The 115,343-nt window shown below is 70.7% G+C and carries 98 protein-coding genes (2 of these 98 running past the window's edge); 58 read left to right on the top strand and 40 right to left on the bottom strand.

Going from position 1 to position 115,343, the window contains the following annotated elements:
- From EER34_RS01820 to EER34_RS01785, 8 genes are all read right to left on the bottom strand, one after another.
- Positions 1 to 32: the 5' end (the start) of a TSUP family transporter gene (locus tag EER34_RS01820; RefSeq protein ID WP_127472872.1), read on the bottom strand. 691 nt of this gene lie to the left of the window's left edge; only the first 32 of its 723 coding nucleotides appear in the window; the start codon lies at positions 30 to 32; the stop codon falls past the left edge of the window.
- A 52-nt stretch (positions 33 to 84) separates the two neighbouring features.
- Positions 85 to 885: an alpha/beta hydrolase gene (locus tag EER34_RS01815; RefSeq protein WP_240642071.1), complete on the bottom strand. Its 801-nt coding sequence runs from the start codon at positions 883 to 885 to the stop codon at positions 85 to 87.
- 49 nt (positions 886 to 934) lie between these two features.
- Complete coding sequence (locus EER34_RS01810) at positions 935 to 2,089, bottom strand: mannitol-1-phosphate 5-dehydrogenase (protein WP_127472870.1); 1,155 nt, start codon at positions 2,087 to 2,089, stop codon at positions 935 to 937.
- A complete protein-coding gene (locus EER34_RS01805; RefSeq protein WP_127472869.1) occupies positions 2,089 to 2,526 on the bottom strand; it encodes a PTS mannitol transporter subunit IIA in 438 nt (145 codons plus the stop codon). Before EER34_RS01805 ends, EER34_RS01810 begins: the two co-directional genes overlap by 1 nt.
- Before the next feature lie 96 nt (positions 2,527 to 2,622).
- Positions 2,623 to 4,185 (bottom strand): PTS mannitol transporter subunit IIBC, encoded by a 1,563-nt coding sequence (locus EER34_RS01800; RefSeq protein ID WP_127472868.1) that lies wholly within the window; start codon positions 4,183 to 4,185, stop codon positions 2,623 to 2,625.
- Positions 4,186 to 4,225: 40 nt separating this feature from the next.
- Complete coding sequence (gene ptsP / locus EER34_RS01795; protein WP_127472867.1) at positions 4,226 to 5,899, bottom strand: phosphoenolpyruvate--protein phosphotransferase; 1,674 nt, start codon at positions 5,897 to 5,899, stop codon at positions 4,226 to 4,228.
- A gap of 3 nt (positions 5,900 to 5,902) precedes the next feature.
- Complete coding sequence (locus EER34_RS01790) at positions 5,903 to 6,178, bottom strand: HPr family phosphocarrier protein (RefSeq protein WP_127472866.1); 276 nt, start codon at positions 6,176 to 6,178, stop codon at positions 5,903 to 5,905.
- Positions 6,179 to 6,194: 16 nt separating this feature from the next.
- Positions 6,195 to 6,581 (bottom strand): PTS sugar transporter subunit IIB, encoded by a 387-nt coding sequence (locus EER34_RS01785; protein WP_127472865.1) that lies wholly within the window; start codon positions 6,579 to 6,581, stop codon positions 6,195 to 6,197.
- A 175-nt stretch (positions 6,582 to 6,756) separates the two neighbouring features.
- Between EER34_RS01785 and EER34_RS01780 the strand changes: the two genes are divergently transcribed.
- Positions 6,757 to 8,682, top strand: a complete 1,926-nt coding sequence (locus EER34_RS01780; RefSeq protein ID WP_127472864.1) for a BglG family transcription antiterminator — start codon at positions 6,757 to 6,759, stop codon at positions 8,680 to 8,682.
- A 191-nt stretch (positions 8,683 to 8,873) separates the two neighbouring features.
- Here the strand turns inward: EER34_RS01780 and EER34_RS01775 are convergent, their stop codons facing one another.
- From EER34_RS01775 to EER34_RS01755, 5 genes are all read right to left on the bottom strand, one after another.
- Positions 8,874 to 9,779, bottom strand: a complete 906-nt coding sequence (locus EER34_RS01775; protein WP_127472863.1) for a hypothetical protein — start codon at positions 9,777 to 9,779, stop codon at positions 8,874 to 8,876.
- A 303-nt stretch (positions 9,780 to 10,082) separates the two neighbouring features.
- A complete protein-coding gene (locus tag EER34_RS01770; RefSeq protein ID WP_127472862.1) occupies positions 10,083 to 10,667 on the bottom strand; it encodes a GNAT family N-acetyltransferase in 585 nt (194 codons plus the stop codon).
- 28 nt (positions 10,668 to 10,695) lie between these two features.
- A complete protein-coding gene (locus EER34_RS01765; RefSeq protein WP_127472861.1) occupies positions 10,696 to 12,165 on the bottom strand; it encodes an MFS transporter in 1,470 nt (489 codons plus the stop codon).
- Between the two features lie 135 nt (positions 12,166 to 12,300).
- Positions 12,301 to 14,031: a phospho-sugar mutase gene (locus EER34_RS01760; RefSeq protein ID WP_127472860.1), complete on the bottom strand. Its 1,731-nt coding sequence runs from the start codon at positions 14,029 to 14,031 to the stop codon at positions 12,301 to 12,303.
- Positions 14,028 to 14,861, bottom strand: coding sequence for a purine-nucleoside phosphorylase (locus EER34_RS01755; protein WP_127472859.1), 834 nt, complete (start codon positions 14,859 to 14,861; stop codon positions 14,028 to 14,030). The genes EER34_RS01760 and EER34_RS01755 overlap by 4 nt, the downstream gene beginning before the upstream one ends.
- A gap of 85 nt (positions 14,862 to 14,946) precedes the next feature.
- On the opposite strand from EER34_RS01755, the gene EER34_RS01750 reads away from it, so the two are divergent.
- Positions 14,947 to 16,404, top strand: a complete 1,458-nt coding sequence (locus tag EER34_RS01750; protein ID WP_127472858.1) for an NAD(P)H-quinone dehydrogenase — start codon at positions 14,947 to 14,949, stop codon at positions 16,402 to 16,404.
- 168 nt (positions 16,405 to 16,572) lie between these two features.
- Here EER34_RS01750 and EER34_RS01745 read toward each other — a convergent pair whose 3' ends face one another.
- Together EER34_RS01745 and EER34_RS01740 are read right to left on the bottom strand one after the other, a co-directional pair.
- The gene (locus EER34_RS01745) at positions 16,573 to 18,339 is read right to left on the bottom strand and encodes an acetyl/propionyl/methylcrotonyl-CoA carboxylase subunit alpha (protein WP_127472857.1); all 1,767 of its coding nucleotides are present in this window, start codon (positions 18,337 to 18,339) and stop codon (positions 16,573 to 16,575) included.
- A 107-nt stretch (positions 18,340 to 18,446) separates the two neighbouring features.
- Complete coding sequence (locus EER34_RS01740) at positions 18,447 to 19,136, bottom strand: Maf family protein (RefSeq protein ID WP_127472856.1); 690 nt, start codon at positions 19,134 to 19,136, stop codon at positions 18,447 to 18,449.
- A gap of 23 nt (positions 19,137 to 19,159) precedes the next feature.
- Here EER34_RS01740 and EER34_RS01735 point away from each other — a divergent pair, with 23 nt between their 5' ends.
- From EER34_RS01735 to EER34_RS01720, 4 genes are read left to right on the top strand one after another with little or no spacing between them, the layout of a single operon-like run.
- Positions 19,160 to 20,494 (top strand): class I SAM-dependent RNA methyltransferase, encoded by a 1,335-nt coding sequence (locus EER34_RS01735; RefSeq protein ID WP_205791317.1) that lies wholly within the window; start codon positions 19,160 to 19,162, stop codon positions 20,492 to 20,494.
- 9 nt (positions 20,495 to 20,503) lie between these two features.
- Positions 20,504 to 21,181: a response regulator transcription factor gene (locus EER34_RS01730; protein ID WP_127472855.1), complete on the top strand. Its 678-nt coding sequence runs from the start codon at positions 20,504 to 20,506 to the stop codon at positions 21,179 to 21,181.
- Positions 21,171 to 22,415: a sensor histidine kinase gene (locus EER34_RS01725; protein ID WP_205791315.1), complete on the top strand. Its 1,245-nt coding sequence runs from the start codon at positions 21,171 to 21,173 to the stop codon at positions 22,413 to 22,415. Before EER34_RS01730 ends, EER34_RS01725 begins: the two co-directional genes overlap by 11 nt.
- Positions 22,412 to 23,470: a hypothetical protein gene (locus EER34_RS01720; RefSeq protein ID WP_127472854.1), complete on the top strand. Its 1,059-nt coding sequence runs from the start codon at positions 22,412 to 22,414 to the stop codon at positions 23,468 to 23,470. Before EER34_RS01725 ends, EER34_RS01720 begins: the two co-directional genes overlap by 4 nt.
- A gap of 375 nt (positions 23,471 to 23,845) precedes the next feature.
- On the opposite strand, the gene EER34_RS01715 is transcribed toward EER34_RS01720, so the two are convergent.
- Complete coding sequence (locus EER34_RS01715; protein ID WP_127472853.1) at positions 23,846 to 24,076, bottom strand: acyl-CoA carboxylase subunit epsilon; 231 nt, start codon at positions 24,074 to 24,076, stop codon at positions 23,846 to 23,848.
- The gene (locus tag EER34_RS01710) at positions 24,073 to 25,662 is read right to left on the bottom strand and encodes an acyl-CoA carboxylase subunit beta (RefSeq protein WP_240642068.1); all 1,590 of its coding nucleotides are present in this window, start codon (positions 25,660 to 25,662) and stop codon (positions 24,073 to 24,075) included. Before EER34_RS01710 ends, EER34_RS01715 begins: the two co-directional genes overlap by 4 nt.
- Positions 25,663 to 25,854: 192 nt before the next feature.
- Between EER34_RS01710 and EER34_RS01705 the strand changes: the two genes are divergently transcribed.
- From EER34_RS01705 to EER34_RS01545, 33 genes are all read left to right on the top strand, one after another.
- Positions 25,855 to 28,029: a serine hydrolase gene (locus EER34_RS01705; protein WP_164743416.1), complete on the top strand. Its 2,175-nt coding sequence runs from the start codon at positions 25,855 to 25,857 to the stop codon at positions 28,027 to 28,029.
- A 22-nt stretch (positions 28,030 to 28,051) separates the two neighbouring features.
- Entirely contained in the window at positions 28,052 to 28,849 is a 798-nt protein-coding gene (locus EER34_RS01700) for a biotin--[acetyl-CoA-carboxylase] ligase (protein ID WP_127472850.1), read from the top strand.
- An 82-nt stretch (positions 28,850 to 28,931) separates the two neighbouring features.
- Entirely contained in the window at positions 28,932 to 29,498 is a 567-nt protein-coding gene (locus EER34_RS01695) for a PH domain-containing protein (RefSeq protein WP_127472849.1), read from the top strand.
- 58 nt (positions 29,499 to 29,556) lie between these two features.
- Positions 29,557 to 30,693 carry a 5-(carboxyamino)imidazole ribonucleotide synthase gene (locus EER34_RS01690; RefSeq protein WP_127472848.1) on the top strand — a complete coding sequence of 379 codons (1,137 nt, stop codon included), beginning with the start codon at positions 29,557 to 29,559 and terminating at the stop codon, positions 30,691 to 30,693.
- A gap of 127 nt (positions 30,694 to 30,820) precedes the next feature.
- The gene (purE, locus tag EER34_RS01685; RefSeq protein WP_127474233.1) at positions 30,821 to 31,288 is read left to right on the top strand and encodes a 5-(carboxyamino)imidazole ribonucleotide mutase; all 468 of its coding nucleotides are present in this window, start codon (positions 30,821 to 30,823) and stop codon (positions 31,286 to 31,288) included.
- Positions 31,285 to 32,754 carry an LCP family protein gene (locus EER34_RS01680; protein ID WP_127472847.1) on the top strand — a complete coding sequence of 490 codons (1,470 nt, stop codon included), beginning with the start codon at positions 31,285 to 31,287 and terminating at the stop codon, positions 32,752 to 32,754. Before purE ends, EER34_RS01680 begins: the two co-directional genes overlap by 4 nt.
- A 3-nt stretch (positions 32,755 to 32,757) precedes the next feature.
- Positions 32,758 to 33,876, top strand: a complete 1,119-nt coding sequence (locus EER34_RS01675) for a glycosyltransferase (protein ID WP_127472846.1) — start codon at positions 32,758 to 32,760, stop codon at positions 33,874 to 33,876.
- A 125-nt stretch (positions 33,877 to 34,001) separates the two neighbouring features.
- Complete coding sequence (locus tag EER34_RS01670) at positions 34,002 to 36,842, top strand: LGFP repeat-containing protein (RefSeq protein WP_127472845.1); 2,841 nt, start codon at positions 34,002 to 34,004, stop codon at positions 36,840 to 36,842.
- Between the two features lie 31 nt (positions 36,843 to 36,873).
- The gene (locus tag EER34_RS01665; protein WP_127472844.1) at positions 36,874 to 37,869 is read left to right on the top strand and encodes a GDP-mannose 4,6-dehydratase; all 996 of its coding nucleotides are present in this window, start codon (positions 36,874 to 36,876) and stop codon (positions 37,867 to 37,869) included.
- Positions 37,866 to 39,023 (top strand): LegC family aminotransferase, encoded by a 1,158-nt coding sequence (locus tag EER34_RS01660; RefSeq protein ID WP_127472843.1) that lies wholly within the window; start codon positions 37,866 to 37,868, stop codon positions 39,021 to 39,023. The genes EER34_RS01665 and EER34_RS01660 overlap by 4 nt, the downstream gene beginning before the upstream one ends.
- On the top strand, positions 39,020 to 40,183 hold the full coding sequence (neuC, locus tag EER34_RS01655) for a UDP-N-acetylglucosamine 2-epimerase (RefSeq protein ID WP_127472842.1): 1,164 nt from the start codon (positions 39,020 to 39,022) through the stop codon (positions 40,181 to 40,183). The genes EER34_RS01660 and neuC overlap by 4 nt, the downstream gene beginning before the upstream one ends.
- Complete coding sequence (gene neuB, locus EER34_RS01650) at positions 40,180 to 41,277, top strand: N-acetylneuraminate synthase (protein WP_127472841.1); 1,098 nt, start codon at positions 40,180 to 40,182, stop codon at positions 41,275 to 41,277. Before neuC ends, neuB begins: the two co-directional genes overlap by 4 nt.
- Positions 41,270 to 41,911, top strand: coding sequence for a NeuD/PglB/VioB family sugar acetyltransferase (locus tag EER34_RS01645; RefSeq protein WP_127472840.1), 642 nt, complete (start codon positions 41,270 to 41,272; stop codon positions 41,909 to 41,911). The genes neuB and EER34_RS01645 overlap by 8 nt, the downstream gene beginning before the upstream one ends.
- Positions 41,908 to 42,954, top strand: coding sequence for a nucleotidyltransferase family protein (locus tag EER34_RS01640; RefSeq protein WP_164743415.1), 1,047 nt, complete (start codon positions 41,908 to 41,910; stop codon positions 42,952 to 42,954). The genes EER34_RS01645 and EER34_RS01640 overlap by 4 nt, the downstream gene beginning before the upstream one ends.
- Positions 42,951 to 43,649 carry an acylneuraminate cytidylyltransferase family protein gene (locus EER34_RS01635; protein ID WP_127472838.1) on the top strand — a complete coding sequence of 233 codons (699 nt, stop codon included), beginning with the start codon at positions 42,951 to 42,953 and terminating at the stop codon, positions 43,647 to 43,649. The genes EER34_RS01640 and EER34_RS01635 overlap by 4 nt, the downstream gene beginning before the upstream one ends.
- A complete protein-coding gene (locus tag EER34_RS01630; protein WP_127472837.1) occupies positions 43,646 to 45,100 on the top strand; it encodes a hypothetical protein in 1,455 nt (484 codons plus the stop codon). The genes EER34_RS01635 and EER34_RS01630 overlap by 4 nt, the downstream gene beginning before the upstream one ends.
- A 106-nt stretch (positions 45,101 to 45,206) precedes the next feature.
- Entirely contained in the window at positions 45,207 to 46,109 is a 903-nt protein-coding gene (locus tag EER34_RS01625; protein ID WP_127472836.1) for an ABC transporter permease, read from the top strand.
- On the top strand, positions 46,106 to 46,843 hold the full coding sequence (locus tag EER34_RS01620) for an ABC transporter ATP-binding protein (RefSeq protein WP_127472835.1): 738 nt from the start codon (positions 46,106 to 46,108) through the stop codon (positions 46,841 to 46,843). Before EER34_RS01625 ends, EER34_RS01620 begins: the two co-directional genes overlap by 4 nt.
- Entirely contained in the window at positions 46,840 to 48,801 is a 1,962-nt protein-coding gene (locus tag EER34_RS01615) for a DUF6541 family protein (protein ID WP_127472834.1), read from the top strand. Before EER34_RS01620 ends, EER34_RS01615 begins: the two co-directional genes overlap by 4 nt.
- Before the next feature lie 32 nt (positions 48,802 to 48,833).
- Positions 48,834 to 49,568, top strand: coding sequence for a glycosyltransferase family 2 protein (locus EER34_RS01610; protein WP_127472833.1), 735 nt, complete (start codon positions 48,834 to 48,836; stop codon positions 49,566 to 49,568).
- Positions 49,565 to 49,999 (top strand): DUF2304 domain-containing protein, encoded by a 435-nt coding sequence (locus tag EER34_RS01605; protein ID WP_127472832.1) that lies wholly within the window; start codon positions 49,565 to 49,567, stop codon positions 49,997 to 49,999. The genes EER34_RS01610 and EER34_RS01605 overlap by 4 nt, the downstream gene beginning before the upstream one ends.
- Entirely contained in the window at positions 49,996 to 51,183 is a 1,188-nt protein-coding gene (locus EER34_RS01600) for a glycosyltransferase family 4 protein (RefSeq protein WP_127472831.1), read from the top strand. Before EER34_RS01605 ends, EER34_RS01600 begins: the two co-directional genes overlap by 4 nt.
- Positions 51,184 to 51,247: 64 nt before the next feature.
- Positions 51,248 to 51,859 (top strand): acyltransferase, encoded by a 612-nt coding sequence (locus EER34_RS01595; RefSeq protein ID WP_240642067.1) that lies wholly within the window; start codon positions 51,248 to 51,250, stop codon positions 51,857 to 51,859.
- Positions 51,856 to 52,953: a DegT/DnrJ/EryC1/StrS family aminotransferase gene (locus EER34_RS01590; protein ID WP_205791313.1), complete on the top strand. Its 1,098-nt coding sequence runs from the start codon at positions 51,856 to 51,858 to the stop codon at positions 52,951 to 52,953. Before EER34_RS01595 ends, EER34_RS01590 begins: the two co-directional genes overlap by 4 nt.
- Entirely contained in the window at positions 52,953 to 53,939 is a 987-nt protein-coding gene (locus EER34_RS01585) for a Gfo/Idh/MocA family protein (RefSeq protein WP_127472829.1), read from the top strand. The genes EER34_RS01590 and EER34_RS01585 overlap by 1 nt, the downstream gene beginning before the upstream one ends.
- 3 nt (positions 53,940 to 53,942) lie before the next feature.
- Positions 53,943 to 55,727, top strand: coding sequence for an ABC transporter ATP-binding protein (locus EER34_RS01580; RefSeq protein ID WP_127472828.1), 1,785 nt, complete (start codon positions 53,943 to 53,945; stop codon positions 55,725 to 55,727).
- Between the two features lie 11 nt (positions 55,728 to 55,738).
- A complete protein-coding gene (locus tag EER34_RS01575; protein ID WP_127472827.1) occupies positions 55,739 to 56,149 on the top strand; it encodes a hypothetical protein in 411 nt (136 codons plus the stop codon).
- Positions 56,146 to 57,450, top strand: coding sequence for a glycosyltransferase (locus EER34_RS01570; protein ID WP_127472826.1), 1,305 nt, complete (start codon positions 56,146 to 56,148; stop codon positions 57,448 to 57,450). The genes EER34_RS01575 and EER34_RS01570 overlap by 4 nt, the downstream gene beginning before the upstream one ends.
- Positions 57,447 to 58,616: a glycosyltransferase gene (locus EER34_RS01565; RefSeq protein ID WP_127472825.1), complete on the top strand. Its 1,170-nt coding sequence runs from the start codon at positions 57,447 to 57,449 to the stop codon at positions 58,614 to 58,616. Before EER34_RS01570 ends, EER34_RS01565 begins: the two co-directional genes overlap by 4 nt.
- Positions 58,613 to 59,782 (top strand): glycosyltransferase family protein, encoded by a 1,170-nt coding sequence (locus tag EER34_RS01560; RefSeq protein WP_127472824.1) that lies wholly within the window; start codon positions 58,613 to 58,615, stop codon positions 59,780 to 59,782. Before EER34_RS01565 ends, EER34_RS01560 begins: the two co-directional genes overlap by 4 nt.
- 69 nt (positions 59,783 to 59,851) lie before the next feature.
- Entirely contained in the window at positions 59,852 to 60,796 is a 945-nt protein-coding gene (locus tag EER34_RS01555) for a glycosyltransferase family 2 protein (protein WP_164743414.1), read from the top strand.
- Between the two features lie 52 nt (positions 60,797 to 60,848).
- On the top strand, positions 60,849 to 61,913 hold the full coding sequence (wecB, locus tag EER34_RS01550) for a non-hydrolyzing UDP-N-acetylglucosamine 2-epimerase (protein ID WP_127472822.1): 1,065 nt from the start codon (positions 60,849 to 60,851) through the stop codon (positions 61,911 to 61,913).
- Positions 61,914 to 61,965: 52 nt separating this feature from the next.
- Positions 61,966 to 63,258 (top strand): nucleotide sugar dehydrogenase, encoded by a 1,293-nt coding sequence (locus EER34_RS01545; RefSeq protein ID WP_127472821.1) that lies wholly within the window; start codon positions 61,966 to 61,968, stop codon positions 63,256 to 63,258.
- A 3-nt stretch (positions 63,259 to 63,261) separates the two neighbouring features.
- Here EER34_RS01545 and EER34_RS01540 read toward each other — a convergent pair whose 3' ends face one another.
- The 4 genes from EER34_RS01540 to rfbA form a co-directional block, all read right to left on the bottom strand.
- The gene (locus EER34_RS01540) at positions 63,262 to 64,491 is read right to left on the bottom strand and encodes an FG-GAP-like repeat-containing protein (protein ID WP_127472820.1); all 1,230 of its coding nucleotides are present in this window, start codon (positions 64,489 to 64,491) and stop codon (positions 63,262 to 63,264) included.
- A gap of 146 nt (positions 64,492 to 64,637) precedes the next feature.
- On the bottom strand, positions 64,638 to 66,059 hold the full coding sequence (locus EER34_RS01535; protein WP_127472819.1) for a bifunctional dTDP-4-dehydrorhamnose 3,5-epimerase family protein/NAD(P)-dependent oxidoreductase: 1,422 nt from the start codon (positions 66,057 to 66,059) through the stop codon (positions 64,638 to 64,640).
- A complete protein-coding gene (rfbB, locus tag EER34_RS01530) occupies positions 66,056 to 67,054 on the bottom strand; it encodes a dTDP-glucose 4,6-dehydratase (RefSeq protein ID WP_127472818.1) in 999 nt (332 codons plus the stop codon). Before rfbB ends, EER34_RS01535 begins: the two co-directional genes overlap by 4 nt.
- Positions 67,054 to 67,923, bottom strand: a complete 870-nt coding sequence (rfbA, locus tag EER34_RS01525) for a glucose-1-phosphate thymidylyltransferase RfbA (RefSeq protein WP_127472817.1) — start codon at positions 67,921 to 67,923, stop codon at positions 67,054 to 67,056. The genes rfbB and rfbA overlap by 1 nt, the downstream gene beginning before the upstream one ends.
- A 162-nt stretch (positions 67,924 to 68,085) precedes the next feature.
- Between rfbA and glf the strand changes: the two genes are divergently transcribed.
- Genes glf through EER34_RS01510 form a run of 3 tightly spaced genes read left to right on the top strand, consistent with a single transcriptional unit; the run spans position 68,086 to position 70,797 of the window.
- Entirely contained in the window at positions 68,086 to 69,222 is a 1,137-nt protein-coding gene (gene glf / locus EER34_RS01520) for a UDP-galactopyranose mutase (protein WP_127472816.1), read from the top strand.
- A 22-nt stretch (positions 69,223 to 69,244) separates the two neighbouring features.
- On the top strand, positions 69,245 to 70,051 hold the full coding sequence (locus tag EER34_RS01515) for an ABC transporter permease (protein WP_127472815.1): 807 nt from the start codon (positions 69,245 to 69,247) through the stop codon (positions 70,049 to 70,051).
- Positions 70,051 to 70,797 carry an ABC transporter ATP-binding protein gene (locus EER34_RS01510; RefSeq protein WP_127472814.1) on the top strand — a complete coding sequence of 249 codons (747 nt, stop codon included), beginning with the start codon at positions 70,051 to 70,053 and terminating at the stop codon, positions 70,795 to 70,797. The genes EER34_RS01515 and EER34_RS01510 overlap by 1 nt, the downstream gene beginning before the upstream one ends.
- Here the strand turns inward: EER34_RS01510 and EER34_RS01505 are convergent.
- From EER34_RS01505 to EER34_RS01490, 4 genes are all read right to left on the bottom strand, one after another.
- Positions 70,782 to 71,777, bottom strand: coding sequence for a glycosyltransferase (locus EER34_RS01505; RefSeq protein WP_127472813.1), 996 nt, complete (start codon positions 71,775 to 71,777; stop codon positions 70,782 to 70,784). The two genes, EER34_RS01510 and EER34_RS01505, sit on opposite strands and share 16 nt — an antisense overlap.
- Positions 71,774 to 73,684: a glycosyltransferase gene (locus EER34_RS01500; RefSeq protein ID WP_127472812.1), complete on the bottom strand. Its 1,911-nt coding sequence runs from the start codon at positions 73,682 to 73,684 to the stop codon at positions 71,774 to 71,776. The genes EER34_RS01505 and EER34_RS01500 overlap by 4 nt, the downstream gene beginning before the upstream one ends.
- A gap of 100 nt (positions 73,685 to 73,784) precedes the next feature.
- Positions 73,785 to 75,098, bottom strand: a complete 1,314-nt coding sequence (locus EER34_RS01495) for an O-antigen ligase family protein (protein ID WP_240642065.1) — start codon at positions 75,096 to 75,098, stop codon at positions 73,785 to 73,787.
- On the bottom strand, positions 75,095 to 76,495 hold the full coding sequence (locus EER34_RS01490) for an O-antigen ligase family protein (protein ID WP_127472810.1): 1,401 nt from the start codon (positions 76,493 to 76,495) through the stop codon (positions 75,095 to 75,097). The genes EER34_RS01495 and EER34_RS01490 overlap by 4 nt, the downstream gene beginning before the upstream one ends.
- An 81-nt stretch (positions 76,496 to 76,576) precedes the next feature.
- Here EER34_RS01490 and manA point away from each other — a divergent pair, with 81 nt between their 5' ends.
- The 4 genes from manA to EER34_RS01470 all read left to right on the top strand — a co-directional run bounded on the left by manA (position 76,577) and on the right by EER34_RS01470 (position 82,610).
- Entirely contained in the window at positions 76,577 to 77,770 is a 1,194-nt protein-coding gene (gene manA / locus EER34_RS01485) for a mannose-6-phosphate isomerase, class I (RefSeq protein WP_127472809.1), read from the top strand.
- Between the two features lie 155 nt (positions 77,771 to 77,925).
- Positions 77,926 to 78,252, top strand: a complete 327-nt coding sequence (locus EER34_RS17820; RefSeq protein WP_127472808.1) for a WhiB family transcriptional regulator — start codon at positions 77,926 to 77,928, stop codon at positions 78,250 to 78,252.
- Between the two features lie 90 nt (positions 78,253 to 78,342).
- Positions 78,343 to 81,195 carry a glycosyltransferase gene (locus EER34_RS01475; protein ID WP_127472807.1) on the top strand — a complete coding sequence of 951 codons (2,853 nt, stop codon included), beginning with the start codon at positions 78,343 to 78,345 and terminating at the stop codon, positions 81,193 to 81,195.
- Entirely contained in the window at positions 81,192 to 82,610 is a 1,419-nt protein-coding gene (locus EER34_RS01470; RefSeq protein ID WP_127472806.1) for a DUF5719 family protein, read from the top strand. Before EER34_RS01475 ends, EER34_RS01470 begins: the two co-directional genes overlap by 4 nt.
- Before the next feature lie 14 nt (positions 82,611 to 82,624).
- Here the strand turns inward: EER34_RS01470 and EER34_RS01465 are convergent, their stop codons facing one another.
- The gene (locus EER34_RS01465; protein WP_205791311.1) at positions 82,625 to 83,065 is read right to left on the bottom strand and encodes a metallopeptidase family protein; all 441 of its coding nucleotides are present in this window, start codon (positions 83,063 to 83,065) and stop codon (positions 82,625 to 82,627) included.
- 100 nt (positions 83,066 to 83,165) lie between these two features.
- Here EER34_RS01465 and EER34_RS01460 point away from each other — a divergent pair, with 100 nt between their 5' ends.
- Together EER34_RS01460 and ahcY are read left to right on the top strand one after the other, a co-directional pair.
- Positions 83,166 to 83,372, top strand: coding sequence for a DUF3499 family protein (locus EER34_RS01460; protein ID WP_127472805.1), 207 nt, complete (start codon positions 83,166 to 83,168; stop codon positions 83,370 to 83,372).
- A gap of 39 nt (positions 83,373 to 83,411) precedes the next feature.
- Positions 83,412 to 84,887 carry an adenosylhomocysteinase gene (gene ahcY / locus EER34_RS01455; RefSeq protein ID WP_127472804.1) on the top strand — a complete coding sequence of 492 codons (1,476 nt, stop codon included), beginning with the start codon at positions 83,412 to 83,414 and terminating at the stop codon, positions 84,885 to 84,887.
- A 6-nt stretch (positions 84,888 to 84,893) separates the two neighbouring features.
- Here the strand turns inward: ahcY and EER34_RS01450 are convergent, their stop codons facing one another.
- Entirely contained in the window at positions 84,894 to 85,739 is an 846-nt protein-coding gene (locus EER34_RS01450) for an RDD family protein (RefSeq protein ID WP_127472803.1), read from the bottom strand.
- Positions 85,740 to 85,755: 16 nt separating this feature from the next.
- Here EER34_RS01450 and EER34_RS01445 point away from each other — a divergent pair, with 16 nt between their 5' ends.
- The 3 genes from EER34_RS01445 to katG are packed head-to-tail and all read left to right on the top strand — an operon-like array spanning position 85,756 to position 89,582.
- Positions 85,756 to 86,751 (top strand): stage II sporulation protein M, encoded by a 996-nt coding sequence (locus EER34_RS01445; RefSeq protein WP_127472802.1) that lies wholly within the window; start codon positions 85,756 to 85,758, stop codon positions 86,749 to 86,751.
- Between the two features lie 45 nt (positions 86,752 to 86,796).
- Positions 86,797 to 87,240: a Fur family transcriptional regulator gene (locus EER34_RS01440; protein WP_127472801.1), complete on the top strand. Its 444-nt coding sequence runs from the start codon at positions 86,797 to 86,799 to the stop codon at positions 87,238 to 87,240.
- 32 nt (positions 87,241 to 87,272) lie between these two features.
- Complete coding sequence (katG, locus tag EER34_RS01435; RefSeq protein WP_127472800.1) at positions 87,273 to 89,582, top strand: catalase/peroxidase HPI; 2,310 nt, start codon at positions 87,273 to 87,275, stop codon at positions 89,580 to 89,582.
- A gap of 67 nt (positions 89,583 to 89,649) precedes the next feature.
- Here the strand turns inward: katG and aqpZ are convergent, their stop codons facing one another.
- The 6 genes from aqpZ to EER34_RS17815 all read right to left on the bottom strand — a co-directional run bounded on the left by aqpZ (position 89,650) and on the right by EER34_RS17815 (position 96,288).
- The gene (aqpZ, locus tag EER34_RS01430) at positions 89,650 to 90,438 is read right to left on the bottom strand and encodes an aquaporin Z (RefSeq protein ID WP_127472799.1); all 789 of its coding nucleotides are present in this window, start codon (positions 90,436 to 90,438) and stop codon (positions 89,650 to 89,652) included.
- Between the two features lie 166 nt (positions 90,439 to 90,604).
- On the bottom strand, positions 90,605 to 91,906 hold the full coding sequence (locus EER34_RS01425) for a DUF58 domain-containing protein (RefSeq protein WP_127472798.1): 1,302 nt from the start codon (positions 91,904 to 91,906) through the stop codon (positions 90,605 to 90,607).
- Between the two features lie 2 nt (positions 91,907 to 91,908).
- On the bottom strand, positions 91,909 to 92,898 hold the full coding sequence (locus tag EER34_RS01420; protein ID WP_127472797.1) for an AAA family ATPase: 990 nt from the start codon (positions 92,896 to 92,898) through the stop codon (positions 91,909 to 91,911).
- Complete coding sequence (locus tag EER34_RS01415; RefSeq protein ID WP_240642064.1) at positions 92,895 to 94,097, bottom strand: DUF4350 domain-containing protein; 1,203 nt, start codon at positions 94,095 to 94,097, stop codon at positions 92,895 to 92,897. Before EER34_RS01415 ends, EER34_RS01420 begins: the two co-directional genes overlap by 4 nt.
- On the bottom strand, positions 94,094 to 94,807 hold the full coding sequence (locus tag EER34_RS17685; RefSeq protein WP_240642255.1) for a DUF4129 domain-containing protein: 714 nt from the start codon (positions 94,805 to 94,807) through the stop codon (positions 94,094 to 94,096). Before EER34_RS17685 ends, EER34_RS01415 begins: the two co-directional genes overlap by 4 nt.
- Positions 94,798 to 96,288 (bottom strand): glycerophosphoryl diester phosphodiesterase membrane domain-containing protein, encoded by a 1,491-nt coding sequence (locus EER34_RS17815; RefSeq protein ID WP_127472795.1) that lies wholly within the window; start codon positions 96,286 to 96,288, stop codon positions 94,798 to 94,800. Before EER34_RS17815 ends, EER34_RS17685 begins: the two co-directional genes overlap by 10 nt.
- A gap of 229 nt (positions 96,289 to 96,517) precedes the next feature.
- On the opposite strand from EER34_RS17815, the gene mtrA reads away from it, so the two are divergent.
- The 5 genes from mtrA (at position 96,518) to hpf (ending at position 102,155) form a co-directional block, all read left to right on the top strand.
- Positions 96,518 to 97,198: an MtrAB system response regulator MtrA gene (gene mtrA, locus EER34_RS01405; RefSeq protein WP_127472794.1), complete on the top strand. Its 681-nt coding sequence runs from the start codon at positions 96,518 to 96,520 to the stop codon at positions 97,196 to 97,198.
- A 7-nt stretch (positions 97,199 to 97,205) separates the two neighbouring features.
- Positions 97,206 to 98,921 (top strand): MtrAB system histidine kinase MtrB, encoded by a 1,716-nt coding sequence (mtrB, locus tag EER34_RS01400; protein WP_127472793.1) that lies wholly within the window; start codon positions 97,206 to 97,208, stop codon positions 98,919 to 98,921.
- Entirely contained in the window at positions 98,918 to 100,615 is a 1,698-nt protein-coding gene (locus tag EER34_RS01395) for an LpqB family beta-propeller domain-containing protein (RefSeq protein WP_127472792.1), read from the top strand. Before mtrB ends, EER34_RS01395 begins: the two co-directional genes overlap by 4 nt.
- Positions 100,616 to 100,706: 91 nt before the next feature.
- On the top strand, positions 100,707 to 101,405 hold the full coding sequence (locus EER34_RS01390) for a ComF family protein (protein ID WP_240642063.1): 699 nt from the start codon (positions 100,707 to 100,709) through the stop codon (positions 101,403 to 101,405).
- Between the two features lie 90 nt (positions 101,406 to 101,495).
- On the top strand, positions 101,496 to 102,155 hold the full coding sequence (gene hpf / locus EER34_RS01385; protein WP_127472791.1) for a ribosome hibernation-promoting factor, HPF/YfiA family: 660 nt from the start codon (positions 101,496 to 101,498) through the stop codon (positions 102,153 to 102,155).
- A gap of 303 nt (positions 102,156 to 102,458) precedes the next feature.
- Here hpf and EER34_RS01380 read toward each other — a convergent pair whose 3' ends face one another.
- The 7 genes from EER34_RS01380 to EER34_RS01350 all read right to left on the bottom strand — a co-directional run bounded on the left by EER34_RS01380 (position 102,459) and on the right by EER34_RS01350 (position 111,973).
- Entirely contained in the window at positions 102,459 to 103,814 is a 1,356-nt protein-coding gene (locus EER34_RS01380; RefSeq protein WP_127472790.1) for a hypothetical protein, read from the bottom strand.
- Positions 103,815 to 103,885: 71 nt separating this feature from the next.
- Positions 103,886 to 105,358: a hypothetical protein gene (locus EER34_RS01375; protein ID WP_127472789.1), complete on the bottom strand. Its 1,473-nt coding sequence runs from the start codon at positions 105,356 to 105,358 to the stop codon at positions 103,886 to 103,888.
- Positions 105,351 to 105,692: a PadR family transcriptional regulator gene (locus EER34_RS01370; protein ID WP_127472788.1), complete on the bottom strand. Its 342-nt coding sequence runs from the start codon at positions 105,690 to 105,692 to the stop codon at positions 105,351 to 105,353. The genes EER34_RS01375 and EER34_RS01370 overlap by 8 nt, the downstream gene beginning before the upstream one ends.
- A 94-nt stretch (positions 105,693 to 105,786) precedes the next feature.
- Positions 105,787 to 107,520: a DEAD/DEAH box helicase gene (locus EER34_RS01365; RefSeq protein ID WP_127474229.1), complete on the bottom strand. Its 1,734-nt coding sequence runs from the start codon at positions 107,518 to 107,520 to the stop codon at positions 105,787 to 105,789.
- Between the two features lie 261 nt (positions 107,521 to 107,781).
- Complete coding sequence (locus tag EER34_RS01360; RefSeq protein ID WP_127472787.1) at positions 107,782 to 110,628, bottom strand: FtsX-like permease family protein; 2,847 nt, start codon at positions 110,626 to 110,628, stop codon at positions 107,782 to 107,784.
- On the bottom strand, positions 110,625 to 111,344 hold the full coding sequence (locus tag EER34_RS01355) for an ABC transporter ATP-binding protein (protein ID WP_127472786.1): 720 nt from the start codon (positions 111,342 to 111,344) through the stop codon (positions 110,625 to 110,627). The genes EER34_RS01360 and EER34_RS01355 overlap by 4 nt, the downstream gene beginning before the upstream one ends.
- Complete coding sequence (locus EER34_RS01350) at positions 111,341 to 111,973, bottom strand: PadR family transcriptional regulator (RefSeq protein ID WP_127472785.1); 633 nt, start codon at positions 111,971 to 111,973, stop codon at positions 111,341 to 111,343. Before EER34_RS01350 ends, EER34_RS01355 begins: the two co-directional genes overlap by 4 nt.
- 196 nt (positions 111,974 to 112,169) lie before the next feature.
- Here EER34_RS01350 and secA point away from each other — a divergent pair, with 196 nt between their 5' ends.
- The gene (gene secA / locus EER34_RS01345; RefSeq protein ID WP_127472784.1) at positions 112,170 to 114,992 is read left to right on the top strand and encodes a preprotein translocase subunit SecA; all 2,823 of its coding nucleotides are present in this window, start codon (positions 112,170 to 112,172) and stop codon (positions 114,990 to 114,992) included.
- 138 nt (positions 114,993 to 115,130) lie between these two features.
- On the top strand, positions 115,131 to 115,343 hold the beginning of the coding sequence (locus tag EER34_RS01340) for a pyridoxal phosphate-dependent aminotransferase (RefSeq protein WP_127472783.1). The gene runs 1,014 nt beyond the window's last position; the window shows 213 of its 1,227 coding nt (coding positions 1–213); it begins with the start codon at positions 115,131 to 115,133; the stop codon falls past the right edge of the window.

The raw sequence follows: 115,343 nt of genomic DNA, 5'->3' as shown, positions 1-115,343 counted from the left end.
AAGGCGGCGAGGCAGGCGAGGACGACGGTCACGGGCGGAAAGTCTACGTGGCGGCCGCCGCGTGCTCGTCACCGCGACGGGGGCTCACCCGCGGAGCTCGTCCGCGAACGAGAGGAGGATGGCCGTGAGCGCCTCGTCCATCTCGGCATCGTCGATCGTCGGAGTGCCGTCGCCGGCCTGCGGGCCGTAGTCGCCGAACGAGGCGTGGCTGGCCCCGTCGATGACCTCCATCTGCGCGTCGTCGGGGAGGAGCGGCCGCGCCTGGGCGATCTTCTCCGGCGTCGACAGTCCGTCCTCGCTGCCGGCGATGCTGAGCACGGGCAGGTCGGACTCGGACAGGTCGGTCGCGCAATAGGAGCCGAACAGGACGAGCGCATCGGCGTCGGCCGCCAATTGGCACGAGCGCACCCCGCCGAGCGAGTGACCGCCCACGGCCCAGGAGCCGACGTCCGGCACGAGGTCGGTGAACGCCGACAGCGGCCGCAGATCGAAGAACGCGAGGTTGAGCCAGGGCTTGGTGATCACCACCGTCACCCCGCCCTCCGCCACGAGCCCGGCGAAGTTGTTCGCGTACGCCCACGGATCGACCTTGGCTCCCGGGATGAAGACGAGTCCCTCATCGGAGGCGCCGGTGGCCGGCGCGAGGATGATCGCGCCCGACGTGTCGGTGATCTCGATCGCCGGGTTCGAGGTCACCTCTGCGAGAGGCTCGGGCTCAGCGGCCATCACCCCGACCTGACTCCACACCAGGATTCCGACGATCGCGAGCAGCACCAGGGCCCCGACCGACCCGAGGATCCACCACAGCACCCGCGGGCCCCGGCGGCGCCGGGGCTTCGCGGGCGGATCGACGGCGGGGGAGTCCTGGGGTGAGGGATCGGTCACCCCACGAGCGTAGCCGCGGCTGCTGCGGTCTCCGGATCCGCCCGAGGGGTCAGACGCCGATCTCCGCCTGCCGGTCCTCGACGACGGCCACGACCTTCGCGAAGAGCGGATGCCCCGGCTCGAGGCCGGTCGCGGTCGCGGTGAAGGTCGCGGCATCCTGCTCGCGCAGCATCCGCTGCAGGTCGACCGACTGCGGGTCCTCCTGGTCGTCGAAGGCGAGCAGCGCGCCCATCGCGGCGACGAGGGCGTCGACGGACAGGCCGCGCTCCGCAGCCTCCGCTGCCGGCCCGACGAAGCGCTCGTGCCGGGAGAGCTTGCGCAGCGGCTGGCGCCCGACGCGCCACACGGTATCGGGGAGGGCCGCGTTGCGGAACCTGCCGAGGATCGTGGCGCGGTAGTCCGCGAGATCGGCGGGGTCGAGTCCGTGCTTCGCCGCGAGGAGCGCAGAGGTCTCGGCCAGCGCCGCCGCGACGTGCGCCGCGATGTCGTCGTCGGCGAGCGCGGCCGCGATCGTGTCGATGCCCGCCTGGGCGCCGAAGTACGCCGTCGTCGCATGACCCGTGTTGACCGTGAAGAGCTTCCGCTCGATATAGGGACCGAGGTCGTCGACGAAGTGCGCTCCCGGGATGCGGGGCGGGTCGTCTCCGAACGGAGGCCGCTCGATGGCCCACTCGTAGAAGGGCTCGACCGTCACGTCGACGCCCGAGCCCTCGGGCTGAGCGGGGACGATGCGGTCGACGGCGGTGTTGGCGAACACCGCACGGGAGGCGAGCCCGTCCCATGCGTCGGCCGCGAGGGCGAGGATCTCGTCGCGAAGGAGATCGGTGGCGTTGATCGCGTTCTCGCAGGCCATGATCTGCAGCGGCGGGGAGGACGGGTCGCGAAGGGCGAGGCCGGCGACGATGTGCGGGGCGACGAACTTGAGGATCGTGGGTCCGACGGCTGTTGTGACGACGTTGGCGACGGCGATCTCGTCGACGACCTCGTCGGGGTGCTCCGCGCTGTTGATCGCGCGGAAGCCGGTGACGACGGTGTCGCGCCCGCCTTCGCCGACCTCGTGCACGGTGTACGAGGAGACCCCGTTGATCGCGTCGACGAGCGGGGCCGCGACATCCGAGAAGACCAGTTCGTAGCCGCCCTGGTGCAGCAGCAGGCCGACGAACCCGCGCCCGATGTTGCCGGCGCCGAAGTGGACCGCCTTCATCACACGCCCGCGGCGGAGACCAGCGCGAAGAGCTCTTCGGGCGACTGGGCGTCCTTCAGCTTCTGCACCTCGTCGTCGTCGGAGAACAGGATCGCGATCTGGGAGAGGATCTCGAGGTGCTCGTCGCCCTTGCCGGCGATGCCCACGACGAAGGTCACGGGCTCGCCGTCCCAGTCGACACCGCCGTCGTACCGGACGACCGAGAGGGCCGAGTCGAGGATCGTGTGCTTGGTCTCGTTGGTCCCGTGCGGGATCGCGAGCTCGTTGCCCATATACGTCGAGACCGTCTGCTCGCGCTGCTGCATCGCGTCGAAGTAGGCGCTCGTGACCGCGCCGGCGGACTCGAGGATGTCGGCCGCCTCCTTCATCGCCTCCTCGCGCGTCGCGCTCCCGCTGTGGATCCGCACCTGGCCGATGCTCAGTACCTCACGTGCCATTTCGATTGCCCTTTCGGTTGCCGGATACGGATGCCGCGGCCGAAGGCCATGGGGTCGGGGGCCTCGCGCCGCCCGACCCCACAGCCGTCTCAGCGCCTACACACCATCCTGGTGCTGGTCACGGACGAGTTCTACGACCTCGTCGTACCGTGGCGAATTCATGAAGTTGTCCACCGAGACGTGGACCGCGCCCGGCGCCACATGCCGCGCCCGATCGGTGAGCTGGTTCTGCGTGATCACCAGGTCGGCGCTGCCGTCGAGGGCGGCGATCGCCTTGTTCACGACCGTGACGTCCTCGATGCCGGCCTTCTTGAACTTGTTGCGCAGGACGCTGGCGCCCATGGCGGACGAGCCCATTCCGGCGTCGCAGGCGAACACGATGTTCTTGATCGCGCGCTCAGTCATGACGGCCGGATCGATGCCCCCGCCGGCCGCGGTCGCCGCGCCGCCGCGCAGGCCGCCGAGCGCGTCGGACGACTTGCCCTTCGCCGCCTCGGTCTGCGTGATCGCCGCGCCGAACGCGTCGTCGGTCGCCGCCATCGCCTCGAGGTCGCGCTTGCGCGAGGCCCGGAGGATGATCGCGGCTATGGCCATGGTCACCGCGGCCGAGAGCACGACGGACAGGATCACCGCGAAGTACGCACCGTTGGCCGTCTGCGCGAGCACCGCGATGATGCTGCCCGGCGCGGCTGGAGCGCGAAGCGCGCCGCCCAGGAGCATGTTGGTGGTCACGCCGGTCGCTCCGCCCGCGATCAGTGCGAGGATCACCATCGGCTTCATGAGCGCGTACGGGAAGTACACCTCGTGGATGCCGCCGAAGAACTGGATCACGGCGGCGCCGGGGGCCGACGCGCGTGCCGCCCCGATGCCGAAGAACGTGAACGCGAGCAGCAGCCCCACACCGGGGCCGGGGTTGGCCTCGAGGAGGAACAGGATCGACGAGCCCTCTTCGGTGGCCTGCTGGATGCCCAGAGGCGTCAGCACGCCGTGGTTGATGGCGTTGTTGAGGAAGAGCACCTTGGCCGGCTCGATGATGATGCTCGTGAGCGGGAGCAGGTTCATCTCGACGAGCCAGTTGACGGCGTTGCTCAGGATCTGCATGAGCCCGTTGACGAGCCACGCGACCGGGTAGAACCCGACGATGGCCATCACGAAGCCCCAGATGCCGGCAGAGAACATGTTGACGAGCATCTCGAAGCCCGCCTTGATCTTCCCCTCCCAGAGGCTGTCGAGCCACTTCATCGTGTACGCGCTCAGCGGCGCCATGACCATCGCGCCGATGAACATGTGCACCTGGCCGAGGGGAGCCTCGCCCTCCGCCAGCGTCGCGTTGAACTGCGCGATCAGGAAGTCCGAGCCTGCGATCGCGCCCATGACGCCGATCGACGCCACGACGCCGCCGCGGATGCCGTAGACGATGTTGCCGCCCGTGTAGGCGATGATGATCGGCAGCAGGTAGTGGATGAACGGGCCGACGATCGTGGCGAGATCGGCGTTCGGCGTCCACCCGACCTCGATGAAGAAGGCCGTGAAGATTCCCCACGCGATGAGCGCGGGGATGTTCGGCATGATCATGCCGGAGAGGTACGTTCCGAAGCGCTGGACTCCGACCCGTACCTTGCTTCCACCGCTCGTGGCGGGGGCTGACGCCGTTGTCATTGCTGTCTCCCTTGTTTCGGTTCTCAGCCGCTCGCGCGGCCTATCGGGTCGCCGCGGCCTGCGCCGCGGTTCGTGCGGATGCCGCGTCGTTCGCGGCGAGGGCGGCCTCGGCGATGACGCGCGCATCGTCGAGGGTGTGCTGGAGCAGGGTCGCGCGCACGTCGGCGAGAGCCGTCGGGGCCATCGACAGGCTCGTCGCGCCGAGTCCGACGAGCACGACCGCGAGGAGCGGATCTGCCGCCGCTTCGCCGCAGATGCCGACCGGCTTGCGGTTGATGCGGCCGGCGTCGCCCACCTCGCGGATGAGGCGGAGCACGGCCGGATGCCACGGATCCTGCAGCGACGCCACCGAGCCGAGCAGGCGATCGGCGGCCATCGTGTACTGGGTGAGGTCGTTCGTGCCGATCGACGCGAAGTCGGTGTACGAGAGGATCCGATCGGCGAGCAGCGCCGACGACGGGACCTCGACCATGACGCCGGCGGTCTTTATGCCGTAGTCGCGGGCGAGGTCGGTGAAGTACACGGCCTCCTCGACGGTGGCGACCATCGGGGCCATGACCCACAGGTCCGCGGCGCCCCCGGGCATCCGGCGGGTCGCGGCATCCGCTTCGGCGAGGGCGGTGAGCTGCTCGCGCAGGATGTCCTCGCTCGCGCGGAGCGCGCGGATTCCCCGGAGGCCGAGCGCCGGATTCTCCTCGTGTGCGTCGTTGAGGAACGCGAGCGGCTTGTCGGCTCCCGCGTCGAGGACGCGCACGACGACCTTCTTGCCGGGGAAGGCCGACAGGAGCTGCGTGTACGACTCGCGCTGCTGCTCGACCGTGGGCGCCTGGGCGGAGCTCAGGAACAGGAACTCGGTGCGGAACAGCCCCACGCCCTCCGCCCCGAGGGCCACCGCGTCGGCCGCAGCCTCGGGCTTGCCGAGGTTCGCGAGGAGGGGCACCGGCGTTCCGTCGGCGAGCGCGCCGTCGGTGATCGGGGCGGACGAGGCGGATGCGCGGTCCTCGGCCCGGTGCTGCGCCCGCTCGAGCTCGTCGGGCGTGGGCTCGGTCGTGACGACGCCGGCCGCGGCATCCACGATCACCGTCTCGCCCTCGCGCAGCGACGCGGCGTCGGCTGCGCCGACGATCGCGACGATCGACTTCTCGCGGGCGAGGATCGCCGTGTGCGAGGTCGGGCCGCCCTCGGTCGTGATGAGGGCGAGCACCTTGTCGAGGTCGAGGAGGGCAGTGTCGGCCGGGGCCAGATCCTTCGCCACCAGGACGAACGGATGCCCGGGGTCGGGCACGCCCGGAGCCGGTTCGCCGCGCAGCCGGGCGATGACCCGCTGGGCGACGTCGTCGAGGTCGGCTGCGCGCTCGCCGAGGTAGCCGCCGAGCGCGGTGAGCTGGTCGCGGAACGACGCGAAGGCGTCGAACACGGCGAACTCGCCGGTCTTCCCCTGCGCCAGGCGCGTCGCGACCTCGTCGGCCAGGCTCGGATCCTCGGCCATCATGGCCTGGGCCTCGAGCACGTCCTGGGCCGCGCCCCCCGCCTGGGCGCCGCGCTGCTCGAGCTCGCGCGCGACGGCGGCCACGGCATCCTTCACCCGCGCCGACTCCTCGTCGGCGCTCAGCGTGCTCGGCGCATCGCTGGGCGGCGGCAGCGGCTCTGCCATGCGGGCGACCGGCCCCCGGGCGACGCCGAGCCCGATTCCCACTCCACGAAGTTCGGCCATGGTCTACGCCGCGTCGTGATCGGTCGTGAGCAGCTCGGCGAGCGTGTCGAGCGCGGCTTCTGCGCCGTCGCCGTCGGCGGTCAGCGTGACGTAGTCGCCCTGTTCGACGCCCAGGGCGATCACCCCGAGGATGCTCGCCGCGTTCACCGGCGCGCCCGAGTCCTTGGCGACCGTGATCGGGATGCCGGCCTCCTTCGCCGCCTGGGCGAACATCTTCGCGGGGCGGGCGTGCAGGCCGTGGGCGGAGCCGATCCGGACGGTCCGTGAGATGGATGGCATGGTGACCTCTCTGTCGTCAGTCGGTGGTGTCGTCGGTGGGGTTGGTGTCGAGGCGGGATGCGGGCGGGGTGCCGCCCGCGGTCGGAGCCGGCCCCCCGGAGGCCCCGACCGCGTCGCGGACGAGTGCGAGCGTCCGTGTGCCGTCCTTGTCCGCGAAGATGTCGGGCGGCAGCAGCACCACCGTCGTGCCCCGGGCGGCGGCATCCCGTTCGATGCGCTCGAGAGCGTGAACGAGGTGCGGACCGACGAGGACGACGTCCGCGGCATCGAGGTCGATCGGAAGCGACTGCTCGGTGCCGGCGAAGGCGGAATAGGGGAGTCCCTGGTCATGGGCCGCATGGCGCACGCGCTGGGCGACGAAGGTGCTCGACGCACCCGCTCCGCAGACCACAAGGATCCTCATCGACCCGCCTTCCTGTGGCCATTCTTGTGAAAACGCTGGGAACGGACAACCAGTCCTTCTTCCGCAGGGGCGGAAAGCCCGCGCGCCGTGGCGATCGCCCGCACCCGGTGGCGGCGTGCGTGGTTGACTGGGCACCCCGGCTTCCCGGCCCACCCGACACCCACGCGAGGACCCCGTGACGAGAGCGCGACAGGACCGACTCCTGGGCCTGCTCGCGCGCGACGGGGACTGGGTCACCGCTGCGACCCTCGCCGACGCTCTCGGGGTGACGCCGCGCAGCGTGCGGTCGTACGTCACGGCAGTGAACGCCCGCGTCGCCCCCGGGGTCGCGATCGAATCGGGACCGCAGGGCTACCGGGCGGGCGCCGACGCGGCGGCGGCGCTGCGCGCGGCGGGGACGGATGCCGGAACCCCTCGCGACCGGCTGCACACACTCGTCCGGGCCCTGCTCGACGCCCCCGACGGCATCGACACGTTCGAGTTCGCCGATCGCCTGCACGTGAGTCCGGCGACGCTCGACGCCGATCTCGCGCGGGTGCGGGGTCTCCTCGGCGGCACCGAGCTCACCCTCGAGCGGTCGGCATCGCAGGCGCGCCTGCGCGGCACGGAGATGGCGCAGCGCCGCCTGCTGAGCAGGCTCGCGCACGACGAGATGGATGCCGGGTCATTCGACATCGCGGCGCTCCGGCGCACCCTCGGCGAGGACTCGGTCGGCGCGGCGGCGTTCGGACCCTTCAAGGCCGACCTGGTCGCGGAGCTCGGCGCGCTCGGCTACTTCGTCAACGAGTTCGGCATCGCCGATGTCGTGATGCATATCGCGATCGCCGCCGACCGGGTCGCGCAGGACCGTGGGCTCGAGGGCGCCGACGCCGACCCCCGCCCGGCGCAGCAGGAGATCGCGGCGATCATCGGCCGCCTCGCCGAGCGCCACCTCGGGGTCGAGCTGGGCTCGGGCGACCTGCATCACCTGGCGACGCTCGTCCTCACGCGTGTCGTCGCCCCCGGGGCGGAGACGCCCGCCGACCACGCCCGCTCGCGCCTCGACCCCGAAGTCGAGGCGGCCGTGCGCGACGTGGTCGAGACGGCGTCGGCCGAGTTCCTCGTCGACATCGCCCACGAGGACTTCGTCCTGCGCCTGGCGCTCCACGTGCAGAACCTGCAGCACCGGGCGCGCGAGCAGGCGTGGTCGCGCAACCCGCTGACCCGGTCCCTCAAGTCGACCTACCCGATGATCTTCGAGGTCGCGGTGTTCATCGCCAGCCGGCTGCAGGAGCGGCTCGGCATCCCGCTGCCCGACGATGAGATCGCCTACATCGCGATGCACGTCGGCGGCCGCCTCGAGCGGAGCCGCCGCGCCGACCAGCTGCTGACCGCGACGATCGTGTGCCCGGGCTATTACGACCTGCACGAGCTGCTGCGTTCGAGCGTGGACCGCTCGCTCGGCCAGGCGATCGAGGTGGTCGGCGTCGAGACGCGCGTCGACCCCGACTGGTCGACGATCGACACCGACCTCGTCCTCACCACGATCGAACCGGCCGTGCCGGGCGACCGCATCGTGCGGATCCAGCCGTTCCTCACCGACAGCGACATCGAGCGCGTGCAGGCCGCGGCGGGCCGCATCCGCCGTACCCGTCGCCTCGCACGTCTGCGGACGGAGCTGGAGCGCTACTTCGCGCCGTCGGCCTTCGTGAGAGGACTGGATGCCGCGGCCGGCGAGGAGGGCGTCATCCGCCTTCTCGGCGACGCGCTCATCGCGCAGGGCGTGATCGACGACGACTACGTGGCGCGCACCATCGATCGCGAGCACCTGTCGTCGACCGCCTTCACCGATGCGCTCGCGGTGCCGCACGCCCTCGGGATGACCGCCACGCGCACCTCGATCGCCATCGGCATCGCCGACCCGTCCATCCCGTGGGGCGAGGGCCGCGTCCAGGTCGTCGCGCTCGTCGCGTTCTCCGAGACCGACCGCGAGGCGTTCCAGACGGTGTTCGAGCAGTTCGTCGAGGTCTTCTCCGAGCGCGACAGCGTCCAGCGCATCGTCCGCCGCGCGACCGACTTCGGCGGCTTCCTCGACGAACTCGTCGCCGTGATCGACGGCTGAGCGCGCCCCGCACCGAGCCCGTGACGGCTGGTCCCGTCGCGATCACGTCGACCTCCGGGTCCTTTCGCGAGGCCGGAGCCGAGTCGGGTCGGGGGGCGCTGTCGGCCGCGGCCCGCGGATAGGGCGCGTTCCGTCACCTGGGGCGCGCGGAGTCCGCCCCAACCGACGCGCCACGCCCCGAGCCAGGGCGTTCAGCGGGCGGGCCGGATGCCGAAGGCCTCGAGACGCCGACCCAACTCCGCCGATGTCGCGAGGTGTGCCCATCCCCAGCGCACATAGCGGCGCTGGGTCGTGCCCCGAATCCAGTCCTCGCGCTTCTTCTCGTCTTCGACCACCTCCGATGCTGTCCGGCCATTCGTCAGGCGCCCGTCCAGATACTTCATCCGCCCGTCGAACTCCCCGAAAGCGCGCACCTCTTCGAGTCCGAAGTCGACGAAGTACCGGCTGCCGGCCGGACCGTCGACCCCCACCTGGAGGCGGATGTCGCGAAAGCCGAGCTCGTGGAGACGGATCCGGCTGATGCTCTCACCAGGCAGCTGCGCGCGTCCGTCGGCGAACGCAAGCGCGCGGCGCGCCCGCGTCTGCCCATGGGGCGAGCGTGTCGCGATGACCCGCGCGGCAGCCGCGAACCCGTCGGCCGCCTCGTGATCGTATGTCCCGGGTCCGCGGACGGCGACCCTGCGCAGCGCAGCATCCGCCACCGTCACGGCCTGCTCGAACGAGAGGGTTCGCGCGACGTCCGCGGACGTGCGCAGCAGACTCGTGCACAGCAGCCCATCGATCTCGACGAGGTCGGCTGGACACACGCTCCCGCGATGTCGTACGACGCCGGCAGCCGCGCCGGGGCGGTCCGGTGGGGCGATCACATGGACGCGTGACGTGTCCGCGTGGAACAGCGGGAGCCCATGAATCGCTGCGGCCGTCTCGTGGGAGAACACCGGTCTCGCCTTGGAGACCATCGCCAGAGCGCACGCTCGATCGGTGATCTGCTCCTCCGGCTTCGCATTGTGCCAGCGATCGCCCGGGGCATAGATTCCGGGCCGGACCCGCACGAGTGTGCCCATCCTCACCTCGCCGCCGATGCGACTCGATGTCATTCCTCGATCATCGAGCTCGGAGCGGCGGATGAGTCGACGTTCCATGAGACGAGCGTGCCGATGTCGCGCGGGACGTCCCGACACGACGTCCGGGCTGTGGAGAATCGGGCGACCGCTGGGTGTGGGGAGACGCGGCCGAGTGGTCGATCGCCCTCGTATGCCGCGGCCGTTCTGGATTGGGGCGCGGGTCGTGCACCTGGGGCGGGCGACGTTCGCCCCAGCTGACGAAACGTGCCCCGAACCCGCACCGGAAGGCTTCTCGGCGCTGAAGATCCAGGCCTTGAGCGGATGCCGCGGCATCCGTCACCCGCGGCGCAGACGCTCCTCGAGGCCGAGGCGCACCGCAGGCCATTCGGACGGGAGGATCGAGAAGACGACGGTGTCGCGAAGAGTGCCGTCGGGTCCGAGCCGGTGGTTGCGCAGGACGCCGTCCTGCTTGGCACCGAGCCGGGCGATCGCCGCGCGCGACTGCCGGTTGTGCCAGTGCGTGCGGAACTCGACGGCGATGGCGTCGCACGACTCGAAGGCGTGGGCGAGCAGGAGCAGCTTCGAGGCCGTGTTCACCGCGGTGCGCTGCGCCTCGACTCCGATCCAGGTGTGGCCGATCTCGACGTGGCGATTGGCCTGGTCGATGTTGCAGAACGTCGTCTCGCCCACGACCAGGCCGGTGTCGAGACGGCGCACCGCCCAGGCGTTCATGTGGCCCTCGTCCTGCCAGGCGAGGCGCTGCGCGACGTCCTCGGCGACGGCGTCGGGTGCGGGCACCGAGGTGTACCAGGCGTGCTCGAGGCCGACCGCGGCCCGCGCGATGTCGTCGACGTGGTCGGCGCTCAGCGGCTCCAGGCGGACGAACGCGTTCTCGAGGGGCACCGGCTGCGTGAGGAGCATCCTCCGAGCCTAGGACGAGGCGACGCGGTCAGGCCTCCTTCCCGTGCATCGCCGCCTCCACGGTCGCCGCAGCGACCGCCGGGTCGTGATCGGCGACCTCGGACGCCTTCCGCGCCGCCGCGATCGCGCGCTGCCCGGCCGGCAGCCACACCGCGAGCCCGATCACGACGAAGGTGAGGATGCCCGCCGCCACGAGCAGAAGCTCGATCGGCATCACGTCGGCGAGCGGTCCGAACACGACCATGCCGAGCGGCATCGCGACCGCCATGACGATCCCGACGAAGCCGAACACCCGGCCCTGGCGCTCGGGCTCGACCGTCTCCTGCAGCAGCGTCATCGACGGGGTCGAGAAGAACGGGACCGCGAGCCCGACGAGGAACATGAAGGCGAAGAACATCCAGATGCTCGACGACAGTCCGAGGCCGATCGATAGAGCGCCGAAGGCGAGTGACGAGACCACGATGAGTCCGATGCGGCTCCGCTTGGCGAAGAACGACGCGACCAGGATGCCGCCGAGCATCATGCCGACGCTGAACGCGATCTCGAGCACGGCGAGGTTGACGACGTCCTGCTGCTCGCCTGCCGGGAACGAGCGCACCAGCATCAGCGGCGTGAGGTTGGACGGGGCCACGGTGAGCAGGAAGATGATCGCGAACACGATGAGCAGCCACCGGACGAAGGCGTGGTGGACGATGTAGCGCACGCCGTCGACCAGGTCGGCGAAGTACCCGGTCGCGACGTCCGACGCGCGACGCACCGTGCCCACCGGGATGAACGCGAGGATGCCGATCCCGATGATCGCGGTGACGACGTCGATGAAGAAGATGGGGATCAGCGATGCGGCCGTGCCGCCGGTGGCCGCGGAGGACCACGCGTAGATCGCGCCGGCCGCGGCGGGTGCCAGCAGCGCCATGGCGGACTGGATGGAGCCGTTGATGCCGTTGACGCGAATGAGGTTGCGTGTGGGCGTGATCTGCGGGATGAGTGCGGACACCGCGGGCATCTGGATGCCGGCACCCGCCGAGCGCACGGCCATCACGGCGAACAGCAGCCACACCGCGTCGTACCCGGTCATCATGATGAGCGCCAGGGCGAGCGTCGCCAGGGCGATGACCGCGTCTGCTCCCATGATCAGGTACTTGCGGTTGTGACGGTCTGCCCAGACCCCGCCGAAGATCGACACCACGGCCTGCGGGAGGAACCCGAACAGCGCGGCGAGCATCATGTAGATGCCGGAGCGGTACTCGATCGTGAGGTACCAGAACACCGCGTACTGCACGAGCATCGAGCCGAGCAGGCTCACCGTCTGCCCGCTCAGGAAGAGGACCACCTTGCGCAGCCAGTGCGGCGGATCGGGGTTCTCGCCCGTGCCGTCCCCGGTGCCGGGGGTGGCGTCGACCGAGCCCGCGAGGCCCGCTGCGCCGAGCGGCGCAGCGCTGGGAGGGATGGATGCCGCGGCCGCGGCATCCCGTTCGTTCTCGCTCTGCGCGCCCGCCATCATCCGCTCCTCGTTCGACGCTGAAAGTCATGCGACGTCGCGCCGACCGCGGAGGGCCACTCACGATATATCGCGTTCGAGACTGTAGCACGTGAAGGGAAGCGACCGCGACGATTCGGCGAACGGGCGCCGGCGTCAGCTCCCGATCGCGTCCAGCAGGTCGCGGGCGCCGGTCACGAGGCGCGCGATGCGCGCCGCTGCGTCTTCCGCCGAGTCGCCGCGCACGTCGAGGTAGAGCTTGAGCTTGGGCTCGGTGCCGCTCGGGCGCACGATCACGCGCGAGCCGTCGGCCAGCCAGAGCCGCAGCACGTCGCCGGGCGGAAGGTCTCCGACCCCTTCGAGCAGGTCGTCCACGCGGTCGACCGCGACCCCGCCGACGGCCGAGGGGTGCTCCGCCCGCAGCGCGGCCATGATGCTCGCGATCGTCGAGACGTCGTCCACGCGCACGGAGACCTGGTCGCTGGCGAACGCGCCGAACGTGGAATCGAACTCCGCCAGGAGATCGGCGAGCGAGGCGCCTCGCCCGCGGGCCTCGGCGACCATGCCGAGCATCGCGACGGCGGCCGAGATGCCGTCCTTGTCGCGCACCGTCTCGGGGTTGACGAGGTAGCCGAGAGCCTCCTCGAAGCCGAACACGATCCCCGGGGCGCGCGAGATCCACTTGAACCCGGTGAGCGTCGAGTGGAAATCGAGCCCGTAGTGGTCGGCGACGGCTTCGAGCCCCGGCGACGAGACGAGCGAGCAGGCGAGCGAGGCGCCCTCGGGGGCACCGCGCTCCGCCGTCAGCCGTGCCGCGCGCCAGCCGAGAAGCAGGCCGATCTGATTGCCGGTGAGCCGGCGCCAGCCGTCGGGCGCCGCGTCGTCGGGGACGGCCACGGCGAGCCGGTCGGCATCGGGGTCGTTCGCGATCACGAGCTCCGCGCCCACCTCGCGCGCCCGTGCGAAGGACAGGTCCATCGCGCCGGGCTCCTCCGGGTTGGGGAATGCCACGGTCGGGAAGGCGCCGTCCGGCTCGAGCTGGTCGACGACGGGCTCGGGTGCGGGGTATCCGGCCGCCTCGAGGATGCGCGACAGCGTCTCCCACCCGACGCCGTGCATGGCGGTGTAGACCCACGTCAGCCCGGCGGCTCCGGCGGGCGCGGGGGCGACGGCCGCGGTCGCGGCGACGTAGTCGTCGACGATCGTCTCAGGGGCGATCTCGTACCCGAGGGAGCGCGGGAGCGCGGCGATGTCGCCGTCGGCGGCGACGCGCTCGATGTGCGCGGCGATCTCGGCATCGGCGGGAGACACGATCTGCGATCCCTCGTCGGCGCCGCCCAGGTAGACCTTGTAGCCGTTGTCGTTGGGCGGGTTGTGGCTCGCGGTCACCATGACCCCGGCTGCGGCGCCCAGATGGCGCACCGCGTAGGCGAGGACGGGCGTGGGCAGCAGGCGCGGCAGGAGAATCGCACGCAGACCGGCGCCGGCGAAGATCTCGGCGGAGTCCTGGGCGAACACATGAGAGTTGCGGCGCCCGTCGTAGCCGACGACGATCGTCGGCGGCTCGGCATCCTCCGGCGTCCCGCCCCTCTTCTCGAGGACGTACGCCGCCAGGCCGGCCGCCGCCTGCGCGACGAGGACGCGGTTCATCCGGTTGCTGCCCGCCCCGAGCTCACCCCGCAGACCCGCCGTGCCGAACTCGAGCCGCGCGGCGAAGCGGTCGGCGAGGTCGGCGAGCGCTGCGGCGTCGCCGCCCTCGGCGGCCGCGATGACGTCGCGCAGCTCGGCGCGGGTCTCTCCGTCGGGGTCCTGTGCGAGCCACGCCTCGGCGAGCGCGACGACGGGGTTCGCGGGATCCGCCTCGCGGACGCCGTCCTCGGCGCTCACAGCGCGCCGATCACGCGGGCGAGAAGCGACGAGATCACGGGCTCGGCCTCGCGGCCCGCCTCGATGACCTCCTGGTGGCTGAGCGGGGTGGTCTGGATGCCCGCCGCCATGTTCGTGATGAGCGAGAAGCCGAGGATCTCGAGGCCCGCCTGACGTGCCGCGATCGCTTCGAGGGCCGTGGACATGCCGACGATGTGACCGCCGATCGTCTTGGCCATGCGCACCTCGGCCGGCGTTTCGTACTGCGGCCCCCGGAACTGGCAGTACACGCCCTCATCGAGCGACGGATCGATGGAGCGGGCGAGATCGCGCAGCCGCAGGGAGTACAGGTCGGTGAGGTCGATGAAGGTTGCGCCCTCGAGGGGCGAGTCGCCGGTGAGGTTGATGTGGTCGCTGATGAGGACCGGCTGCCCGGGCTTCCACGTGTGCTTGATGCCGCCGGCGCCGTTGGTCAGCACCATCGTCCGCACACCCGCCGCCGCGGCTGTGCGGACGCTGTGCACGACACGGCGGACGCCGTGGCCCTCGTAGAAGTGGGTCCGCGCGCCGATCACGAGCACGCGCCGGCCCTTCGGGGTGAGAACGCTCCGGAGCGTTCCGACGTGCCCCTCGAGCGCCGGCTTCGAGAAGCCGGTGACCTCGGTCGCCGGGAAGGCCGCGGTCGTCTCTCCGATGAGCTCCGCGGCCTTGCCCCAGCCGCTGCCGAGGGTGAGTGCGATGTCGTGCTTCTCGACGCCGGTGAGGCGGGCGATGTCGGCCGCCGCGGCGGCTGCGATCTCGAAGGGATCGGCCGCGGGGTCGTCGAGGGGATTGCCGGTGCTGTCTGACATGCCCACCACTCTAGGAAGGGCGGCGGCCCAGGGCCAGCAGGCTCGGTGGCGCGGGTGTCGTCGCCGGGGCATCGCGCGGGGGAGAATGGAGGACATGTCCTTGAGCTTCGAGCGCACTCAGAGCGTCGCGATCATCGGCGGCGGCCCCGGCGGCTACGAAGCGGCTCTCGCCGCTGCTCAGCTCGGAGCCGAGGTGACGGTCGTCGAACGGGCCGGGATCGGCGGCTCGGCGGTGATCACCGACGTCGTGCCCTCCAAGACGCTGATCGCCACGGCCGACGCGGCCGTCGCGATCGCCGGAGCGAGCGACCTGGGCGTGCAGCTCTTCGCCAAGACGAAGGAGGGCAAGCCCCTCAAGCCCGAGATCGCGATCAACCTCCAGGCGGTCAACAAGCGCCTGCTCTCGCTCGCGCGTCAGCAGTCCGACGACATGCGCGCGTCCCTCGCCGAGGCGGGCGTCCGGATCATCTCCGGGCACGGGCGCCTCGAGGGCGAGAACGCCGTGGTCGTCTCGACGGGCCCCGGCGGGACCGACTTCGATCGCATCGAGGCCGACACGCTCCTCGTGTCGGTGGGCGCGTCGCCGCGCGAACTGCCCACCGCGATGCCGGACGGCGAGCGGATCCTCACCTGGACCCAGCTGTATGACATGAAGGCGCTGCCCGAGCACCTCATCGTCGTCGGCTCGGGTGTCACCGGCGCGGAGTTCGCCGGCGCGTACATGAACCTCGGGGCGAAGGTCACGCTCATCTCGAGCCGCGATCAGGTGCTCCCGGGTGAGGATTCGGATGCCGCGGCCGTTCTCGAGCGCGTCTTCAAGCGCGGCGGCATGACGCTGCTGTCGAAGTCGCGCGCCGACAAGGTCGAGCGGGTCGGCGACGGCGTCGTTGCGACGCTCAGCGACGGACGCACGGTCGAGGGCAGCCACTGCCTCATGGCGGTCGGATCAGTCCCCAATACGGCAGGCATCGGGCTCGAGCAGGCCGGCGTGCAGATGACGGAGTCGGGACACATCCAGGTCAATCGCGTCGCGCGCACCTCGGTTCCCAACATCTACGCCGCGGGCGACTGCACGACGTTCGTGCCGCTGGCCTCGGTCGCCTCGATGCAGGGACGCACGGCCGTGTTCCACGCACTCGGCGACGTCGTGATCCCGCTCGAGCGCCGTCGCATCACCTCGAACATCTTCACCGCGCCCGAGATCGCCACGATCGGCTGGCAGGAGAAGGACATCGCCGAGGGGCTGATCAACGCCGTCGTGCACAAGCTCCCGCTCGCCGCGAACCCGCGCGCGAAGATGATGGGGATCAAGGACGGCTTCGTGAAGCTGATCGCCCGGCAGGGCAGCGGCAGCGTCGTGGGCGGCGTGATCGTCGGACCGCGCGCCTCCGAGCTGATCTACCCGATCGCCATCGCCGTCGAGCGCCGCCTCACGGTCGACCAGGTCTCGCGCGTCTTCGCGGTCTACCCGTCGCTGTCGGGCAGCATCACGGATGCCGCGCGCGCCATGCACGTCGTCGACCACACGATCTACGGTGCCTGAGCCGCGGCATCCGCTCTCCCTGGCTGGACCCAGACCGGCCGAGAGGGCGCGATTGACGGCCGTGAGCCGTGCCCATCGGTTGTTTGCGCACTCTCGGCTGCAGCAGAGAGTGCCGACCGGCGTGGGCGGTCGAGGCGCGCGGCCACGCCGCAGGCCGGGGAGAGCGCGTCAGGAGATCGTGAGCAGCTGGTGCCCGGCCGAGACCGTGGTGCCCGCCGAGGCGTTGATCGCGCCGATGGTGCCGTCCTTGTGGGCCTGGATGGGCTGCTCCATCTTCATCGCCTCGAGCACGACCACGAGGTCGCCCTTGACGACCTGCTGGCCCTCTTCGACCGCGACCTTGACGATCGTGGCCTGCATCGGCGCCTTGACGGCATCTCCGGATGCGCCCGAGACCACGGACGGCGAGTGCGAGCGGCGCGACGGCGGCACCGCAGCCGGGCGTCCGGAGACGCCGGGCGTGGCGACGACCCGGTCGGGCAGGCTCACTTCGAGGCGCTTGCCCGCGACCTCGACGACGACCGTGTGGCGGTTCTCGCTCGGCTTGGGCGATTCGAGCTCGCCGTCCCACGGTGCGATGTCGTTGACGAACTCCGTCTCGATCCACCGGGTGAACACCCCGAAGTTCCCGTCCTCGGCGGTGAACGCCGGGTCGCGGACCACCTTGCGGTGGAACGGGAGGACCGTCGGCATGCCGGCGACCTCGAACTCGTCGAGCGCGCGACGCGAGCGCTCGAGGGCCTCGGCGCGGTCGCGGCCGGTGACGATGATCTTCGCCAGGAGCGAGTCGAACGCGCCGGAGACGCTGTCGCCTGCCGTGACGCCCGAGTCGAGGCGGATGCCGGGACCGCCGAACGTCTTGAAGACGTGGATCGGGCCGGGCTGGGGGAGGAACCCGCGGCCGGCGTCCTCGCCGTTGATGCGGAACTCGATCGAGTGGCCGTCGGCGACCGGGTCGTCGTAGCCGAGATCCTCGCCCTCGGCGAGGCGGAACTGCTCGCGCACCAGGTCGACGCCGGTGATCTCCTCCGACACGGGGTGCTCCACCTGGAGGCGCGTGTTCACCTCGAGGAACGAGATGGTTCCGTCGGCGCCGATGAGGAACTCGCACGTGCCCGCGCCGACGTAGCCGACCTCCTTGAGGATGGCCTTCGACGCCTCGTACAGGGTCGTGTTCTGCTCGTCGGTCAGGAACGGCGCCGGGGCCTCCTCGACCAGCTTCTGGTGACGACGCTGCAGCGAACAGTCGCGCGTCGAGATCACGACGACGTTGCCCGCGGCATCCGCGAGGCACTGCGTCTCGACGTGACGCGGCTTGTCGAGGTACTTCTCGACGAAGCACTCGCCGCGGCCGAAGGCGGTGATCGCCTCGCGCGTCGCCGACTCGAACATCTCGGGGACCTCGTCGAGCGTGCGGGCGACCTTGAGCCCGCGGCCCCCGCCGCCGTAGGCCGCCTTGATCGCGATCGGCAGGCCGACCTCTTCGGCGAAGGCCACGACCTCGTCGGCGCCCGACACCGGACCGGGCGTGCCGGGGGCGAGCGGCGCGCCGACCTTCTCGGCGACCTTGCGGGCGGTGACCTTGTCGCCGAGGGCCTCGATCGCGTCGGGCGACGGGCCGATCCAGACGAGCCCCGCCGCGATGACGGCGCGGGCGAAGTCGGCGTTCTCGGCGAGGAAGCCGTAGCCGGGGTGCACCGCGTCGGCGCCGGCGCGCCGGGCGACGGACAGGATCTTGTCGATCGACAGGTACGTCTCGGCGCTGGTGGTGCCCTCGAGCGCGTACGCCTCGTCGGCGAGGCGCACGTGCATGGCGTCGCGGTCCTGGTCGGCGTAGACCGCGACCGACGACTTTCCGGCATCGCGGGCGGCTCGGACGACGCGGACCGCGATCTCACCGCGGTTGGCAACGAGAACCTTGGTGATCTGAGGCATGGATGCCAGCCTACCGACGGGCAAGGCCGTGGTTTTGACTGGTTCGTACAAGAAGCGGCCCGAAACGTGGGATTCCTCCCACAACGACGAACGGTGGCCCGGGAGGGCTACGACCTGGCGTCTCCGACATCCGTCCGCTCGAGCGACGGGTCTGCCGTGTGCCAGAGCGCCGTCCACTCGACGCCCAGCTCGCGCACGAGCGCCCGCAGGGTCGACACCGACATCCCGACCACCGTCGACGGATCCCCCTCGACGCGGGTGATGAAGGCCCCGCCCAGGCTGTCGACCGTGAAGGCGCCGGCGACGTGCAGCGGTTCGCCCGAGTCGACGTACGCCTCGATCTCGGCATCCGTCACGTCGCCGGCGAAGGTGACGGATGCCTCGGCGACCGCGTGGACCTCCTGCGCCGCGGCGCCCGGCTCGAGCCGGATAACCGCATGCCCGGAGTGGAGCACGCCGGTGCGTCCGCGCAACGCATGCCAGCGGGCGATGGCGTTCTCGGGCGTGTGGGGCTTGCCGAGCACGTCGCCGCCGATCTCGAACATCGAGTCGCCGCCGATCACGATGCCGTCGAAGCCCGGGATGTCGTCGGCCAGCCGCGCGGCGACGTCGGCCGCCTTGCGGCGGGCGAGCAGGAGAACATGCTCGTCGGGTGCGAGGGTGCGCCCCTCGGATGCCTCGACCGCTGCGACCACCGACTCCTCGTCGACGTCCGGGGCCACGGTGAGCGGCCGGATCCCGAACTGCTGGAGAAGCATCAGCCGGGCGGGCGAGGTCGAGGCGAGGCACACGCGCATGCGTCCACCGTAGGCTCTCCCTCGTGACGGATTCGACAGGCGACGCGGGGCGGACGATCGATCTGGAGATCGGGGACGTCGCCCACGGCGGCGTCTTCGTCGCCCGGCATCAGGGGCGCGTGGTGTTCGTGCCCGACGCGATCCCCGGCGAGCGGGTGCGTGTGCGGATCACCGACACCGGCAAGAACTCCTTCTGGCGCGGCGAGGCGGTCGAGGTCCTGGATGCCTCCCCCCACCGCAGGCCGCACATCTGGCGTCAGGCCGACATCTCGGTCGCTCCCGAGCTGCGCCCCGGCGGCGCCGACTTCGGGCACATCGAGCTCGGCCACCAGCGCGAGCTGAAGCAGCGCGTGCTCCTCGACGCGCTTCGGCGATTCGGCGGCTTCGCCGACCCCGCGGCGGCGATCGCGCCGGCCGGCGGGGCGGGGTCGGAGGCCGAGAGCGACGACGGCGCCGGCTGGCGCACGCGGGTGAGCCTGCACGTCGACTCCGATGGGCGGGTGGGTCCCTACGCGGCGCGAAGCCACCGGGTGATCCCGGTCGACGACCTTCCGCTCGCGACGCCGGCCGTCGAGAGCGCGGCGCTCGCGCTGCGCATCGGCGAGCCCGGTCGGATCGACCTCGTCCAGCCCGCCGACGGCCGCGTGCGGGTGCTGCCCAAGCCCGACAGCGGCCGCGGCCGAGCCCGGACCAGGGGTCGCCGGAGCCCCGACCGTCCCGGACCCGCCCCGGAGGTCGTCGTCGAGCGCGTCGGGGCGCGCGGGTTCCGCGTCGACGCCGGAGGATTCTGGCAGGTGCACCGCCTCGCCGCGGCGACCCTCACCTCGACGGTCGATGCCGCGCTGCGTGGTCTCGGCTCCGACGTGGAGTGGGATGCCGATGCCTGGCACCTCGACCTGTACGGCGGCGTCGGGCTCTTCGCCGCCACGATCGCCGGCGTCGGCGGTGCCGCCACCCGCGTCACCACGGTGGAGTCCGACGCGCGTGCGACCGAGCACGCGGGCGAGAACCTCGCCGAATGGGTCGGCGCCCGGGCCGAGACCGGGCGGGTCGACCGGTGGCTCGCACGAGTCGCCGCCGAGGCATCCGCCGCCGACCGCGACCGGCTGACGCGTGGCGTGGTGCTGCTCGACCCGCCGCGCGCCGGCGCCGGACGCGAGGTCGTCGAGACCGTCGCCTCGCTCGCGCCCGCCGCGGTCGTGTACGTCGCGTGCGACCCCGTCGCGCTCGCCCGCGACCTCGCGACCTTCCGCACCGCCGGATACGAGACGACAGGCGTGCAGGCGCTCGACCTGTTCCCGAACTCCCATCACATCGAGGCGGTCGCCACCCTCACCCCGGTCGGCCGACGGCGTTAGGCTGGCGACATGACCCGAGTTGCGCTCATCGACGATCACGAGTCCGTCAGGCTCGGACTCGAAGCGGCGTGCGCGCGCGTCGGCACGAAGGACGTCGTGTTCTCGGGCAGCAGCGTGACGGACTACCTCAAGTGGCGGGCCTCCTCGGCGTCGCCGCCCGCCGATGTCGTCGTCCTCGACCTGACCCTCGGCGACGGCACGACGGTGACCGAGAACGTCCGCAGGCTCGTGGTGGACGGCTCGAGCGTCATCATCCACAGCGTCGCCGACCGCCCGGCCGCCGTGCGCGAGGCCCTCGCCGCAGGGGCCGCGGGGGTCGTGAGCAAGTCGTCGCGCATCGACGACGTCATCGCGGCCGTCCGCACCGTCGCCCGCGGCGAACCCCTCAACAACGTCGAGTGGGCGAGCGCCGTCGAAGGCGACCGCGAGTTCGCCGACGCGCAGCTGTCGGCGCGGGAGCGCGAAGTGCTCCGCCTGTACGCCGCCGGACTTCCGCTCAAGGTCGTCGCCGATCGACTCGGCGTCGCCTATTCCACCGCGAAGGAGAACATCACGCGAGTTCGCGTCAAGTACGTCGAGGTCGGCCGCCCTGCGCCGACGAAGGTCGACCTGCTCCGTCGGGCGATGGAGGACGGCATCCTCGCCGAGTCGGCCGCCGATCCGGAGAACATCACGCGTGGCGGCTGACGCACCGGCGATCCTCGACAGCGCCTGGGGCCACATCCCGCACTCGCGGGAGGCGACCGCGGGCATCGGGTCCTTCACCAGGACCCGTGTCGAGCGCATCATCACCATCGTCGCGGGCTTCGGCTCGCTGGTCCTCGGTCTGCAGGCGTTCCTGACCGCGCTCGGGCCGGCCGAAGAGCGCCCCGGCTGGCACGAACCACTCGTGCTCGCGGTCTTCGTGCCGCTCGCGGTCATGATCCTGGCGTGCTTCATCGGCCGCGGCGTGCGGATCGCCGCCGGGGTCTTCGCCTTCGCGTACATCCTCGCCCTCGTCGCCTGGCCGCTGGCGACGGCCGACACCGACCCGTCCGCGACGTCGCAGCCGTGGATCTGGTACCTGGTCAACATCGCGACGCTCGCCGCCGTGCTCGCCTTCCCCTTCCCGCTGCAGATCGTCTGGACGATCCTCGCGCCGCTGCTCTTCGGCCTGGTCCGGTTGATCCAGGGCGACTTCGCGACGGAGTTCTGGTTCGCCAACGGTCTCGACGTGTCGTTCGCCCTCATCCTGGGCGGCGTGATACTCACGCTGGGCTGGGTGTTCCGCTCGGTCGCCGCGAACGTGGACGAGACCCGTGCACGGGCTGTCTCCTCCTACGCGCAGGCGGCCGCCGCGGATGCCGCGGAGCAGGAGCGCATCGCCGTCGCGGCGCTCATGCACGACAGCGTGCTGGCGGCGCTCATCGCGGCGGAGCGGGCCGACACGCCCCGCGCGCAGACGCTCGCGGTCGCGATGGCGCGCGAGGCTCTCACGCGACTCGCCAACACCGAGCAGGATTCCCACGAGGGCCCCGACGAACCCCGCGACGCACATTCGATCGCCGACGACATCGACGCGGCCTCGCATGAGCTGGGCGCCGACGTGCTCGTCGACCGCGTGGTCGCCGCCGACGGGCCGCAGGTGCCCGGCCGCGTGGCGCGGGCGCTCGTGCTCGCCGCGACGCAGGCCATCGCGAATGCACTCCAGCACGCCGGCGGCGCGGGCCTGACGGTGTCGATCGACGCGTCGGGCGATCAGGTGCACATCGAGGTGCGTGACAGGGGCGAGGGCTTCGACCTCGAACAGGTCCCCGACGACAGGCTCGGCATCCGCGCGTCGATCTTCGCGCGGGTCGCGGCGGTCGGCGGCTCAGCCGACATCGACACCGGGCACGGCGGCACCGTCGTCCGCCTCGAGTGGCGGGGGTCCCTCGCATGATCAGCGTCAAGAACGTCCTGGTCGCCCTGGCCGTCGCCTTCACCGCCTACCTCGCTGCGCGAGGACTGTGGTGGACCGCGCCGGTGGCCTACCCGCTCGTCGTCGTGGCGACCCTCGGTCTGTACCTGGCGACGACGTGGCTGTGCATCTTCTGGGAGCCGGCCCGGCCGGAGGTCGAGGGGGAGGACGAACCGCACATCGGCGACCCGAACCGCACGCGGGGGCGGCTGCCGGTGCCCGCGCAGATCCTGGCGCTCGCGGCCGCCGTCATCGTGCCCAGCGCGATCTCGTTCGGCGTGGGTCCGGCTTCGGTCACGGCGGGATTCGCCACCTGGTACCTCGGCGGCATCGGCGCGCTGATGACCATCGTGATGGTGCGGCGCCGGCCGTGGACCGCATGGGCGGGTGTGGCGATCCTCACAGTCGGCTCGATGCTCTGGATGGGCGTCCCGGCTGCTCTCGCCCTGGGCCTGGTCGGCTCGATCGTGTGGGTGACGTGCGCGCAGCTGCTGGTCGGCTCGCTGGATCGGGCGGCACGAGACACGGCACGCCTCGCGCAGCTCCAGCGCGCGGCATCCGCCTGGCAGGCGTCTCAGTCCGGGCGCCAGCGCGAGCGCCGCGTGCAGGTGCAGCACGCCCTCGCCGTGGCGGGACCGGTGCTCACACGCACGGTGGCGACCGGCGGACGGCTGACCGACGACGATCGCCTCGAAGCGCGGCTCGCCGAAGGGCGACTCCGTGATGAGATGCGGGGACCCCGTCTGCTCGACGACGAGGTGCGGGCAGAGCTCGAGCGTGCGCGCCGCCGCGGGGCGAACGTGACGGTGCTCGACGAGGGCGGACTCGAGGGGCTGGACGAAGGATCGCTGTCGATCATCCGCGCTCAGCTCGCCGAGGCGCTGCGGTCGGCCAGCTCGGATCGCCTGTACATCCGCACCTCGCCGGATGCGCGCGTCGCCGTGACCGTGGTGGGCAGGTCGCCCTCCGTCGGCGGTCCGTCCGATGAGGACGGCGTCGACCTCTGGCGCGAGATCCCGCACCCGGGCGTCGCCTGACCGCATCGCGGGAGGGCTCGCACGCGCGGGAGCCGGAGCGTTGAGCCGCGCCGCACGGGTACGCTCTCGCCGCCCTCGAGCGAGGCGCCCGAAATCACTCGCTCCCCGTCTCGGTGGGGGAGGGGAATCGAGGCGGGGAGCGGAAGAGAGAAGAAGGCGAGGGGCGGCGAAGCCGCCCGCCCCTCGCCTGGCGGACTGTTACCCGAAAACAGTCCGCGTGGCCGAACTCGGATCTGCCGCAGAGCGGAGAGCGAGTCAGCCGAACGCAGAAGCGTTCCAGCGATACAAGTATCTCCGGGCCGCAACGCCCTCGTCTGTAGGTATTTCGGGGGACATCTGTGCGGCGTCCCGACGGGTCGTCGCGGCGCCTCGGGATCAGCCCGAGAAGCGACCCCAGCCGAGCTCGCGACGCAGGGGCGTGCGCAGACTCCGCTGCGTGATCGACCACGCCGTGCGCGCGGTCTCGTCGTCTGCGACGGCCTCCGCGGCCTCGCCGACGTACGCCTCGCTGACGACCGCGATCAGCGCCGCGAGCTCGTCCTCGGTGGGCGTGCCGCGCAGGACGTCGATCGTGACGCCCTCGCCGGTGTCGTCGCCCGGGCTCACAGCGGGATGTTCCCGTGCTTCTTGGGCGGGAGGCTCGCGCGCTTGCCCCGCAGCGCCCGCAGCGCCTTGGCGATCGAGACGCGGGTCTGCGCCGGCTCGATGATCCCGTCGAGCTCGCCGCGCTCCGCGGCCAGGAACGGCGAGGCGACGTTGTACGTGTATTCGTTCGCGAGCCGGGTGCGGACGGCAGCGACATCCTCGCCCGCCGCTTCGGCCCGCTTGATCTCGCCGCGGTACAGGATGTTGACGGCGCCCTGGCCGCCCATCACCGCGATCTCGGCCGTCGGCCAGGCGAGGTTGACGTCGGCGCCGAGCTGCTTGGAGCCCATCACGATGTACGCGCCGCCGTAGGCCTTGCGGAGGATGACGGTGACCAGCGGCACCGTCGCCTCGGCGTAGGCGTAGAGGAGCTTCGCGCCCCGGCGGATGACGCCCGTCCACTCCTGGTCGGTGCCGGGAAGGTAGCCGGGCACGTCCACCAGGGTGACGATCGGGATGGAGAAGGCGTCGCAGAACCTGACGAACCGGCTGGCCTTCTCGCCGGCCTCGATGTTGAGCGTGCCGGCCATCTGCGAGGGCTGGTTGGCGATGATGCCCACTGAGCGGCCCTCGATGCGGCCGAACCCGATCACGATGTTCGGCGCGAACAGCGGCTGCACCTCGAGGAAGTCCTCGGCGTCGACGATCCCGCGGATCACCTGGTGGATGTCGTACGGCTGGTTGGGCGAGTCGGGGATGATCGTGTTGAGTGCGCGATCGGAGTCGGTCGTCTCGAACTCGAACCCGGTCTCGTAGACCGGAAGCTCGGCCATGTTGTTGTCGGGCAGGAAGCTCAGCATCGAGCGGACGTAGTCGATCGCATCGTCCTCGTCCTCGGCGAGGTAGTGCGCGACTCCGGAGCGCGTGTTGTGCGTGTGCGCCCCGCCCAGCTCCTCCATGCCGACGTCCTCGCCGGTGACCGTCTTGATCACGTCGGGGCCGGTGACGAACATCTGGCTGGTCTTGTCGACCATGACGACGAAGTCCGTGAGCGCGGGGGAGTACACGGCGCCGCCGGCGGCCGGTCCCATGATGATCGAGATCTGCGGGATGACGCCCGAGGCCTGGGTGTTGAGCCGGAAGATCTCGCCGTACTTGCCGAGGGCGACGACGCCCTCCTGGATGCGGGCCCCGCCGGAGTCCAGCATTCCGACGACCGGGATGCCGCTGCGCAGCGCGAGCTCCATCACCTTGATGATCTTCTCGCCGGCGACCTCGCCGAGCGACCCGCCGAAGGTCGAGAAGTCCTGTGCGTACACCGCCACGGTACGGCCGTGGATGGTGCCGACGCCGGTGACCACCGAGTCGCCGTAGGGGCGCGACTTGTCCATGCCGAAGGCGGTGGTGCGATGGCGGACGTATTCGTCGAGTTCGACGAAGCTGCCGGGATCGACGAGCAGGTCGATGCGCTCGCGGGCGGTGCCCTTGCCCTTCGCGTGCTGCTTCTCCTGGGCGACGGCCTCGGCATCGAGGACGGCTTCCTGGTAGCGCGCGCGGAGGTCGGCGATCTTTCCGGCGGTCGTGGAGAGGTCGGGCTGATCGGTCACGCGTTCCACCTTATCTGCGGGCCCGCCGCAGACGTTGGAGGGTTTGCACAAGGGGTCGCGGCATCCGCTGTCGGGAAGGCGGTTCGGGATGCCGCGGCCGCGGTGCGGGAAAAGGGGAATCTCATGTCGTTCTCATGCCCGCCGCGAGCGCCTGCCGCTAGGGTCGGGTTCACGGTGTCTGGTCGGTTGCGCATGAAGAAGAGGCTGTCGGTGACGGCAGCGGCCCTCCTCGTGCCGCTGGCGCTCGTCCTCGGATCGCTGCCGGCTGCGGCCGTGACCGGTGACCCGACACCTGTGCCGACTCCGAGCCCGGCGACGTCCACGGCTGCCTCGCCGCAGCCCACGCCGACGGTGACGCCGACCGGTTCCGCGAGTCCCTCTCCGCTGCCCACGCCGGCGCCTTCGCCTTCCCCTTCGCTCGAAGTCGAGCCCACTCCGGCGCCCGCGCCGGTTCCCGTCCCGCAGGAGCGCGTCGACGGACCGGCCGCGCCGCGACTGTCCATCACCGCGGCCACGGTTCCGCTTCCGAACACCAGTCGGATCTCGACCGGTTCCGACGCGTACTCGGCCGCGGTGGCCGCGTCCAAAGCTCTCTTCCCATCCGGTGCCGACACGGTGGTGATCACCTCGGGGCCGTATCCCATCTTCGCTGCGGTCGGCGCCTCGGTGGCCGCGGAGTCCGGCGCTGCGCTGCTGACCGTGGGCGTGTCGTCGGTGCCGTCGATCGTCCTTGCGGAACTGCGGCGGCTCGCTCCGTCGCGGATCATCGTCGCGGGTGGGCCCGTCTACGTCGGCGACTCCGTGATCGCCACCCTCCGCGGCGTCACTCCACAGGTCAGCCGCGTCGGCGGAGCGACGCTCTACGAGACGGCGAGGAAGGCCTTCCAGGCCAGTGCCGCGCCGGCCGACACCGTCTACATCGCCGGTGCGAGGACGACCGACGACGCCCCGCTCGCGGCGGTCGCCGCCGCCGTCGGAGGCAAGCGGTCGATGGTCGTCAGCGGGCACGGGCTCGCGCTCGACGCCGCCACGGTCGATGCCCTTCGCGCCGCGGGCACGAAGAAGATCGTCGTCGTCCAGAGCACCTCTCCGCTCATGGCGAGCTATATCGCGGCCCTGCGGAACGCGGGGTTCTCGGTGTCGATCATCGGCTCCGCCGACCGTTTCGCGACCGCGGCGCTGGTGGCCCGCGCGACCCCGGCCGGCCGGACGGCGAACGTGATCGTCAACCCGTCCAGGCCGTTCGACGGCGCCGTCGCCGCCGGTTTCGCGGCGGTGGTGCGACAGCCGCTCTACTACGCGATGCCGGAGTGCATGCCCGACACCGCGGCGTCCGACATCAAGGCCGCGGGCGGCCGCCGGATCCTCGTGGGCGTGACCGCAGCTCTTGGATCGAACGTGGTGGCGTCGCTCACCACGTGCTCCTCGGTGAAGGCATCTCGGCAGGCCGCGCTGACGTCAGCCGTGCGCGCGACGGCCGCGAAGTACTCGGGAACCTTCTCGGTCACGGTCCGGCAGCTCGGCGGGCTGTACGAGGTCGCCCAGGTCGGCGGCGGCACCCGCCGTGAGGCCGCCAGCATGATGAAGATCTTCGCCGCGTGGGCCGCGTACAAGCGAGTGGAGCAGGGGAAGGCATCACTGACCACGCGGCTTCCCTCGGGCGTCCCGCTGGAGACATGCATCAAGGTGATGATCCACGTGTCGGACAACTACTGCCACACCGACATCGTCCACTGGATCGGAATCTCCACGATCAACAGCATGATCCGCGGCGCCGGATTCACGAACACGTACTACGGCAACGTGCCGCGCGGGACGAGCGTGCTCTACGCCGGCAATCGGTCCACGACGAACGACATGGCGTGGATGATGCATCGCCTGGCGAACCGGACCATTCTCGCCAAGGCCTACTCCGATCGTCTGATCAACCACATGCGGAGTCAGATCTGGAAGTCGCGCATCGCGTCAGGCATCCCTCCCGGGGTTCCCCAGGCGAGCAAGCCCGGGTCGCTGTGGATCGCCTCCGGTCTCCTGCAGGCCGACACCGCGATCGTGAACGGACCGAAGTACACCTACGCCATCTCGATCATCGGCGACAACGGACCCTCGAAGGCCGCGCTCCGCGCGATCTCGCGTACCGTGTACACGCATTTCAACGGATCGTTCGGCACCGCCGCCAGCTACCCCGTGAAGCAGATGGTGACGACGAAGCCGGTCGGGCTGCGCAGCTCGCCGGCGGGAACCATCGTGACGACGATCGGCGGGGGCACCGCCATCGAGGTTCTCGACGCCAACCGGGAGTGGTACCAGGTGGTGTGGGGAACGAGGAAGCTCTGGGTCTACTACACCGGCCTGCGCAACCGATGACTCCGCGGGTAGCGTGAAGCCCATGCCGATCGCACCAGAGGGCTATCCCAGGACCGCTGCCGTCAGCCCGCGCGTCCAGGTCGTGGAGACCACCGACTCGACGAACGCCGACGTGGTCCAGCACGTCCTCGACGCCCCCGACGAGTGGCCCCACCTGTCGCTTCTGCTGACCACTGATCAGCGCGCCGGTCGGGGCCGGCTCGATCGCTCGTGGACGACCCCGCCCGGGACGGCCCTCGCCCTGTCGGTGGTGGTGCGCGTCGGCGCGATCCCGCCGGCGTCCCGCGGATGGATCCCGCTGATCGCGGGCGCCGCCATGACCCGCGCGGTGGCCGCGCAGGTGCGGGGGACGGGCCACAGTGCGACGCTGAAATGGCCCAACGACGTGCTGCTCGACGGGGCGAAGATCTGCGGCATCCTCGCCGAGGTCGTGCCGGGGCATCCGGATGCCGTCGTCATCGGCTCGGGAGTGAACACGCGGATGCCGGCATCCGACCTCCCGGTCGAGACAGCCACCTCGTTCGAGGCTCTCGGCCTGGTGGCCGACGAGGACGTTCTCATCGCCGACTACCTCGCCGCGCTCGATGAGCAGCTCACGGCGCTCGCCGCATCCGGCGGCGACCCGGTCGCGGCGGGCATCCTGGCCGAGGTGGAGGCGCTCTGCGCGACGGTCGGCAGCGACGTCGCGGTGTCTCTTCCCGACGGGGAGGTCCTGAGGGGGCGCGCGCAGCGCATCGACCTCGAGGGGCGCCTGGTGGTCGTCCAGGAGTCGGAGTTCGAGAGTGCGGTGTCGGCGGGCGACGTCATCCACGTGCGCTGACCGACGGCAGCCGGTGTCCGCTGCGTGACGCCGAACGGCGGTGCGTCCGCGCGGTGTCGGCTCCGACCCGCACAATGGGACCATGACGCAGCCGATCAGCTACGGCGGCCGACCGATCACGCCGGCACCGGGTGCGCCGACGCCCGAGCTGAGGGTCGCGCAGTTCCGCGGCCACGCGCGCCGGCTGACCTGGTCGGCGATCGTGCTCATCGCGGTGGCGGGCGCCGCGGGGTACTTCTACGGCAACCTGCCGTCTCCCCTCGAGAACTGGATGCTGCTCGCCGCCGCCGCCGCGGTGGTCCTCCTTCTCGTGGTGCTGCCGTTCCTGCGGTGGTGGGGGCATCTCTACACGATCACCACGCGCCGTGTCCTCGAGCGGTCGGGGGTCCTCAGTGTGCGACGGCGCGAGCTCGAACACGTGCGCGGCTACACCGTCCAGGTGCGTCGGGGGATCCTGCAGCGGATGTGGGGTGCCGGCACGCTCACGCTCTCGAACGGAGTCGACGCGCCGCTTCGCCTGGCGAATGTCCCCAGTGTCGAACTCATCCATGAGGCGCTGGTCGACCAGGTCGAGGTCAATCAGATCCTGGCCCACCGCGACGCCCAGCCGCCTCTCCCGCCGCCGCCCCCGCAGCCTGCGCAGCGCTGAGCGCGGTCCGTCCTCCCGGTGCGGGATGATGGAACGGTTGCATCAGAAAGGTGGCGGCATGGCGCTGCGAGTCGGAGTCGTGGGTGGCGGGCAGCTGGCCCGCATGATGATCGCGCCGGCGGTGGAGCTCGGTCTCGAGCTGCGCGTGCTCGCCGAGGAGCCGGGGATGGCGGCATCCCTCGCCGCCAGCGCGGTGGGCGACTATCGCGACGTCGACACGGTGCTTCAGTTCGCGCGCGACGTCGACGTCGTCACGTTCGACCACGAGCATGTGCCGCAGGACGTCCTCGCCGCGCTCGTGGACGCCGGAGTCGTGGTGCATCCCGGACCCGCCGCGCTCGGTGTCGCCCAGGACAAGCTGGTCATGCGCGCGCGCCTGGCGGAGCTCGGGATGCCGCAGCCCGACTGGGCCGCCGTCACAGGCCCCGACGAGCTGAAGACCTTCCTGGACGAGCACGGCGGTCGCGCGGTCGTGAAGACGCCCCGCGGCGGCTACGACGGCAAGGGCGTGCGCGTCGTGAGCGCGGCGACCGAAGCGGACGACTGGTTCGCGACGCTCGCCGAGGATGCGCGCGGGGGTGCGCTGCTCGTCGAGGAGCTCGTCGATTTCACGCGCGAGCTCGCCCAGCAGGTCGCGCGCCGGCCGTCGGGCGACGTGGCGGTCTACCCCGTCGTCGAGACCGTGCAGCGCGACGGCGTCTGCGCCGAGGTGCTCGCGCCGGCCCCGCACGCCTCGGAACGGCTCCTCGAGGTGGCCGCGCAGATCGGCGTCGCGATCGCCGAGGGACTCGACGTCACCGGGATGCTGGCGGTCGAGCTCTTCGAGACCACCGATGAGCGGCTGCTCGTCAACGAGCTCGCGATGCGCCCGCACAACAGCGGTCACTGGACGCAGGACGGCGCGGTCACCAGTCAGTTCGAGCAGCATCTGCGCGCCGTGTTGGATCTGCCGCTGGGCGAGGCCGTGCCGAGCGCGCCGTGGTCGGTGATGGTGAACGTCCTCGGCGGGCCGGCCCGGGGCTCGCTGGACGACCGGTTCGCCGCGGCGATGGCGGAGCACCCCGACGCGAAGATCCACACCTACGGAAAGGCGCCCCGCCCTGGGCGCAAGGTCGGGCATGTCACCGTATCGGGCGCCGACCTCGACGAGATCGCCTATCGTGCACGGGCCGCGGCGTCCTCCTTCCTCGACTGAGCCCGGGCGGCGGCGCCGGATCGGATGCCGGGCCGTGCCGTTGCGGGGTTCTTCCAGCCTCGCGTCCTAGCCTGGTCGGGTGACCCGGCCGCTGCATTCTTCCGAGGCGCCCCTGGTCGGCGTCGTCATGGGCTCCGACTCGGACTGGCGCGTGATGAGCGACGCCTCGCAGGTCCTCACGGACTTCGGCGTCCCTCACGAGGTCGAGGTCGTCTCGGCGCACCGCACACCCGACAAGCTGATGAGCTACGGGCGTGGCGCGCGGGCACGCGGGCTGAGGGCGGTCATCGCCGGAGCCGGCGGTGCTGCGCATCTGCCCGGGATGCTCGCCTCCCTGACCGCAGTGCCCGTCATCGGCGTTCCCGTCCAGCTGTCGACGCTGGACGGCCTCGATTCCCTGCTCAGCATCGTGCAGATGCCTGCCGGCATCCCGGTGGCGACCGTGTCGATCAACGGCGCCAGGAACGCGGGCCTGCTCGCGGTCCGCATCCTCGCGACATCCGACGTCGCCCTCGCAGAGCGCGTCGAGGAGTACGCGCGCGCGCTCGAGGGGCAGGTCGAGGAGAAGAACCGGCGGCTCAAGGAGTCGCTGTGAGCGTCGCGAGTCCGCCACGCCTCTCGGCAGCGCCGCGCGCCCCCAAGATCGTCGAAGAACGGCTCCTCCGCTACCCCGACACGGCCTCCCGCGCCATGATGTCGCGGCGAGGGTGGTGGCTGGTGCTCCTGAACTTCCTCGTCCCCGGATCGGCTCAGTCGCTCGCGGGCAATCGCCGGCTCGGTCGGTTCGCGCTCGGAGCGACCATCCTGATGTGGGTGCTCCTCGGGCTGGCGCTCCTCGTCGCACTGCTGTCGCCCACCGCGGGCCTGAGCATCGTGACCGGCGCCTGGCTGCCCGACTGGCTGGCCGCGCTGCGGCCGGCGCCGCTGCTGCTGATCCAGGTGGTCCTCGTCGCCTACGGACTGCTCTGGATCGTGCTCGCCGTCGACACGCTCCGGCTCGTTCGGCTTGTCAGGACAGGCGCCGCCGAGCGGTTCGGCATCGCCCTGCTGGCCGTCGCGCTCACCGTGGCGTCTGCGGGGAGCGCCGCGTATGCGGCGTCCGCCGTGGGGACGGCGCGCGACACGATCGGGGCGATCTTCCAGTCCACCGGCCCTGTGGTGCAGCCTTCCGACGGCTACTACAACATCCTTCTGCTCGGTGCCGACAGCGGCGCCGGCCGTGACTCGATGCGCTTCGACAGCATCTCGGTCGTGTCGGTCGACGCCGCCACGGGCGCGACGACGATCACCGGCATCCCGCGCGACATGCCCCACTTCCCGTTCTCCGAGGGTCCGATGCAGGACGCCTACCCGAACGGCCATGAGGGGCACTCCGACCCGAACTGCGGGTGGGGGAGCGGCATCAACCAGCTGCGCACCGAGGTCGAGGTCTGCCAGGACGGCGCCTCCCTCTACCCGGATGCCGCCGCGAACGGCTCGGAGCCCGCGATCGAGGCGACCAAGGACGCCGCCGAGGGCATTCTCGGCATCGACATCCCGTATTACGTGTTCATCGACATGCACGGTTTCGCCTCGCTCGTCGATGCGCTCGGCGGAGTCGACATCACCGTCGAGAAGCGGCTTCCGAAGGGCGGCGGGCCGTCGTACGAGGGGCAGCCCGTCGACGAGTGGGCGACCGGCTGGATCGAGGCGGGCCCGCAGCACATGAACGGCGACACCGCCCAGTGGTACGCCCGCTCCCGCTACACCACGGATGACTTCGATCGGATGGAGCGCCAGCGCATCCTGCAGCAGGCGATGCTCGCCCAGTTCACGCCGCAGACGGTGCTCACGCGGTTCCAGGACGTCGCGGCCGCCGGCGCCGACATCGTCAAGACGGACCTGCCCCAGTCCCTCATCCCGTTCCTCGCGGATCTCGCGCTGAAGGCGAAGGAGCTCCCCGTCAAGACGATCGAGCTGACCCCGGACGGCGGGATCGACGAGTTCGATCCCGACTACCCGTACATCCAGGAGCTCGTGCGCACCGCGCTCCATCCGCCGACGCCGACCCCGGAAGGCTGACACGTGGTCGCGACTCTTCGCGTCGTTCTGGATCAGCTCGTGACGCCCACCGAGCCCGTGCTGGCCGAGGCATCCCGCGATCTGGCACGCGCTCTCGTCGCCGGCGCGCCCGCGGGGTGCGAGGTCGAGGCGATCGCTCCGGCCGGGGGCGGCGAGATCGACGTTCCCGGGCTCGCGGGCGTCCGTCGCACGGCGCTGCCGCGGCGGGAACTGGCCGCAGCGCTGCAGCTCGGCGTGGGCACGGGCATCGGCGGCGGGATGATCCACTCGCCGACCCTCCTCGCGCCGCTCGTGCGTCATGACCGGGTCCACGACAACGACCAGAGCGTCGTGACCGTCTGGGATCTGCGGCCGTGGGAATCGCCGGCCGAGCTCTCGCGTTCGGCCGTCGCCTGGTATCGCGCGATGCTCAAGCGCGCGGTCAAGTACGCGGACGCCGTCGTCGCGCCGACGCACTCCCTCGCGCGGCGGCTGGGCGAGATCGCTCCGCTCGGCGACCGGATCCGCGTGATCGCTGGCGCGTCGCCACTCGGTTTCGCGGTGCCGACCGACGAAGTGGGTCGGCGCAGGTCGCTCGATCTGCCCGAAGGCTTCGTGCTCCTCGCCGGCGGCCCGTCGCCGTCGGATGCGCTCGACGCAGGATTTGCCGCCGTGGCCGCGTCGGGCGTGGATCTGCCCGTCGTCGTGATCGACGTCGAGGAGGGCCACGAGCCGGCCATCGCAGACCTCGCCGCGGCTGCCGGCCTCCCCGAGCGCCGGCTGCACGTGCGCGGGGCACTCGACGCGGCCGACCGCGCATCGGTGTTCGGAGCCGCGCTCGCATTCGTGGCGCCGTCGCGCCTGGCGGGATTCCCGTGGCGGGTGGTCGACGCCCTCACCCTCGGCGTGCCGGTCATCGCGTCCGCGTCGGACGTGCACGCGGAGGTCGTTGTCGACGGCGGCGAGCTGGTCCCGGGAGCGGATGTCCCGACGCTCGTCGAAGGCCTCGCCGACGCGCTGGGTCGAGCGCTCGCGACGACCGCCGCCGCCGATCGGCTCGCTGTCCTCTCAGGCGACCGGGGTCGCTCCTTCTCGTGGCGCGAGGCGGCCGACAAGGTGTGGCTCCTCCACGCCGAGCTCTAGGTCGTGAAATCACCGAAAAGGTCGTGTCGATCCATCGATAACCCGATTTTCTTGTGATCATTCGCCACTTCCGTCACACTGGTCACATGGCGGGGGCTTGGAGGACTGACGCACGCGCGTCTTTCATGAGGATCACAGCGACATTCGCGGCGGTGATCGCCTTGGCGATCGGACTGATCGTCGCGCCACCGGCCTCCAGTTCCTCCCAGGCGGCCGCCGTCGACACCACGCGAGACACGGGGATCGTGCCGATGGCGGACCTCACCAAGTTCCGGCCCGGCAACATCATCAGCGACGCGGTCTTCTTCAACCGCTCGACCATGACCGAGGCGCAGATCCAGTCCTTCCTGCAGGCGAAGATGCCCAGCTGTCGCGCCGGATACACCTGCCTGAAGAACTACTACGACACCTCGCGGACCACCACGGCCGACGCGATGTGCGGCAAGTACTCGGGGGGCGTCCGCGAACGTGCGTCCCGCATCATCTACAAGGTCGCACAGGCCTGCGGGATCAATCCGCAGGTGATCCTGGTGATGCTCCAGAAGGAGCAGGGCCTCATCCTGTCGTCGGCGCCGTCGTCATACAACTATCGCTCGGCGATGGGACAGGGATGCCCCGACACGGCCGCGTGCGACACCCGGTACTACGGCTTCTTCAATCAGGTCTTCGGCGGGGCGTGGCAGCTGAAGCGCTACGCGAATCCGCCAGGCACGTCCAAGTTCTTCACGTGGTACGCACCGGGCAAGACGTGGAACATCCTCTACAACCCGAAGTCCTCGTGCGGGAGGTCGGCGGTGTATGTCCAGAACCAGGCGACCGCCAACCTGTACTACTACACGCCGTACCAGCCCAACGCCGCTGCGCTGCGCGCCGGCTACGGCACGGGAGACGGCTGCTCGTCGTACGGCAACCGCAACTTCTACCAGTTCTTCACCGACTGGTTCGGCTCCACGCAGGGTGCGCCCGCGGCCGCGGGCTACCCGGTATCGGGCGCCATCGCCACCGAATGGAAGCGGATGGGGGGCGCGACCGGTGCTCTCGGGAACCCGGCCGCGGCCGTGACGACGGTGACCGACCCCAACGGCAACGGGCTGGCCCAGAAATTCGCGGGCGGATTCATCCACTCGTCGAGCGCGGGCACGTTCTCGTCGCTCACGCCGATCATGGTGGCCTACAGTGCAGCCGGCTGGCTCCGTGGCGACCTCGGCTGGCCGGTCGCCCAGTCGACGTGCACCAGCGGGACGTGCACGCAGCCGTTCGCCGGCGGCATCATCTCCTACACCGGCAATGCCGCCGCTGTCACGACGCTGAACGTCTCCGCACGGGCCATCCAGGCCGAGTACACCGCCCGGGGCGGTGCCAAGGGACCGCTGGGCGAGCCGGTGTCGAGCGTGCAGGTCGTGTCGAACGCGAAGGGCAGCGGTCTCGTGCGCAAGTACGACGGCGGATGGATCCACTCCTCGAAGGCGGGCACCTTCTCGACCATGGCCGACTTCGTGGCCCTCTACAACGCGGCGGGTTGGGTGCCGGGCAGCCTCGGCTGGCCCACGGGTGCCGAGAAGTCGATCAGCGCTGCCAGCGGCAGCGGGCGTGCCCAGACCTTCCAGGGCGGGTCGATCCATTCCTCCACGCACGGGGCGTTCGTGACGCCCGCGCGAGTCATGACCGCCTATTCCGCGGCCGGAGGGGTGAAGGGGAGCCTGGGCTGGCCGAGCAGTGCGCAGCTGTGCACGAGCAAGGCATGCGTCCAGCGGTTCGTGGGCGGCATCATCAGCTACGTCGACGGCGATCCCGCGACCGCCCACACGGGAGTCAACGCGGCCGCGATCAACAAGGCGGCAGCAGAGCAGACCCGCGTGACGGGTGCATTGGGCACGTCGCAGCCCGCGCAGCTCGTCGCCGACCGCAACGGCTCAGGCATGGCCAAGAAGTACGCCAAGGGCTGGATCCACTCGTCCGGCTACGGCACGTTCGTCTCCTCGAACACCGTCATGACGGCCTACAGCGGCGCGGGATGGGTGCGCGGCGGGCTCGGCTGGCCGACGGGCGTCGAGACCTGCGCGGCCACGCTCTGCTCGCAGACCTTCGACGGCGGCGTCGTCGTCTACATGCCGGGAAAGCCTGCTGTCACGGTCCTCGACATGGGTCCGGACGAGTTGGCAGCGGTGCGCGCCGCGACGTCCGCCGGCCTGGGCAAGGCGCAGACCGGCGTGCAGACCGTGACCGACCGCAACGGCAACGGGCTGGTGCGCAGATACGCCCAGGGATGGGTCCACGCGTCGTCGCGCGGCGCGTTCGCCTCGTCGACGAAGATCATGACCGCGTACAGCGCAGCGGGGTGGCTGCGCGGATACCTCGGCTGGCCGCGCTCCGCCGAGACGGCGGTGACCGACCCCAACGGCAACGGGACCGCACAGTCGTTCGCGGGCGGCTGGATCCACTCCTCGGCGGCGGGCAGCTTCGCCTCCTCGTCCACGGTGATGACCGCCTACAGCGCGGCCGGTTGGGTGCGAGGCTCCCTCGGATGGCCGATCGGCGCGGAGCTGTGCACCGGCAGCGCCTGCATGCAGCCGTTCAGCGGCGGGATCATCGAGTACGTCAAGGGCAAGGCCGCCACCGCGCGGATCGGTGTGCACGCCGCAGCGATCACGACCGCGGCGGCGGAGCAGACGAGCGTCACAGGCGCCCTCGGGGCGCCGCAGACCGGCGTCCAGGCCGTCGCGGATGTGAAGGGGAGCGGTCTGACGCAGCGCTTCGCGAAGGGATGGGTGCACTCGTCCTCACGGGGCACCTTCGTCTCATCCATGACGGTGATGACCGCGTACAGCAAGGCGGGCTGGCTTCGCGGAGCGCTCGGATGGCCGACCGGCGTCGAGCGCTGCTCGGGCGGCACATGCGCGCAGACGTTCGTCGGCGGCACGATCAGCTACACGAAGGGCAAGCCCGCCACGGTCAAGCTCAAGTGAGGCGCGCGAGCAGACCGGTAAACTGGCGGGCATGAAGGTACTGCTCACTGGAGCTGACGGTTTCATCGGTTCACATCTGGCTGAGCAGCTGGTTCGGGACGGTCACGACGTTCGCGCGCTCGTGCTCTATAACTCGTTCGACTCGCGTGGGTGGCTCGACGGGCTCGATCCGGAGGTCGCCGCCCACATCGACTTCCTTCCCGGCGACGTGCGCGACCCTGCGCTGATGATGTCGGCGGTGAGCGATCGCGACGCGGTGCTGCACCTGGCGGCGCTCATCGCGATCCCGTACTCCTACGCCGCCCCCGACCTGTACGTGCAGACGAACATCCAGGGCACCCTGAATCTGCTCAACGCGGCGCGCGCCGCCGACGTGAGCCGGTTCATCCACACCTCCACGAGCGAGGTGTACGGCACGGCCCGCTACGTGCCGATGGACGAAGCGCATCCGCTCCAAGGTCAGTCGCCCTACTCGGCGTCGAAGATCGCGGCGGATCAGATGGTGAACGCGTACTACTCGTCGTTCGGGCTGCCGGCCCTCACGATCCGCCCGTTCAACACCTTCGGGCCCCGGCAGTCGGCGCGCGCGGTGATTCCCACGATCGTCAGCCAGCTCGCCGCGGGCAAGCGCGAGATCCAGCTGGGCGCGCTCACCCCCACGCGTGACTTCACCTACGTCCCCGACACCGTCGCCGGGTTCACGGCCGCCCTGACGAGCACGGCGGGCGTCGGTGAGGTGATCAACCTCGGCGTGGGGTTCGAGGTGTCGATCGGGCAGACCTTCGACCTGATCGCCGAGGTGATGGGCGTCGACGCCACGGCGACCGAGGATCCCCGGCGCCTCCGCCCCGCGAACTCCGAAGTCGAGCGCCTCTTCTCCGACAACCGCAAGGCGAAGGAGCTGCTCGGCTGGCGTCCGCGGTTCGACGGCATCGACGGCTTCCGGGAGGGGCTGCGGGTGACGGCCGAGTGGTTCACCGAACCGGCGAACCTCGCGCGGTACCGAACCGACGCCTACGTCGTATGAGCTCCGCGGGCGAGGTCGTATCGGCGGTCCGCGACGTCGTCGGGAACGAGCCGTTCGTCGGCCTGCACGTCCCCGACATCACGGCGGTCGAGAAGCAGCGCGTCCAGGAGTGCCTGGACTCGACCTTCGTGTCGAGCGTGGGAGCGTTCGTCTCGGAGTTCGAGCGCGGGATCGCGGCTTTCACAGGAGCGGCGCACGGCATCGCGGTGTCCAACGGGACCTCCGCGCTGCAGGTCGCGCTGGAGCTGGCGGGGGTCCGCCCCGGCGACGACGTCATCGTGCCGACGCTGTCGTTCGTCGCCACCGCCAACGCGGTCAGCCACGTCGGGGCTCAGCCGTTCTTCGTGGACAGCGATCCCGAGACCCTCGGCATGTCGGTCGAGGCGGTCGCCGAGGTGCTCCGGACCGCGAAGCCATCGGCCGAGGGCCCACTCAACGCGGTCACCGGCCGACGGATCGCCGCGATCGTCCCCATGCACACGCTCGGGCATCCGATGCGCATCGCCGAGCTCGTGGCTCTCGCCGCCGAGTTCGATGTCCCCGTCGTGGAGGATGCCGCCGAGTCCCTGGGCAGCCGCGCCGGCCGCACGCACACCGGCACCTTCGGTCGGGTCGGCATCGTGAGCTTCAACGGGAACAAGATCCTCACGACCGGCGGCGGCGGGATGATCCTCACCGATGACGACGAACTCGCCCGTCGCGCCCGGCATCTCACGACGACGGCCAAGCTCCCGCACCGCTGGGAGTTCGAGCACGACGAGGTGGCCTACAACTACCGCATGCCGAACCTCAATGCGGCCCTCGGCGTGGCGCAGCTCGAGCGGCTGCCGGGATTCCTCGAGGCCAAGAGGCGCCTCGCCGCGCGGTACCGGGAGCGGTTCGCCGACGTGCCCGGTGCCGACTTCCTCGACGAGCCGGCCGGGACCGACAGCAACTTCTGGCTGTGCGCCGTCCGGTTCGACGGCGGGCGCTCAGTGCGCGACGACGTGCTGACGGCCACGAACGACGACGGCCTGCAGTGCCGGCCGATGTGGAATCTGCTGCACCTCCAGGCTCCGTATCGACACCTTCCGCATGCGGCGGTACCGGCAGCCGAGGAGCTCCACGCGAGCGTCGTGTGCATCCCGAGCTCGCCTGCCCTGGCGGCGTCATGAGGACGATCGCCGTTCTCACCGGCACGCGCGCCGACTACGGTCTGCTGCGACGACTCCTCCACGAGATCCAGGCCGAGCCGCAGCTCGACCTCCGGCTCATCGTCACGGGCACCCACCTCAGCGAGGCCTTCGGGCGCACGGTCTCGGAGATCGAGCTCGACGGCTTCGACGTCGCGGCCTCGGTCCCGATCTGGTCGGGGGACGACTCCCGCCTCGACACGGCAGCCGACGTCGGGGCGGCCATCCCCGGCTACGCGCGCGCTCTGGCCGACATCGACCCGGACGTGCTGATCGTGCTCGGCGACCGGCTCGAGGCGTTCGCGGCGGCCACTGCCGCGACCATCCTCTCGGTGCCTGTCGCGCACATCCACGGCGGCGAGCTGACCGAGGGCGCGATGGACGACGCGCTGCGACACTCGATCACGAAGATGTCGTACCTGCACTTCACCTCCACGGCCGACCACCGGCGCCGCGTGATACAGCTGGGCGAGGAGCCCGACCGGGTGTTCTTCCACGGCGCTCCGATCGTCGACGCCGTGGCGGCCCTCGACCTCCTGTCGCGCGACGAGGTCGAGAGCCGGTTCGGCGTGCGGATGCCGTCGCCGACGGCGCTGGTGACGTTCCATCCTGCGATCATGGATGCCGCGCCCCCGGAGGAGCTGGTCGACGAGATGCTCGCTGGGCTCGCTGCGGTCGACGGCCTGCATGTGATCGTGACGGGGTCCAACTCCGACATCGGGACCGCGGACGTGCGGGCACGGATCGCCGCCTTCGTCGCCGCTGACCCGTCGCGCGTCGACTTCGTCGAGTCCTTCGGGCAGCTCGGATATCTCAGCGCGATGCGCGCGGCATCCGTCGTCGTCGGCAATTCGTCCAGCACCATCCTCGAGGCGCCGGTGCTCGGCGTGCCGTCCGTGCTCGTCGGGGATCGCCAGCACGGGCGACCGCTTTCGCCGACCGTGTCGACCCCGCGGCCGACGCGCGACGCGATCGAGGACGCCGTCCGCGCTGCTCTCGCCGGCACCCGAGGGGTGGGGGAGTCCGCGATCTTCGGCTCGCCCGGGTTCGCGGAGCGCGTCGTCCGCACCCTGCTCGAGCACGACATCCCGCGTCCGCCCCGCAAGTCCTTCCACGACCTCGAAAGGCGGGTCACCCGATGACCGACGCTGTCTATGTGATCGCCGAAGCGGGTGTCAACCACAACGGCTCGCTCGAAACGGCGAAGGAGCTGGTGGATCTGGCGGTGTCCGCGGGAGCGGACGCCGTGAAGTTCCAGACGTTCTCGGCCGACTCGCTCGCCTTGGAGAGCGCGGCGCTGGCCGACTATCAGCGGCAGTCGGCGGACGACGCGCGATCGCAGCACGACATGCTGCGCCAGCTCGAGCTGAGCCATGACGAGTTCCGCGCCCTCCGCGACCACTGCGAGTCGCGCGGCATCCGATTCCTGTCCACCGCATTCGATCTGCAGGGCCTCGACTTCCTCGTGACCGAGCTGGGCATCCCCCTGGTGAAGATCGCGTCCGGCGATCTCACCTTCGCGCCGCTGCTCGTCGCGGCAGGGCGGACGGGGCTGCCCGTCATCCTGTCGACCGGGATGGCGGACCTCTCCGAGATCGCTCGCGCCCTTCGGTTCATCGCAGCAGGACTCGCGCAGGCGAACGGCCTCTGGGGTCGCGCCGATCGCCTGACTCCGGAGCTGCTCGATCGCTGCTGGGAGCGGCGGAACGAGTCCGTCGACTTCGCCGCGCACGTCACGATCTTCCACTGCACGACCCAGTATCCGGCCGCCGACGAGAACCTCGACCTGCGTGCGCTGCAGACCATCGCGGCGACCTTCGGCCATCGCGTCGGGTACTCGGACCACTCGCTGGGCTCGCTCGCGTCGGTGCTCGCCGTCGGACTGGGCGCCGTCGCGGTCGAGAAGCACTTCACCTTCGACACGGAGGCGGAGGGACCGGATCACGCCGCCTCGCTCGGTCCGGACGCGCTCCGCGACTACGTCGCCGACCTGCGGCGGGTGCCGACGATGCTCGGATCGGACGAGAAGCGCTGTCAGCCGGTCGAGGCGCCCACCCGTGCGGTAGTCCGTCGCAGTCTGGTGGCGGCGCGCGACATCCCGGCCGGTGCCGTCTTCGGCGAGGACGACCTCGTCTGCTTCCGCCCGGCGTCGGGCCGCAGCGCGTTCGACTTCTGGGAGGTCGTCGGCAGCGAGGCATCCCGCGCGTACTCCCGCGGGGATCTCATCGATGGCTGAGTACGTGCTGCTCGGCGGCGGCGGCCACGCCCGGTCGGTGCTGGCAGCCCTGCGTCTGCGCGATCTGCCGGTGCGAGGCTATCTCGCGCCGGCTCCGTCGACGACGATGCCCGGTCTCGCCCATCTCGGCGGAGACGAGCAGCTGGAGCTGCTCGAGCCGGGCGACGTGGCGATCGTGAACGGCCTCGGGACGACCGAGTCCACGCGAGCCCGTCAGGCCCTTCACGAGGCCGTGGTGCGGCGCGGATTCACCGTGGCGCAGGTGCTCCACCCGCGGGCGTTCATCGATCCCGGGGCGAAGGTCGCCGAGGGGGTCCAGGTGCTCGCGGGGGCTGTCGTCAACGTCGGCGCGGAGTTGCAGGAGGGGGCGCTCGTCAACTCCGGTGCGATCATCGAACATGACACGGTGGTCGGGCCGCACGCACACGTCGCTCCCGGCGCCGTCCTTGCCGGCGGAGTGCGGATCGGCGGCGGTGCGCTCGTCGGCCTGGGTGCGCGTGTCATTCAGGGCATCAGCGTGGGCGCGGGCAGTGTGGTCGGCGCGGGTGCCGTCGTCGTGTGCGACATTCCGGCCGGTGTGACCGTCGTGGGCGTGCCGGCGCGGCCCCGAGCAGACGAAGGACGGACACAGTGATCGACAAGACGCTTCTCACGGTCGGCCCGGAGGTGAGCCTGCGTGACGCACTCGTGAGCCTGGATCGCAGCGGACGGCAGGTCGTCTTCGTCGAGGATGCCTCGGGCCGGCTGATCGGCGCCGTCAGCGACGGCGACATCCGGCGCGGCCTTCTCTCCGGCGCCTCGCTGGACGACCTCGTCACCCGCGTCATGAACATCGCACCGGCGACGGTGCCGCCGACGGCGACGCAGGAGGACGTCGACGCGCTCAAGGGTCAGCGCGGAATCCGGATCGTCGCCGTCGTCGACGACGACCACCGGATCGTCGACGTCGTGGGCGAGGGCGAGCACATCGCCACTCCGCTGACCACTCCCGTCGTCCTCATGGCAGGGGGCCGGGGGCAGCGCCTGTACCCGATCACCAAGGACATCCCGAAGCCGCTCGTGCCGGTGGGCGACATCCCGATGATCGACATCATCCTCGGACGCCTGCGAGATCAGGGGTTCCGCCGGGTGCACGTGTCGGTGAACCACCTCGGGCATCTCATCGAGGAGCATCTCGGCGACGGGGAGCGCCTGGGTCTCGACATCACCTACCTTCACGAGACGGCGCCGCTGGGCACGGCGGGCGCGCTCGCCCAGCTCAAGGGCGAGACCGACAGCGAGCTCGTCGTGATGAACGCCGACCTCCTCACCAACGTCGATCTGCGTCGGATGCTGGGGTTCCACCGCCGAACCGACGCGTCGGCGACGATCGGCGTGCGCGAGTACGGATTCGAGATCCCCTTCGGCGTCGTGCGCCGGGAGGGCGACCTCGTCACGTCGCTGGCGGAGAAACCCCATCACCAGGAGCTGGTGAGCGCGGGCATCTACGTGCTCGAACCGCACGCACTCGCCTCGCTGGAGGTCGACGAGTACTGCGACATGCCGACGCTGCTCGCGCGCCTGATCGATGACGGTCGCCCCGTCGGCGCCTTCGAGATCCACGAGGAGTGGATCGATGTGGGGCGGCCCGAGGACCTCGAACGCGCCCGTCGGGCGTGGGAGCGGAGCATCCGATGAGGATCTGCACGATCACCGTCCGCGCCGGATCGAAGGGCGTGCCCGGGAAGAACCTCCGGGTCGTCGCGGGTCGCCCGCTGTTCGGTCACTCGGTCGTCCAGGCCGCGAGGTCCGGCCTGTTCGACGAGGTCGTGGTGTCGAGCGATTCGCCGCAGATCCTCGAGCTGGCTCCGACGTTCGGCGCGACCGGCGTCGTGGTCCGCCCGCCCGAGATGGCGACGGACACGGCGGGGAAGGTCCCGGCGATCGCCCACGCCGTCCGCGAGACCGAGCTGCGCACGGGTCGGGCGTTCGACGTGTGCGTCGACCTCGATGCGACCAGCCCGCTGCGCACGATCGACGACATCCGCGGCGCCGTCGCCATGTTCGAGGCCTCCCGCCCCGACTCGCTCATCACGGGCGCGGAGGCGCGTCGGAATCCCTACTTCAACCTCGTGGAGGAGCTGCCCGACGGCACGGTGGCCGTCAGCAAGACGCCGGATGACGCGGTCCTGCGCCGTCAGGACGCGCCGCGATGCTTCGATATGAACGGGTCGATCTACGTGTGGAGGCGCGAGGCGCTGCTCGAGGACCAGGTGGTGTTCTTCCCGTCCACGATCCTGTACGAGATGCCCGCCGAGCGGTCCACCGACGTCGACAGCGAGTTCGACTTCGCCGTGGTGGAGTGGCTCATGAGCCGACGGACCGATCTGTGACGCAAGCCGGAGACCTCGAGTCCCGCACCTCGAGCACGATGCGCCGGTTCCTCGATCTCGAGGACGAGGCACCCTCCGACCTGCTCGAGGTGCTGCCCGGGGCTACCGTTCCGTTCTGGGCTCTGGTGCGGATGCAGATCTTCTGGATGCTCTCCGCCGAGCACACCGGCAGCGTCGACGTCGTCAGGGCGAGCGAGTGGACGCGCTGGGGGGAGGCGAGGCGCGTGGCACGGGGCTACCTGCCGAGTCGGTGGGATGCCGTCCGCCGGGCCGGTCGGCACGACGTGGCCTTCTACGTCTCCGGCGGGACGCTCGCGCTCGACGGCGACAAGGCGCGCAACTGGCTCGTCGACGACTTCGCCGAGGCCGCCGGGGATGCTCTCGTGGTGCAGACGCGCCCGCTGCCGGCGGCGATCGGCCTCCCCGCGTTCCGGCCGACGCTCAGCATGGAATCCGCGACCGCGCGATCACGGTGGCGAGCCCGGGGCACGGCGCCTTCGCAGGAGGCGATCCGTTCGATGGACCGCCTGCTCGACGCGTTCGCGCGGCATCTCGACCAGCCGCCGGGCGCCTTCGCGCCCATCGGGCGTCGGGTGCGGCCGACCGAACTGCTCCGCCCGCTCCAGCTCGAGGAGCTCTCGCGCCTGCTCGAGCGCGTGCAGCCCAAGGTCGTGCTGTTCGACAACGGCTCGTACACGTATCACGGCGAATGGGTCGGCCTGATGAAGGACGCCGGGGCATGGGTCGCCGAGCCGCAGCACGGCTGGATCGGACCTTCGCATGCCGCTTACAACTACGGCGCCGCGTTCGAGGAGGCGGCCCTCCGACGCGCCCTCCCGGATGAGGTGCTGACGTTCGGCAGCTATTGGTCGGACTCCATCCGACACCCTGGCGTCGTCACCGCGATCGGCAAGCCGCACCTGGAGCGCGAGGCTTCGTCCGTGCCGGAGACGAGGGCCCGCCGCATCCTCGTGGTGTCCTCCCGGACAGATCCGGACGCCACCGACGCCTTCGTCGTCGGTCTGCGAGCGGCGCTGGGCGGCGAGTGGTCGATCGTCTTCCGGCCGCACCCGGGTGAGCGCTCCGAGACCTCACGGCGCTACCCGTCCCTCTCGGCCGACTCCGGGGTGACGATCGACGACGCTCCCGACGTCTACGCGACGCTGAAGCAGTCGGCGGTGGTGATCGGCGAGGCCAGCACGGTGCTCTACGAGGCGCGCGCCTTCGGGTGCCACGTCATCCCGCGCGACAGCCCCTTCGCCGACAGCGTCATCGGCGATGCGTTCGGCGATCGGGTGAGCGACGTGGCTCAGGCCGTCCGCCGCATCGAGGCACTGGCGCCCGACCACACCGGCGAGGCCCCGACCGACTCGAGCATCTGGGCGCCGCAGTCCGTGGCGTCGTTCCGGGAGTGGGTCTCCGGTCGCCGTGCGCAGCGGCGTGCACCCTGATCGACGGCGAGGCGCGGCATCCGTCGAAAGCGCACAGGTTCGCTGACTTAGAATGTGCTGATCCCCGTGGCGACTTCCGTCGCTGCGCGCCGAATGAGTGAGGCCCGTGACCGATACCCGAGACCTCTTCAGCGCCGTCCCGCGTTCCGAGTTCGACACCCCCGGCAAGAGCCGCGGGCTGATCGACGTCGTGCGGTGGCGCTACCTGCTGCGCCTGCTGATCCGCACCGGTGTCACGACCCGCTACCGCAACTCCGTCCTCGGGTGGACCTGGTCGTACGTCCGCCCCGCGGCGCAGTTCCTGGTGTTCTGGATCGTCCTGGGCCTGTTCCTGCAGCTCGACCGTGACATCGAGAACTACGCGATCTATCTCTTCAGCGGGATCGTGGTGATCAACCTCTTCTCCGAGGCGTTCAAGAACGCGACGACCTCGATCGTCGGGAATGCCGCGCTCGTGCGCAAGGTGTTCCTCCCGCGTCAGCTCTTCGCGGTCTCCGCCGTTGTCGTGGCGTTCGTCCACTTCCTGCCGCAGGTCGGCCTGCTTCTGGTGGTCTGTCTCGTGCTGGGCTGGATCGTCAACATCTCGATCCTCTCGGTGCTGGCGATCTTCGCGGGCGTGGTGATCGTCATGCTCTTCGCGCTCGGGCTCGGACTGCTGTTCGGCGCGATCAACGTGCGGTACAGGGATGCCGAGAACATCGTGGAGCTTCTGCTCCTGCTGGCGACCTGGGCTTCACCCGTGCTCTACTCGTGGACCCAGGTCAAAGAGGCGATCGACATGCTCGGTTGGCCGCAGTGGGTCCTCGAGCTGTACATGCTCAATCCCATCACCCAGGGCGTGGAGCTCTTCCACTTCGCGTTCTGGCGTCCGGCGACGGCCGGTGCGTTCGAGGTCCCGCCGGGCCTGGCATGGAACACGCTCGCGACGTTCCTCATCGCCGTGGTGACCCTGCTGCTCGGGCAGCTCGTGTTCCGCCGCCTCGAGGGAAGGTTCGCGCAAGACCTATGAGCCAGCAGACGACGATCAAGCCCAGCATCATCATCGACGGCGTGCGCAAGCGGTTCACGCTCAATCACGCCTATTCGCTCAAGGACACCGTCGTGTCCTGGATCAAGCGACGCAAGCTGACGAGCGAGTTCGAGGCGCTCAAGGGCATCGACCTCACCATCAGCGAGGGCCAGTCCGTCGCCGTGCTCGGCCTCAACGGCTCGGGCAAGTCCACGCTCCTGAAGCTGATCTCGGGCGTCATGGAGCCCGACGACGGCGAGGTGCTCACGCGAGGACGGGTAGCGGGACTCATCGAGGTCGGCGCGGGTTTCCACCCCGAGCTCTCGGGCCGCGAGAACGTGTTCCTCAACGCCGCGATCCTGGGCATGAAGAAGCACGAGATCGAGGCCCGCTACGACGAGATCGTCGCGTTCAGCGAGATCGAGGAGTTCATCGACCAAGAGGTCAAGCACTACTCCTCCGGCATGTTCATGCGGCTCGCGTTCTCCGTCGCCATCCACGTCGAGCTCGACGTGCTGCTCGTCGACGAGATCCTTTCGGTGGGAGACGCTCCGTTCCGCGAGAAGTGCCGTCTCAAGTTCGAGGAGCTCATCGCGCAGCGCAAGACGCTGCTGATCGTGAGCCACGACCTCGACATGGTGCGCGAGCTGTGCGACCGCGGTGTCGTCCTCAGCAGGGGAGAGATCGTGTACGACGGCCCCATCGAGGGGGCGGTCCGCCTGGTGGAGTCGTGATCGGCGCCTGGGCGGGCGCCCTGCCCGCGCTCCTCGTCGCGTTCGCGGTCGTGTTCCTGCCGGGTCTGGTCATGGGTGCCGGACTGCGGCTCCGCGGGCTCGCGCTGTGGGCGATCGCACCGCTGATCGGCGTCGCGACATTCGCCGGCCTCGCACTCGTCTACGGCGCGGCGCGGATCCCGTGGTCGGCGTGGTCGATCCTGGTCGGCGTCGCCGCGCTGGCGGGTCTCGCATGGCTGGTCGGATGGTGGCTCGGGCCGCGCCGGCCCACCACGCGAACGTCGTCGCGTGCGATCCTCCTCCTGACGGCGGGGCTCGTGATCGGCATCGGACTCACGACCGTGCGATTCGTCATCTACGTCAACGATCCCGCGGCCATCTCGATGACCAACGACGCCGTGTTCCACCTCAACGCGGTGCGACACATCCTCGAGACCGGGTCGGCCTCGTCGCTGCAGATCAGCTCCGTGGTGGGGGGCAGGGGCTTCTACCCCGCAGCCTGGCACGCCCTCGCCTCGGCCGTCGTGCTCTTCACCGGTGTCGAGATCCCGGTCGCGGCCAACATGGTCTCGCTGGTCATCGCCGCCGGGGTGTGGACGCTCGGCGTCACCTGGTTCGCGCAGCGGATGACGGGCGCCGCCTCATCCGTCGCAGCCCTGACGGCCGCGCTGTCGGCATCCCTCGTCGTCTTCCCGCTGCTGATGTTCCAGTGGGGCGTCGTCTACTCGTTCGCCCTCTCGCTGGCCCTCGTCCCCGCCGTCGCCGGACTCGTGGTCGGCTCGGTGCGGTGGATGACGACCGATGCCCCGGTCCTCGGACGTCTTCGGCCGGCGGTACTGCTGGGCGCCCTCCTGGTCGCGGGCCTGGGTGCCATCGCGCTCTCGCAGCCGGCGTCGCTCCTCACCTGGGCGATCATCGCGGTGTCGTGGTTCACGTGGTGGGCGATCCCCGCGGCGGCTTCCGCCGGACGTCGTGCTCGCACGGCGCTCGTCGCCGCGCTCGCCGCGGCGTGGGTGGCCTTCGCGCTGCTGTGGTTCGCACTCACCCGGAGCACCTCTGGGTCTCACTGGCCTCCGTTCCGCAGCAAGCTCGAGGCCGTCGTCGACGTGCTCCTGAACGGGCCGGTGCTGCTTCCGGTGCTCGCCGGCGTCAGCATCCTGATGATCGCCGGAATCGTCGTGGCGGTCCTGCACCGCGAACTGCGCTGGCTGGCAACCGCATGGCTCGTGCTGGGCGGCCTCTACGCGGCCGCCGCGTCGGTCGGCAATCCGATCGTCCGCCGCGTCCTGCTCGGGGCGTGGTACGCCGATCCCTACCGGATCGCGGCGGCATGCGCCGTCGTGATCGTGCCGCTCGCGGCCGTCGGACTCGCGTGGATCGCATCGTGGGCGACCCGCTCGATCTCGCGCAGGCGCGGGGAGGAGGCCGAGGCGCTCGGCGCGACCTGGGGTCTCGCCGCGGTGGCGGCGCTCGGCATCGCCTCCCTGATCGCCGCGCCGATGATCCAGATGCGCGCGGTGACGCAGGGGACGGTGGATGCCGAGTCGCGCTACATCACCGAGGACTACCTCTCGCCCGATGAGCGCGCCCTTCTCGAACGTCTCGACGAGAACGTCGGCGAGGACGACCGGGTGATCGGCAACCCGTCCACCGGCATGGGCTTCGGGTACATGCTCAGCGGCCGCGACGTCTTTCCGCGCACATGGGCCCACCCGCGGACGCCGGAGTGGGCGATCATCCAGAACGAGCTGCGCGAGGCCGGGTCCGACCCGGCGGTCTGCGATGCGCTCGAGGTCTACGGCTCGCCGTCGTTCGTGCTCGACTTCGGGCTCGGCGAGGACACTCCCGGACGCTACGAGCTCGAGGGCATGACGGACTTCGCCGGACAGCCCGGGTTCGAGCTGGTCGACAGCGAGGGCGAGGCGTCGCTGTGGCGGATCACCGCGTGCGAGCGGTGAGACAGAACCCGGCCGGACTAGGATTGCGTGATATGCCCGCCCCCGTGCACAGCCTTCTGGTCGTCGTTCCGGCGCTCAACGAGGAGGAGTCGGTCGCTGCGGTGGTGCGCAGCGTCCGTGAGGCGGTCCCGGGCGCGGTGTGCCTCGTCGTCGACGACGGATCGACGGATGGCACGGCCCGCGTGGCCGGTGCCGCCGACGCGACCGTGCTGCGCCTGCCGTTCAACCTCGGCGTCGGGGGGGCGATGCGCGCCGGATTCCGGTACGCCAGGGACCACGGCCACTCGATCGTCGTCCAGGTCGACGCGGACGGTCAGCACGATCCGGCCTACATCCCCGACCTCATCGCGGGGCTGGATGAGGCCGACGTCGTCATCGGCGCGCGCTTCGCGGGAGTCGGCGACTACGGCGCCCGCGGCCCGCGACGATGGGCGATGCGCACCCTCGCGTGGGCGGTGAGCCGCGTCGCCGGGCGCCGGCTCGACGACGTCACGAGCGGGTTCAAGGCGAACGGTCCGGCGGCGGTGCGCCTGTTCGCCGACACCTACCCCGCGGAATACCTCGGCGACACGGTCGAGGCGCTCGTGATCGGGGCCCGCGCGGGTCTGCGGCTCACACAGCATCCCGTCGCCATGCGCCCCCGCCAGGCAGGCGAACCGTCGCACCAGCCGCTGCGCGCGACGGTGTACCTGGTCCGCGCGGGCATGGCCTTCCTGCTCGCCCTCCTTCGTCCTCGTGTGCCCATCCCGGCGGAGGTCGCCGCATGACCCCGATGACCTACGCCTTCGGCATCGCCGCCGCGCTGCTCGCACTCGTCGCGATCATCGAGCTGATGCGTCGCGCCACGCTCCGCGAGCGGCATGCGGTGTGGTGGCTCGTCGGCGGAGTCCTCGCGCTCATCGTGGCGATCTTCCCGCAGACGCTCACGTGGGCCGCTCAGCTTCTGGGCATCGCGGTGCCGACGAACCTGGTGTTCTTCATCGCGATCGGGCTGCTGTTCCTCGTCAGCCTGCAGTACGGAGCCGAGCTCACCCGGGTCGAGGACAAGATCCGCACGCTCGCCGAGCAGAGCGCCTTCCACGAGCTGCGACTGGCAGAGCTCGAGCAGTCCGCGCGGGACTCCCTCGGCACACCGTCGGGTGCCGACGAGTCGCCCGCCGACACGGCGCCCGACGACGGCTCGGACGCGTCGCGATGACCTCGGCAGGCACCGGCCGCACAGCGGTCGTCATCGCCTCGCGCCTGTTCGTGCCCGAGGTGAGCGCCGGCGCGTTCCGCCTGGGGGCGCTGGCACGAGGGCTGACGGATGCCGCGGCATCCGTCACCGTCGTGACCACGGTGCCGCCGCAGCACGCTCCTGCGACGCCCGACCCCGCGGGCGTCTCGGTCTCTCGCTGGCCGGTGCTGCGCGACAGCGGGGGGAATGTGCGCGGCTACCTGCAGTACGCCAGCTTCGACGTTCCCCTGCTCCTGCGGCTGATCTTCCGCCGATGGAGCCTCGCGGTGGCCGAGTCGCCTCCCACCACGGGGCTCGTCGTCGCCATGGCGGCGGCGGTGCGACGCCGTCCCTTCGCGTACTACGCCGCCGACGTGTGGACCGACGGCGTGAAGTCGATGGGCGCTTCGTCGGCGGTGGTCGAGGTCATGCGACGGATGGAGCGCGCGGTGCTGCGACGCGCGGCCGTCACCCTGTCGATCTCCGACGAGGTGACCGACCGACTGGTCGCGCTCGGTGCCGATCGCGAACGAGTGGTGGTGGTCGGCAACGGCATCGACACCGACGTCTTCGCTCCCGGCGTCGCGCCCGCCGCCGATGAGCGCTACTTCGTCTACACCGGCACGATGTCGGAGTGGCAGCGCCCCGAGATCTTCGTGCGCGCCTTCGCCGCCATCGCGCAGGAGCATCCGGATGTGAGGCTGCGGTTCTTCGGCCAGGGCGCGGTCGAGCGCGATCTGCGATCCCTCGCCGAGCAGCTGGTCCCCGGCCGCGTCGTCTTCGGCGGCGTCGTCAGTCCTGCGGAGTCGGCGTCGTGGATCCGCGGTGCGACCGCGGCGCTCGTGAGCATCGCTCCCGGGATCGGCTACGACTTCGCCCGTCCGACCAAGACCTACGCTGCCGCCGCGTGCGGCACGCCGGTGCTGTTCACCGGGGCGCGCTCCGGCCGGGAGCTCGTCGCGGATGCCGAGCTCGGCGAAGCCGTGGAGTTCGAGACGGATGCCGTCGCCGACGCCATGCGACGGCTGCTGGACGCGGAGGCGTCGGGGGAGACCGAGCGCCGTCGTCCGGAGCGGGCGGCGTGGGCCCTCGCGCACGTCTCGCTGGCCGCTGTGGGCCAGCGGGCCGCGGAGGCGGTGCTGTCGGCACTCAGCAGGCGGCCATGACCGCCGGATACAATCGAGCCGCACCCCGCACCGGACTGCGGCATGGTGCAAGGAGCCCCCGAACGTGACCCACTCTTCCGCCGTGCGCATCGTCGAATCGGCCGACGTCTCCCCCGACGCCCACATCGGCGACGGATCCTCGATCTGGCATCTCGCCCAGGTGCGCGAGCAGGCCGTCCTCGGTCGCAACTGCATCGTCGGCCGCGGCGCCTACATCGGCACCGGCGTCGTGCTGGGCGACAACTGCAAGGTCCAGAACTACGCGCTGGTATACGAGCCCGCGAAGCTGGGCGATGGAGTGTTCATCGGCCCGGCGGTCGTGCTGACCAACGACACGTATCCGCGGGCGATCAACGCGGACGGGTCTCTCAAGAGCGCGCACGACTGGGAGCCGGTCGGGGTCACGATCGAGACCGGCGCCTCCATCGGCGCCCGTGCGACGTGCGTCGCACCCGTGACGATCGGCGCGTGGGCCACCGTCGCCGCCGGTGCCGTGGTCGTCAAGGACGTCCCGCCGTTCGCCCTCGTGGCCGGGGTCCCCGCCCGCCGGCTCGGATGGGTCGGCAAGGCCGGCATCCCCCTCACCCGCGAGGCGCCCGAGGGCGCCTGGATCTGCCCGGCGACGGGCGCGCGCTACATCGAGTCCGACGGACACCTGACAGAGGAGATCGCGTGAGCGAGTTCATCCCGCCCGCCAAGCCCATCATCGGCGACGAGGAGCGCGAGGCGGTCGACCGCGTGCTGCGCAGCGGCATGGTCGCCCAGGGGCCGGAGGTCGCCGCATTCGAGCGGGAGTTCGCCGACCACTTCGTGCAGGGCCGCCCCGTCGTCGCGGTCAACTCCGGAACAGCCGGCCTGCACCTGGGCCTCCTCGCCGCCGGCGTCGGCGCCGGTGACGAGGTGATCGTCCCGTCCTTCACCTTCGCCGCGACCGGGAACTCCGTCGCGCTCACCGGCGCGACGCCTGTGTTCGCCGACATCGAGCCGGAGACCTTCACGCTCGACCCCGCGGCGGTGGAGGCATCCATCACCGACAAGACCAAGGGGATCATGCCCGTGCACCTGTACGGTCACCCCGCGCGCATGCGCGAGCTCGAGGCGATCGCCGCGAAGCACGGGATCGCGCTGTACGAGGACGCGGCTCAGGCGCACGGCGCATCGCTCGACGGGCGCCCGGTCGGCACGTTCGGCGCGTTCGGCATGTTCTCGCTCTACCCGACGAAGAACATGACCAGCGGCGAGGGCGGCATGATCTCTGCCGCGACCGACGACATCGCCCGCAACGCGCGCCTTCTGCGCAACCAGGGCATGGAGCGTCAGTACGAGAACGAGGTCATCGGCTTCAACGCGCGCATGACCGACATCCACGCCGCGATCGGCCGCGTGCAGCTGACGAAGGTGGATGCCTGGACGGCGACCCGCCAGTCCAACGCGGCGTTCCTCGACGCGAACCTCCGTGGAGTCCTGGTGCCGCCCGTGCTCGACGGCGCCGTGCACGTCTACCACCAGTACACGATCCGGGTGACGGACGACCGCGACGGCTTCGTGCGTGCGCTGAAGGAGGAGCACCAGGTCGGCAGCGGCGTCTACTACCCGATCCCGAACCACCGCCTGCCGTCGCTCGCCCACTTCGCACCGGGCCTCGACCTGCCCCAGACCGAGATCGCCGCCCGCGAGGTCGTGTCGCTCCCGGTCCACCCGTCGCTCTCCCAGGATGATCTCGCACGCATCGTCAGCGCCGTGAACGCCGTCGCCGGAGCGGGCGCCTGATGGCCGCGCTCCGCGCCGGTCTCCTCGGGGTCGGCATGATGGGCCGCCACCATGCCCGCGTCCTGCGCGAGCTGGACGGCGTCGATCTCGTGGCGATCGCCGACCCCGCCGGCGACCCGCACGGGGTCGCCGGCGACCTGCGGATCCTCCCCGACATCGATGCGCTCATCGCGGAGGGCCTCGACATCGCCGTCGTCGCCGTTCCGACGCGGTTCCACGAGGACGCCGCGCTCAAGCTCGCCGCCGCCGGGGTGCACACTCTCGTCGAGAAGCCGATCGCCGACACGGTCGAGGCGGGTCAGCGGATGGTGGATGCCTTCGCCGCGGCCGGCCTCGTCGGCGCGGTCGGGCACATCGAGCGCTTCAATCCCGCCCTGCAGGAGCTGCGTCGTCGCATCGAGGCGGGTGAACTCGGAGGCGTGTACCAGGTGGTCACCCGTCGCCAGGGCCCCTTCCCGTCGCGCATCGCCGACGTCGGCGTCGCGAAGGACCTGGCGTCGCACGACGTCGACCTCACCGCGTGGGTGGTCCAGAGCGTCTACGAGCGGGTCTTCGCGCAGACGGCGTTCAAGAGCGGGCGCGAGCACGAGGACATGATCACGATCACCGGGCGCACCGCCTCGGGGGTCATCGTCAACAACATCGTCAACTGGCTGAGCCCCATGAAGGAGCGGGTCACCGTCGTGACGGGGGAGAAGGGCGCGTTCGTCGCCGACACCTCGACCGGCGATCTCACCTTCTACGCGAACGGCACCATCCCGCTGGAGTGGGAGTCCGTCTCGTCGTTCCGCGGCGTCTCGGAGGGCGACGTCACCCGTTACGCCTTCGCCAAGCGCGAGCCGCTTCGTGTCGAGCACGAGGCGTTCCGCGACGCGGTGCTCGGTGAGGAGACCGACGTGGTCACCATGGAGCAGGGCCTCAGGACCCTCGCCGTCGTCGAGGCCTCGCTGGAGTCCGCCCGCACAGGCGAATCCGTGCGTTTCTGAACCATGGTCCAGATCGTTCGCACCCTCCGGAGGCTGCTGCCGCTGCTCCCGTCGTCGGCCAGCAGGTTCCTCCTCGGCTTCAGCATCGTGTCCTCGGTGCTGGCGATCGTGGACGTCGTCGCGCTGATGCTGCTCGCCGTCGTCCTCGCCGGCGTCGTGGCGGGGTCGGGGGCCCAGCTCCCGCTGGTCGGCGCGATCCCGCAGGATCAGGTCGTCTGGCTCGTCCTCATCCTCGCCGGCGTGGTCATCGCCAAGTCCGCGGCGAACGTCTGGCTCCAATGGATCGCGACGCGCCGATTCGCCAGCTACGAGCTCGCCGTGGGGCAGGAGCTCTTCGGCGCCTACATCCGCTCTTCCTGGACCGATCGCATCTCCCGCAACAGCGCCCAGATCGTCGCGATGACGGACAGCGCGATCGCCAACGTCGTCTCGGGCTTCCTCCTTCCGGTGACGACCCTTCCCGGCCTCATCGTGACCTCCGTGGGCGTCGTCGCGATCATCGTCATCGCGCAGCCCTTGACGGCCGTCATCACGATCGTCTACCTCGGCGGGATCGCCCTGCTGCAGTACCTGGTGCTCAGCGGCAAGACCCGGCAGGCGGCACGCGTCGCCAGGGACTCCGCGCTGCGCGTCGCCGCGCTGATCTCCGGCATGATCGCCTCCCTCAAGGAGATCACGCTCAGCGACAAGGCCGACGAGGTGACTGCGGTGGTGAGGGCGACACGCATCCGGACCTCTCAGGCGCGGGCGAACTCGAGCTTCCTCGCGGCGGTCCCGCGGTTCGTCTTCGACGCCGCGATCATCGGCGGGTTCATCGTCGTGGGCGGTGCCGCGTACGTCGCCAACGGAGCCAACATGGACGCGACGGTCTCGGCGGTAGCCGTGTTCGGCATCGCCGGCTTCCGCCTGGTCCCGTCGCTCACGGGCTTCCAGACGGTGCTGACCCGGACGGCGACGTCGGCGCCCTATATCGAGCTCGTGATCACCGACGTCGAGGAGTCGAAGAGGTTCCACGCCGATCGCGAAGAGCTCGGACGTGAGCCGCTGCCGAACGACCCCGAGCGGCTGCGTCTGGAGGACGTCTCGTTCTCCTTCCCCGGCAGCGACATCGCCGCCGTCCGCGACGTCTCCCTGGATATCCCGCTGGGCAGCACCGTCGGGATCGCCGGTGCCTCCGGCGCCGGGAAGTCGACGCTCATCGATCTGCTCCTGGGCCTGCTGACACCGACGTCGGGGGCGATCCGCATCGACGACCGCCCGCTGGGCGACGTGCTGCGGGCATGGCGCACGCACGTCGGCTACGTGCCGCAGGAGGTCACGCTCTTCGATGGGACCATCGCGCAGAACATCGCGCTCACCTGGGGCGAGGAGTACGACCTCGCGCGCGTCGAGGCCGCGGCGCGGCGGGCCCAGCTCTGGAGCGTGATCGAGGCACGTGCGGACGGCCTCGACACGCGCGTCGGCGAGCGTGGACTGACCCTGTCCGGCGGCCAGCGGCAGCGCCTCGGGATCGCCCGTGCGCTGTACAACGACCCGCTCATCCTGGTGCTGGACGAGGCCACGAGCGCGCTCGACACGAAGACCGAGGCCGATGTCGCCGAGGCGATCAGGGGCCTGCGCGGAGATGTGACCGTGATCGCGGTCGCGCACCGGCTGAGCACCATCCGCGACTCCGATCAGATCGTGTTCATGCAGGACGGCACGATCGGTGCGCAGGGCACGTTCACGGAGGTCGTCGCGAGCAGCCCCACGTTCGAGGCGCAGGCGCGACTGGCCGGACTGATATGAACATCGTGATCGTGACGACGAGCCTCGTCCCGCGGGATCCGCTCGGCGAGCTCCCCGGCGGTGTCGCCCTGAGCGTCGTCGCGTCGGCGCGAGCGGGAATCGACGACCGCGATGCGATCGTCGTCCCGGTGCCGACCGGGATGCTCGCGCGCCTCGGAGACCGGATCTCCGGCCTGCTCCAGGGAAGCGCCGCGCTGCGGATGATCCAGCGGATCTCGCCCCTGGATCCCGGCGCCCGGTTCTGGCGGGCGGTGCGAGGCGACGCTCGCGTGGCCGGCCTCATCGGCGGGGCGGACCTGCTGATCGCCGGAGACCGGGACGCGAACTTCACCTGCTGGCAGCTGGCTCGGCGGATGGACGGCGTCGCCGTCGGGGGATACGCCGCCGGCAAGAAGGAACTGCTGCGGCAGGTGGCCGGATGACGCCGCATCTGCTGTACACCGCGTGGAGCTTCCCGCCGAGCCGGGCCGGAGGGGTGTACCGGGCGCTCGCGACGGTCAACGCCTTCGCAGCGGCCGGGTGGGATGTCACGGTCCTGACGGTTCCGCGCGACATCTTCGAGTCGAGCACCGGGGTGGACTCGTCGCTGGAGGATCAGGTCGCCCCGGGCGTGCGCGTCGAGCGGGTCGATCCGGGCTCCACCGCGCACGTCAGCGACCTGCGCCGGTGGAGTCGCTTCCGCGCGCGCAACATCGAACTCTGGCGCGGGCTCGACCGGCTCCGCGACCTGCGGAGCTTCCCCGAGCTCACCTACGGCCGGTGGCGTCCGCGGCTCGAGAAGGCGGCCGCGCGTGTGCACGCGGCGCGCCCGGTCGACCTCGCGATCGGCACCGCGAATCCGAATGTCGACTTCGCGACGGGCGCGTACCTGTCGCGCAGGTTCGGCGTCCCGTACGTGATGGACTACCGGGATGCATGGGGACTGGACGTCTTCAGCGGCGAGGATCTCGGAAGCTGGGTACCGGGCCGCGCCCGGGTGGAGCGCCGTCTGCTCGCGGGCGCGGCCGAGGTGTGGTTCGTGAACGAGCCGATCCGCGCCTGGCACACGCAGCGCTTCGGCGGCGCGGACCGGATGCATGTCGTCGCGAACGGGTACGACGAATACGACGTGCCGCTCGCCGTTCCGGTGCGTCCGGAGCGGGAGGACGGGCTCGTCTTCGGCTACATCGGCACGATGTCCGACCAGGTCCCGATCGAGCCGCTCGTGCGCGCCTGGCGCATCGCACGGGAGGACGGGCGGCTTCCGCTCTCGTCGCGCCTCGTCGTCCACGGCTATGTCGGCCATTCCGGCTCCGGGGTCGCGGCCGACACGCTTTCGCGCGCGGAGGCGGACGGGGTCAGCTTCCGCGGACCGGTCAGCAAGTCCCGGATCGGCGAAGCATACGCCGGGTTCGACGCCCTGGTGCTCGCACTCGGGACGGGCCTGTACGTCACGAGCGGAAAGGTCTACGAGTACGCCGCGACGGGGATTCCGATCGTCTCGGTGCACGATCCGGGCAATGCGGCGACCGATGTGGTCAAGGATGCGCCCGGATGGGTCGGCACACGGTCGCTCGAGCCGGCCGACATCGCGGACGCGCTGGCGGCGACTGCGGCCGTCGCCGCCGCGCAGACGGCGGCGGAGCGGGCGTCGGCCCAGGCGTGGGGTGCGCAGTACGCCCGCCGCGCACAGCTGGAGCCGAGGATCGACGCGCTGAGCGGACTCGTGGGGAAGCGGTCGTGACGCGCATCGCGCTGACGAAGGGTTCGCTGCGGATCCCGCCGACCTACTTCGCGATCCAGCACGCGCTCGAGCTCGCGCCGGAATCCGAGTTCGAGTTCGAGTTCTTCACGATGGCCGCGCAGGTCACCGATCCCGAGGTCTCGCAGTCCATCCGCATCAACGATGCGTCGTCGCGGACCATGTTCGCCGACGGCAGGCGTTCGTGGCATCAGCGGGAGCGCGCGCTCCCGCTGCTGTTCGGGCGGATGCAGCGTGAGATCCGCGACTGGAGTCCGGAGCTCGTGCATCAGCATTTCGCCAACTGGTCCCAGCCGGCCGTCGCGGCAGCACGGACGTCGAGGACGCCGCTCCTGCTGACGGTGCACGGTGCAGACGTCTACGTCCCCCTCACTCCGCTCTCCGAGCGCAACCTGCTCGGGAGGCCGACGCTGCGCTGGCATCAGCGCACGGTGCAGCGTGCGTTCGATGCCTCGTCCCGGATCCTCGCCGTCAGCGAGTACCTCGCGGGGATGGCTGTCGAGGCGGGGGCGGACGCGAGCCGGATCGTCGTTCACTACCAGGGCGTCGACACCGACCTGTACCGCCCGGAAGCCTCAGCGCGCACCGCGCCCCCGCGCGTGGTCTTCGTCGGGGCCCTCTCCCAGGCCAAGGGCGTGCGCGATCTGATCGCGGCATCCGTGTCCATCGCGCGCACCGCGCCGCATGAGCTCGTCCTGGTCGGCGACGGTCCGCTGCGGGCCGAAGCCGAAGAAGCCGCGGCGGCGCACGGACACATCGAGGTACGCGGGCAGCTGGATCGCGCAGGCGTTCGGGACGCCATCTCAGCGGCCACGGTCTTCGTGCTGCCGACCCAGCGCTTCGGGCGCTGGCGCGAGGCCGCCGGGCTGGTGTCGCTCGAGGCGCAGGCGTCGGGGGTGCCGGCGATCGTCTACGACTCGGGCGGGGCAGCCGAGATGCTGCAAGACGGCAGCACGGGGCTCGTCGTCCGGGAGGGCGACATCCCCGGGCTCGCCGACGCGATCCGCTCCGTCCTCGAGCTCCCCGAGTCCGAATGGCGTCGCATGAGCGCGCGTGCGCGCGAGTTCGTCGTCGGCGAACGGAGCCTCCGCGCGAGCGCCCGGCAGCTCGCCGACCACTATCGCGATCTGATCGGAGGCCGAGCATGAGTCGCCCGCGCATCCTGTGCATCTCCTTCTCCGACATCCGCAGCGATGCCCGTGTGCTGCGCCAGCTGGACGTGCTCACGCGCTACGGAGACGTCACGACCCTCTCGTACGGGAGTCGCCCGGAGGGTGCCGTCGATCACCTCGAGATCGACCGGCGCCTCCCCTCGCTCCCGCAGACCCCCACCGGCGTCGCGAGGCTCGCACTGCGACGATTCCGGTCGGTCGCCCTCGACGCGCCCGCAGTGAAGGAGGCCGTGTCGCTCCTGGGCGACCGCGAGTTCGACGTCGTCGTCGCCAACGAGGCCCGCGCACTGCCGCTCGCGTTCGCCGTGGCCGGATCTCCCAAGGTCTGGTGCGACCTGCATGAGTGGGCCCCTGCCGAGCGGACGCACGTGCTGTCGTGGCGCCTGCTCGTCGCGCCGTTCATGCACTGGGTGTGCGCGCAGTACCTTCCGCGGACTGACGCGGTGACGACGATCAACGTCTCCATCGCGAACATGTACGCCGAGCAGTTCGGCGTGCACCCCGAGATCGTCCGCAACGCCCGGCCGTTCGTGCCCGAGCTGTCGCCCAGCCCTGCCGCCGAGGGGCTGACCAGGCTGGTACACAGCGGCGGCGCAGTGCCCGGACGCAACATCGAAGCGATCATCGAGGCCGTCGACCAGCTCGGCGAAGGCTACTCCCTGGACCTGTTCCTGATCCCGTCGAGGCAGGGTGACTCGTACTGGCAGAAGCTGGTGGAGCAGATCGAGCGCTCCCCGCGCACGACGCTGCATCCGCCCGTCGCTCCCGACGACCTCCCCGCGGCCCTGAACCCGTACGACCTCGGGATCTTCCTGCTGCCGCCGCACACGCCGAACCACCGGCTCATGCTGCCGAACAAGTTCTTCGACTTCGTCCAGGCCCGGTTGGGCATGGTGTACGGGACATCGGCCGAGACGGACCGGCTCATCACCGAGCACGGGCTCGGCGTCGTCACGCGCGGGTACACGGCGGAGGACCTGGTCGAGGCGCTGCGCGCAATGACGCCCGCGCAGGTCCAGGGGTACAAGCGGGCCGCCGACCGCATCGCCGAGCAGATGTCCTCCGACGCCGACATCGCGACCGAGGAGGGCATCCTTCGCCGGTTGACCGAGCGGGACGACCCGGCGCGGCGCATCCCGTAGGCTCCTCGGGATCCGTGCGGGGCCGCCGTCGGGCGCGGAGCCACGACGGCGTTGCGATACGATGCGGCGGTGCTGCTCACCATCGGTATACCGACATACAACCGCGCAGAAGACGTCTTGAGCACGGTTCGCGACATCTTGGCCCACGCGGATTCCGACCTGGTGGACATCGTCGTGATCGACGACGGCGGCAGCGACGGCACATTCGGCAGGCTCATGGAGGACGCCGAGATCGCGCGCAGAGTCCGCGTGCTCAGGAACGACGCGAATCTCGGCTATGCCCGCACCTTCGCGCGACTCTTCCGTGAGTGCGAGACGGAGTATCTGATGCTGATGGCCGATGACGACCGGGTCATGATGCAGAGCGTGCGGCCGCTGCTGGACTACTTGGACCGTGAGCGACCCGCATTCGTCTCGCCTCAATTCATCAGGGAATCACGTGTCTACCGCGGTCGAACCACGACGGCGATCGTCGAACCGACCGACTTCCTCCGGGCCTCCGCCCATGCGCCGGGCCTGATCTACCGGGTCGAGGACTGCGGGCCCGGTCTGGACGAGCTCCTCGAGCGCGCCGAGGCGCAAGAGGTCGACGCGCTGGTGTATCCCCAGGTCCATGTCGTCATGCGTCTTCTGCTGGCCGAGCGCCCCTGCGCGTGGCTTGCGCTGCCGACCGTGGTCGAGGGCGCGTACAGGCCTTCGGGCATCCGGGACGCCGAAGGCGGCGCCTACTGGTCGCTGGAGTCGCGCTGGAAGCAGCTGAAGTCGTACGACGCCCTGCTCTCCCGGTACGTCGAGGAGGATACGACGGGTCGGGCCCAGGAGATGCTCGCAGCCCAGCGGGCCCGCACATTCCACATGATCGCCAGCGCGATCCGCATCGAGGATCCTGTTCTGGGGGATGCGTTCGACGACGGAGCGCGGAAGCGCTACGAACGGCGGCCGGTGAGCCGGATCGGCAACCTGCCGATCGTCAAGTGGGCGGCACGCCGGACCAGCAGGCTCCGGCGACGGTAGCGCTCGGCTCGGCGACTCCCTCGCGCAGCACGGCGCAATAGGATTGACCCCCGTGAAGATCGTCAGCGTCGTCGGCGCCCGCCCTCAGTTCGTCAAGCTCGCGCCGATCCAGAAAGCGGCGAAGGCTGCCGGCGTCGAGCACGTGATCGTGCACACCGGGCAGCACTACGACCCGATGCTCTCCGACGTCTTCTTCGAGGATCTCGGGATCGGAGCACCCGACGTGCACCTCGGCGTCGGCAGCGGCTCGCACGGAGTGCAGACCGGCGCCATGCTGGCGGCGCTCGACGCCGTCTTCGACGAGCACCGCCCGGACTGGGTCCTCGTCTACGGCGACACGAACTCGACCGTTGCGGCGGCTCTCAGCGCCGTGAAGATGCACATCCCGGTGGCGCACCTGGAGGCCGGTCTGCGCAGCTTCAACCGCCGCATGCCCGAGGAGCACAACCGTGTGATGACCGATCACGCCGCGGACCTGCTCCTCGCGCCCACCCAGGTCGCGGTGGACCACCTCGCCGCCGAGGGACTCGCAGATCGCACGGTGCTCGTCGGCGACGTCATGACGGACGTACTGTTCGAGGTTCGCGACCAGGTCGGCGCGGCAGAGTCGAAGCTGGTGCGCGAGTTCGGCCTCGAACCGGGCGGCTACTACGTCGCGACGATCCATCGTGCCGAGAACACCGACGACCCCGCCCGCCTCGCCGAGGTCGCGACGAGCCTCGCCGGCCTCGACAAGCCTGTGATCCTGCTGGCCCACCCCCGCGTCGTCGCGAAGGCCGCCGCGCACGGCATCTCGCTGACACAGGGCTCGCTCGTCGCACGCGCTCCCTTCGCCTACCCCGACCTGATCTCCGCCGTGCTGTCCAGCGCGGGAGTCGTCACGGACTCCGGCGGACTGCAGAAGGAGGCGTTCCTGCTTCGCGTGCCGTGCACCACCGTGCGCACCGAGACGGAGTGGGTGGAGACGGTGGAGCTGGGGTGGAACGTCCTCGCGAACACGGCCGAGGAGATCGCCGCCGCCGTCGGGCGTCCGAGGCCGGCAGACACCGAGGCGGCACCGTACGGTGACGGGCATGCGGCCGAGCGGGTCGTCGAGACCCTGCTCGCGCGGGCCTGAGCGCCTCCTCCCGCGGGCTGGAGTGCCCGTACGGACATCTAGACTGGAATCCATGCGCATCGCCGTCGTGGCCCTCGGAAAGATCGGCCTTCCCCTCGCCGTCCAGTTCGCCGACTCCGGTCACGACGTGATCGGCGTCGACGTCAACCCGAAGGCCGTCGAAGCCGTCAACGCCGGCATCGAGCCGTTCCCCGGTGAGGCCGACCTGCAGGAGAAGCTCTCCGTCCTCGTCCCGGCCGGGCGCCTGCGCGCCACCACCGATTACGCCGAGGCGATCCCGGGCGCCGACGCCGTCGTGCTCGTGGTCCCGCTGTTCGTCGACGACGCCACGTGGGAGCCCGACTTCGCGTGGATGGATGCCGCGACCCGTTCGCTGGCGGAGCACCTGACTCCCGGCACGCTCGTCTCGTACGAGACGACGCTCCCCGTCGGCACCACACGCGGTCGCTGGAAGCCGATGCTCGAAGAGGGCTCGGGACTCACCGAGGGCACCGACTTCCACCTGGTGTTCTCCCCGGAGCGCGTGCTCACGGGCCGCGTGTTCGCCGACCTGCGCAAGTACCCGAAGCTGATCGGCGGGCTCTCCGAGGCCGGCGCGGAGCGCGCGCGGGAGTTCTACGAGGCCGTGCTCCAGTTCGACGAGCGCGACGACCTGCCCCGCCCGAACGGCGTGTGGGACCTCGGCAGCGCCGAGGCATCCGAGATGGCCAAGCTCGCAGAGACGACCTACCGAGACGTGAACATAGGCCTCGCGAACCAGTTCGGGCTGTTCGCCGCCGAGCACGGCATCGACGTCTACCAGGTCATCGAGGCATGCAACTCGCAGCCCTACAGCCACATCCACCGCCCGGGCATCGCGGTCGGCGGCCACTGCATCCCGGTCTACCCGCGGCTGTACCTGTCGACCGATCCCGGCGCCGACATCGTCCGCACGGCGCGGCTCCTCAACGCCTCGATGCCGGAACGCCTCGTGAACCAGGCCGCCGGCATCCTGGGCTCGCTCGAGGGCACACGCGCCGTCGTGCTGGGCGCCGCCTATCGGGGCGGCGTCAAGGAGACGGCGTTCTCCGGTGTCTTCCCCACGGTCGAGGCCCTCAAGGCACGCGGCGCCCAGGTGCGCGTGCACGACCCTCTCTACTCCGACGACGAGCTCCGCTCGCTCGGATTCGAGCCCTATGCTCTCGGCGACGAGGTCGATCTGGCTGTTCTGCAGACCGACCACGCGGACTACCGGTCGATCGGCCCGGCCCAGCTCCCGGGCATCCGCCTGATCGTGGACGGTCGCAATGCGACGGATGCCGCGACCTGGGCCGGCACGCCGCGCATCGTCGTCGGCGCCGCCTGACCCTCACCCGATCTGCCGCATCGAGCCCCATCCGTGGCCGACCACGGAGACGCTGCCCCACCCTCCCTTGCCGTTTCCGCGGTAGAGGACCAGTACACCGTCGCTGCGTCGAGCGAGCACATCGGGCTTGCCGGAGCCGTCGAAGTCGCCGGGACTGAAGACGGCGGTCATGCCGCGCCACCCCGTGCCGATCTTCTTCGGCGTGCCCCATCCGCTCTTCCCCGTCGTCGGGTACATCCACAGTGTGCCGTCGGAGCGCCTGGCGAGCACGTCACCCTTGCCGTCGCCGTTGAAGTCGCCCGCGTAGAAGATCGCGGTCATCGACCCCCAGCCTGAGCCGACCTTGATGACCCCGGAAATCCATCCTCCCTTCCCGTTCCCGCGGTAGAGGACCAGGGCGCCATCCGCGCGGCGGGCGAGGACATCGGTCTTCCCGTCGCCGTTGAAGTCGACTCCGCCCACGACGGTGTTGTAGACGGACCAGCCCTTGCCGATCTGCTTCGCCGTGCCGTATCCCTTCGTGCCGGTCCCGGGGAGCAGGTGGAAGACGCCGTCGCGGCTGATCCTCCCGATGTCGCCGATGCCGTCGCCGGTGAAGTCGCCGAGGGTGATGAAGTCGTCGGAGGCGTTCCAGGAGCTGCCGACGACGTTCGTGCCGTCCCAGCCGCCCCGGCCGTCGCCGCGGTAGGCGATCAGCTGGCCCGCGCTGTTGTGCGCGATGACGTCGGCGTCGAAGTCGCCGTTCACGTCGCCCGCTCCTGGAGCGGCGCCGCTCTTGCTCCACGCGAAGATCTGGACCCAGTACGTCGAGTAGCAGGTGCCCTTCGCGAAGCCGACGCCGACCCCCGTGTAGCGAGGGTGAAGGATGTTCGCCCGGTGCCCGGAAGATGCCATCCACGCCGCCACCACTCGCTCGGGGGTCGACTGCCCCGCGGCGATGTTCTCTCCGGTGGCCGCCCATCCCGACCGCGACGTCCGAGAGTCTCGCCAGCTCGCCGAGCTGTGGGCGAAGGTGCACGAGTCGGCCAGGTGCTTCGCCCAGGCTCTGGCCGCTTCGTCGAGGGCGGCATCCGAGATGAGCGGCTTCAACCCTGCCTTCGCCCGTTGCTGGTTCGTCAGGCTGAAGACCGTCGACGCTGCTCCGGTGGCGGCGTGAGCGGCGGGGGCGGCGATGACCGCTCCGCTCACGACCAGCAGAAACGTCAAAGCGATCGCAATCGCGCGCGTACGCATCCCGTCACTCCTCACGCGGGACTGTTCCCCCCAGGACCCGTACGCCTCCGAGGGTAGCGAGTGACCACGCGGTTGTCACGCATTGAAGACCGGCGGAGACAGACCGACCGACGTCGACGATGGTCCCGCCGCCGGATGAGGGGCGATCAGACCGGGGCGGAGCCCGGATCCAGGTACGACGCGAGTGAAGCGCGCGCGTCGGCGGGTGTGAAGCCCGCGCGCGTGATCTTGTCCAGGTCGAGGACGCTGTAGAGGGGACGGGGTGCGAGGTGCGTGCTCGCTCCCGCGGAATAGTCCGCGGTCGAGACCCGCCGCACGCGCGCCGGGTCGTGTCCGGTCATCGTGAACACCGCACGCGCGATGTCTGCCCAGGTCATCGGTGGCCCACCGCCTGTCACGTTGTAGACACCGAAGTCAGCCCGGGACGTGAGCAGGAGCTCGATGGCGCGCGCGAGGTCGGCAGTGAAGGTGAGCCGGCCGATCTGGTCGTCGACGACAGCGGGATCCACGCCGCGATCTGCGAGCGCCCTCATCGTCCGGACGAAGTTCGCGCCCTCGCCGATCACCCAGGATGTGCGCAGGATGTAGTGGCGAGGCACTGTCGAGACGACGGCGTCGGCCGCCGCCTTCGTCTGTCCGTAGACGCCGAGCGGACTGAGCGCATCGTCTTCCAGGTAGGGCCGCTGAGATGTGCCGTCGAAGACGTAGTCGCTCGAGATGTGAACAAGGGTGAGCCCGTTCTCGATCGCGATGCGAGCGAGGTGTGCCGCCCCGCCCACGTTCACGTTCCAGGCGAGCCGGCGTCCCTCGGGGGTCTCGGCACGATCGACCGAGGTGAAGGCGGCCGCGTTCACGATCGTCGAGTAGTCCCGCCAGCGTCTCGCGGTGAGCACGGCGGGGTCTGTGACATCGAGGGTCGAGCGGTCGGCGAACTCGATGTGGGACGTCGTGCCCAACGCCGTCCGCAGGGCGCTTCCGAGCTGACCGCCGGCACCCACGACCAGCATCCTGCGGGGTGGAAGGGGGACGACATCGCGGAGCCGGGGGTGTGCCCGGTCCTTCTCCGAGATCTCCGAGGACGTCAGCGCGATGGGCCAGGGGATGTCGGCGGTCTCGTCGGCGAGATTGAGGAACGAGTACTCCGCGTCGGGTGACCAGTGGTCGTTCACGAGGTAGCTGTACGCCGTGCCGGCCTCGAGTGTCTGGTACGCGTTGCCCACACCGCGCGGAACGAAGACCGCTCGGGAGGGATCCAATTCGATGGTGAACCGTGCGCCGAAGGTGGGACCCTCGCGCAGGTCGACCCAAGCGCCGAACACTCGACCGCATGCGACCGAGACCCACTTGTCCCATGGTTCCGCGTGGATCCCGCGGGTCGTCCCGACGGCGGCGTTGAACGAGATGTTGTGCTGGACGGGGCCGAAGTCGGGGAGGCCGGCGGCCGTCATCTTCTCCCGTTGCCAGTTCTCCTTGAACCATCCCCGGGAGTCAGCGTGAACCGGGAGTTCGGCCACCAGCAGCCCGGGAACTTCCGTATGGGTGATGCGGAGGGACGCGGCTGCCATCATTGCCCCTTCGAGGCGTAGAACCTCTCGGCGGCATCCTTCGCCGGCGCCCACCAGCTCTCGTTCTCGCGGTACCACTCGATGGTCGCGGCGAGACCGGACTCGAAATCGCCGAAGGCGGGCGCCCAGCCCAGCTCCGTGCGGAGCTTGGACGAATCGATGGCGTACCGCAGATCGTGGCCGGCTCGATCGACCACGTGGTCGTACGCGTCAGCCGGCTCGCCGAGGAGCCGGAGGATGAGTCCGACGACGTCCATGTTGCTTCGCTCGCCGTCCGCGCCGATCAGATATGTCTCGCCGATGACCCCGTTCTCGAGGATCGTCAGCACGGCCGAGGAGTGGTCCTCCGTGTGTATCCAGTCCCGGACGTTCTCGCCGCGGCCGTAGAGCTTCGGCCGCTGACCGCGGAGGACGTTCGTGATCTGCCGGGGGATGAACTTCTCGACATGCTGATACGGCCCGTAATTGTTCGAGCAGTTCGAGATCGTCGCCTGGATGCCGAACGATCGAACCCAGGCGCGCACGAGCATGTCGCTTCCCGCCTTCGTCGCAGAGTAGGGCGACGAGGGGTTGTACGGCGTGGACTCGGTGAATCGGCGCGGATCGTCGAGCTCCAGGTCGCCGTACACCTCGTCGGTCGAGATGTGGTGGAAGCGCCTGTCGTGCCGCCGGACCGCCTCCAGGAGTGTGAAGGTGCCGACGATGTTGGTCTGGAGGAACGGACGCGGGTCGTGGAGGGAGTTGTCGTTGTGAGACTCCGCGGCGAAGTGGACCACGGCATCGGTCTCCGAGACGAGCCGGTCGACGAGCGCGGCGTCGGAGATGTCGCCCTTCACAAAGGTCACCCGTTCCGCAGGGAGTCCGGCGAGTGACGCGAGATTCCCGGCGTAGGTGAGCGCGTCCAGGACGGTGACGCGATGCTCGGTCCGGCCCACGAGGTGGTGGACGAAGTTCGAGCCGATGAATCCGGCGCCGCCGGTGACGAGGATGTGTGCCATCACATCCCCCGATCGAGCGTCTCGAGGAGGTAGTCGCCATAGCCCGACTTGAGAAGCTTCTCCGCCCGGGACCGTACGTCGGCGTCGCTCAGGAGCCCCTCACGCCACGCGACCTCCTCAGGCACTCCGATGCTGAGTCCCGTTCGCCGCTGGACGGTTCGCACATAGTCCGCGGCATCCGTCATCTGATCGAACGTGCCCGTATCGAGCCACGCCGTGCCGCGGGGAAGGACCTCGACCTGAAGTGCCCCCCGTTCCAGATAGGTGCGATTGATGTCGGTGATCTCGTACTCACCCCTCGGACTCGGTGAAAGCGCGCGTGCGATGTCTACGACGTCGTTGTCGTAGAAATAGAGTCCGGGCACGGCGTAGCTGCTCGTCGGATTGACGGGCTTCTCTTCGAGGGAGATCACCGTCCCTCCCGCGTCGAACTCGACGACGCCGTACGCAGACGGCTCCGCGACCCAATAGGCGAAGATGGCGGCCCCCTCGACATCGGCGAAGCGCTTGAGCTGCGTGCCCAGCCCGGGGCCGTAGAGCAGATTGTCGCCCAGTGCGAGTGCGACCTTGTCTGCGCCGATGAAGTCGGCACCGATCGTGAAGGCCTGCGCGAGCCCGTCGGGTGAAGGCTGGCGGGCGAAGGTGAGCTTCACGCCGAACTGCGAACCGTCGCCGAGGAGACGTTCGAACTGCTCAGCGTCATGGGGTGTGGTGATGACCAGGATCTCTGTGATCCCCGCGAGCATGAGAGTCGACAGGGGGTAATAGATCATCGGCTTGTCGTAGACCGGGATGAGCTGTTTCGATACGCCGAGGGTGATCGGGTGGAGCCGGGTGCCGGAACCGCCGGCGAGGAGGATGCCCTTCACTCGACCATGGTCCCATAGCGGCGTCGGTGTACCCACCTTTGGCGGCCGACACGACTGTCAGAGCGCGCAGAGGGGCGCCGGATAGAATCGTTGCGCGGCGGGGCCTCTGCCCGCCGCTTCGCCGCGTCAGCGGCATCCCTCACACGAAAGCACCGCAACCGTATGGATCTCCTCGTCGTCGGCTCCGGCTTCTTCGGCCTCACGATCGCGGAACGCGCCGCGGCATCCGGCCGCAAGGTCACGGTGATCGATCGCCGTCACCACATCGGCGGCAACGCCTACAGCGAGGACGAGCCCACCACCGGCATCGAGGTGCACCGCTACGGGGCGCACCTGTTCCACACCTCCAACCCGGGCGTGTGGGAGTACGTCAACAGGTTCACCTCGTTCACGAGCTACGTGCACCGCGTCTACACGAACCACAAGGGCGTGGTGTTCCCGCTGCCGATCAACCTCGGCACGATCAACCAGTTCTTCCAGGCGGCGTACACCCCGGACGAGGCGAAGGCTCTCGTGCACGAGCTCGCCGGCGAGTTCGACGTGAAGGACGCCGCCAACCTCGAGGAGAAGGGCATCGCGCTGATCGGCCGCCCCCTGTACGAGGCGTTCATCCGCGACTACACCGCGAAGCAGTGGCAGACCGACCCGAAGGAGCTGCCGGCCGAGATCATCAGCCGCCTCCCGGTCCGCTACAACTACGACAACCGGTACTTCAACGACACGTGGGAAGGCCTTCCGACCGACGGCTACACGGCGTGGATCGAGCGGATGGCAGACCACCCGAACATCGAGGTCAGGCTCGACACCGACTTCTTCGACGAATCGCAGCCCTTCAGCAAGCAGGCGACCGTCGGACAGCTCCCGGTCGTGTACACCGGTCCGGTCGACCGCTACTTCGACTACGCCGAGGGCGCGCTGTCCTGGCGCACGCTCGACTTCGAGGAGGAGGTGCTCGAGGTCGGGGACTTCCAGGGCACCCCGGTGATGAACTACGCGGACGCGGATGTCCCGTACACGCGCATCCACGAGTTCAAGCACTTCCACCCCGAGCGCGCCGATCGCTATCCGACCGACAAGACGGTGGTGATGCGCGAGTTCTCGCGCTTCGCGACCCGCGAGGACGAGCCCTACTACCCGGTCAACACGCCCGAGGACCGCGCGGGCCTGCTCTCGTACCGGGAGCTCGCCCAGGGTGAGAAGGACGTCCTGTTCGGCGGGCGCCTCGGCACGTACCAGTACCTCGACATGCATATGGCCATCGGGTCGGCCCTGTCGATGTGGAACAACCAGCTGGCGTGAGCGCCGGCCATAGACTCGCACCGTGACCACCGCAGCTGTCGGCGCGCCCGGATCGCCGAGGCGGTATGCGCACTCCCTCTGGCTTCTCTCTTCGCGCGATCTGAAGGTGCGGTACTCGACCAGCGCGCTCGGGTACGTGTGGTCGGTGCTCGATCCGCTCGTCATGAGCGCGATCTACTGGTTCGTCTTCACCCAGATCTTCCAGCGCGGGGTCGGCGAAGACCCGTACATCGTCTTCCTGATCGTCGCTCTGCTCCCGTGGGTGTGGTTCAACTCGTCGGTGGGCGACTTCACCCGCGCATTCCGCAAGGACGCGCGACTCGTGCGCTCGACGGCGATCCCGAGATCGATCTGGATCAACCGGATCGTGCTGAGCAAGGGCATCGAGTTCCTGTGCTCGCTCCCGGTGCTCGTGCTCTTCGTCGTCATCGCCGCGTTCACCGAGACGCCGGTGCAGCTCAACTGGTGCCTCCTCCTCTTCCCGGTCGCGATGCTGCTCCAGGTGATGCTGCTCGTCGGCCTCGGGCTGCTCGTCGCCCCGTTGTGCGTGCTCTACACCGATCTGGAGCGCACGACGGCGCTCATCCTGCGGGCGCTCTTCTACGCATCGCCGATCATCTACGGCGTCAACGACCTGCCGGGAGCGTTCTCGCAGCTGGCGGCCCTCAATCCGCTCTCCGGCATCTTCACGCTGTACCGGGTCGGGTTCTTCCCCGACCAGTGGAACACCCTGTCGGTCGTGGTGGGTGCGCTGATGTGCGCCGGCTTCCTCGCTCTCGGGCTGTTCACCTTCAGCCGCCTCGAACGCCCCCTGCTGAAGGAGCTGTGATGACGACCACCGAACTCGCCATCCAGGTCACCGGACTCGGCGTCCGGTTCCGCCGCAATCGCCGCGGGCGCCGCAGCTTCAAAGACCTGTTCGCGGGTGCTTCGCGGCGCAGCAAGCCGAACGAGTTCTGGGCGCTCCGCGACGTCTCGTTCGACGTGAAGCCGGGCGAGTCGATCGGCGTCGTCGGTCGCAACGGCCAGGGCAAGTCCACCCTCCTCAAGCTCGTCGCGGGAGTCCTCCTCCCCGATGAGGGCGCCGTCGCGGTGCACGGGGGCGTCGCACCGCTCATCGAGATCACCGGCGGATTCGTCGGCGACCTCACCGTTCGCGAGAATGTGCGCCTGACGGCGGGGCTGCATGGGATGCCGCGCGCCGAAGTCGCGCGACGGTTCGACGGGATCATCGAGTTCGCCGAACTGCAGGACTCCGTCGACACGCCCTACAAGCACCTCTCCAACGGCATGAAGGTACGACTCGCCTTCGCGGTCGTGTCGCAGCTCGAAGAGCCGATCCTGCTCGTGGACGAGGTGCTCGCCGTCGGCGACAAGGCGTTCCGCGAGAAGTGCTACCGGCGCATCGACGAGCTCCTCGCCGACGGACGGACCCTGTTCTTCGTCAGCCACAACGACCGCGACCTGAGGCGCTTCTGCACGCGCGGGATCTACCTCGACAAGGGGCGCCTCGCGCTGGATGGACCGATCGCGGAAGTCCTCGATCGCTACGACGCCGACTACAACGAGGGCTGACCCTCGGCGGGCGCGGCCTCCAGGGGCGGCATGGGCCGCCACGCGGCATCCTTCGCGATCTTCCGTCCGTCGCGGATGCCGCGAAACAGGTTGCTCGTGCCGCGCACCTTTCGCTCGACGAAGACGAGCCGGATGAGCTCCTTGACGAACGTCAGGCCGCTGCCGAGCCAGAACCGCACCGGGCGGTACGCGCCGTTCGCCCGGAAGTAGTGCTTCATGTGGCCGCGGTTGCGCATGATGTAGTACCGGTAGGCGTCGCTCGAGGCGTTGAGGTGGCGGATGCCCATGTCCCACTGGCGGATCTCGCGGGTCCGGCGGAGCACGAACTCATCGACGATGACCGCGGTCGTGCGGCGCGAAGCCAGCCAGCCGTAGACCGAGTCGTCCCAGTAGATGAAGAACCGCGGGTCGGGGAGGCCGATCTGCGCGACGATGTCGCGGTGGATGAACATGCCCTCGAAGCATCCCGAGTTCATCTCGCGGTAGCCGGAGGCGTCGAAGCCGGCGGGCGCGAACGGGATCGGGATGCCGAAGGGGATCGAGAGGCGGTACTGCCAGTAGAACTCGCTGCCGTCATAGTCGTATCGCCGACCCTGGATGCTCTTGAAGCGCGGCGCCCAGGCGCCCATCTTGGCGAGGCCGTCGGGAATGACCTCGACGTCGTCGTCCATGAGCCAGATCCATTCGGAGCCGAGCTCGTACGCGACGCGCATGCCCTCGCTGAACCCGCCGGAGCCGCCGGTGTTCGTCTCCATGCGGCGGTAGACGAGCTCGGTGCCGAGACGATCGCGGAACGAGTCGACGACCGCGGTGGTGTCGTCGGTCGACGCATTGTCGACGATCACGACATGGCCGGGGCGGGGGTCCATCTCGACGATGCTCGACAGCAGCCGCGAAAGGAGGCCGGAGCGGTTGTACGTGACGATCGCGATCGTGGCGGTCGCCGGATCGAAGCCGCTCCCGGAATGCTGTTCGGTCACCGGTTCTCCTCGAACGTGCGCTGCCACGCCGGCAGGGAGGTGAGTTCGGGCGCCGCATCGCGGTACTGAGCGGAGAGCTTCGGCCACTCGCGGCGGAGCCGGCTGTGGAGGCGGACGCTCTCGATCATCATCTGGCGGAACTGCCGGCGATCGCGGGTGTAGATGTTCTTGCCCGACCCGTCGGCAGCGCTCACGAGGGCGCTGTCGTACACGGGAAGACGCCACCAGTGCGCGTCGCCCTTGCCGAACTCGACTTCGGGCTGCTCGATGTTCTCGGGCCGCGGGGCGTGGAACCAGTGCGACACCAGCGTCGACAGCGTGAACCAGCGAAGCCGGATCCCCGTCGGGTTGTCGAGCTTGTGGATCGACAGCCGCTTGAAGACGACGCGGCCACGACGGGAGCGGAGCGGAACGCCGGAGTCCTTGTGGACGACGGTCTCGGGGAACTGGGACGACAGCGCACGGGCCTCGGGCATCGCGGTGGCGAGGTTCTTCCGCATGTGCGAGGGCCCGGAGAGCACGTCACGGAGCGCACGGTGCCGCAGCGCCACGGGGTAGTACTGCATCATCATGAGGTGCTTCATGTCCATGCGCCGGCTGTGGCGCAGCAGCGTGCCGCCCCGCGATGCGGTGGAGTGGAGCAGGCCCGCGACGATCCTGTTGCGCGCGTGGAAGTAGGCCTGCCAGTCGATCGAGTCGTCCTTGCCGACCCATGACACGTGCCAGAGCGCGACCCCGGGCATCGAGACCGTGGGGAAGCCGGCTCCGCGCGCCCGCAGGCAGAACTCGGCGTCGTCCCACTTGATGAACGCCGGGAGCGGCAGTCCGACCTCGCGGATGGCCTCGATGGGGATGAGGCACATCCACCAGCCGTTGTAGTCCGCGTCGAGCCGCATGTGGAGCATGGGCGTCTGACGCAGGTTCGAGACGCTGAAGTCGTGCGGCAGCTTGTCCTGGTAGAGAGCGCGCCACATGAAGGGCTCCTCGTCGACGACCTCGGCCCACGCGTGGAGCTTCGGCCGGTCGAGGAGGTCGAACATGTGCGCTCCGACGATGGTCGGCACGGAGGAGTAGCGCGCGAAGACGATCGAGCGACGGACGGATTCGGGCTCGAGTCGGACGTCGTCGTCCATCAGCTGCACGAACTCGGTCTCGGGGCGCGCGAGGCTCTCCGTCATGACCCGGGCGAAGCCGCCCGAGCCGCCCAGGTTCGGCTGCGTGACGATCTGAAGCGTGTCGCCCAGGGCCTGTGAGACCGCGGGGAACTCGGGCTGTGCGTCGACGCGCCGGTCGCCCTGGTCGATGAGGAAGATCCGATCGACCAGCTCGAGGACGTCGTCGGACTCGGCGAGGTTCGTCAGGGTCCAGATGCAGTAGTCCGGCTTGTTGTACGTCGTGATGCCGATGGATGCCTTGCCCGTCCGTGCCGGCTCCTGCTCCGTCGTCCACTCGGCGCCCTCGAACAGCGCGCTCTTCTCGTCGGCGACGACATCGAACCAGATGAAGCCGCCGTCGCTGTACTGGTCGAGCACGAGATCGAAGACCGTCTCGGCGGCGCCGTCGACCTCGCTGGTCTCGATCCGCTGACGCACCCCGGAGCCGTTCGAACGATAGACGAGGATGGTCGCCGGACCCACGGTGCGAACCGTGAGCCTCACCTCGCGGACCGTCGTCCAGTGCTGCCAGTACGCGGCCGGGAACGCGTTGAAGTATGTGCCGAACGAGACGCGGCGTCCGGCCATGATCCGCGCCGAGTTGCGGCCGAGGATATTGCCGAGCTGCGCGCGGCTGGACACCCGGACCGGCTCGTCGCCGATGACGGACCATGTCTCGGGATCGACGTAGAGCGGCAGGAGATCGGGATCGCGATCGGTCGGGAATACGACGTTCTGGAGGATGTGGGTCACGTGAAGAGCTTCCGTAGGCAGGCGGGCGCTGGGGCGTCGGGCCGAGTGAGAAGCCTACCCTGCTCGATCCGCCCGTTCGCTGTGGGTCGGGCGCGGCCGGTCACCCCGCAGTCGTGTCGTGCGGCAGTCCGCCGGGCTCGCCCGCTGCGTCGATCCGCTCCCGCCAGGACCGCGACAGACCTGCGCGCACGGCGCAGAGGACGAGCATGAGCCAGCCGATCCCGACGAGCGCGAAGCTCTCGAACATCGAGTCGATGAGGATCGCCACCAGGATGAGCGGCGTCCAGGCATAGATCACGGATTTGCGCTCGCTGGCGGCGAGCCACGATCGGACGAGGGCGATCGCCGCGAGGGCGACGAACAGGATGAGGCCCACCCAGCCCAGCTGCAGCAGCACGTCGAAGTACGCGTTGAGCCCGGTCGCGTGCGATGCGTCGAGTATGTAGTTGATGTACCAGAACGGCTGCTCCCGCGGGCTCCACGCCCCGAACCAGCCCCAGCCCTCCACCGGATGCGACCGGACGAGGTCGACCATGAGGTTCCACAGGTTCACGCGCATCGAGAAGTCGGTCCCTGCGCCCAGCCAGGCGATGATCGGGTGCCGTGCGAAGTAGCCCACGAACACCCCGACGACCACGACGGCGCCGAGGGCGAGCTGAAGGGCGGCCCTGTGCTCGGGCCGGGTGTGGCGCACCCAGGCGAGCGCACCGACGACGAGGCCCACGCCGACCGCGAGGACCAGGACCGTGGGGGAGTCGCTCAGCGCGGCGAGGCCGCCGGCGAGCACCACCGAGGCGATGGACATCCCGGGGCGCACCGACTGCGTCCGGTATTCGATCAGGAACGTGATGAGCGCCAGCACGGCGACGAAGCCGAGCATGTTGCGCGTGCCGAAGATGCCTTGCACCGGGCCGAGCTCCGCCAGGTTCCCCTGCACGCCGAGGAACGGGAAGGGGATGTCGAGCAGCACGCCCGACAGCACCTCGACGGCGAGCGAGACGGCCAGCAGGCCCCGCAGCACGTCACCGAGGGCTCGGGCGGTCTGCAGCGTGTCGCGCACGTGCCCGATGACGACCGCGAGGAAGGCGAGCGCTGCGGTGGTCACCCAGCTCCAGAAGGAGGTCGCGGTGTCCGAGCTCCAGAAGACGCTCAGCAGCGCCCATCCGAGGAAGACGACCAGGGTGGTGGGCACCAGCCTGACGAGGGAGATCTCCTGCCGGCGGGCGACGAGCACGCCGATGCCGATGACGCTCAGCCCGGCGATGATGGAGATGTAGGTGACGCGGCCGGCCAGACGCTCGATCGCGAACGAGGCGAAGACGGCGCCGAGCACGGCGATCGTGTAGGCGCGGGCGAAAGACGCCGAGGCCAGCAGCGCGCTGAGCCAGCCGGAGTGCACGGGGGGCGCCGTCACGTGGCCTGCTTCGCGGGCTCGCCTCGCTCGATCGCCGCGCTCTGCTCCGCCGGGCCGACCCCGACGTGGGGCGACTGCTTGATCTTGGCGCCGAGCATCACGACGAACATCCATCCCCACAGCAGGAGCGGAGAGGACTCTGCGAGCCCCTGCACCAGCACGATCGCTCCGATGAGGGTGGGCAGGAGCGTGATGGCCGAGTACGGACGGTCGTCGCGGAGGTCCCACCGCGGCCGGTCGACGGCGAAGAACCACGAGCGCCACACGAATGCGAGGTACATGATGCCGAGCAGCACGACGCCGATCCAGCCGAGCTGCATCCGGATGTCGACCCACATGTTGTGCGCCTGGAGGACCGTCTGACCGTGGTCGGTGATCCAGCCGTCGAAGGCGGGATCCCACGGCGCCCAGGGAGTCGCGTATCCCCACCCGGCCCAGGGTCGCTCGGCGGCGCGGGCGAGCACGTCCTCCCAGATCGCCTCGCGCCCCGTCAGATCGGAGTTGCGGCCGAGCGCCGTGAAGATCGTGTCGCGCAGCAGGTACAGCGTCGTGAGGCCGCCGATGCCGACGACGGCGTACCCGACGTAGTACCACGTGCGCTCGCCGGGCTTGCGGGTGCGACGCATCAGCAGCACGGTGACCAGCACGATCACCACGCCGGCCGCCGCGACGTAGGCCGTCGCCGACGAGGCGCGGTAGAAGAGGTAGGCCGACAGCGCGATCCACGCCCACAGCAGCCCGCGCCGGGGCGCGCCGGATGCGATCCGGATCGCGAACACGATGACGGCGAGCAATGCCACCGGGCCAAGCAGGTTGGCGTTGCCCATGATGCCCTGGATGCGCTCGCCCCAATCGAAGAGGTTGTTGCGCGACCAGTACTCGATCGGATCGTCCGCCTTGTCGACGACGAAGCCGGGGAGGATCGGCGCCTGCACGAAGACCGACACCCACAGCTCGAACAGGAGTGAGAGCGCGATGACCCACTTCAGGGCGGATGCCACGGCCCGCACGAGTTCGCGCCAGGTGAGCACGCTCCCGACGAACAGCGCCTGGATCGTCGTGATCCACAGGAGCAGGAGCGTGAGCGCGGTCGTCTGAGGCCATGCCGACCACAGCAGCGAGAGCGTCGCCCACGAAACGAAGGCCACCACGAACCACGGCAGCCGCCGCCACTGCACCGGCGGACGGATCAGGAACCAGAGGACCACCGAGAAGACTCCGCCGGCGATCGTGATCACGGCCGTCGTCAGCTCGCCGAAAGCGTGGATCCACGCCGTGCCCGAGAGGGCCATGAACAGGGCGAAGATGCACCACCCGCGCAGCATGAGGTGGCCCGTCTTCTCACGGACCGGGGCGGCGGGCGGTGCCGACGCGGGATGCTTCGAGTGGACGGCCATCGCTTGACAGGGTACCCCCGACATCCTGCGCGCCCGCTGCGCCGCGAGGGCGCCGAATGCGGCGCGTCTACGCTGGTCTCCATGCTCGTGCCGCTGACCAACGACCCGCGCGACTACGCGTGGGGATCGACCACTCTCCTCGCCGAGCTCGAGGGTCGCGAGCCCTCGGGACGGCCCGAGTCGGAGGTGTGGTTCGGCGACCACCCCGCCGACCCGGCCGAGACGCCGGACGGGCGCACGCTCGACGCGTGGCTCGCGGCGGAGGGCGAGGTGACCGGTGCCCCCGCCCACCTGCCGTATCTGCTGAAGCTCCTGGCCGCGGCATCCCCATTGTCCATCCAGGCGCACCCGTCGAAGCAGCAGGCGGAAGCGGGATTCGCGCGCGAGGAGGCCGCGGCCATCGCCCGCGACGCGGCCGACCGCACCTACCGCGACGCGAACCACAAACCCGAGCTCATCGTCGCGCTGAGCGAGGAGTTCCGGGCGCTCGCCGGGTTGCGCGACCTCGACTCCTCGCGGCGCCTCGTCCGGGGCCTCGGGGCAGCGGCCCGCCCGCTCGCCGAGCGTCTGGAGGGTGCGGATGCCTCGCTCGCCGCGGTGATCGGATGGGTGCTGTCCGAGGAGGCCGTCGATGACGTCCGCGAGATCATCGGCGCGGCGGCGGCGGGCGGCTCCGACGAGTTCGCGGCCGAGCTCCACCTCGTCCGCGCCATGGACGAGCAGTTCCCGGGCGATCCGGGCATCGTCGTCGCGCTGCTCATGAACCTGGTCACGCTTCGCGCCGGCGAAGGGCTGTTCGTCCCGGCGGGGGTCCTGCACGCGTATCTGAGCGGGCTCGGCGTCGAGCTGATGGCGGCCAGCGACAACGTGCTGCGCGGCGGACTCACGCCCAAGCACATCGACGTCGCGGAGCTGCTCACGGTGCTCGACGCGACGCCCGGCGCGCAGCCGATCGTGCGCGGTCGCGAGGTCGGCCCCGGCGTCGTCCGGTTCGACGTCCCGGTGGCGGACTTCGCGCTCGAGCGCGTGCGGGTGGAAGCCGGACGCGAGGCGACGCTCGCCGTCGGTGGTGCGTCGATCGTGCTCGCCACGGCGGGCGCGGTGACGGTGACGGGCGCATCGAGCGGCACCGCGGTGTCGCTCGCCCCCGGCGCGGCGGTGTTCGTCACACCCGACGAGACGTCGCTGCGGGTCGTGGGGGAGGGCGAGCTGTTCATCGCTGCGCCCGGCACGGATGCCGCCCCCGAGCCCTCGGATGACTCGGTTCTCATCTGACCGTTATCACAGAGCGACACGCCGTCGGCGCGTCGCGAAGGTTCAAGACCGAGTTGAGGCTTTAGTATCCGCGACTTGACCTCGGCGAACTACACGGGTGTAATTACTCATACACGCACTACCGCGTGGAGGGGGATCCCCGGGGGGAGAACGAGATGACGGCTTCGCAATACCGTTCTGGCGTTCCCGACAATTGGTTCGTCGATCCGGTCCAGCTCGGAGTTCCGGGCGTACGCCGGCAGGTCGAGGGCGAGGAGGACAATCCTCTCTCCTGGCAGACCGACGCGCTGTGCTCGCAGACCGATCCGGAGGCGTTCTTCCCGGAGAAGGGCGGCTCGACCCGTGACGCCAAGCGCGTCTGCGGCTCGTGCGACGTCCGCGGCGAATGTCTCGAATACGCGCTGCAGAACGACGAGCGCTTCGGGATCTGGGGCGGCCTGAGCGAGCGGGAGCGCCGCAAGCTCAAGCGTCGCGCCGGCTGATCGCCGACACTGCGGAGGCATCCGCCGATCTCGCGCGACCGGCGCGTACGGCGGCGAGTCGCGCGGACGCCCGCCTAGGCTGACCACGTCATGCCCGCTCGAGTCCACGCCATCCTCGTCGTGCGCCCCGATGGCCGCACGCCCGCCGCGCACCATCTGCGGAGGACGCTCGCGGCCGTTGCGGAGCAGACGCGTCCGGTGGACGTGCTGACCATCGTCCTCTGCGGCGGCGACGACGTCCTCGCCGACGTCGCGCGTTCGGCTCCCGCCGAATCGGTCGTGACCGCTCCGGCGTCGACCGGGTACGCGGCGGCGATCGCGCTCGTCACCCCGCGCCTCGACGGCGACGCACTGTGGCTGCTCGCCCAGGACACGGCTCCCGAGCGCGAGGCGCTGGCCCGCCTGGCAGGCGCGCTCGAGCTCGCGCCGTCCGTGGCGTGCATCGGACCCAAGGTCGTCCGCTGGGACGATCGCTCCGAGATCGTGTCACTCGGCACCGGGATGACGCGGCTCGGCCGGACCGTCGGGCTCGCCGACGGCGAGCTCGATCAGGGCCAGCACGACGGACGTGACGACGTGCTGGGCGCCGACGTGCGAGGGCTGCTGGTCCGCGCCGACGCGTGGCGCGAGCTCGGCGGCCTCGACCCCGCGCTCCTCGGCGCCGACGAAGGGCTCGATCTGGGCGTGCGAGCGCACCTCGCCGGCGCTCGCGTGTCGCTCGCGCCCTCGGCGATCGTCGCCGCGGCCGGCGACGGCGTCGCGGGGCTGCCCACCCCGCTGACCGGGCAGCGTCGCCGGCGCGCGACGTTCGCCTCGCGCGTGGCGCAGCTGCACCGGCGACTGGTCTACGCCCATGTCCTGGCCGTCCCGCTCCTGTGGCTCGCGATCCTCCCGCTCGCGCTGTGGCGCACGGTGGTCGACCTGGTCCGCAAGGAGCCCGGCAGCATCCTCCCGGAGTGGGGCGCCGCGGTGACGGCCATGGTGCGGCCGGTCGCGATCGCCCGGTCGCGCCGCAGACTGTCCTCGTCCAAGCGTTCGTCATGGGCCCAGCTCGCCCCGCTTCGCACCACCGGCACCGAGCTGCGGCAGCGGTTCGGGGACGACGGTGACGAACCTCCGGCGGCCGGGCACCGCCGCGGTGAGCTGCGGTTCCTCGCCGGCGGTGGCGCGTGGCTCGTGCTCGGGGCGCTCGTCGTGTCCGTCGCGGCCTTCCCGGCCCTCCTGGCGTGGCCTGTGCTCGGCGGAGGCGCGCTGCAGCCGCTGCGGAACACGGTGGCGCAGCTGCGGGCCGATGCAGCTTTCGGCCAGCGGGCACTCGGGCTCGACACGATCGGACCGGCCGACCCGTTCGCCGCCGTCATCGGGATCCTCGGGTCTCTCTCGCCGGGGGAGCCGTCGCGCGCGATCGTCGTGCTGTGGATCCTCGCGCTCCCGCTCGCCGCCCTCGGCGGATGGTTCGCGGCGACGCGCGTGACCGATCGCTCGATGCTGCGACTGACCGGCGGTGTGCTGTGGGCGCTGTCCCCGACTCTGCTGGCCGCGCTGACCCAGGGCCGGCCGTCCGCCGTGCTCGCGCATCTCCTCCTGCCGTGGCTCTTCGTCGCCGGCTCCGTCGCTCACCGCTCGTGGGCGGGGGCGGGCGCGACATCCCTGCTCCTCGCGGCGGTGATCGCGGTGGCGCCGTCACTCGCTCCGGCGCTCGCCGTGGTGTGGGCGGCGTCGATCGCCCTCGCCGTCGTCCTGCGGGCGGGGCGCGGCGTCGCCCGTCTGATCTGGACCATCATCCCGACCCTCGTCGTGGCGACCCCGCTGGTGTGGAGCGCGATCCGCCGCGGCGAGGTCTGGGGCCTCCTGTCCGACCCGGGCATGCCCTGGGCGGGACCGCAGGTCGCCGCCGACCCTGTCGGGCGCGCGCTCCTCGCCGCCGGGATCCCCACCCCCGACGTCGCCGGCTGGGCGACGCTCATCCCCGGCGCACCGACGTGGTGGGTTCCGCTTCTCGTCGCCCCGCTGGCGCTGCTGGCGCTGGCGGCTCCGCTCACGCAGCGCTGGGCGGCGGGCATCGTGCTGCTCGCCCTCGCCGCGCTCGGGCTCGCGACGGCGTTCGCGGCGGTCGGGCTCTCGGTCTCGTTCGAACAGTCGCTCCCTGTTCCGATCTGGCCGGGCTGCGGGCTGAGCCTCGCCTGGCTCGGCATGCTGGGCGGCGCGATCGTGACGCTCGACGCAGGGCTCGCGCCGAAGCTCTCACTCGTTCGCGGGCTGACGGCCGCCGCCGTGGTCGCGGCGATCGCAGTCCTCGCCGTGCCGGCGCTCACCGCGATGGCGCGGGGGACCGCGTCGCTTGCCAACGGGCCCGAGAGCACGCTCCCGGCCTACGTCGCGGCGGAGGGCCGCGACGATCCGGATGTCGGGACGATCGTGCTCACACCGCAGAACGCCGGCGGGGTGTCGGCACGCGTGGTGTGGGGCGGCAGCGAGACCCTCGGCGGGCAGACCACGCTCCTCTCGACGCGCACCGAGCCGTCGCCGGAGGACGCGGCGATCGCCGACATCGCCGCGGACCTCGTGACCTCGTCGGCCGAGAACGTCGTGTCGGACCTCGCCGGGCATGGGGTCGGCTTCGTGCTGCTGGCTCCCGCGCTTTCCCCGGAGTCGGATGCCGCGCGCGCGATGCGGCTGTCCGCGACGACGTCCCTCGACCAGCGCGACACGCTCGACGCCGTGGGTGAGACCGAGAAGGGCACCCTCTGGCGGGTGACGACCGAGGTCGCCGCCCGACCGGGCGTCCCGGCGTCTGTGCCTGCGACCGCCGGCCTCATCGCGGCCGCGCAGTTCGCGGTCCTCGCCGCAGCGCTGCTCCTCGCGGTGCCGACGGCGGCGTCACGGCGCGAGGCGCGGCGCACGCCGCGGGTCGTGGGACCGCATTGGCAGGAGGGGCGATGAGCGACCGACGCGTATTCCGATGGGCGACGACGAGCGCCCGGCTGCTCGCGGGCACGATCGTGTCGGCGGTCGCCGTGATCGCCGTCGTGACGGCGGTGTCGGTGCCCTGGCCCACGCTGACCCGCACTCCCGTGAGCATCGCAGCCGTGCCCGCCCCCGCCACGTCGGTTGCCGCCTGCGCCGGGGGAGTCCTGTCGATCGGGCGCGACGTCGCCGACGTCGAGTCGATCTCGGTCGCCGTGGCGCAGCGCGTCATCAGCGGAGTGAGCGAAGGAGCGCAGCCCGCGCAGGAGACGACGCTCGAGGTCCCGGGGCTCGCTCCCGACGAAGGCCCTGCGGTGTTCGCGTCTCCGCCCGAAGGACGTCAGCGGGTGGACGTCGCGGCGACGGGCGCGGCGACCGTGACCGCCGACGATCTCGCCGGGTTCGCCGCCTCGGCGTGCCGACCGCCCTTGCTCGAGTCGTGGCTCGTCGGCGGGTCGGCGGAGACCGGGGCCGCCGATCTGGTGCTGCTGTCGAACCCCGGCGTCGTCCCGGCCACCGTTCAGCTGACGGTCTTCGGCGCCGAGGGTGCCCAGACACCGCCGGGCGGCACCGACCTCGTCGTCGCGGCGGGCACCCAGCTCGTCGTGCCGCTCGCCGGGCTCGTCATCGGCGAGGCGAGCCCGGTCGTCCGGGTCTCGGCCGTCGGGGCCCCGGTGAGCGCGTGGCTGCAGGCGAGCATCACGCGAACGCTGACGCCGGGCGGCGTCGAACAGGTCGGCGCCATTCCCGAGCCAGCGGCGGCGCAGACGATCACGGGCGTCGCGGTGACGCGAACCCCGGGCACCGAGGGTGCGTCGGATGCCGCCACCGTACTGCGCGTGCTCGCGCCGTCCTCCGACGCCACCGCGACCATCACCGTCACTCCGATCGGACGGGATGAGCCTGCGATCGACCCCGAGGTCGTCCCTCTGGTCGGGGGACGACCGGTCGAGGTCGATCTCGGTGGGTTGCCGGTCGGCTCGTACTCCGTGGAGGTCGACGCCGATTCCCCCGTCGTCGCAGCCGTGTGGCAGACCACCGGATTCGAGGAGGGCGACGACTTCGCCTGGTACACCCCGTCGCCGCTCGTGTCGGTGCCGAGCCTGTTCGCGGTTCCGTCGGGCCCGCCGCCGGCGCTCACCCTCGTGAACCCGGCCGATGAGCCGGCTGAGGTCGCGGTCACCTCCGAGGACGGCTCGTACCGACTGGAACTCGCCGTGCCCGCGAACGGCAGCCTGACCGCGCGACTGTCTGCGCGAACCGTCTATCTGCTCGATCCCGGCGAGAGCGAGATCCGCGCGAGTCTCTCACTCACGGCGGGAGGATCGCTCGCCGGCATCCCGGTGTGGCCCGCGGATGCGGCGTCGCCCGAGATCGTCGTCTATCCGTAGCGGCGTCGCGCGAGTCAGAAGAAGCGGAAGCGCTCGGGACCGAGATCCCACGGATCCCGGTCGAGATACTCCGCGGCGGCGCGGAAGACGCAGCTCTCGATCATCATGCGTCGGTGCAGATCGTCGTCGCGGTGGAGGTGGCTGAGCCGCTCGATCGGCAGACGGTAGACGATGATGCGCCGCGCTTCGGTGAGCACCGTCCACCGGGGGATGCCGTCCTCGTCGGGAGCCTGGGGCATGTCCGCGATCTCGAAGCTCACGTCGCGCAGCTCGGGCCATGCCGAGCGGAGGAACTCGGCGGCGGTGCCCACGGCGAGGTCGAAGCGGTCGACGCGCGTGTCGAGCGGTGGCAGCGGGGGCCGGACGACCGGGCTGCGTCCTTCGCGCCCGTGCCGACCATGCCGGGACAGACGCCGCGACGCGGCTTCCGTGCTCCGGGTCCGCCGCCACGCCATGCGACCATCCTAGGCGCGTCACGGTGTCGAGCGGTGCGGATCGGGATGCTCAGGGCGCGGCATCCCGGAGCGCCGGCGACCGGCCGATAGTGTCATGCCGATGCGCGAGAGACTCTGCTCCAAGGTGGCGTGCGCCCGCGAGGCGATCACGACGCTCACGTACGACTACGGCGACCAGATGGCCGCCCTCGGTCCGCTGGGCGGCGGGGGTGATCCGCATGCGCACGACCTCTGCGCGATCCACACCGATCGCCTCTCGGTGCCCAAGGGGTGGGTCGTCGTGCGGCACGAGACGCTGCGAGTCTGACACCGACACCGCGCCCGCGCCGGGTGCGAGAATGGGCGAATGCCTACCGAATCGCCCGTAGCCGCTGCCGTCCGATCGCTCGAGTTCGAGGTCGCCGACCTCTCGCTCGCCGAGGCCGGCAGGCACCAGCTGCGACTCGCCGAGAACGAGATGCCGGGACTCATGTCTCTGCGCGAGGAGTTCGGCCCCGCGCAGCCGCTCGCCGGTGCCCGCATCGCCGGCTCGCTGCACATGACCGTGCAGACCGCCGTGCTGATCGAGACGCTCGTCGCCCTCGGGGCGCAGGTGCGCTGGGCGAGCTGCAACATCTTCTCCACGCAGGACGAGGCCGCGGCAGCCGTCGTGGTGGGTCCCACGGGCAGCGTCGAGGCGCCCGCCGGGGTGCCGGTGTTCGCGTGGAAGGGGGAGACGCTCGAGGAGTACTGGCGCCTCGCCGACCGCATCTTCGACTGGTCGGCGGAGGGCTTCGAGGGCCCGAACCTGATCCTCGACGACGGGGGCGACGCCACGCTCCTCGTGCACAGGGGCGTCGAGTTCGAGAAGGCGGGGGCGGTTCCGGATGCCGCCGCCGACGACTCCGAGGAGTACCGTATCGTCCTCGCCACGCTGCGCGAGAGCCTGTCACGCGACCCGCGGCGCTTCACCCGCATGGCCGAGGGCCTCATCGGCGTCACGGAGGAGACGACGACCGGAGTCCACCGTCTCTACGAGCTGGCGGCCGCGGGGCGGCTGCTGTTCCCCGCGATCAATGTCAACGACTCGGTGACGAAGTCCAAGTTCGACAACACCTACGGCATCCGCCACTCGCTCCCCGACGGCCTCAACCGCGCGACCGATGTGCTCATCGGGGGCAAGGTCGCGTTCGTCGCCGGCTACGGCGACGTGGGCAAGGGGTCCGCCGAGGCGCTGCGCGGACAGGGCGCCCGCGTCATTGTGGGCGAGGTCGATCCGATCTGCGCCCTGCAGGCCGCGATGGACGGGTTCCAGGTCGCGCGTCTCGAGTCGGTCATCGGCGACGTCGACATCGTCGTCACGGGAACGGGCAACACGCGCGTGGTGAGCGCCGAGCACCTCCTCGGCCTCAAGCACCTCGCGATCGTGGCGAACGTCGGGCACTTCGACGACGAGATCGACATGGCGGGGCTCGCGGCGATCCCCGACGCTGAGCGCATCGAGATCAAGCCTCAGGTGCACGAGTGGCGCCTTCCGACCGGCCGCAGCGTGCTGGTGCTGAGCGAGGGGCGGCTGATGAACCTCGGCAATGCGACGGGGCATCCCTCGTTCGTGATGAGCGCATCGTTCACGAACCAGGTCCTCGCGCAGCTCGAGCTCTACACGCGTCCCGGCGAGTATCCGACCGGCGTCTACACGCTCCCGAAGACCCTCGACGAGAAGGTCGCGCGGCTCCACCTCGACGCGCTCGGTGTCGAGCTGACGACGCTCACGCCCGAGCAGGCCGCGTACATCGGCGTCCCGGTCGACGGTCCGTACAAGCTGGACCACTACCGCTACTGAGGCTCGTCAGCGCGACGGGAAGTCCCGGGGCGCGGCGGCGACGGCGGCGGTGAGCGCCGAGACGCGGGCGCTCTCGAGTTCGAGCGCACGCTGCTCGCGCTGACGCCGGACGGCGACGACGCCGATGATGAGCGTCTCGGGGTCGACGGAGGGGACGGGTGAGACGTGCGCGGCCGCCTCGGCGGCGAGGGATGCCGCGACCCGCGATCGGGCGGCGGGTTCCATGTTCCGCGCAGACTGCCCGAACTGCGCGAGTCGACGGGCGAGGCGATCGGGCAGCCGGGCCACGTCGGCGACAGCGGCCCACTCCTCCAGCTGCGGGGGGATGCCGTACGACGTCTCGGGCAGGCGGGGCGTGCGGGTGCGCTCGGAGTACGTGCCGGCCATCAGATCCCCGAGGCGCTGCGACCGGGGCGTGAAGGCACCCACGAGGGCTGCGACGGCGCCGACGGTGAGCCACAGTTCGAACACCCCGACCAGCGCACGGATGAAGGCATGGCGGAACCCGGCCGCGCCGCCGTCGCTGCGGACGATCCGTCCTCCGACGGCCAGCTTGCCGAGGCTGCGGCCCCTCGTCGTGGTCTCGACGACGGTGGGGATCACGACCATCACGAACACCAGGACGCCGATCGTGGCGATCGTCATGGTCGAGTCGTCGATGAGGCCGAGGTCGAGCATCCAGGTCATGAGAAGCACGAACAGCACGAGCAGGACGACTCCGACGAACATGTCGATGAGCACGCCCAGCGCGCGGAGGAAGTAGCCGATGGGCTGGACGTCGAGGGCGACCGCTTCGCCGGTGAGCACCTCGTCCTGATGGATGTCGATGATCGCGGGACGGCCTTCGGGCATGGGTACAGTGAAACATATGGACCTCGACGCCCTCACCGCCGCGCGGCGGGCCGAGTGGACGCGCCTCGACGAGCTCAGCAGGTCCCGTCGGCTGACCGGCGCGGAGGTCGACGAACTCGTCGACCGCTACCGTGCGGCCTCGGCCGACCTCGCCGATGCGAAGACGTCGGCGGGCCGCAGCATCCAGGGCGATCACATCTCGACCATGCTGGCGCGTGCGCGCCTGCGGCTGACCGGTGCACCCGACAACGTCATGCGTCAGATCCCGCGCTTCTTCGCGCTGCAGCTGCCCGCCGCCCTCTACCGGGTGCGGTGGGCCACCCTCGTCATCGCCCTCGGCTTCCTCGCCGTCGCAACGGTGACGGCGCTGTGGATCGCAGGCGACCCGGCGCTCGTCGCGACGCTCGGAAGCCGCATGGAGCTCGAGCGATACGCCGAGAGCGACTTCACCGACTACTACAGCGAGAACCATCCCGCCGCATTCGCGGGCACGGTCTGGACGAACAACGCCTGGATCGCGGTGCAGTGCGTGCTCTTCGGGATCACCGGCTTCTGGCCGATCATGGTGATGGTCCAGAACGCGGTCGGCGTCGGCACCGCGGCAGCTGTGCTGCTGTCGTTCGATCGCGGCGACGTGTTCCTGCTCTACATCGCGCCCCACGGGCTGCTCGAACTCACGTCCCTCTTCGTGGCGGCGGCCGCCGGGCTGTCGATCTTCTGGGCGTGGGTGGCGCCCGGGCGCCGCACCCGTGGCGAGTCGCTCGCGTCGGCCGGGCGCTCGCTCGCGACGATCGCGATCGGGCTCGTCATCGCGCTGGCGGTCGCCGGTCTCATCGAAGGATTCGTCACGGCGCAGCCGTGGCCGTGGGCGGTGAAGATCGGCATCGGCGCGGCCGCCCTCGGGCTCTTCCTGGCGTACATGATCGTGGTCGGCGGGCGCGCTCATCGCCGCGGGGAGACAGGGGACCTCACCGAGTACGAGGCGGGCACCCCGACGCTCGTCGCCGGCTGACACACCTCGTCTTTTGAATCATTCAAAAGACGTTACGCTGGTGGCATGACCTCCGCACCGGCTCCCGCGCTCGACGCGGGGGAGCGCATCCGCTCCGCGGGACTGCGCGTGACCGACTCGCGCCGCGCGGTGATCGACGCCCTGCGCATCCGTCCGCACGCGAGCGCCGACGAGCTGTTCGCCATCGTGGCGACGTCGGTGCCGAACACCAGTCTGCAGTCGGTCTACAACGCCCTCGGCGACTTCGTCGACGCGGGCCTGGTGCGCCGCATCGAGCCCGCCGGACGCCCCGGCCTCTTCGAGTTGCGGGTGCACGACAACCACCACCATCTCATCTGCTCCGAGTGCGGCGCCGTCGAGGACGTCGACTGCGCCGTCGGCCCCGCGCCCTGCCTCACGCCTGCGGACGCACACGGCTACGCCGTCCGCACCGCCGAGGTCACGTTCTGGGGCGTGTGCCCGGCGTGCGCCGAGGCATCCGCTCTCTGACCACATCATCCACCCCGTCCAGGAAGGAAATCATGGAATCCACCCATGAGGGCGCAGAGCCCATCGGCGAGAACCCCACCGGCATCGACCAGGCCGTCACCGACATCGACACCCCGGTAGAGGACCGCGCGGACGGCGAGAGCCGGCCCCGCGATAACGACGCCGAAGCGTGCCCTGTGATCCACGGCGGTCAGCCCCACCCGACGTCCGGCAACGCCAACAGCGTGTGGTGGCCGAACCAGCTGAACCTGAGGATCCTCGCGAAGAATCCCGCCGTCGCCAACCCGCTCGGCGAGGACTTCGACTACCGCGCGGCGTTCGAGAGCCTGGACCTCGCCGCCGTCAAGGCCGACATCGCCGAGACGCTCACCACCTCGCAGGACTGGTGGCCCGCGGACTTCGGCAACTACGGCCCGCTCATGATCCGCATGGCGTGGCACAGCGCCGGCACCTACCGCGTCACGGACGGGCGCGGCGGCGGCGGAGCGGGGCAGCAGCGCTTCGCCCCCCTCAACAGCTGGCCCGACAACGTGTCGCTCGACAAGGCGCGCCGACTCCTGTGGCCGGTCAAGAAGAAGTACGGCCAGAGCATCTCGTGGGCCGACCTCATGATCCTCGCCGGCAACGTGGCGCTGGAGTCGATGGGCTTCGAGACCTTCGGCTTCGCCGGCGGCCGGCCGGACGTCTGGGAACCGGACGCCGATGTCTACTGGGGTCCCGAGACGACGTGGCTCGCCGACGAGCGCTACTCGGGCGACCGCGAGCTCGAGAAGCCGCTCGGTGCGGTGCAGATGGGCCTCATCTACGTCAACCCGGAGGGGCCGAACGGCAACCCGGACCCGCTGGCGTCCGCGCGCGACATCCGCGAGACCTTCGGACGCATGGCGATGAACGACGAGGAGACCGTCGCGCTGATCGCCGGCGGCCACACCTTCGGCAAGACCCATGGCGCCGCTCCCGACTCCAACCTCGAGAGCAATCCCGAGGCCGCAGGAATCGAGCAGCAGGGCCTCGGCTGGAAGAACAACTACGGCACCGGCAAGGGCGACGACACGATCACCTCGGGCCTCGAGGTGACGTGGACCTACCACCCCACCCGCTGGGACAACGAGTTCTTCCACATCCTCTACGCCTACGAGTGGGAACTCATGCGCAGCCCCGGCGGTGGGCATCAGTGGCGTCCGGTCAACGGCGGCGGCGCCGACATGGTGCCGCTCGCGCACTCCGACGGACGTCGCGAGCCCCGCATGCTGACGAGCGACCTGGCGCTGCGCACCGATCCCGAGTACGACCGGATCTCCCGTCGCTTCGCGGAGGACCCGCAGGCGTTCGCCGACGCGTTCGCGCGCGCCTGGTTCAAGCTCACGCACCGCGACATGGGTCCCATCGCCCGGTACCTCGGCCCCGAGGTCCCGACGGAGGAGCTCATCTGGCAGGACCCGGTGCCCGCGGTCGACCACGGGCTCATCGACGGGGCCGACGCGGCGGCGCTCAAGGCGCGCGTGCTCGAGTCCGGGCTCACGGTCTCGGAGCTCGTGTCCACGACGTGGGCGGCGGCATCCTCGTTCCGCGGCAGCGACAAGCGCGGCGGCGTCAACGGCGCCCGCATCCGCCTCGCGCCGCAGAAGGACTGGGCCGTCAACAACCCCGCCCAGCTGGCGAAGGTGCTCGAGGTGCTCGAGGGCATCCAGGCCTCGTTCAACGGCGACCGCACCGACGGCAAGAGGGTGTCGCTGGCCGACCTCATCGTGCTCGCCGGCAACGCGGCGGTCGAGAAGGCGGCGAAGGACGCCGGAGTCGACGCCGAGGTGAGGTTCCGCGCCGGGCGCACCGACGCCTCGCAGGAGCAGACCGACGTCGAGTCGTTCAGCTTCCTCGAGCCGGCCGCCGACGGATTCCGCAACTACTACGGTCCGAACGCGTTCCTCCCGCAGGAGCACCATCTCATCGACAAGGCGAACCTCCTCACGCTGAGCGCTCCGGAGACCACCGTCCTCGTCGGGGGCCTCCGCGTCCTCGGCGCGAACTGGGACGGCTCGCCGTTCGGGGTGTTCACCGACCGGCCGGGCGTCCTCACGAACGACTTCTTCGTGAACCTGCTCGACCTCGGCACGACATGGCGTCCGGTCGACCCGGGCTCGCACGCGTTCACCGGAACGAAGGACGGCTCGGGCGAGAGCGTCGGCATCGGCACGCGCGCCGACCTCCTGTTCGGCTCGAATTCGGAGCTGCGCGCCCTCGCCGAGGTCTACGCCAGCGACGACGCGACCGAGAAGTTCGTCCGCGACTTCGTGAAGGCGTGGGGCAAGGTCACCGAGCTCGACCGGTTCGACCTGGTCTGACCCGCATCTCGCAGACAGAAGCGGCCCGCCCCGATCGGGGCGGGCCGCTTCGGCGTACCGGCGAGGTCTACTTGACGCGTGCTTCGGCCGGAGCGGGCGGGATGCTGCCCTTGGGCTCGAAGAGCGCACGGTGCAGGAACCCGGCGAGAAGCCCGCCGACGAGCGGGAACACGATGAACACCCACAGCTGGCCGAGGGCCGCGCCGCCGCCGTAGATCGCGGTGGCGATCGAGCGGGCGGGGTTGACCGACGTGTTGTCGATCGGGATCGAGGCCAGGTGGATGAACGTCAGAGTGAGGCCGATCGCGAGCCCGGCGAAGCCGGCGGTGCCGCGCTGCGGGTGGGTCACGCCGAGGATCACGAGCAGGAACACGGCCGTGAAGAGGATCTCGGCGATGATCGCTGCGCCGAGCTCGAAGCCGCCGGGCGAGTACTCGCCGAAGCCGTTGCTGGCGAAGCCGCTGTCCTGTGCGTTGGCGAGCCAGTCCGCCGGGCCGAAGATGCCGATCAGCACGATCAGCGTGGTGCCCAGCGCGCCGCCGATGATCTGGGCGACCAGGTATCCGGGGGTCTCCTTCCACGGGAAGCGCCCCGCGGCCGCGAGGCCGAAGGTCACGGCCGGGTTGAAGTGGCCTCCCGAGATCGGGCCCCACGTGTAGATGCCGGCGAGCAGCGTCAGACCGAACGCGAGCGAGACGCCCAGGAACCCGATGCCGAGCGACGAACCGTTCGCACCGGTGCCGAAGTCCGAGGCGAACAGGGCGGCGCCGATGGAGCCGAAGACGAGCAGAAACGTTCCCAGAGCCTCTGCGACGAGCTTGTTCACCGTACTGGGCTTGGTGGTGGTATCCGACATGGCGGACTCCTTTCCTCGTCGCGAGAGTATCGCCACTGTCAGCCGATTCCCAGGAAGCGTGGCCGGAGTGTCCGCGGGTTACGCCCGGTCACGCGAGGTTTCGCCGCGCGTTCACCCGGTGGTCTCTCGCGCGTCATCGAAGCGGATGCCGCGTCCCCGGCGCCGCTCAGAGGCGCCCGGACGCCTTCAGGGCGAGATAGCGGTCGGCGATGCGCGGCGGCAGGCGCTCGGGCGTGTCGGCGATGGCCTCGGCGCCCGCGCGTCCGACCGCGGCCGCGACGGTCGCGGCATCCCGTGCCGTCTTCTCGCCCGCGGCCTCACGGTAGACGGATGCCGCGTCGGGACGCGCCTCGCGGGGCGTCGCCTCCTCGGTCACCGTGCCGATCAGGACGTGGGTGCGCCGGCTGAGCGCGGGGAGCGAGCCGAGGAACCCGCGTGCGGCCTCGGCGGCGTCCTGGGCCGTCAGCAGCACGACGAGCGACGGCCGAGAGGTGAGCGCACGGACCTGGGCGAACGCGGCGTCCCAGTCGGTGTCGATCAGCTGCGGCTCCACCGGCGCCATCGCGTCGACCAGCGCAGGCAGCAGCGCCGGGCCGTCCACACGGGTCACGCGTGCGCGGGTGACCCGGTCGAACATGAGCAGATGGGTGTGGTCGCCCGCACGGTTCGCGAGCGCCGCGAGCAGGAGTGCTGCCTCCATCGCGGCATCCATGCGGACGCCGTCCCCGACTCGCGCCGCAGAGGTGCGCCCGGTGTCGACCACGATCACGACATGACGGTCGCGCTCGGGCCGCCAGGTGCGGAGCATCGTCGTGCTGGAGCGGGCAGTCGCGCGCCAGTCGATCGAGCGCACGTCGTCGCCGCGGACGTACTCGCGAAGGCTGTCGAACTCCGTGCCCTGCCCGCGGACCTGCACGCTGGTGTTGCCGTCGAGCTCGCGCAGCCGGGCGAGTCTCGACGGCAGGTGCCGCCGCGCCGTGAAGGGCGGCAGCACGCGGATCGCGCCGACCGCGTCGAGCCGGGCCTGACGCCCTGCGAGCCGCAGCGGACCGTCGGAGCGCAGGACGACGAAGCGCGTGGACAGCTCACCGCGTCGACGGGGGAGCAGCGCCAGCGGCGACGTGCGTCGCTCGCCGGGCGGAATCACGATCGGGATCCGCTCCGGCGGGGCGCCCGCCGTCGGCTGCCAGGCATCGCGGAAGCGCCCGCGCACGGTGCGCGACCCGGTGTTGCGCAGCCCGACCTCGGCGACCGCGGGCTCGCCGAGGAGCACGCGGCGCGGCATCCGTCGCTCCACCTGCACCAGGCGCGGATCGGGGGCGACGGCGGCGTCGACGAGGGCCACGACGAGGCACAGGAGCACCCACCCGGCCATCGCCAGCCACGCGTCGAGACCCGCCGTCGAGAGCAGCACGACAGGCACGGCGCCGAGGGCGACGAGGAGCGGGAGGCGTCCGGTGAGGTACATGTCTAGATGGGCACTCGGGTCTGCTGCAGCACCGAGCCCAGCACCGCGTCGACCGACACGCCTTCGAGCTCGGCGTCGGGGCGCAGGCGGATACGGTGACGCCACGTCGGCACGAGCATCGTCTGGACGTGGTCGGGCGTGATGGCGGGGTAGCCGCCGAGCCAGGCCCACGCCTTCGACGCGGCGAGCAGCGCCGTCGCGGCGCGCGGGCTGACCCCGAGCTGCACCGACGGGCTGCGGCGGGTGGCCTGCGCGAGGTCGACGACGTAGCCCAGCACGTCGTCGGAGACGGTGACGGATGCCGCAGCCCGCTGCGCCGCGCGGATCTCATCCGCGCTCGCGGCGGGGCGCAGGCCCGCGCCCGCGAGGTCGCGCGGATCGAAGCCGTTCGCGTGACGACGGAGCACGGCGAGCTCGGCATCGCGGACGGGCACCTCGACGATCAGCTTGAGGAGGAACCGATCGAGCTGCGCCTCGGGCAGCGTGTACGTGCCCTCGTGCTCGATCGGGTTCTGCGTCGCCGCGACCAGGAAGGGGTCGGGGAGCGGGCGGGTGACGCCGTCGGTCGAGACCTGGCGCTCCTCCATCGCCTCGAGGAGAGCCGCCTGGGTCTTCGGGGGCGTGCGGTTGATCTCGTCGGCGAGCACGACGTTCGTGAAGACGGGACCCTCCCGGAACTCGAACTCGCCGCTGCGCGCGTCGTAGATCATCGATCCGGCGACGTCGCCCGGCATCAGGTCGGGGGTGAACTGGATCCGCTTGGTGTCGAGGCCGAGGGCTGTGCTGAAGGCTCGCACGAGGAGCGTCTTCGCGACGCCGGGCACGCCTTCCAGCAGCACATGACCGCGCGAGAGCAGCGCGATCAGCAGGCCGGTCACCGTGCCGTCCTGGCCGATCACGGCCTTGCCCACCTCGTGGCGCACCCGGTTCATCGCCTCGCGCAGCTCGGCATCGTCGGGGGTGGCGGGGTGCGGCGGGGGAGTGTCGGTCATCGCGGGTTCCTTTCCGGGCGGACGGCCGCGTGCACGGCGTCCTCGAGATGGCGCAGTCGAAGGCTGAGGGAGACGAGGTCGGCGTCGTTCGCCGGGATGTCGTCGATGAGGATGCGGCGCGCCTCGCCGCGGTCGATTCCCGTGCGCCCGGCTGCCGCGTCGGAGATCTCTGGCGCCGACGCCGCGGGACCGAGGCCGAGGAGGCGCCCGATGCGCTCGAGGGCGCCCAGACGCAGCTGGTCTGCCGCGTGGAGGGCATCGCGCGACTGCGCGTAGAGGCGCGCGCGGCCCTCCGTGGTCTCGGAGGCGCGGACGATCACCGGCAGGCGCTCGGCGACGAGGGGCCCGAAGCGCCGGCCGCGCCAGACCCCGGCGGCGACTCCGGCCACCAGAAGCAGCACGATCACCGGGCTCACCCACGGCGGGGTGAGATCGCCGAGCGTCGGGTCGGTGTCGGTGAGGTCGGTGTCTCCCGGGCCGGGCTGATACCAGACGACGAGCGGATGCCGTCCGATGAGGTTGACCGCGAGCGCGGCGTTGCCGTCGTCGGCGAGGCGCTCGTTGGTGAACAGCACCGTGCCGTCGACGGCGACGATGCGCCGGCCGTCGACCTCGCCCACGAGCAGGCCGTGGCCGTCGCCCGACGGATAGCACGCGACGGCATCGTCGTCGGCCGTCAGGTACACGGCGCCGGGCTCGATCCCCCCGGACCGCACGGCATCCGGCAGGTCGCACCCCGGCTGGACCACGCCCGGCGGCGCGACCCCGGCCGGCTCGGCGCCGCTGCTCAGCAGGTCGAGGGCGCGCGACCGCGGATCGATCATCACGAGGTCGGCGGCCGCGCGGGTCACCGTGAGCAGTCCGTCGTCGGAGAGCGCCGGGGTGTCGGGGATGACGAGCGTGGCGGGCCCGGTCGCGAGGGCGTCGGCGGCCGCGCGGCGATCCCGGACGACGCGGACCTCGACGCCGTGGTCGCGGAGCACCTCGACGAGCGCGCGCGTTCCGTCGGGTCCCGCAGACTCGGGGTCGAGCTCGTCCCGCTGCGACCATTCTCCTGCCGCGGCGAGCGCGGCGCCGATGCCGCCGACGAGGAGCAGCACCGCGGCGATCGCGATCCAGACGGTGCTCCGCCGGCGGGCGGGCGCGGCGGGTGGATTCACTGAGTCCGAGGTGCGCGGCGCGTCGGTCGTGGTGCTCACGCCGGCACCTCCTCGCGAACGGCCGGCCGTGCCGCGACGACGGCGGCGTCCGTGTCGGAGACCAGGCGGTACAGCTCGGCGGTGCCTGGGCGCCGCAGGTACCGCACGTCGTCGAACGCCGTCGCGGCCGCTTCGAGGCGATCGGCGAGCGCGGGGAAGGCGCGCCCGGCGGCGCGCGCGAACGTGTGGACGGTCGCGCCGGGCGGCGTGTCGACGACACCGCGCTCGGTGCATCCGCGCGCGAGCGCCCGGAAGTGCAGCACGATCGCGGCATCCCAGTCACCCGATCGGGCATGGGATGCCGCCGCCGCCCGCAGCTCGGCGGCGGAGCGGTGCTCCTCGTCGCCGAACAGGGCGGGCGCCCGCCCCGGTGCGCGCCGCGATGCGCGCGGCACTCCCCACACAGCGAAGGCGACGACGATCACGATGATGACGACGATCGCGGCGACCACCGCCACGGCCGACCCCCACTGGCCCGACAGCTCCGTCGAGAAGAGGTTCTCGAAGAACTCCGCGATCGCCCGCGCGATGCGGTCGAACGGCGTGGGCTCGGCGATGTCGTACACCGGGTCGGAGAGCTCCTGCTCCGCCCATCTGCGGGCCTCGTCGCCGTCCGGGGTGAGCGGCGGCACCGCCTCGGCCGCGCGCGCTTCGTTCACGGCCCGGCCCACGGCGGCGAGAACCGCCGCACCGCCGAACGTCAAGCCCACGGCGACTCTCGGTCGACGCCGTCGGCCGGGGCGCCCGGCGCAGTCCAGGTCGTCGGCGCAGGATCGGCCGCGGGCTCGGAGCCGGACGGCGCCGGGTCGGGAGCGGGTGCCGTCGCGGGGACGGCCGGGGGCATCGGGGTGGCGGGCGTCGGCTGTCCGTGGCTCGGCTGTCCATAGGGCGGTTGCCCGTAAGCGGGCTGTCCGTACTGCGGGTGGCCCGGTTGGGTCTGCGCCGGCTGCCCGGCAGGCTGACCGTAGCCCGGCGGGGCGTACGGCGGCTGCCCGTAGCCCGGCTGCCCGGCAGGCTGACCGTGGCCCGGCTGACCGTACGCGGGCTGCGGGTAGGCCGGAGCGTGGGGGCGCGCGCCGTACGGGGTCGGGTATGCGGGCGCGCCGTAGCCCGGGCCGTACGCCGGCTGGTACGCACCTGGGCGGGGGGTGATCGTCCGCCCGACGTGCTCGCGGTAGGGGTCCGCGAGTGCGGTGGCTCCGGCATCCCGCCGCTCGACGTACGCGAGCAGATCGAGGTCGAGACCCTCGTGGCGCATGCGGCAGTCGATGTATATGATCGCGGTGGCGGTCGACTGGACGACCACGGCGACCGACTGCAGGAGAAGCGTGACGACCTGCGTGAGCAGGCCGCCGACGATGATCGCGATGACGGCCGACGGCTCGACCGCCCCCGTCGGGGCGATGACGGTGGTGAGCCCGGTCGTCAGGAAGCTGAACGGGATGCTGATCACCTGCGCGACCGCGCCGAACACGACGGAGATCAGGAGGATGATTCCGAGTGCCGGCCAGAAGCGGCCCCGCGTGAGCGTCCAGGACCGGGCGATCGCGCGCCCGATGGTGGCGTGCTCGAGGATGATCGCCGCGGGAGCGAGGAGCAGCTTGATCATCAGCCACCACGTCAGCGGGATCGCCGCGAGGACGAACAGGATCGTGAAGAGGATCGCGAGGGGGCCGGCGGCGACGGCGATGCCGGCCAATGCGATCGCGGCGACGGCGATGACGGCGACGATCGCGAGGATCAGCAGGAGCGAGTAGCCGATCAGGCGCCACGCGATGGGCTTCACCTGGCGCCACAGGGCGCCGAGTGTCAGCTTCTCGGCGACGGCCGCGTGTGCGACCTCCGTGACGACGATGCCCTGCACGATGACCCCGAGCGCGCCGGCAGCCAGCCCCAGGACGAGACCCGCGACGAGCGTGACGGCGATCGACCCCGCGAGCACCGCCTCGAACTCGTCGGTGCCCGGAGACAGCGTGTCGAGGCGTGAGAACGACGCGAACGCGACGCCGATCACGGCGACGAGCACGACGAGATACGCCAGGGTCTGCACGATGAGCGCGAATCCGAGGAGCACGCGGGGGTTCTGCCGCAGCGCCGCGAACGAGCGCCCGAGGATCGTGCCGAACGACAGCGGATGCAGCGGGATGATCCCCGGTCGGGATGCCGGTGTCCAGGCCGGATACGCGGTCACGATGTGGTCCTCTTCTGGGTCGGGCTCCCGCTTGCGCGGACGGCCTCGCTGACGTTCCCTATCGTGTCATATCGGCTCGACGCGCCATCTGTGCGAAACCCGCGCTCGGCGCGGTCACGGCCGGTGCTCGGCCTGCGCTCAGGCGGCGTCGACTACTCTGTGGGGAGCGCAAGGGGAAGGCGCCGTCCGTGCCTGCCCTTGAGCCGAAGGAGAAGGACGAAACCGCGCGATGACTTCACGCATCCTGGTGGTCGACGACGACACCGCCCTCGCCGAGATGATCGGCATCGTGCTGCGCACGGAGGGCTTCGACACGGCGTTCTGCGCCGACGGCTCGAAGGCCGTGGACGCCTGGCGCACGGAGCGTCCCGACCTCATCCTCCTCGACCTCATGCTCCCGGGTATGGACGGCATCGAGATCTGCACGCGCGTGCGCGCCGAGTCGGGCGTGCCGATCATCATGCTCACCGCCCGCACCGACACGGCCGACGTCGTCAAGGGCCTCGAGTCCGGCGCCGACGACTACATCGTCAAGCCCTTCAATCCGAAGGAGCTCGTCGCGCGCATCAAGACCCGGCTGCGCCCGGCGAGCCAGCCGGCGAACGATCACCTCCGCATCGGCGACCTCACCGTCGACGTGGCCGCGCACGAGGTGCGCCGCGGCGACGGCCCCATCGCCCTTACCCCGCTCGAGTTCGAGCTGCTCGTCGCCCTCGCCTCGAAGCCGCAGCAGGTGTTCTCGCGCGAGATGCTGCTGGAGCAGGTCTGGGGCTACCACTACAAGGCCGACACCCGTCTGGTGAACGTGCACGTCCAGCGCCTGCGCGCCAAGGTCGAGCAGGACCCCGACAACCCGAAGATCGTGACCACGGTGCGCGGCGTGGGCTACCGCGCCGGCGCCGTCGTCTGAGGCTCCGATGACGGCCCCGATCACGGGGGTGACGGCCACCCGGACACCGCTGACCGGCTGGCGTCACTGGCGTGCTTGGCCGGGCAACATCGCGGCGCTGTGGCGGCGGTCGCTGCGATTCCGGACCATCCTCGTGACGTTCGGGCTCACAGCGCTCGCCGTGATCGTCGCCTGCGTGTGGATGGCGCTGGCGATCCAGAACGACCTGTTCGTGTCGCGCAAGACGCAGGTGCTCGAAGACGCGCTGCGCGCGAGCACCGCCGCCCAGCAGACACTCGACAGTGCGACGACGCAGAGCGACAGCGTCCAGCTCCAGAACGTCATGACCCTCGTTCAGGGCACCCTCGCGTCGCAGTCCTCGAGCGACATCGACGCCGCGTTCCGCATCGGCCCGCCGTCGCCGAACGCCCCTCAGGACTTCACCAGCAACCTCCGGTTCGAGGCCGCGATCAGCGAACCGCTCCGCGAAGCCGTGCGGGCGAGCTCCGATCGCCAGGTCTGGCAGTCGATCGCCATGCCCACCGAGGACGGCTCCACTGTGCCGGGGATCGTCGTCGGCCAGCAGCTGAACGTCCCCGGGGTCGGCGCCTACGAGCTCTACCTGGCGTACGACCTCGAGAACGCCCCGCAGACGCTCGGATTCGTGCAGAGCACCCTGTGGATCGTCGGCATCGGGCTCGTCCTCCTCATCAGCGGCATCGCATGGTTCGTGCTCCGGTCGGTGACGACGCCCATCGGCGAGGCGGCCGACACGAGCGCGAAGCTCGCGGCAGGCGAGCTCGGCGTGCGCCTGCCGGTGCGCGGCGAAGACGAGCTCGCGACCCTCGGCCGCTCGTTCAACGCGATGGCCGACAGCATCGAGTCGCAGATCAAGGAGCTCGCCGACCTCTCGCTCGTGCAGCAGAGGTTCGTGTCGGATGTCTCGCACGAGCTGCGCACGCCGCTCACGACCATCCGCCTCGCGGCCGACATGATCAACGACCAGCGCGCCGACTTCGACCCGGCCACGGCCCGGGCGGCAGAGCTGCTCAACAACCAGGTGCAGCGCTTCGAGACCCTGCTGACCGACCTGCTGGAGATCAGCCGGTACGACGCGGGCTCGGTGCAGCTCGAGCTCGAGGCGACGAGCCTCGCCCACCTCGCGGAGGATGTGATCGCGTCGATGGAGCAGCTCGCCGAGCAGCACGGGACCGATGTGCGCCTGGTGGCGCCCGGCGGCTACTCCCCCGTCGACATGGACCCGCGGCGCGTCCGTCGCGTCGTGCGCAACCTGCTCGGAAACGCGATCGAGCATGGCGAGGGACGCCCGATCGTCGTCACGGTCGACAGCGACCAGCAGGCGATCGCCCTCGGCGTGCGCGACTACGGTCTCGGGATGAAGCCGGAGGAGGTCGAGCGGGTGTTCGATCGCTTCTGGCGCGCCGATCCTTCACGCACGCGCACGATCGGCGGCACGGGCCTCGGTCTGTCGATCGCCCTCGGCGACGCCCGGCTGCACGGCGGCGAGCTCGCCGTGTGGTCGGAGCTCGGGAGGGGGACGAACTTCGTGCTCACGCTCCCGCGCGGCCGGGGCCCGCTCACGGGCCCCTCGCCGATCCCGCTCGATCCGGGCGACGACTCCATCGCGAGCGTCGACGACCTCGGCCTGACCCAGCCGATCAAGGTGCCGCCGACCGGCGCCGTGGACGTGCGGGATGCCGCCACCCGACGGGGTGCGTCATGACCCGGTGGCGCGGCATCCCCGCCCTGCTCGTCGTCGTGCTCGCGACGGTCCTGACCGCGTGCACGGGTCTGCCGACGAGCGGCCGGATCAACTACGGCCTCGGAACCGAGGACGCACCCGACGCGGAGGAGGTGTCGTTCCTGCTGCCGGACAGCCCGCAGCCCGGTGCGACACCCGAGCAGATCGTGGAGGGGTTCATCCGCGCCGGTTCGGGTCCGGGCCTCGGCGCGAACTGGGATCGCGCGCGCGAGTTCCTCACCGAGGACTTCGCCCGGGACTGGCGTCCCGGTGCCGGAGTCATCGTCGACGTGCTCGACGACCGCGCGTACAGCGAGCCGGAGGACGATGTCGTCACCATGGCGCTTTCTGCCGTCGCGACCGTCGACGACGGCGGCTCGTACGAGCGCACCGCGTTCCGCGAGCAGACGCTGCCGTTCGCGATGGTGCAGGAGAACGGGGAGTGGCGCATCAGCTCCGCCCCGGACGGCGTCGTGCTCGACGAGGACGTCTTCCCCCGGGTGTTCCACCGGTACTCCGTGATGTACTTCGATCCGTCGTGGCACTATCTCGTCCCCGATGCCCGGTGGTTCCCGACGACCAACGCAGCCAGCAGCGTCGCGCAGGCACTGGTGGACGGCCCGCCGAGCGCCTGGCTCGCCGACTCGGTCGCCACGGCCTTCCCCGAGAGCGTCGAGGTCGTCGCGGCGGTGCCGGTGACCGGCAACGTGGCCGAGGTCGACCTGAACGAGGCCGCGCTCTCCGCCGACCCCGAGACGCTCGACCGCATGTACACGCAGCTGCAGGAGAGCCTCCGGACCGCGAACGTCGCCGACGTCGAGCTGACCATCGACTCCGTGCCGATCGACGTGGAGCCGGTCGCGGTGCGATCGACTCGCGTGCCCGGCGCCCCGCTCGTGCAGACCGAGGAGGGGTTCGGGTTCCTGACCGGCGACGCGCTGGACCCGATTCCCGGCCTGTCCGAGCTCGTCGAGCAGTTCGCACCCGTCGCCGTGCAGGTCGCCCCCGATCCGGTCGCGCCCGATCAGCTCCTGGCCGCCTCACGACTCGGCACCGGCGAGGTGCTGCGCCTGCGGGAGGACGAGACCTACGACCAGCTCGACGCGCGGGCCGGCCTCGTCGACCCGTCGCTCGACCCGTTCGGCATCGTGTGGAGCGTCCCCCGCGACCAGCCGGCGGCGGTCGCCGCGTTCCTGCCCGACACGACCCGCATCGACGTCGCAGATGCCTGGTCGGGGGCCACCTCGATCTCGGCGATGGCCGTCTCGCGCGACGGCACGCGCGTCGCTGCGGTGGTCGCCGCGGGCGGCCGCAACGTCCTCTGGGTCGCGGGCATCGTCCGCGGGCCCGAGCAGGTTCCGATCCGGCTCGGCGACCCGGTGCAGCTCGGCGTTGTATCGGGATCCGGGCGCGGGCTCGCGTGGCTCGACGACCTGTCGGTCGGCGTGCTCTCCGGCGATGCCGAGGGCTCCACGGTGCTCGAGCAGGTCGTCGGAGGCACGTCGACCACGAGCTCCGCGGCCGCGGGCATGGTCTCGATCGCCGGCGGCACGTCGCTGTCGAGCGCTCGCCTGCGCGCCGAGGACGGCACCCTCTACGTCAAGCGCGGCACGGGCTGGCAGCCGACCGCGACGGGTGCGCTCCTGCTCGCCACCCAGCAGGGGGCGCCGGAGTAGCCGCTCCTCCCCAGGTGCGCCCGCGGTCGGGCCGTCCCGGGACAGCGGGTGAGAGCCGTGGCATCCGCTCGTCCGCTGCCACAGTCGGGGGATGATCCCGTCCGATGCCCTGGCGGGCGCCGTGCGCGCCGCGCTGTCAGACGCGCTGGCCCTGCTGCTCCCGGTGCAATGCGCCGGATGCGGCGAGCCCGACGCCGTCCTGTGCGCAGCGTGTGCCGCCGCGATGGCACCGCGCACGGTCGTCCGGCGGATCGACCCGCCCGGCGGTGCGCTGATGGTGTGGAGCGGGCTGGAGTTCGAGGGCGTGCCGGCCCGGGTGATCCGCGCCGTCAAGGAGGAGGGCCGCACGCCGCTCGCGAGGGCGCTGGCGCCCGCCCTCGTCGCAGCCGTGCAGGCGCTCGGCGAACCCGACGCCGTGCTCGTGCCCATGCCGACCTCGCGTGCGGCATTCCGGCGGCGCGGGTTCCGGGTGCCCGACCTCATCGCGCGCCGAGCGGGTCTCCGTGTCGAGCGCCTGCTGCAGCCGATGCGCCGCACGGCCGATCAGCGAGGGCTCGACCGCGGCGGGCGGCGCCGCAACGTCGCGCAGAGCCTGTCGGCACGGGATGCCGCGGCCCGCCGGGTCGTCGTCTTCGACGACGTCATCACGACCGGTGCCAGCCTCGAGGAGGCCGTCCGAGCGCTGAGGGTCGCCGGGGCGGAGGTCGTGGGCGCGGTGACGGTCGCCGCCACTGCGCGCCGGATGAACGGCCGGAAGCCGCGCGGCGTCGCATTCGAAACTCACAGGTGACAGGCGACCCCCGCGGGGCTACCGTGGGGGAGACAAGGCGACTGATGGTCCGCCCTTGGCCGGGTGGACCGGAACAAGGAGGTCAAGGGTATGGAAACCAGCATCGTCGGCGTGGGAGTGGGGATCACAGATCGCTTCCGCTCGGTCGTCGAAGACAAAGGCGCCCGCATCGAACACCTCGCTCCACGCGCTCAACGCGTGGACGTCAAGGTCACGCACCGCGCGTATCACAACGGCCGCGTCGAAGACGACACGGTCGAACTGACCCTCACCGGAAAGGGCCCGATCGTCCGGGCCGAGGCCACTGACGGTGACAAGTTCACCGCGCTCGACCTTGCGGTCGACAAGCTGTGCGAGCAGCTCCGTCGCGCGAAGGACAAGCGCGTGGACGCACGCAACCACCCGCGGGGCGCCAAGTTCGAGAAGGGCAGCGGCGCCATCCAGGGGATCGACGTGCAGCCGGCATCCGTCGACGTGCTCCGCGCCGTCGCGACCGGCGAGATCCCGATCGTCACCGGCAACGAGGAGGAGGAGGGCTACACGCCCGTCGTCATCCGCACGAAGGAGTTCGACCCGGAGTGGATGTCGGTCGAGGAGGCCGTCGACCGCATGGAGCTGGTCGGCCACGACTTCTTCCTGTTCGTCGACAACCGCACCGACCACCCGAGTGTGGTCTATCGCCGAAAGGGCTGGGACTACGGCGTGATCTCGCTCACGACGCAGGCCGCGCCCGAGGCCGTCGCCTCGTAGGCGCCCCGAACGAGCGGATGCCCCGGCCGAGTGGCCGGGGCATCCGTATGTCCGGCGCGATGCGCGGCGTCGAGGCCGCAGAATCCGGCCCCGGCCGCATGTCCGGCGCGATGCGCGGCGTCGAGGCCGCAGAGACCGGCATCATCCGCATGTCCGGGGCGTTGCGCGGCGTCGAGGCCGCAGAGACCGGCATCATCCGCATGTCCGGCGCGATGCGCGGCGTCGAGGCCGCAGAAGCCGGCATCGGCCGCAGTTCGGCGTGCGGTGGACGCGGCGAACTGCGGTCGATGCGGACGGCCGGTGTCAGTCGAACATGCCGTCGAGCAGACTGCCGATCACGAGCCCGCCCAGGATGCCGCCCATGAGGTCGTTGCCGCCGCGCCGCCCCCCGCCCCAGCCCTGCTGCGGCCCGCCACCCCACTGATCGGGGCCGCCCTGGGGGCGGGAGGAGTTGATGTCGCGCTGCGCGAGCTGGAGCGCCTCGCCGGCGAGGAAGGCGACGCGTCGAGACATCGCCATGGCCTGCTCGCGCTGGTCTTCATCGATCGCGGTCGCGGCGGAGGCGGAGGTGCCCAGATACCGGTCGAGGTCGATGCGAATGCGCTCGGCCTCGGCCAGGCGGGTGCGCGCGTCGGCGCCGATCCATCCGCGGTGCCCCGCGATGACGTCACGCGCGACGGCGAGCTGCCGGTCGGCGTCGTCGATCGAGTGGCGGACGTGCTCGAGAGGCGGGATGGGCCGTGCGGCGCGCTCGCGGGCGGCCGCGATCGCGTCGTCGAGACCGGCGTTGGCGGTGCGCAGCCGCGAGAGCAGCGTGAACGGATCGGTGTTGACGCCGGCGGCGGGCAGCGAAGCGAGGGCCGTCTGGAGCTCTGCGATCGCGGCGCTGACGCCGGGGGAGTGCGGCTCCTTGAGAGCCACGACGATGTCTTGGCGGGAATCCTCGACGATGGCCGACAGCGTCGACTCGGCACGGAGCGCCTCGACCTCGAACGTCTCGACCGCGTCGATCAGCGTCGCTGCGCGGCGGGCGGCCTCGGTGCAGGCTTCGAGTGCGAGGTTCGCCTGCTCGCGCTGGCCGGCCTCACGGCGCCGCTCGGAGATCCCGGCACTGTGCTCGGCGAACCCGAGCAGCTGCTCGGCCTCGGCGGGGTTTGCCTCGACCTGCGAGAGCGCCTCGGCCGAGTAGCGGGCGGCAAGGCGCTGAATGGTCTCCCGCGCCTGAGGGAGGCGTTCGCGCAGTCGCTCGGCGTCGGCGCGCACGCCCGCGATGATCTCTGGAGCGCGACGCGCGCGGGCGATGGGTCCGGCGAGGGCCTCGGTGCGGTCGTCGAGCAGCTCTTCCGCCCACTCGCAGAGCTGGACGATGCGTGCGTTGCGAGTGCGCAGCTCTTCGGGGGTGTCGGGGATCTCGTCGTGGTTGAGCTGGTGGAGGTGGAACGCTTCGGACATGTGCGTGCGCACCGCATCGAGGGCATCCCGGAGGTCCTTCGTCGGTTCGATGCCGAGCTCGATCTCGGCGAACGACAGCTCGTCGGTCGTCACGCGGATGCGCTCGTCGGCCGCGACGAGCGCGGTGCGGGCCCGTCGCGCCAGATCGGCGTCCTGAGCCTCGAGCTCTTCGGTCTCGCGCTTGCGTTTGCCCCAGAATCCGGCCATGCATCGATCCTATGGTCGCCGGCGGTGAGGCGGCTGAGCGGTCGGTGGGACTGTGGACGCCTCGCCCGGCGTCAACGCGCTGCGACGCGCCCGAACGCGCCAGCGCGCACGAGCAGCCAGACGGATGCGGCGAGCTGGACGCCGAGCAGCAGCGCGAGGACCACGACGGGATCGGTCGCGAGCTGCGGCGGCACGAGGGGGTTCACCGGGTCCGTGGAGGATCCGGCGAGCGAGCCGAAGGGCCAGCCCACCGCGCACAGCCACACGACGACCAGCGCCGGCACGATGCCGACGACGCGATCGCGCGGACGCCACGCCGCGGAGCGGATGAGCAGCACGGCGGCGGCGCTCCAGACGGCTGCGCCGGCGAGGGCCATCGGCAGAGCCGCGACGGTGCCCGAGGCCGTGGTGACGACGGGCGTGAGGCCTCCGGCACCGACGAGGAGCGCGAGCACGGTGCCCGTCACGGCCCCTCGCCCGACGAGGGAGCGCCGGACGGGGAATCCCGACCGGAATGTGGAGGCGGTCGTCACGGCGTGGATGATCAGCAGGGGGAGCACAGTCTGCGCCAGGTGCTGGCCGAACGCCGACGGGTCGGCGAGGCGCGCCGGAAGGTCCTCGCAGCTCTCCACGCCGCAACGGCGGAGCACGCGGGTCGAGGAGATCGTCGCGGCGACGACGAACCCCGTCACCAGGGCGGTCAGCACGACGGTGCCGGTGTGCCACACGCGGGCTTGGTAGTACCACCCGCGCGACACCCACAGCACGGTGACGGCTCCCGCGAGGACGAGCGCGGCGACGGTCGCCGTGAAGGGCAGCGACGACCACGATCCGGTGAGCAGCGCCGGTGCGATGACGAGCACGACCGCGACCACGGGAGCGCCGATCGCGACCGCCCCACCGGGCCAGCGGTCGGTGAGCCCGAGCGCGCCGGCACGTGCGACCGGAGCGGTTCTGGCCGGGCGCGCACGCGGAGCGCGGAAGCGGTCGGCGCGCAGGACGAGCCACACACCCAGACCGAGCGAGCCGAACAAGGCCACCAGCACCATCAGATGCCAGCCGCCGAGCCCGGCCGTTCCGAACAGCGGCGTGAGCGAGCCGAGGAGGAGCATCGCCGGCCACCACAGCGTCGCGACGATCTTCTCGGTGCGACTCCAGCGCTGCGACGACCACAGGAGCCAGATGCCCGCCGCCCAGCCGAGGAGCGTGAACATGGCGGTGCCGAGGGTGAGCAGGAGCGCGACGAGGATCACGGCGCCCGTCGAGTCCGAGAACCTGCCGGCCATCGGCGACGACGCGATCGGCGTGATGGACTCGACGTCCGCCGCGATCAGAAGCGGGTCGCCGAGCTCGCGGAGGACGGCGTCCAGGTCGAGCCGATCTCCCCGTGCGTCGGCCTCGGCCGCGGCGTCCCGGATGTGGTCCGCCACGCCGGCGAGCACACCGTCTGCTGCCGCGGGATCCTTGGCCGCCACCGCACGATGCACCTCGACGAGGTACGCGCGGACGGCGGGATGCTGCAGCACCTCGGTCGTGTCAGCCATCGGTCGTCCTTCCCAGCGCGCTCTCGACCGAGGTCGACAGGGCGCGCCAGCTGTCCTCGAAACCGGCGACCGCGTCGCGGCCCTCGGGGGTGATGCGGTAATACCGACGCGGGGGACCGGCATCCGACTCCGCCCACCGCGTCTCGACCCAGCCCGACTCGCGCAGTCGCGACAGCAGCGGATAGAGCGAGCCCTCGCTGGCGAGCAGGCCGAGCCCGGCGAGGGTGTGAGCGAGATCGCGGCCGTACACGTCGCCGCTGCGGATCACCGCCAGCGCGCACCACTCGAGAACCCCCTTGCGGAGGTTCGTCTGCACGCGGTCGGCCGGATACATGCAATGCAAGGTACCAGGCGTTGCACGCTATGTCGACGATCCGCCGCGGGAACGACAAGGGGGCACGGACTCTGTCCGTGCCCCCTCAGAAGCGTCAGTCGTCGTAGCGAGGATTCTTGTAGCGCGGCTTGCGGGGCCCGCGGTCGTCGTCCTCGCGGCGGCGGCCGGGACCGCCGGTGTCGAGCCGCAGCTCGATGAGCCGGCCCGAGATGCGGGTGTCGGACAGCTTCTCGAGCGTGCCCCGGGGCAGGTCGGCGGGCAGCTCGACCAGCGAGAAGTCCGGGCGGATCTGGATCGCTCCGAAGTCGTCGCGGCGGAGGCCGCCCTCGTTCGCGAGCGCGCCGACGATCTGGCGGGGCTCGACGCGGTGACGCTTGCCGACCGCGATGCGGTACGTCGCCATGCCCTCGCGGGCAGTCCGGGGCCGGCGCTCCGGCCGGTCGCCGCGGTCATCGCGATCGAAGCGTCCGCCACGCTCGCGGTCGTCGCGCTCACGCGGCTCGTAGCGGGGGCGCTCGGGCTCGGCCTCGAGCAGCAGCGGCGACTCGCCCTGAGCGACGACGGCGAGCGCCGCGGCCACGTCGACCTCGGGAACGTCGTGGTTGCGGACGTAGTGGGCGATGATGTCGCGGAAGCGGTCGATGCGCTCGCTCTCGCCGAGCGCGGCCGTGATGCGGTCGTCGAAGCGCGTGAGACGGGTGACGTTCACCTCGTCGACGCTCGGGAGCTTCATCTCGGTGAGGTCCTGGCGGGTCGCGCGCTCGATCGCGCGGACGAGCCCGCGCTCGCGCGGCGTGACGAAGCTGATCGCGTCGCCCGACCGCCCGGCACGGCCGGTTCGGCCGATGCGGTGCACGTACGACTCGGTGTCGGTGGGGATGTCGAAGTTGACGACGTGCGAGATGCGTTCGACGTCGAGGCCTCGGGCCGCGACATCCGTCGCCACCAGGATGTCGAGCTTGCCCGACTTCAGCTGGTTGACTGTGCGCTCGCGCTGCACCTGGGCGACGTCGCCGTTGATCGCGGCAGCGGAATAGCCGCGGGCGCGGAGCTTCTCGGCGATCTCCTCGGTGACGCTCTTGGTGCGGCCGAAGACGATCATGCCGTCGAAGTTCTCGACCTCGAGGATGCGGGTGAGCGCGTCCATCTTCTGCTGGAACGACACGATGAGGTACCGCTGCGTGATGGTCGCCGAGGTCGTGGTCTTCGTCTTGACCGTGATCTCTTCGGGGTCGTGCAGGTACTGCTGCGACATGCGGCGGATCGTGGCCGGCATCGTCGCGGAGAAGAGAGCGACCTGTTTCGTGTCCGGAGTCTCGGCGAGGATCGTCTCGACGTCCTCGGCGAAGCCCATCTTGAGCATCTCGTCGGCCTCGTCGAGCACGAGGTAGGTCAGCTCCGACAGGTCGAGCGTGCCCTTGTCGAGGTGGTCCATGATGCGGCCGGGCGTGCCGACGACGATGTGGACGCCGCGGCGCAGCGCCGACAGCTGCACGCCGTAGCCCTGACCGCCGTAGACGGGGAGAACGTGCACGCCCTTCAGGTGCGCCGCGTACTTCTCGAACGCCTCGCACACCTGCAGGGCGAGCTCGCGCGTCGGCGCGAGCACGAGTGCCTGCGGGTTCTTCTGCGACAGGTCGAGCCGGTCGATGATGGGCAGCGCGAACGCGGCGGTCTTGCCGGTTCCGGTCTGCGCGAGGCCGACGACGTCGCGGCCCGCGATGAGCGGCGGAATGGTGGCGGCCTGGATGGCGGAGGGGGTCTCGTACCCCACGTCGCGCAGGGCCTTGAGCACTGCGTCGCCCAGTCCGAGGTCGGAGAACGTCATCGCTGCGGGCTCGGAGGGAGCCTCGGCCTCGATCTGGTCTTGGTCAGTGGACACAGTTAAGGGTAGTGCGTGCCGCCTGTGAGGCGACAGAACGCGGTCCCGCGTCAGCGCGGGAGGCTCTGCATGACCAGCTCGGTGATGTCGATCGGCTCGGTCGGCGGGAGGCTGATCGCGGCGGGGTCGATGGCGGGCACGGCAGGGGTCATCTCATGTCCTCTCTGGCGGTTCACTAGGTATGTGTCCGGATGCCCCGGATTCGTCTCACGTGATCGCGGTGCGCCGGGTGAGATCCGGATGCCGCGGCGGCACCAGCCACGCGACGGCGGTCACCGCGACCGGGAGGGCGAGCGCCAGGGCGGCGAGCCACAGCCACGGCGTGTCGGCGAAGTCGAAGTAGGTCGCCGCCGACTGGCTCAGACCCCACACCGGGATCAGCCCGATCGCGGCGCCCGTGACGGTGCCGATGCCTACGATGACCGCGGCCTGCCATGCGTTGACGTTGCGCCGCAGCGCGGGCCCGCCGCCGACCGCGCTGAGCGTGGCGTCGTCAGGTCGGCGCTCGAAGCGCGCGAGACCGAGACAGACGGCGCTCGCGCCGACCACCAGCACAGCCGCTGCGGCGAGGATGCCCCACAGCCACGGGGTGACCGGGTCGGGGCCGTTCTCCTGACGGACGGACACCCAAGCGTCGTCGTCGATGCGGATGGCTTCGGCCTGTGCGGTGAGCCGGTCGAGCGCCTCTGTCGTGAGCGGCGTGTCCCGGAGGGCGACGAGCGTCACGGGCACAGTGGGCATGCCCAGCCGCGCGGCCGTCGCGGGGCTGACGAGGATCTGAGCGCTGTGGCTGTGGCCGAGGTCTACGCTGCGCGCCTCCAGCTCGTGCACCGCCGTAGGCCCGGGCAGATCGTCCGAGCGGCTCTCCCCGCTCCACTTCCGCATCGCGGTGTCGTACGCCGCCCGATCGGCAAGGGTCCACTCGGTGACGACGATCTGACCGTCGTCGGTGGTGAATCCCGGGCTGGTTGTGAGCGCGGCGCCGCTGCGGAATGCGGCGAGGTCGTCGTCAGACAGATCGTGGTCGAGAAGCACCTCGAGGTCGCGTTCTTCCACGATCGAGAGCTGTCCGTTGAAGAATGCGGCCGCTCCTCCGCAGCCCGGGCATTCGTCCGTCGGCTGCGCGGCGACCCCGAACTCCCTCGCCGAGGGGTCGAGCACCTCCCCGGTTTCGCTGTCGTATTCGTGGCCGCCCGGCATCTGCACGACGACCGTGTGGCGAGGCTCCGTGGGCGCGACGAGCTCGTCCGCTGCGGCCACGAGCGCATCGGAGTGCTCGCTGCCGTTCTGTCCGAGCGAGACCACAATGCTGTGCAGCGGAGCCGCGAAGAAGTAGCCGCGCGTGTTGGCCGTCGCGGTGAGCGCGGTCGCAGACAGCGCGAACGACGCGACGAACACGCAGCCGGCGATGGCGGCGAACGCCGGCACGACCCGCGAGGGAGTGGCCGCGGCGTCCCGCCCTGCGATCCGCGGCGCGAGACCCCACCGCGACAGCGGCCGCGCCACTGCGACGAGGATCCAGTGCCCGGCGAGGATGACGCCGATTTGCAGCAGGACCGGTCCGGCGATGACGCCCCAGAGCCCGGCTATCCACATGGGTCCTTGGAAGTCGACCTCGTCTGCGGCATTGAGGACGGCGAGCGCGGTCCCGCCGGCGATGGTCGCGGCCAGGCCGACGAGCATGAGGGCGAGGCCCCACAATGGCCGCCGAGCGCGCAGCCTCGCCGGGCGACGGGCTCCGCGTAGCGCGCCCAGCACGTCGCCGCGTGAGGCCGCTCGGGCCGGTGCCACCGCCGCCAGCGTGCCCACGAGCACGGCGAACACCGCGATGCCGACGAGCAGCGGCCATGGCACGTTGTAGCCCCAGTTGCCCCAGAAGGATGCGACGGAGCCACGATCGGTCACCTCGAGGGCCAGCCAGGCTAGGCCGGCTCCGGCGGCCACTCCCGCGACTCCGGCGACCGCTCCCAGGGCGGTTCCCTGCATTACGACGATGCGGAAGACGTCGCTGCGCGCGGCGCCGACGCTGCCTGCGACGGCTAGCGAGCGCTGCTGGCGACGCGCGGCCACCGCGAACGCGGCTCCGGCGAGTAGTACCACGAGGTAGCCCGCGAAGACCGCGACCATGAGGCCGACCGTGAGCATGGCGATCGTGTCGGCGGACCGGGTCGCGTACACGCTCGTGCGGGCGCCGGCGGGCGGGTTGAGGACCAGGTCGTGGGCGAACACGATGAAGCCGGCGCGGTTCATCTCGTCCACATCGTCGAGGCCGGGTTGCCAGTCCTCCACATACCAGCGCTGCCGTGATTCCTCGACGAGGTCGGCGGCGCTCGGAGGGAGGAAGAGCTCCGGGACGGCAGAATCGGTGTCCGCGCGGCGCATCGTCCCGGTGACGGTGAAGTCCCGATCGCTGTCTACGAGGTGGATCTCGTCGCCGAGGTCCGCGCCGATCCGCGCGAGCAGGCCGGGGGAGACCATCGCCTCGTCGGGTTCGCGTGGTGCCGTACCGTCGAGCATCACGAAGCGGCCGGCGAAGGCGGCATCCCAGACCGGTCCGGAGGTGACGCCGACGCGTCCGGTCCCGGTCGCGGTCTCGACGTAGATGCTCCCGGTCTCGCGCAGCTCGTGGACGGTGACGCCTGGGGGGATGACGGATATCGGGTCCGCCGGCGCGGGGAGTTCGGGATTCGCCGGCATACCGGCCTCGTCCCAGTCGACGCCCCACTCCCACGCCTGGTCCACCGCCTGCCAGCGGCTCGGGTCGGGCCCACCCACCACCTCGATCCAGGCCTCGTGGCGGCCGAGTTCCAGCGTCGCGGCCTGCTCCCGCGTGGGCACATGGCTCTGCCAGAAGATCGCGCCGCCGGCCATGGCCGATACCGGAAGGAAGACCAACAGCATCACCAGCGCGCTCGACCCCTTCGCCCGCCACGCCTGCCGCCGCGCCAGGCGGGCGGCCACCAGCCACCGCGTCCATCCGCCGCGGCGCCGTGGCGCGGCATCCGTTCCCGCCCCGGGCTCGACGAGAGCGGGAGCGTCGAGCGTCGCCGTCATCGCGCGGTCGCCAGAAGGGTGTCGGCGCCGTCGCGGCGGGTCTCGTCGACGATCCGGCCGTCGCGCAGGAAGACGATGCGGTCGGCCCAGGCGGCGTGCCGGGCCTCGTGGGTGACGAGGATCGCGGCGGCCCCGGCATCCACTCTGCTGCGCAGCATGCGGAGGATGAGTTCGCCCGTCACCGAGTCGAGTGCGCCGGTCGGCTCGTCGGCGAGGATCAGCCGGCGCCCGCCGACGACGGCGCGCGCGATCGCCACGCGCTGCTGCTGGCCGCCGGAGAGGTCGTCGGGGTAGCTGTCGAGCTTGTCGTCCAGGCCGACCGACTGAAGGGCGTCGCGGCCTGCCCGCCGTGCCACGCGCCGACGGAAGCCGTCGAGCTCGAGGGGGAGCGTCACGTTCTCGATCGCGGTGAGCGTCGGGATGAGATTGAAGTCCTGGAACACGAAGCCGAGCGAGCGCCGGCGGAGCGCGGCGAGCTGCTTCGCGCTCTGCGTGCTGAGATGCGCGCCCTCGATGACCACTTCGCCGGTCGTCGGGGTCGCGAGCCCGCCCGCGATCGACAGGAGCGTCGACTTGCCCGAGCCCGATGCGCCCATGACCGCGACGAGCTCGCCCTGCGCGACGTCGAGGTCGACGCCCGACAGGGCCGAGACCGACGTAGGACCTGTGCCGTACTGCTGCGTCACGCCGATGAGGCGCAGCACCGCGTCGCTCACCGGGCGGCCTCGATCGTCTCGCCGACGGGGGAGTCGGATGCCTCGGCCTTCGCCGGCCGGCCGCGCTTGGGGCGATCGGTGGACAGCTCGAGCGCCATCGCGTGCCCGGGGTGGAGGGCGAGGCGCTGCTCGGTGTGGTCGAGCCAGCGCACCTCCGCCTCGGCCGTGAAGATCATCGAGTCGACGACGAGCGACCAGGCGAGCTCCTCCGGACCGTCGGGGTTCGACCCCGCGTACTTGGCCCGGTTGAGCTCCTGCAGCTGGCCGAGCGACGCGCGCCGCTGCGTCTGGATGATGCCCGTCACGTCGACGCCGGGGAGGGTCGCGGCGACCGCCAGCTTGATGGCGAGCTCGTCGCGGGTGCCCTGGCCGCGCTGGACGGGGGAGGCGAGCCACTCCCGCACCTCGGCGGCTCCGGCATCCGTGATCTCCCAGTACACATGACCCTGCTCGTCGACGTCGCCCTTCGCGACGAGTCCGTCGCGCTCGAGCCGGTCGAGGGTGTTGTAGATCTGGCCGACGTTGAGCGGCCAGGTCGACCCGGTGCGGCGGTCGAACTCCGCTCGGAGCTGATAGCCGTAGCACGGCCCCTGATCGAGGATGGCCAGAAGGCTCTGTCTCACCGACATGGACGGACTCCGTTCGACTGCATACCGAGTATGTAGTTGCTGAGTATATACATACCGGGAAACTTCGACCGGTCGCCGCTCCACACCCAGCGCACACCAAGGTCACGGGTGGATAACATAGGCAGGTATGTCTGGGGCCGTGCGCCCCGGCGGCATCGGCGCCGATCGCGCCACACCCGACAGATGGAGACACTCCGTGGCAAACCCCCTCGAGAAACTGCTTCGCGCCGGCGAGGGTCGCATCCTCCGGCGGCTGCAGCAGGTCGTCAAGGCGGTCAACGCCCTCGAAGAGGACTACGCGCACCTCACCGACGAGGAGCTGCGGGGCGAGACCGCCGAGCTCCGCGCGCGGTTCGAGGCCGGCGCGACGCTCGACCAGCTCATGCCCGAGGCCTTCGCGGCCGTCCGCGAAGCCGCCAAGCGCACGCTCGGCCAGCGCGCCTACGACGTCCAGATCATGGGCGGCGCGGCGCTCCACCTCGGCAACATCGCCGAGATGAAGACCGGTGAGGGGAAGACGCTCACCGGCGCCTTCCCCGTGTACCTCAACGCCATCGCCGGTGAGGGCGTCCACGTCATCACCGTCAACGACTTCCTCGCGTCGTACCAGGCCGAGCTCATGGGCCGCATCTACCGCGCCCTCGGCATGACCACCGGCATCATCGTCGCCGGTCAGACCCCAGAGGTCCGCCGCGAGCAGTACAACGCCGACATCACGTACGGCACCAACAACGAGTTCGGCTTCGACTACCTCCGCGACAACATGGCGTGGCGCAAGGAGGACCTCGTCCAGCGGGGCCACTTCTTCGCGATCGTCGACGAGGTCGACTCGATCCTCATCGACGAGGCGCGCACCCCGCTCATCATCTCTGGCCCGTCGTCGGGCGAGGCGAACCGCTGGTTCGTGGAGTTCGCCAAGATCGCCAAGACGCTCGAAGTCGGCGTCGACTACGAGGTCGACGAGAAGAAGCGCACCATCGGCGTGCTCGAGCCCGGCATCGAGAAGGTCGAGGACTACCTCGGCATCGACAACCTGTACGAGTCGGCCAACACCCCGCTCATCTCGTTCCTCAACAACTCGATCAAGGCCCTCGCACTGTTCAAGCGCGACAGCGACTACGTCGTCATGAACGACGAGGTGATGATCGTCGACGAGCACACCGGCCGCATCCTCGTCGGGCGCCGCTACAACGAGGGCATCCACCAGGCGATCGAGGCGAAGGAGGCGGTGCCCGTCAAGGCCGAGAACCAGACCCTCGCCACGGTCACCCTGCAGAACTACTTCCGCCTGTACAAGAAGCTCGCCGGCATGACAGGCACCGCCGAGACCGAGGCGGCGGAGTTCATGTCGACCTACCAGCTCGGCGTCGTTCCGATCCCGACGAACAAGCCGATGATCCGCAAGGACCAGTCCGACCTCGTCTACAAGAACGAGCAGGCCAAGTTCGCGCAGGTCGTCGAAGACATCGCCGGCCGGCATGAGAAGGGCCAGCCGGTCCTGGTCGGCACGGTCAGCGTCGAGAAGAGCGAGTACCTGTCGCGCCTCCTCGCCAAGAAGGGCATCAAGCACGAGGTCCTCAACGCGAAGAACCACGCGCGCGAGGCCGAGATCGTCGCCCGCGCCGGGCGCCTCGGCGCCGTCACCGTCGCCACGAACATGGCCGGCCGCGGCACCGACATCATGCTCGGCGGCAACGCCGAGTTCCTCGCGGTGCAGGAGATGAAGGCCAAGGGCCTCGACCCGGTCGAGACGCCCGACGAGTACGAGGCCGAGTGGGATGCCGTGTACGAGGGCACCCGCGACCGTGTCGCCGAGGAGAGCACGAAGGTCGTCGAGTCCGGCGGTCTCTACGTGCTCGGCACCGAGCGCCACGAGTCCCGCCGCATCGACAACCAGCTGCGCGGTCGCTCCGGCCGTCAGGGCGACCCCGGCGAGAGCCGCTTCTACCTGTCGCTGACAGACGACCTCATGCGGCTGTTCCAGTCGGGCGCGGCCGAGGCCATCCTCGCCCGGACGAACTTCCCCGACGACGTCGCGATCGAGTCCGGCATGGTGTCGCGCGCGATCAAGTCGGCGCAGAGCCAGGTCGAGGCGCGCAACGCCGAGATCCGCAAGAACGTCCTCAAGTACGACGACGTGCTCAACCGGCAGCGCGAGGCGATCTACTCCGACCGCCGGCACATCCTGCAGGGCGACGACATCGCCGATCGCGTCCAGCACTTCATCGAGGACGCGATCGAAGCCGTCATCGACGACCACACCGGCTCCGGGCACAACGAGAGCTGGGACTTCGACGCGCTCTGGACCGAGCTCAAGACCCTCTACCCGGTGAGTGTGAGCATCGACGAGGTCGTCGCCGAGGGTGCCGGCCGCAAGGGCGGCATCACCGCCGACGGACTCAAGCGCGAGATCCTCTCCGACGCCCGCATCGCCTACGACAACCGCGAGCAGTCGCTCGGCACTCCCGCGACGCGCGAGCTCGAGCGCCGCGTCGTGCTCCAGGTGCTCGACCGCCGCTGGCGCGACCACCTGTACGAGATGGACTACCTCAAGGACGGCATCGGCCTGCGCGCCATGGCTCAGCGCGACCCGCTGATCGAGTACCAGCGCGAGGGCTACCAGATGTTCCAGGCCATGATGGGTCAGATCAAGGAGGAGTCGGTCGGCTACCTCTACAACCTCGAGGTCGAGGTGCGTCGCGCCGGCGAAGGCGAGGCCGAGGTCGACGCCAAGGGCCTGGGTGAGATCCCGGCGGCCCCGCAGAGCCTGGAGTACTCCGCCGCGAACGACGCCGGCGAGGTCGAGGTGCGCAACGACCGCGGCCAGGTGCAGCAGGCGGCGACGAGCCGACTCCGCCAGGCGGCGGCCGCGGCCTCCGCTGCCCAGGCACCCGCCGCTCCGGCGCCCGAGCCTCAGCGCGGGGCCTTCGGCCAGCGGACGGATGCCCCGGCCGAGGCGCCTCAGCAGGCTCCGCTGAACCGAGCCCAGCGCCGCGCCGCGGAGCAGAACAAGAAGTAGCAGCCGGCCACCGGCGCACGCGCGAGAGCAGGACGGATCCTCCGGGATCGTCCTGCTCCCGTCGTCTGCGCGCCGGCGGGCGGAGACAAGGCCACCGGGCGTCGATTGGCCCCGGCATCCCGCCGGTATCCTGATCCGATGAGTCCGCTTCGCCCGCTCGACCAGTCCAGCAAGCTCAAGGATGTGCTCTACGAGATCCGCGGGCAGGCCCTGGTCGAGGCCGACCGGCTCGAGGACGAGGGTCACACGATCCTCAAGCTCAACACGGGCAACCCTGCCGTGTTCGGGTTCGAGGCGCCGTTCCAGATCGTGCGCGACATGCTCGAGGCCGTTCCGCACGCGCACGGCTAC

This window comes from Microbacterium sulfonylureivorans (genome assembly GCF_003999995.1).
GTDB lineage: Bacteria > Actinomycetota > Actinomycetes > Actinomycetales > Microbacteriaceae > Microbacterium > Microbacterium sulfonylureivorans.
Note: the sequence above shows the minus strand (reverse complement) of the source record. Positions and strands in the feature narration are given on the sequence as shown.

Excerpts from the sequence above, each read along its gene's own strand:
- EER34_RS01810 (WP_127472870.1), bottom strand. The coding sequence starts at position 2,089 with ATGAAGGCGGTCCACTTCGGCGCCGGCAACATCGGGCGCGGGTTCGTC.
- EER34_RS01805 (WP_127472869.1), bottom strand. The coding sequence starts at position 2,526 with ATGGCACGTGAGGTACTGAGCATCGGCCAGGTGCGGATCCACAGCGGG.
- EER34_RS01800 (WP_127472868.1), bottom strand. The coding sequence starts at position 4,185 with ATGACAACGGCGTCAGCCCCCGCCACGAGCGGTGGAAGCAAGGTACGG.
- ptsP (WP_127472867.1), bottom strand. The coding sequence starts at position 5,899 with ATGGCCGAACTTCGTGGAGTGGGAATCGGGCTCGGCGTCGCCCGGGGG.
- EER34_RS01790 (WP_127472866.1), bottom strand. The coding sequence starts at position 6,178 with ATGCCATCCATCTCACGGACCGTCCGGATCGGCTCCGCCCACGGCCTG.
- EER34_RS01785 (WP_127472865.1), bottom strand. The coding sequence starts at position 6,581 with ATGAGGATCCTTGTGGTCTGCGGAGCGGGTGCGTCGAGCACCTTCGTC.
- EER34_RS01775 (WP_127472863.1), bottom strand. The coding sequence starts at position 9,779 with ATGACATCGAGTCGCATCGGCGGCGAGGTGAGGATGGGCACACTCGTG.
- EER34_RS01770 (WP_127472862.1), bottom strand. The coding sequence starts at position 10,667 with ATGCTCCTCACGCAGCCGGTGCCCCTCGAGAACGCGTTCGTCCGCCTG.
- EER34_RS01765 (WP_127472861.1), bottom strand. The coding sequence starts at position 12,165 with ATGGCGGGCGCGCAGAGCGAGAACGAACGGGATGCCGCGGCCGCGGCA.
- EER34_RS01755 (WP_127472859.1), bottom strand. The coding sequence starts at position 14,861 with ATGTCAGACAGCACCGGCAATCCCCTCGACGACCCCGCGGCCGATCCC.
- EER34_RS01750 (WP_127472858.1), top strand. The coding sequence starts at position 14,947 with ATGGAGGACATGTCCTTGAGCTTCGAGCGCACTCAGAGCGTCGCGATC.
- EER34_RS01745 (WP_127472857.1), bottom strand. The coding sequence starts at position 18,339 with ATGCCTCAGATCACCAAGGTTCTCGTTGCCAACCGCGGTGAGATCGCG.
- EER34_RS01740 (WP_127472856.1), bottom strand. The coding sequence starts at position 19,136 with ATGCGCGTGTGCCTCGCCTCGACCTCGCCCGCCCGGCTGATGCTTCTC.
- EER34_RS01730 (WP_127472855.1), top strand. The coding sequence starts at position 20,504 with ATGACCCGAGTTGCGCTCATCGACGATCACGAGTCCGTCAGGCTCGGA.
- EER34_RS01720 (WP_127472854.1), top strand. The coding sequence starts at position 22,412 with ATGATCAGCGTCAAGAACGTCCTGGTCGCCCTGGCCGTCGCCTTCACC.
- EER34_RS01705 (WP_164743416.1), top strand. The coding sequence starts at position 25,855 with ATGAAGAAGAGGCTGTCGGTGACGGCAGCGGCCCTCCTCGTGCCGCTG.
- EER34_RS01700 (WP_127472850.1), top strand. The coding sequence starts at position 28,052 with ATGCCGATCGCACCAGAGGGCTATCCCAGGACCGCTGCCGTCAGCCCG.
- EER34_RS01695 (WP_127472849.1), top strand. The coding sequence starts at position 28,932 with ATGACGCAGCCGATCAGCTACGGCGGCCGACCGATCACGCCGGCACCG.
- EER34_RS01690 (WP_127472848.1), top strand. The coding sequence starts at position 29,557 with ATGGCGCTGCGAGTCGGAGTCGTGGGTGGCGGGCAGCTGGCCCGCATG.
- purE (WP_127474233.1), top strand. The coding sequence starts at position 30,821 with ATGGGCTCCGACTCGGACTGGCGCGTGATGAGCGACGCCTCGCAGGTC.
- EER34_RS01670 (WP_127472845.1), top strand. The coding sequence starts at position 34,002 with ATGAGGATCACAGCGACATTCGCGGCGGTGATCGCCTTGGCGATCGGA.
- EER34_RS01665 (WP_127472844.1), top strand. The coding sequence starts at position 36,874 with ATGAAGGTACTGCTCACTGGAGCTGACGGTTTCATCGGTTCACATCTG.
- EER34_RS01660 (WP_127472843.1), top strand. The coding sequence starts at position 37,866 with ATGAGCTCCGCGGGCGAGGTCGTATCGGCGGTCCGCGACGTCGTCGGG.
- neuC (WP_127472842.1), top strand. The coding sequence starts at position 39,020 with ATGAGGACGATCGCCGTTCTCACCGGCACGCGCGCCGACTACGGTCTG.
- neuB (WP_127472841.1), top strand. The coding sequence starts at position 40,180 with ATGACCGACGCTGTCTATGTGATCGCCGAAGCGGGTGTCAACCACAAC.
- EER34_RS01645 (WP_127472840.1), top strand. The coding sequence starts at position 41,270 with ATGGCTGAGTACGTGCTGCTCGGCGGCGGCGGCCACGCCCGGTCGGTG.
- EER34_RS01635 (WP_127472838.1), top strand. The coding sequence starts at position 42,951 with ATGAGGATCTGCACGATCACCGTCCGCGCCGGATCGAAGGGCGTGCCC.
- EER34_RS01620 (WP_127472835.1), top strand. The coding sequence starts at position 46,106 with ATGAGCCAGCAGACGACGATCAAGCCCAGCATCATCATCGACGGCGTG.
- EER34_RS01610 (WP_127472833.1), top strand. The coding sequence starts at position 48,834 with ATGCCCGCCCCCGTGCACAGCCTTCTGGTCGTCGTTCCGGCGCTCAAC.
- EER34_RS01605 (WP_127472832.1), top strand. The coding sequence starts at position 49,565 with ATGACCCCGATGACCTACGCCTTCGGCATCGCCGCCGCGCTGCTCGCA.
- EER34_RS01600 (WP_127472831.1), top strand. The coding sequence starts at position 49,996 with ATGACCTCGGCAGGCACCGGCCGCACAGCGGTCGTCATCGCCTCGCGC.
- EER34_RS01585 (WP_127472829.1), top strand. The coding sequence starts at position 52,953 with ATGGCCGCGCTCCGCGCCGGTCTCCTCGGGGTCGGCATGATGGGCCGC.
- EER34_RS01580 (WP_127472828.1), top strand. The coding sequence starts at position 53,943 with ATGGTCCAGATCGTTCGCACCCTCCGGAGGCTGCTGCCGCTGCTCCCG.
- EER34_RS01570 (WP_127472826.1), top strand. The coding sequence starts at position 56,146 with ATGACGCCGCATCTGCTGTACACCGCGTGGAGCTTCCCGCCGAGCCGG.
- EER34_RS01560 (WP_127472824.1), top strand. The coding sequence starts at position 58,613 with ATGAGTCGCCCGCGCATCCTGTGCATCTCCTTCTCCGACATCCGCAGC.
- EER34_RS01545 (WP_127472821.1), top strand. The coding sequence starts at position 61,966 with ATGCGCATCGCCGTCGTGGCCCTCGGAAAGATCGGCCTTCCCCTCGCC.
- EER34_RS01540 (WP_127472820.1), bottom strand. The coding sequence starts at position 64,491 with ATGCGTACGCGCGCGATTGCGATCGCTTTGACGTTTCTGCTGGTCGTG.
- EER34_RS01535 (WP_127472819.1), bottom strand. The coding sequence starts at position 66,059 with ATGATGGCAGCCGCGTCCCTCCGCATCACCCATACGGAAGTTCCCGGG.
- rfbB (WP_127472818.1), bottom strand. The coding sequence starts at position 67,054 with ATGGCACACATCCTCGTCACCGGCGGCGCCGGATTCATCGGCTCGAAC.
- glf (WP_127472816.1), top strand. The coding sequence starts at position 68,086 with ATGGATCTCCTCGTCGTCGGCTCCGGCTTCTTCGGCCTCACGATCGCG.
- EER34_RS01510 (WP_127472814.1), top strand. The coding sequence starts at position 70,051 with ATGACGACCACCGAACTCGCCATCCAGGTCACCGGACTCGGCGTCCGG.
- EER34_RS01490 (WP_127472810.1), bottom strand. The coding sequence starts at position 76,495 with ATGGCCGTCCACTCGAAGCATCCCGCGTCGGCACCGCCCGCCGCCCCG.
- manA (WP_127472809.1), top strand. The coding sequence starts at position 76,577 with ATGCTCGTGCCGCTGACCAACGACCCGCGCGACTACGCGTGGGGATCG.
- EER34_RS17820 (WP_127472808.1), top strand. The coding sequence starts at position 77,926 with ATGACGGCTTCGCAATACCGTTCTGGCGTTCCCGACAATTGGTTCGTC.
- EER34_RS01475 (WP_127472807.1), top strand. The coding sequence starts at position 78,343 with ATGCCCGCTCGAGTCCACGCCATCCTCGTCGTGCGCCCCGATGGCCGC.
- EER34_RS01470 (WP_127472806.1), top strand. The coding sequence starts at position 81,192 with ATGAGCGACCGACGCGTATTCCGATGGGCGACGACGAGCGCCCGGCTG.
- EER34_RS01465 (WP_205791311.1), bottom strand. The coding sequence starts at position 83,065 with ATGGCGTGGCGGCGGACCCGGAGCACGGAAGCCGCGTCGCGGCGTCTG.
- EER34_RS01460 (WP_127472805.1), top strand. The coding sequence starts at position 83,166 with ATGCGCGAGAGACTCTGCTCCAAGGTGGCGTGCGCCCGCGAGGCGATC.
- ahcY (WP_127472804.1), top strand. The coding sequence starts at position 83,412 with ATGCCTACCGAATCGCCCGTAGCCGCTGCCGTCCGATCGCTCGAGTTC.
- EER34_RS01450 (WP_127472803.1), bottom strand. The coding sequence starts at position 85,739 with ATGCCCGAAGGCCGTCCCGCGATCATCGACATCCATCAGGACGAGGTG.
- EER34_RS01445 (WP_127472802.1), top strand. The coding sequence starts at position 85,756 with ATGGACCTCGACGCCCTCACCGCCGCGCGGCGGGCCGAGTGGACGCGC.
- EER34_RS01440 (WP_127472801.1), top strand. The coding sequence starts at position 86,797 with ATGACCTCCGCACCGGCTCCCGCGCTCGACGCGGGGGAGCGCATCCGC.
- katG (WP_127472800.1), top strand. The coding sequence starts at position 87,273 with ATGGAATCCACCCATGAGGGCGCAGAGCCCATCGGCGAGAACCCCACC.
- aqpZ (WP_127472799.1), bottom strand. The coding sequence starts at position 90,438 with ATGTCGGATACCACCACCAAGCCCAGTACGGTGAACAAGCTCGTCGCA.
- EER34_RS01425 (WP_127472798.1), bottom strand. The coding sequence starts at position 91,906 with ATGTACCTCACCGGACGCCTCCCGCTCCTCGTCGCCCTCGGCGCCGTG.
- EER34_RS01420 (WP_127472797.1), bottom strand. The coding sequence starts at position 92,898 with ATGACCGACACTCCCCCGCCGCACCCCGCCACCCCCGACGATGCCGAG.
- mtrA (WP_127472794.1), top strand. The coding sequence starts at position 96,518 with ATGACTTCACGCATCCTGGTGGTCGACGACGACACCGCCCTCGCCGAG.
- mtrB (WP_127472793.1), top strand. The coding sequence starts at position 97,206 with ATGACGGCCCCGATCACGGGGGTGACGGCCACCCGGACACCGCTGACC.
- EER34_RS01395 (WP_127472792.1), top strand. The coding sequence starts at position 98,918 with ATGACCCGGTGGCGCGGCATCCCCGCCCTGCTCGTCGTCGTGCTCGCG.
- EER34_RS01390 (WP_240642063.1), top strand. The coding sequence starts at position 100,707 with ATGATCCCGTCCGATGCCCTGGCGGGCGCCGTGCGCGCCGCGCTGTCA.
- hpf (WP_127472791.1), top strand. The coding sequence starts at position 101,496 with ATGGAAACCAGCATCGTCGGCGTGGGAGTGGGGATCACAGATCGCTTC.
- EER34_RS01380 (WP_127472790.1), bottom strand. The coding sequence starts at position 103,814 with ATGGCCGGATTCTGGGGCAAACGCAAGCGCGAGACCGAAGAGCTCGAG.
- EER34_RS01375 (WP_127472789.1), bottom strand. The coding sequence starts at position 105,358 with ATGGCTGACACGACCGAGGTGCTGCAGCATCCCGCCGTCCGCGCGTAC.
- EER34_RS01370 (WP_127472788.1), bottom strand. The coding sequence starts at position 105,692 with ATGTATCCGGCCGACCGCGTGCAGACGAACCTCCGCAAGGGGGTTCTC.
- EER34_RS01365 (WP_127474229.1), bottom strand. The coding sequence starts at position 107,520 with ATGACGTTCTCCGACCTCGGACTGGGCGACGCAGTGCTCAAGGCCCTG.
- EER34_RS01360 (WP_127472787.1), bottom strand. The coding sequence starts at position 110,628 with ATGACGGCGACGCTCGACGCTCCCGCTCTCGTCGAGCCCGGGGCGGGA.
- EER34_RS01350 (WP_127472785.1), bottom strand. The coding sequence starts at position 111,973 with ATGTCGGTGAGACAGAGCCTTCTGGCCATCCTCGATCAGGGGCCGTGC.